Annotated in this window: 98 protein-coding genes (2 of these 98 running past the window's edge); 54 read left to right on the top strand and 44 right to left on the bottom strand. The window is 68.3% G+C overall.

Annotated features, from left to right (window positions below; translation table 11 throughout):
• Positions 1-886, bottom strand: the 5' portion of a protein-coding gene (locus ABE434_RS01035) for a TonB-dependent receptor (RefSeq protein WP_346477480.1). It extends 1,397 nt beyond the left edge of the window; 886 of the gene's 2,283 nt are visible here — the first part of the coding sequence; the start codon lies at positions 884-886; the stop codon falls past the left edge of the window.
• A gap of 126 nt (positions 887-1,012) precedes the next feature.
• On the opposite strand from ABE434_RS01035, the gene ABE434_RS01030 reads away from it, so the two are divergent.
• The 3 genes from ABE434_RS01030 (at position 1,013) to ABE434_RS01020 (ending at position 3,355) form a co-directional block, all read left to right on the top strand.
• On the top strand, positions 1,013-1,657 hold the full coding sequence (locus tag ABE434_RS01030; RefSeq protein ID WP_346477479.1) for a helix-turn-helix domain-containing protein: 645 nt from the start codon (positions 1,013-1,015) through the stop codon (positions 1,655-1,657).
• 128 nt (positions 1,658-1,785) lie between these two features.
• Positions 1,786-2,280, top strand: a complete 495-nt coding sequence (locus ABE434_RS01025) for a lysozyme inhibitor LprI family protein (RefSeq protein WP_346477478.1) — start codon at positions 1,786-1,788, stop codon at positions 2,278-2,280.
• An 88-nt stretch (positions 2,281-2,368) separates the two neighbouring features.
• Positions 2,369-3,355 carry an MDR family oxidoreductase gene (locus ABE434_RS01020; RefSeq protein ID WP_346477477.1) on the top strand — a complete coding sequence of 329 codons (987 nt, stop codon included), beginning with the start codon at positions 2,369-2,371 and terminating at the stop codon, positions 3,353-3,355.
• Between the two features lie 54 nt (positions 3,356-3,409).
• Here the strand turns inward: ABE434_RS01020 and ABE434_RS01015 are convergent, their stop codons facing one another.
• Together ABE434_RS01015 and ABE434_RS01010 are read right to left on the bottom strand one after the other, a co-directional pair.
• A complete protein-coding gene (locus tag ABE434_RS01015; protein ID WP_346477476.1) occupies positions 3,410-4,723 on the bottom strand; it encodes a chloride channel protein in 1,314 nt (437 codons plus the stop codon).
• 499 nt (positions 4,724-5,222) lie between these two features.
• Positions 5,223-5,414, bottom strand: a complete 192-nt coding sequence (locus ABE434_RS01010) for a hypothetical protein (protein WP_346477475.1) — start codon at positions 5,412-5,414, stop codon at positions 5,223-5,225.
• Positions 5,415-5,512: 98 nt separating this feature from the next.
• Between ABE434_RS01010 and ABE434_RS01005 the strand changes: the two genes are divergently transcribed.
• A complete protein-coding gene (locus ABE434_RS01005) occupies positions 5,513-6,409 on the top strand; it encodes a LysR substrate-binding domain-containing protein (protein WP_346477474.1) in 897 nt (298 codons plus the stop codon).
• A 55-nt stretch (positions 6,410-6,464) separates the two neighbouring features.
• Here ABE434_RS01005 and ABE434_RS01000 read toward each other — a convergent pair whose 3' ends face one another.
• The 7 genes from ABE434_RS01000 to ABE434_RS00970 all read right to left on the bottom strand — a co-directional run bounded on the left by ABE434_RS01000 (position 6,465) and on the right by ABE434_RS00970 (position 15,056).
• A complete protein-coding gene (locus ABE434_RS01000; RefSeq protein ID WP_346477473.1) occupies positions 6,465-7,232 on the bottom strand; it encodes a YggS family pyridoxal phosphate-dependent enzyme in 768 nt (255 codons plus the stop codon).
• 110 nt (positions 7,233-7,342) lie between these two features.
• Positions 7,343-7,849 carry a hypothetical protein gene (locus ABE434_RS00995; RefSeq protein WP_346477472.1) on the bottom strand — a complete coding sequence of 169 codons (507 nt, stop codon included), beginning with the start codon at positions 7,847-7,849 and terminating at the stop codon, positions 7,343-7,345.
• Positions 7,850-7,959: 110 nt separating this feature from the next.
• Positions 7,960-11,064, bottom strand: coding sequence for an error-prone DNA polymerase (locus ABE434_RS00990; RefSeq protein WP_346477471.1), 3,105 nt, complete (start codon positions 11,062-11,064; stop codon positions 7,960-7,962).
• Positions 11,061-12,476 carry a DNA polymerase Y family protein gene (locus ABE434_RS00985; protein WP_346477470.1) on the bottom strand — a complete coding sequence of 472 codons (1,416 nt, stop codon included), beginning with the start codon at positions 12,474-12,476 and terminating at the stop codon, positions 11,061-11,063. The genes ABE434_RS00990 and ABE434_RS00985 overlap by 4 nt, the downstream gene beginning before the upstream one ends.
• Positions 12,477-12,485: 9 nt before the next feature.
• Positions 12,486-13,103 carry a translesion DNA synthesis-associated protein ImuA gene (gene imuA, locus ABE434_RS00980; protein ID WP_179458734.1) on the bottom strand — a complete coding sequence of 206 codons (618 nt, stop codon included), beginning with the start codon at positions 13,101-13,103 and terminating at the stop codon, positions 12,486-12,488.
• Positions 13,104-13,359: 256 nt separating this feature from the next.
• Positions 13,360-13,794 carry a glyoxalase gene (locus ABE434_RS00975; protein WP_070425312.1) on the bottom strand — a complete coding sequence of 145 codons (435 nt, stop codon included), beginning with the start codon at positions 13,792-13,794 and terminating at the stop codon, positions 13,360-13,362.
• Positions 13,716-15,056, bottom strand: coding sequence for an MFS transporter (locus tag ABE434_RS00970; protein WP_346477469.1), 1,341 nt, complete (start codon positions 15,054-15,056; stop codon positions 13,716-13,718). Before ABE434_RS00970 ends, ABE434_RS00975 begins: the two co-directional genes overlap by 79 nt.
• Positions 15,057-15,131: 75 nt before the next feature.
• Between ABE434_RS00970 and ABE434_RS00965 the strand changes: the two genes are divergently transcribed.
• Positions 15,132-15,575 (top strand): helix-turn-helix domain-containing protein, encoded by a 444-nt coding sequence (locus tag ABE434_RS00965; protein ID WP_346477468.1) that lies wholly within the window; start codon positions 15,132-15,134, stop codon positions 15,573-15,575.
• 267 nt (positions 15,576-15,842) lie between these two features.
• Entirely contained in the window at positions 15,843-18,662 is a 2,820-nt protein-coding gene (locus ABE434_RS00960) for a glycoside hydrolase family 3 C-terminal domain-containing protein (RefSeq protein WP_346477467.1), read from the top strand.
• A 138-nt stretch (positions 18,663-18,800) separates the two neighbouring features.
• Here ABE434_RS00960 and ABE434_RS00955 read toward each other — a convergent pair whose 3' ends face one another.
• The gene (locus ABE434_RS00955; RefSeq protein WP_176988711.1) at positions 18,801-19,697 is read right to left on the bottom strand and encodes a LysR family transcriptional regulator; all 897 of its coding nucleotides are present in this window, start codon (positions 19,695-19,697) and stop codon (positions 18,801-18,803) included.
• Positions 19,698-19,801: 104 nt separating this feature from the next.
• On the opposite strand from ABE434_RS00955, the gene ABE434_RS00950 reads away from it, so the two are divergent.
• The 4 genes from ABE434_RS00950 (at position 19,802) to ABE434_RS00935 (ending at position 25,537) form a co-directional block, all read left to right on the top strand.
• Positions 19,802-21,157, top strand: coding sequence for an MFS transporter (locus ABE434_RS00950; protein ID WP_346477466.1), 1,356 nt, complete (start codon positions 19,802-19,804; stop codon positions 21,155-21,157).
• Entirely contained in the window at positions 21,154-21,549 is a 396-nt protein-coding gene (locus ABE434_RS00945) for a hypothetical protein (protein ID WP_346477465.1), read from the top strand. The genes ABE434_RS00950 and ABE434_RS00945 overlap by 4 nt, the downstream gene beginning before the upstream one ends.
• A 98-nt stretch (positions 21,550-21,647) precedes the next feature.
• Positions 21,648-23,543: a CocE/NonD family hydrolase gene (locus tag ABE434_RS00940; protein WP_346477464.1), complete on the top strand. Its 1,896-nt coding sequence runs from the start codon at positions 21,648-21,650 to the stop codon at positions 23,541-23,543.
• 122 nt (positions 23,544-23,665) lie between these two features.
• Positions 23,666-25,537: a hypothetical protein gene (locus tag ABE434_RS00935; protein ID WP_346477463.1), complete on the top strand. Its 1,872-nt coding sequence runs from the start codon at positions 23,666-23,668 to the stop codon at positions 25,535-25,537.
• Between the two features lie 11 nt (positions 25,538-25,548).
• Here ABE434_RS00935 and ABE434_RS00930 read toward each other — a convergent pair whose 3' ends face one another.
• Positions 25,549-26,643, bottom strand: coding sequence for an alkene reductase (locus ABE434_RS00930; protein ID WP_346477462.1), 1,095 nt, complete (start codon positions 26,641-26,643; stop codon positions 25,549-25,551).
• A 208-nt stretch (positions 26,644-26,851) separates the two neighbouring features.
• Here ABE434_RS00930 and ABE434_RS00925 point away from each other — a divergent pair, with 208 nt between their 5' ends.
• The 7 genes from ABE434_RS00925 to dld all read left to right on the top strand — a co-directional run bounded on the left by ABE434_RS00925 (position 26,852) and on the right by dld (position 34,157).
• Positions 26,852-27,610, top strand: a complete 759-nt coding sequence (locus ABE434_RS00925; RefSeq protein ID WP_346477461.1) for an SDR family NAD(P)-dependent oxidoreductase — start codon at positions 26,852-26,854, stop codon at positions 27,608-27,610.
• 99 nt (positions 27,611-27,709) lie between these two features.
• Positions 27,710-28,168, top strand: a complete 459-nt coding sequence (locus ABE434_RS00920) for an MgtC/SapB family protein (protein ID WP_121037036.1) — start codon at positions 27,710-27,712, stop codon at positions 28,166-28,168.
• A complete protein-coding gene (locus ABE434_RS00915; protein ID WP_346477460.1) occupies positions 28,165-28,599 on the top strand; it encodes a VOC family protein in 435 nt (144 codons plus the stop codon). The genes ABE434_RS00920 and ABE434_RS00915 overlap by 4 nt, the downstream gene beginning before the upstream one ends.
• 185 nt (positions 28,600-28,784) lie before the next feature.
• Positions 28,785-30,443, top strand: a complete 1,659-nt coding sequence (lldP, locus tag ABE434_RS00910) for an L-lactate permease (RefSeq protein ID WP_176988719.1) — start codon at positions 28,785-28,787, stop codon at positions 30,441-30,443.
• Positions 30,444-30,510: 67 nt separating this feature from the next.
• Entirely contained in the window at positions 30,511-31,275 is a 765-nt protein-coding gene (lldR, locus tag ABE434_RS00905) for a transcriptional regulator LldR (protein ID WP_346477687.1), read from the top strand.
• 3 nt (positions 31,276-31,278) lie between these two features.
• Positions 31,279-32,439 carry an FMN-dependent L-lactate dehydrogenase LldD gene (lldD, locus tag ABE434_RS00900; RefSeq protein ID WP_346477459.1) on the top strand — a complete coding sequence of 387 codons (1,161 nt, stop codon included), beginning with the start codon at positions 31,279-31,281 and terminating at the stop codon, positions 32,437-32,439.
• Positions 32,436-34,157 carry a D-lactate dehydrogenase gene (gene dld / locus ABE434_RS00895; RefSeq protein ID WP_346477458.1) on the top strand — a complete coding sequence of 574 codons (1,722 nt, stop codon included), beginning with the start codon at positions 32,436-32,438 and terminating at the stop codon, positions 34,155-34,157. Before lldD ends, dld begins: the two co-directional genes overlap by 4 nt.
• A 79-nt stretch (positions 34,158-34,236) precedes the next feature.
• Here the strand turns inward: dld and ABE434_RS00890 are convergent, their stop codons facing one another.
• Positions 34,237-34,542 carry a hypothetical protein gene (locus ABE434_RS00890; RefSeq protein ID WP_346477457.1) on the bottom strand — a complete coding sequence of 102 codons (306 nt, stop codon included), beginning with the start codon at positions 34,540-34,542 and terminating at the stop codon, positions 34,237-34,239.
• Positions 34,543-34,712: 170 nt separating this feature from the next.
• On the opposite strand from ABE434_RS00890, the gene ABE434_RS00885 reads away from it, so the two are divergent.
• The 5 genes from ABE434_RS00885 to ABE434_RS00865 all read left to right on the top strand — a co-directional run bounded on the left by ABE434_RS00885 (position 34,713) and on the right by ABE434_RS00865 (position 40,631).
• Complete coding sequence (locus ABE434_RS00885; protein WP_346477456.1) at positions 34,713-35,207, top strand: DUF1543 domain-containing protein; 495 nt, start codon at positions 34,713-34,715, stop codon at positions 35,205-35,207.
• 100 nt (positions 35,208-35,307) lie between these two features.
• The gene (locus ABE434_RS00880) at positions 35,308-35,934 is read left to right on the top strand and encodes a decarboxylase (RefSeq protein WP_346477455.1); all 627 of its coding nucleotides are present in this window, start codon (positions 35,308-35,310) and stop codon (positions 35,932-35,934) included.
• A 99-nt stretch (positions 35,935-36,033) separates the two neighbouring features.
• Complete coding sequence (locus tag ABE434_RS00875; protein WP_176988725.1) at positions 36,034-36,822, top strand: CDP-diacylglycerol diphosphatase; 789 nt, start codon at positions 36,034-36,036, stop codon at positions 36,820-36,822.
• A gap of 119 nt (positions 36,823-36,941) precedes the next feature.
• Positions 36,942-37,709, top strand: a complete 768-nt coding sequence (locus tag ABE434_RS00870; protein ID WP_176988726.1) for a SapC family protein — start codon at positions 36,942-36,944, stop codon at positions 37,707-37,709.
• Between the two features lie 198 nt (positions 37,710-37,907).
• On the top strand, positions 37,908-40,631 hold the full coding sequence (locus ABE434_RS00865) for a TonB-dependent receptor (protein WP_346477454.1): 2,724 nt from the start codon (positions 37,908-37,910) through the stop codon (positions 40,629-40,631).
• Between the two features lie 60 nt (positions 40,632-40,691).
• Here ABE434_RS00865 and ABE434_RS00860 read toward each other — a convergent pair whose 3' ends face one another.
• Together ABE434_RS00860 and ABE434_RS00855 are read right to left on the bottom strand one after the other, a co-directional pair.
• Positions 40,692-41,330 (bottom strand): LysE family translocator, encoded by a 639-nt coding sequence (locus ABE434_RS00860; protein WP_346477453.1) that lies wholly within the window; start codon positions 41,328-41,330, stop codon positions 40,692-40,694.
• A 73-nt stretch (positions 41,331-41,403) separates the two neighbouring features.
• On the bottom strand, positions 41,404-42,252 hold the full coding sequence (locus ABE434_RS00855) for an AraC family transcriptional regulator (protein WP_346477452.1): 849 nt from the start codon (positions 42,250-42,252) through the stop codon (positions 41,404-41,406).
• A gap of 28 nt (positions 42,253-42,280) precedes the next feature.
• Here ABE434_RS00855 and ABE434_RS00850 point away from each other — a divergent pair, with 28 nt between their 5' ends.
• On the top strand, positions 42,281-42,748 hold the full coding sequence (locus ABE434_RS00850; RefSeq protein ID WP_346477451.1) for a GNAT family N-acetyltransferase: 468 nt from the start codon (positions 42,281-42,283) through the stop codon (positions 42,746-42,748).
• A gap of 126 nt (positions 42,749-42,874) precedes the next feature.
• A complete protein-coding gene (locus ABE434_RS00845; protein ID WP_346477450.1) occupies positions 42,875-43,306 on the top strand; it encodes a hypothetical protein in 432 nt (143 codons plus the stop codon).
• A gap of 72 nt (positions 43,307-43,378) precedes the next feature.
• Here ABE434_RS00845 and ABE434_RS00840 read toward each other — a convergent pair whose 3' ends face one another.
• The 14 genes from ABE434_RS00840 to ABE434_RS00775 form a co-directional block, all read right to left on the bottom strand.
• Positions 43,379-44,758 carry a serine hydrolase gene (locus tag ABE434_RS00840; RefSeq protein ID WP_346477449.1) on the bottom strand — a complete coding sequence of 460 codons (1,380 nt, stop codon included), beginning with the start codon at positions 44,756-44,758 and terminating at the stop codon, positions 43,379-43,381.
• A gap of 120 nt (positions 44,759-44,878) precedes the next feature.
• Positions 44,879-45,598 (bottom strand): DUF2968 domain-containing protein, encoded by a 720-nt coding sequence (locus ABE434_RS00835; protein WP_346477448.1) that lies wholly within the window; start codon positions 45,596-45,598, stop codon positions 44,879-44,881.
• A 92-nt stretch (positions 45,599-45,690) separates the two neighbouring features.
• Positions 45,691-47,862, bottom strand: a complete 2,172-nt coding sequence (locus ABE434_RS00830; protein WP_346477447.1) for a TadG family pilus assembly protein — start codon at positions 47,860-47,862, stop codon at positions 45,691-45,693.
• Positions 47,863-47,875: 13 nt separating this feature from the next.
• Positions 47,876-48,328 (bottom strand): DUF3613 domain-containing protein, encoded by a 453-nt coding sequence (locus ABE434_RS00825; protein WP_346477446.1) that lies wholly within the window; start codon positions 48,326-48,328, stop codon positions 47,876-47,878.
• Positions 48,325-49,218 (bottom strand): Flp pilus assembly protein TadD, encoded by an 894-nt coding sequence (locus tag ABE434_RS00820; protein ID WP_346477445.1) that lies wholly within the window; start codon positions 49,216-49,218, stop codon positions 48,325-48,327. The genes ABE434_RS00825 and ABE434_RS00820 overlap by 4 nt, the downstream gene beginning before the upstream one ends.
• Positions 49,219-49,223: 5 nt before the next feature.
• A complete protein-coding gene (locus ABE434_RS00815) occupies positions 49,224-50,174 on the bottom strand; it encodes a type II secretion system F family protein (RefSeq protein ID WP_346477444.1) in 951 nt (316 codons plus the stop codon).
• Positions 50,175-50,210: 36 nt separating this feature from the next.
• Entirely contained in the window at positions 50,211-51,149 is a 939-nt protein-coding gene (locus tag ABE434_RS00810) for a type II secretion system F family protein (protein ID WP_346477443.1), read from the bottom strand.
• 2 nt (positions 51,150-51,151) lie between these two features.
• Positions 51,152-52,504, bottom strand: a complete 1,353-nt coding sequence (locus ABE434_RS00805; RefSeq protein ID WP_346477442.1) for a CpaF family protein — start codon at positions 52,502-52,504, stop codon at positions 51,152-51,154.
• A complete protein-coding gene (locus ABE434_RS00800; protein ID WP_346477441.1) occupies positions 52,489-53,724 on the bottom strand; it encodes a fimbrial protein in 1,236 nt (411 codons plus the stop codon). The genes ABE434_RS00805 and ABE434_RS00800 overlap by 16 nt, the downstream gene beginning before the upstream one ends.
• A 67-nt stretch (positions 53,725-53,791) precedes the next feature.
• On the bottom strand, positions 53,792-55,159 hold the full coding sequence (locus ABE434_RS00795) for a type II and III secretion system protein family protein (protein ID WP_346477440.1): 1,368 nt from the start codon (positions 55,157-55,159) through the stop codon (positions 53,792-53,794).
• A gap of 19 nt (positions 55,160-55,178) precedes the next feature.
• Positions 55,179-56,216, bottom strand: a complete 1,038-nt coding sequence (gene cpaB, locus ABE434_RS00790; RefSeq protein ID WP_346477439.1) for a Flp pilus assembly protein CpaB — start codon at positions 56,214-56,216, stop codon at positions 55,179-55,181.
• A gap of 19 nt (positions 56,217-56,235) precedes the next feature.
• Positions 56,236-56,724: a pilus assembly protein gene (locus ABE434_RS00785; protein WP_346477438.1), complete on the bottom strand. Its 489-nt coding sequence runs from the start codon at positions 56,722-56,724 to the stop codon at positions 56,236-56,238.
• On the bottom strand, positions 56,721-57,266 hold the full coding sequence (locus ABE434_RS00780; protein ID WP_346477437.1) for an A24 family peptidase: 546 nt from the start codon (positions 57,264-57,266) through the stop codon (positions 56,721-56,723). The genes ABE434_RS00785 and ABE434_RS00780 overlap by 4 nt, the downstream gene beginning before the upstream one ends.
• Positions 57,267-57,363: 97 nt before the next feature.
• On the bottom strand, positions 57,364-57,555 hold the full coding sequence (locus ABE434_RS00775) for a Flp family type IVb pilin (RefSeq protein ID WP_179458771.1): 192 nt from the start codon (positions 57,553-57,555) through the stop codon (positions 57,364-57,366).
• An 811-nt stretch (positions 57,556-58,366) separates the two neighbouring features.
• Here ABE434_RS00775 and ABE434_RS00770 point away from each other — a divergent pair.
• From ABE434_RS00770 to ABE434_RS00760, 3 genes are all read left to right on the top strand, one after another.
• Positions 58,367-59,356, top strand: a complete 990-nt coding sequence (locus tag ABE434_RS00770; protein WP_346477436.1) for a helix-turn-helix domain-containing protein — start codon at positions 58,367-58,369, stop codon at positions 59,354-59,356.
• A 215-nt stretch (positions 59,357-59,571) separates the two neighbouring features.
• On the top strand, positions 59,572-64,101 hold the full coding sequence (locus tag ABE434_RS00765; protein WP_346477435.1) for a YadA-like family protein: 4,530 nt from the start codon (positions 59,572-59,574) through the stop codon (positions 64,099-64,101).
• Between the two features lie 78 nt (positions 64,102-64,179).
• Positions 64,180-65,025: an OmpA family protein gene (locus tag ABE434_RS00760; protein WP_346477434.1), complete on the top strand. Its 846-nt coding sequence runs from the start codon at positions 64,180-64,182 to the stop codon at positions 65,023-65,025.
• A 197-nt stretch (positions 65,026-65,222) separates the two neighbouring features.
• On the opposite strand, the gene ABE434_RS00755 is transcribed toward ABE434_RS00760, so the two are convergent.
• From ABE434_RS00755 to ABE434_RS00740, 4 genes are all read right to left on the bottom strand, one after another.
• Positions 65,223-65,804, bottom strand: coding sequence for a fasciclin domain-containing protein (locus ABE434_RS00755; protein WP_346477433.1), 582 nt, complete (start codon positions 65,802-65,804; stop codon positions 65,223-65,225).
• A 155-nt stretch (positions 65,805-65,959) separates the two neighbouring features.
• Complete coding sequence (locus ABE434_RS00750; protein ID WP_346477432.1) at positions 65,960-66,352, bottom strand: OsmC family protein; 393 nt, start codon at positions 66,350-66,352, stop codon at positions 65,960-65,962.
• A gap of 68 nt (positions 66,353-66,420) precedes the next feature.
• Entirely contained in the window at positions 66,421-67,308 is an 888-nt protein-coding gene (locus ABE434_RS00745; protein WP_346477431.1) for a phosphatase PAP2 family protein, read from the bottom strand.
• An 88-nt stretch (positions 67,309-67,396) separates the two neighbouring features.
• Positions 67,397-68,944 carry an ATP-binding protein gene (locus ABE434_RS00740; RefSeq protein ID WP_346477430.1) on the bottom strand — a complete coding sequence of 516 codons (1,548 nt, stop codon included), beginning with the start codon at positions 68,942-68,944 and terminating at the stop codon, positions 67,397-67,399.
• A 361-nt stretch (positions 68,945-69,305) separates the two neighbouring features.
• Here ABE434_RS00740 and ABE434_RS00735 point away from each other — a divergent pair, with 361 nt between their 5' ends.
• From ABE434_RS00735 to ABE434_RS00725, 3 genes are all read left to right on the top strand, one after another.
• Positions 69,306-70,277, top strand: coding sequence for an AraC family transcriptional regulator (locus ABE434_RS00735; RefSeq protein ID WP_346477429.1), 972 nt, complete (start codon positions 69,306-69,308; stop codon positions 70,275-70,277).
• 205 nt (positions 70,278-70,482) lie between these two features.
• A complete protein-coding gene (locus tag ABE434_RS00730) occupies positions 70,483-71,133 on the top strand; it encodes a response regulator transcription factor (RefSeq protein WP_346477428.1) in 651 nt (216 codons plus the stop codon).
• Positions 71,134-71,264: 131 nt separating this feature from the next.
• Positions 71,265-71,672, top strand: coding sequence for a response regulator transcription factor (locus ABE434_RS00725; protein WP_346477427.1), 408 nt, complete (start codon positions 71,265-71,267; stop codon positions 71,670-71,672).
• A 12-nt stretch (positions 71,673-71,684) separates the two neighbouring features.
• Here the strand turns inward: ABE434_RS00725 and ABE434_RS00720 are convergent, their stop codons facing one another.
• On the bottom strand, positions 71,685-72,857 hold the full coding sequence (locus ABE434_RS00720) for a hypothetical protein (protein ID WP_346477426.1): 1,173 nt from the start codon (positions 72,855-72,857) through the stop codon (positions 71,685-71,687).
• A gap of 184 nt (positions 72,858-73,041) precedes the next feature.
• Here ABE434_RS00720 and ABE434_RS00715 point away from each other — a divergent pair, with 184 nt between their 5' ends.
• The 10 genes from ABE434_RS00715 (at position 73,042) to ABE434_RS00670 (ending at position 82,071) form a co-directional block, all read left to right on the top strand.
• Positions 73,042-73,446, top strand: coding sequence for a hypothetical protein (locus ABE434_RS00715; protein ID WP_346477425.1), 405 nt, complete (start codon positions 73,042-73,044; stop codon positions 73,444-73,446).
• A gap of 23 nt (positions 73,447-73,469) precedes the next feature.
• Positions 73,470-73,982 (top strand): DUF202 domain-containing protein, encoded by a 513-nt coding sequence (locus ABE434_RS00710; protein ID WP_346477424.1) that lies wholly within the window; start codon positions 73,470-73,472, stop codon positions 73,980-73,982.
• Positions 73,979-74,905 carry a formylglycine-generating enzyme family protein gene (locus ABE434_RS00705; RefSeq protein WP_346477423.1) on the top strand — a complete coding sequence of 309 codons (927 nt, stop codon included), beginning with the start codon at positions 73,979-73,981 and terminating at the stop codon, positions 74,903-74,905. Before ABE434_RS00710 ends, ABE434_RS00705 begins: the two co-directional genes overlap by 4 nt.
• Positions 74,906-74,947: 42 nt before the next feature.
• A complete protein-coding gene (locus ABE434_RS00700; protein WP_346477422.1) occupies positions 74,948-75,328 on the top strand; it encodes a DUF1622 domain-containing protein in 381 nt (126 codons plus the stop codon).
• A gap of 43 nt (positions 75,329-75,371) precedes the next feature.
• Positions 75,372-76,349: a transporter gene (locus tag ABE434_RS00695; protein ID WP_346477421.1), complete on the top strand. Its 978-nt coding sequence runs from the start codon at positions 75,372-75,374 to the stop codon at positions 76,347-76,349.
• 53 nt (positions 76,350-76,402) lie between these two features.
• Positions 76,403-77,221: a DUF2092 domain-containing protein gene (locus ABE434_RS00690; RefSeq protein WP_346477420.1), complete on the top strand. Its 819-nt coding sequence runs from the start codon at positions 76,403-76,405 to the stop codon at positions 77,219-77,221.
• Between the two features lies 1 nt (position 77,222).
• On the top strand, positions 77,223-77,756 hold the full coding sequence (locus tag ABE434_RS00685; RefSeq protein WP_346477419.1) for a hypothetical protein: 534 nt from the start codon (positions 77,223-77,225) through the stop codon (positions 77,754-77,756).
• A 156-nt stretch (positions 77,757-77,912) separates the two neighbouring features.
• Positions 77,913-78,461 carry a DUF4136 domain-containing protein gene (locus tag ABE434_RS00680; RefSeq protein ID WP_346477418.1) on the top strand — a complete coding sequence of 183 codons (549 nt, stop codon included), beginning with the start codon at positions 77,913-77,915 and terminating at the stop codon, positions 78,459-78,461.
• 134 nt (positions 78,462-78,595) lie between these two features.
• Positions 78,596-79,783, top strand: coding sequence for a BamA/TamA family outer membrane protein (locus tag ABE434_RS00675; protein ID WP_346477417.1), 1,188 nt, complete (start codon positions 78,596-78,598; stop codon positions 79,781-79,783).
• A complete protein-coding gene (locus ABE434_RS00670) occupies positions 79,774-82,071 on the top strand; it encodes a patatin-like phospholipase family protein (RefSeq protein ID WP_346477416.1) in 2,298 nt (765 codons plus the stop codon). The genes ABE434_RS00675 and ABE434_RS00670 overlap by 10 nt, the downstream gene beginning before the upstream one ends.
• A gap of 129 nt (positions 82,072-82,200) precedes the next feature.
• Here the strand turns inward: ABE434_RS00670 and ABE434_RS00665 are convergent, their stop codons facing one another.
• The 5 genes from ABE434_RS00665 to ABE434_RS00645 all read right to left on the bottom strand — a co-directional run bounded on the left by ABE434_RS00665 (position 82,201) and on the right by ABE434_RS00645 (position 87,256).
• Entirely contained in the window at positions 82,201-82,377 is a 177-nt protein-coding gene (locus tag ABE434_RS00665; protein ID WP_167390385.1) for a hypothetical protein, read from the bottom strand.
• 20 nt (positions 82,378-82,397) lie between these two features.
• A complete protein-coding gene (locus ABE434_RS00660; protein WP_346477415.1) occupies positions 82,398-82,994 on the bottom strand; it encodes a YSC84-related protein in 597 nt (198 codons plus the stop codon).
• A gap of 11 nt (positions 82,995-83,005) precedes the next feature.
• Complete coding sequence (locus ABE434_RS00655) at positions 83,006-83,830, bottom strand: hypothetical protein (protein ID WP_346477414.1); 825 nt, start codon at positions 83,828-83,830, stop codon at positions 83,006-83,008.
• A 595-nt stretch (positions 83,831-84,425) separates the two neighbouring features.
• Positions 84,426-85,208, bottom strand: a complete 783-nt coding sequence (locus ABE434_RS00650) for a DUF2092 domain-containing protein (RefSeq protein ID WP_346477413.1) — start codon at positions 85,206-85,208, stop codon at positions 84,426-84,428.
• Positions 85,209-85,363: 155 nt separating this feature from the next.
• A complete protein-coding gene (locus tag ABE434_RS00645; RefSeq protein ID WP_346477412.1) occupies positions 85,364-87,256 on the bottom strand; it encodes a DUF885 domain-containing protein in 1,893 nt (630 codons plus the stop codon).
• Positions 87,257-87,680: 424 nt separating this feature from the next.
• Between ABE434_RS00645 and ABE434_RS00640 the strand changes: the two genes are divergently transcribed.
• Together ABE434_RS00640 and ABE434_RS00635 are read left to right on the top strand one after the other, a co-directional pair.
• Positions 87,681-90,356, top strand: a complete 2,676-nt coding sequence (locus ABE434_RS00640; RefSeq protein ID WP_346477411.1) for a TonB-dependent receptor — start codon at positions 87,681-87,683, stop codon at positions 90,354-90,356.
• Positions 90,353-91,510, top strand: a complete 1,158-nt coding sequence (locus tag ABE434_RS00635; RefSeq protein WP_346477410.1) for a histidinol-phosphate transaminase — start codon at positions 90,353-90,355, stop codon at positions 91,508-91,510. Before ABE434_RS00640 ends, ABE434_RS00635 begins: the two co-directional genes overlap by 4 nt.
• On the opposite strand, the gene ABE434_RS00630 is transcribed toward ABE434_RS00635, so the two are convergent.
• Entirely contained in the window at positions 91,507-93,294 is a 1,788-nt protein-coding gene (locus ABE434_RS00630) for an FAD-binding protein (protein ID WP_346477409.1), read from the bottom strand. The genes ABE434_RS00635 and ABE434_RS00630 overlap by 4 nt on opposite strands.
• Positions 93,295-93,542: 248 nt before the next feature.
• On the opposite strand from ABE434_RS00630, the gene ABE434_RS00625 reads away from it, so the two are divergent.
• A complete protein-coding gene (locus tag ABE434_RS00625; RefSeq protein WP_346477408.1) occupies positions 93,543-98,381 on the top strand; it encodes an ATP-dependent helicase in 4,839 nt (1,612 codons plus the stop codon).
• Between the two features lie 103 nt (positions 98,382-98,484).
• Positions 98,485-100,032 (top strand): arylsulfatase, encoded by a 1,548-nt coding sequence (locus tag ABE434_RS00620; protein ID WP_346477407.1) that lies wholly within the window; start codon positions 98,485-98,487, stop codon positions 100,030-100,032.
• A gap of 73 nt (positions 100,033-100,105) precedes the next feature.
• Here ABE434_RS00620 and ABE434_RS00615 read toward each other — a convergent pair whose 3' ends face one another.
• Positions 100,106-101,263 carry an alkene reductase gene (locus ABE434_RS00615; protein WP_346477406.1) on the bottom strand — a complete coding sequence of 386 codons (1,158 nt, stop codon included), beginning with the start codon at positions 101,261-101,263 and terminating at the stop codon, positions 100,106-100,108.
• A gap of 147 nt (positions 101,264-101,410) precedes the next feature.
• Here ABE434_RS00615 and ABE434_RS00610 point away from each other — a divergent pair, with 147 nt between their 5' ends.
• From ABE434_RS00610 to cueR, 5 genes are all read left to right on the top strand, one after another.
• Positions 101,411-102,340, top strand: a complete 930-nt coding sequence (locus ABE434_RS00610; RefSeq protein WP_346477405.1) for a LysR family transcriptional regulator — start codon at positions 101,411-101,413, stop codon at positions 102,338-102,340.
• Between the two features lie 78 nt (positions 102,341-102,418).
• Entirely contained in the window at positions 102,419-102,835 is a 417-nt protein-coding gene (locus ABE434_RS00605; RefSeq protein WP_346477404.1) for a DUF2231 domain-containing protein, read from the top strand.
• The gene (locus ABE434_RS00600) at positions 102,832-104,142 is read left to right on the top strand and encodes a sorbosone dehydrogenase family protein (protein WP_176988763.1); all 1,311 of its coding nucleotides are present in this window, start codon (positions 102,832-102,834) and stop codon (positions 104,140-104,142) included. The genes ABE434_RS00605 and ABE434_RS00600 overlap by 4 nt, the downstream gene beginning before the upstream one ends.
• Positions 104,143-104,275: 133 nt before the next feature.
• The gene (locus ABE434_RS00595; RefSeq protein WP_346477403.1) at positions 104,276-106,816 is read left to right on the top strand and encodes a heavy metal translocating P-type ATPase; all 2,541 of its coding nucleotides are present in this window, start codon (positions 104,276-104,278) and stop codon (positions 106,814-106,816) included.
• Positions 106,813-107,313: a Cu(I)-responsive transcriptional regulator gene (gene cueR, locus ABE434_RS00590; RefSeq protein WP_346477402.1), complete on the top strand. Its 501-nt coding sequence runs from the start codon at positions 106,813-106,815 to the stop codon at positions 107,311-107,313. The genes ABE434_RS00595 and cueR overlap by 4 nt, the downstream gene beginning before the upstream one ends.
• A gap of 17 nt (positions 107,314-107,330) precedes the next feature.
• Here the strand turns inward: cueR and ABE434_RS00585 are convergent, their stop codons facing one another.
• Positions 107,331-108,023 carry a type 1 glutamine amidotransferase domain-containing protein gene (locus ABE434_RS00585; protein ID WP_346477401.1) on the bottom strand — a complete coding sequence of 231 codons (693 nt, stop codon included), beginning with the start codon at positions 108,021-108,023 and terminating at the stop codon, positions 107,331-107,333.
• Positions 108,024-108,118: 95 nt separating this feature from the next.
• A complete protein-coding gene (locus tag ABE434_RS00580) occupies positions 108,119-108,742 on the bottom strand; it encodes a TetR/AcrR family transcriptional regulator (RefSeq protein ID WP_346477400.1) in 624 nt (207 codons plus the stop codon).
• Positions 108,743-108,793: 51 nt separating this feature from the next.
• On the opposite strand from ABE434_RS00580, the gene ABE434_RS00575 reads away from it, so the two are divergent.
• The 5 genes from ABE434_RS00575 to ABE434_RS00555 all read left to right on the top strand — a co-directional run bounded on the left by ABE434_RS00575 (position 108,794) and on the right by ABE434_RS00555 (position 113,562).
• A complete protein-coding gene (locus ABE434_RS00575; protein ID WP_346477399.1) occupies positions 108,794-110,449 on the top strand; it encodes an efflux transporter outer membrane subunit in 1,656 nt (551 codons plus the stop codon).
• 28 nt (positions 110,450-110,477) lie between these two features.
• Positions 110,478-111,608 carry an HlyD family secretion protein gene (locus ABE434_RS00570; RefSeq protein WP_346477398.1) on the top strand — a complete coding sequence of 377 codons (1,131 nt, stop codon included), beginning with the start codon at positions 110,478-110,480 and terminating at the stop codon, positions 111,606-111,608.
• On the top strand, positions 111,605-112,651 hold the full coding sequence (locus ABE434_RS00565; RefSeq protein WP_346477397.1) for a DUF2955 domain-containing protein: 1,047 nt from the start codon (positions 111,605-111,607) through the stop codon (positions 112,649-112,651). The genes ABE434_RS00570 and ABE434_RS00565 overlap by 4 nt, the downstream gene beginning before the upstream one ends.
• 17 nt (positions 112,652-112,668) lie before the next feature.
• The gene (locus tag ABE434_RS00560; protein ID WP_346477396.1) at positions 112,669-113,211 is read left to right on the top strand and encodes a hypothetical protein; all 543 of its coding nucleotides are present in this window, start codon (positions 112,669-112,671) and stop codon (positions 113,209-113,211) included.
• A gap of 81 nt (positions 113,212-113,292) precedes the next feature.
• Complete coding sequence (locus tag ABE434_RS00555; protein WP_313212984.1) at positions 113,293-113,562, top strand: hypothetical protein; 270 nt, start codon at positions 113,293-113,295, stop codon at positions 113,560-113,562.
• Between the two features lie 19 nt (positions 113,563-113,581).
• Here the strand turns inward: ABE434_RS00555 and ABE434_RS00550 are convergent, their stop codons facing one another.
• A protein-coding gene (locus tag ABE434_RS00550; protein WP_346477395.1) for a PLP-dependent aminotransferase family protein crosses the window boundary here: on the bottom strand, positions 113,582-114,250 show its final stretch. The gene runs 699 nt beyond the window's last position; the window shows 669 of its 1,368 coding nt (coding positions 700-1,368); its start codon lies off the right edge, out of view; its stop codon occupies positions 113,582-113,584.

Raw genomic sequence — 114,250 nt, 5'->3', positions numbered from 1 at the left:
CACGTCGATCTTCGCTGGCGCCGGCTTTCTGCAGCGGGCTCACGTAGGGGCCCGGGACCAGCAACTGGGTGTGGTACGGCGTGGTGGCATCGTAGGAGCGGTCGAAGGCATACAGCGCGGAGAAGTCGTCGCTGGGCTGCCACAACGCGGTGATGCGGGCGCCGCGCTTGTCGTAGCTGTTGAAGTCGCGCTCGCCGCGCATCGGGTTGTCGGTGGTCCCGCCGCGCGTGGCCTGCACGGCGTCGATCTTGAAGCTGACATCACCCACTTTCGGCAGGTCCAGGTGCAGGCCGGTGGTGTAGCCGCTGTAGTTGGAGACGCCTGCGCTCACGCGGCCACCGAACTCGCCGGTGGGCTGTCGGGTGACGATGCTGAGTGCGCCGCCTTCGGTGTTGCGGCCGAACAGCGTGCCCTGCGGCCCCTTCAACACCTCGATGCGCTCGACGTCGTACAGCATGCTGCCCAGGCCCTGCGCGCGGCCCATGAACACACCATCGACATACACGCCAACGCCCGCATCGCGTGCGGGCTGGTTGGCATCACCAGAGGCGCCGATGCCGCGGATGCCGATGTTCAGTGCCGAGCTGCGGGTCGCGAACGGGGTGACCCGCAGCGAGGGGATCGAGCCATCGGACAGGCTGCCGATCGAGATCGCGCTGCGGTCCTTCAGTGCTTCGGCATCCACCACGGAGACCGAGATCGGGGTGTCCTGCAGATTGGTGGCGCGCTTCTGGGCGGTGACGACCACCTGATCCAGCGCGACGACGTCGCGGGCGGCGCTATCGGTGGTCGTGGCGGTGTCCGCGTCGTTGGCCAGGGCGAGGCCGGGCAGTGCGGTGGCGATGGCGAGGGCTAACAGGTGGCGGTGCAGCTGGGCGTGGCGCATCGGAGTGTTCATGGAAGGAGGGGGCCGGCGCAGTCTGGGCGCGCAAAATGACAGATGAATGACCGTTCATTCAGCCGCCGGCTGTCGTACCATCCGTCCTCTACTGGACGCCTGCTATGACGAGCAATGACGCTTAATTCCCTTTCCGGCGCTGCCGCCGACGACACCGCCGCCGCCCGTGCCGAGGCGCAGCGACAACGTATCCTCGATGCCGCGCAGCGCTGCTTCATCGCCCGTGGTTTCCACGCCGGCTCGATCAGCGACATCGCCGCGGAGGCGGAGATCAGCCAGGGCCTGATGTACCGCTACTTCCAGAACAAGCGCGCACTGATCCTGGCCTTGATCGAACGGCAGCTCGCCCACGACGAGGAGGCGATCGGGCACATGCCGGCCGCCGCCGATCTGGTCGATGGGCTGCTGCGCTGCTACCAGCTGTGGGCGCGCGGCGAGACGCTGGAGACCCGCGGCAATGCCATCGCCAATGTCGCGCTGTATGCGGAGATCACCGCCGAAGCGCATCGCGATCCCGTGGTGGCCGAGGTGCTGCGCCGGCACGACAGGCTGACCAGTGCGGCGATCACCGCGTGGTTGCGGCAGCACGACATCGCGCGCGGCCGTACCCCCGAAGACGCCGATCTGGAACGCCGCACGTTGTTGATGCGGTTGCTGGTCGAGGGCCTGGCGATGCGTGCGGTACGCGATCCGGACCTCGCGGCGGAGACCGTGCGGGGTCTGCTGGCGGTGGCGATTGCGAGCGTGCTGGGCGAGTGAGCCCCGGTCACATGGAATTCACGGCGGCGCGCGGTTAATCCGGCCGTGGCGGACCTCGCCACCTGCCTGGTGATCGGAGCCGTCATGTCTATCAACGTCATCCACGCATCCGCTCCGGCGGTATACCAATGAACGCGCGCGCTGCGATGCGTGTTCTTTCCGCACTCCTCCTGGTTTGTGGGGTGCTTCCGGTGGCGTCGTCGCATGCACAGGCGCCGAAAGGCCCGCCCAAGGCAGCGGCGGCGCCGCATACGTCCGATGGCATGGCCTGCGACAGCCCGAACCAGTCGCAGGCCGGGCTCAACCAATGTGCCAGCAACAGCGCGCAGAGCGCCGATGCCGAGCTCAATCGGATCTATGCCAAAGTGCTGGCGCTCAATGCCCAGGACACGGTGTTCCTGGAGCGATTCAAGGCAGCGCAGCGTGCCTGGCTGGTGTTCCGCGATGCCCAGATCGCGGCGCGGTATCCGTCTCCGGAGGATTACGGGAGCGTTCTGCCGATGTGCCAGAGCGGCGAATACGAGCAGCTGACGCTGGATCGGATCAAGCAGCTCAAGGCCTGGGTTGACGGGGTCGAGGAGGGTGACGTCTGTGCCGGGTCCTACCCCATGGGTGGACGCTAGAACAGCGGCCATTTAACGGGACGGTACAGCGCCGTGCGCACACTGGTTTCCTCTGCAACGCCCCTCATGCACCGGAACCGGAGATCCCATGTCCTTCAAAGCCCTCCTTGCCACGCGAAGCGGTGACAGCATCACGGCCGGCGTCGTCGACCTGACCGAACAGGATCTGATGCCCGGCGACGTGACCGTTGCCGTGGAGTATTCCACGGTGAACTACAAGGACGCGCTGGCGCTGAGCGGCCGTTCGCCCGTGATCCGTACCTTCCCGCTGATCCCCGGCATCGATCTGGCCGGCGTGGTCGAGACCTCCAGCCATCCGGGCTACGCCGCCGGTGATCGTGTACTGGTCAACGGCTGGGGCTTGAGCCAGACCCATCACGGCGGCTATGCACAGAAGGCGCGCGTGCCGGGCGAGTGGCTGGTGAAGATTCCCGAGGCCTTCTCCAGCCGCGACGCGATGGCGATCGGCACCGCCGGCTATACCGCGATGCTGTCGGTCCTGGCGTTGGAACATGGCGGTGTATCACCGGACCAGGGTGACATCCTGGTCACCGGCGCCAACGGTGGTGCCGGCTCCATCGCGATCGCGCTGTTGTCCGCGCTCGGCTACCGGGTGGTCGCCTCGACCGGCCGGCTGGAGGAGTCCGACTATCTCAAGGCGCTGGGCGCGGCCGAGATCATCGACCGCGCCACGCTGTCCGAACCGGGTGCGCCGATCGCCAAGGAACGCTGGGCGGGTGCGATCGACGCGGTGGGCAGCCATACCTTGGCCAACGTGCTCGCACAGACCCGCTATCGCGGTGTGGTGGCGGCCTTCGGTCTGGCCCAGGGGGCCGATCTGCCGGGCTCCGTGCTGCCTTTCATCCTGCGCAACGTGACGCTGGCCGGCATCGATTCGGTGAACGCGCCCTACGCAGCGCGCGAGCAGGCGTGGACGCGCCTGGCCAGTGATCTCGACCTGGGCAAGCTGGCCCGCACCACGCAGGTGATCGGACTCGCCGAGGTGCCCGCACTTGCGGGGCAGCTACTGCAGGGCCGCGTACAGGGGCGCACCGTGGTGGACGTCAACGCGTGATCCGGCCCGCACACGCGGCCGACGGGCAGCAGGCGCCTGCGGTGGATCAGCCCGCTACGCCGGCGGCGGATTGGCGCCCTGCAGCGGCTTGACCAGCTGTTCGGCCATGGCCTTGTAGATCGGCACCCGGCACACCAGGCCGGAGACGCCGCGCGCGATCAGCACCGTTGCCAGAATGGGCAGCAGCATGTCGCTGCTGTCCGTCAGTTCCAACGAGATGACCGCGGAGGTCAGCGGTGCCTGGGTCACCCCGGTGAGGTAAGCGCACATCCCCAGCAGGACGAAGATGCGCTCATCGACCGAGGGCATGATGGCGGCGAGGTTGTGGCCCAGGCCGGCGCCGACGGCCAGGGCGGGCGAGAACAGCCCGCCGGGAATGCCGGCGACATAGGAGACCAGGTTGGCGAGGAGCTTCATGAGGCCGAACTCGTGGCCGACCGAGGGCGCGCCCTGGACCAGCCCCCTGGCCTGCTCGTAGCCGGTGCCGAAGGCGCCCGCACCAAAGGCCGCCGCCAGCAGGACCAGGGCGAGCCCGCACAGGGCAGCCAACAGGACGGGATGGCGCTGCCGCAGCTGACCCAGCCAGCGTGGCCGGCCTGCCATGGTCAGCAGCACGGCGTTGGCGAACACACCGCCCAGCAGGCCCGCGACGACGCCGCACAGGACGATCGCCAGCCAGGCCTGGCCGAGCGGCAGGGTCGCGGTGACTTTGCCGAAGTAGGTGTAGTTGCCGAGCAGGCCCAGGGACACCACGCCACCCACGATGACCGCGGTCAGCAGCGTGCCGGAGAAGCGATGCTCGAAACGGCCGCTGAGCTCTTCGATGGCAAACACGATGCCCGCCAGCGGCGTGTTGAACGCCGCCGCGATACCGGCGGCGCCACCGGCCAGCAGAAAATGCGACAGCTCCTTGGGATCGCGGAATCCGAACCATCGCCCGAACATGTACATCACGCTGGCGCCGACATGCACGGTAGGGCCCTCGCGGCCCACCGAGGCGCCCCCGAGCAGGGACAGGGTGGTCAGGGCGAGTTTGCCTGCCGATACGCCCAGCGAGAGGTTGTCCCGCCGAAACGTCGGTGTCGGCACATCTAGCGCCGCGATCACCTGCGGAATTCCGCTGCCACGCGTGGGTTTGAGTGCGCCACTGGTCAGCCATGCCAGCAGCGCGAAGACCGCCGGGGTCACCAGCAGTGCCCACCAGATCGAGTGGGCGATGATCGACTGGAACACCCTGAAGGCGGCGTCGCTGGCCTTGGCGAACACGATCGCGACCAGGGCCACGGCCACCGCACCGCCCCACAAGGCCGCACGGCGCTTCCACGCATCCCTGGAAAGAAGAAGGCGTTGAGGGTCGGGTGAGGTCATGCACCGCATTGTCTCACGGCGATCCGCCGGTCTTTTTCACTGAATCTGTCGGTTTGCGCTCGCATTGCCGCGGCGATGAGCCCGCTGGAGTTCAGGGCGCAGTTGCGGAAGCGGGAGGCGCGTTCGCGGCTGTTCGAGATGCCGCCGGCGACGGATGCGCAGAGACTGAGGTTGGCCGACGCGTGAGCGTTGGCGTGCCGATTGCGGCGGTATGTAGCGGGAGGAGCTGCGGGACACCGTGGTGTGGCCGCACTCCCATGTTGCCCGCGCAATGAGCGGGTAGACCCGTTGGTCAGACCGGGGCGAAACCGCGGGTGGTCTTCTTTTCGTTCTTCTCCGCCTTCTTTTCCTTGGCGGTCTTGGCAGGTTTCTTCTTCTGCTCTTTCTGTTTGTTCAGGCCTTTGGCCATGGCGACGCTCTCCAGTTGGTTGCAACGGGGCGAGCATGGCACATCCGGTGGCGGACAGGGCGCCAGGACGCGTCGGCCGCCTTGGTGATATCAACGGTTGCTCGGGCATGTCTTCGTCACGACGCCCGGCGCGACCTCCCCACACTGCGCTCCGCCTGCTGCGGCGTCCCCCGGCCCATCCTCCGTCTCGCCGTCCACGGCATCCACGCCGGCCAGTTGCCGGGCCAGTGCAACATTGGTGATGTGCCCCTGCAGAAAAAGCAGTCCGCCGAACAGGTTCATGCGCCTATCTCCACTTGAATGGAGTTGACGATAAGTTCAGGATGCGGGCGTAAAAAGCGATATTCCTGCAAGCCACCCTTGAGCTGAGATCAAGTCAGATGTCCCGACCACCGCTGCAGGCGCTGCAGAACTTCGTCACCGCGGCGCGGCTGGGCAACCTGACCCGCGCGGCCGAGACGGTGAACCTCACGGTCAGTGCCCTCAGCCACCAGATGCGGCAACTGGAGCAGCGCCTCGGCTATCCGTTGTTGCTGCGCCAGCCACGCGGTGTGCGGGTCACGCCGGAAGGGCAGCGGTTGCTGGATCAGGTCGCACCCCATCTGGACGCGATCGGGCAGGCGTTCCAGCCGTTCGCGGCGCGCCATGACCGGGTCCTGACGGTGAGTGCGCTGCCTTCGATGGCCTCCAACTGGCTGGTGCCGCGACTGGGCAGGTTCGTCGCCGCCTATCCGCAGATCGAGATCAATCTGGAGTCCAGCGAACGCCTCACTGATTTCGCACGCCAGTTGCAGATCGACGCGGCGCTGCGCGTAGGCGCAGGCCAGTGGCCGGGGTTGACCGCCGAGCCGATGTTCGACGAGTGGCTGGTGCCGATGGCCAGTCCTGCACTCGTACAGCAGATGGGTGGTGTGGATGGCCAGCCCATCTCGCACTGGCCGCTGCTGGGCGACCCGGATGGCGAGTGGGACCGGTGGTTTGCGCTGGTCGAGGACACGCCACCGGCGCGCTATGTGGCGATGCTCAATGATTCCGAAGCACACCATCGCGCCGCGCTGGACGGCATCGGCGTGGCGTTGGGGCGGGTGACGCGGGCGCGCCTGCTGCTCGATTCCGGGCAATTGATCGCGCTGTCACCGCACCGGCTGAAGACGCGCTGGTCGCACTGGCTGGTGTACCCGCCGCGATCGGCGACGCATCAGGGCTTCCTGGCCTTTCGCGAATGGCTGCATGCCGAAGCGGCCGAGCACGCGTTGCACATGAATACCGCGGGCTAACCCGTGGAACGGGCTGAGGGTTGGTCGTGGGAATCGATGACCCGGCGATGGCGGCTCATGCCGGGGTCGGCCAGTAGAAACTATCCGGGGTCGAGCGCGCGCCGAAGATGGCCTGGCCGACCCTTACGACCGTCGCGCCTTCCTCGATGGCGATTTCGAAATCGCCCGACATGCCCATCGACAGTTCGTCCAGGCGGATGCCCGGTGGCAGCGTGGGGCGCAGCCGCTCGCGCAGGTCGCGCAGCCGCGTAAAGCACGGGCGTACCTGTTCCGGGTCCGACGAGAACAGCGCCAGGGTCATCAGCCCGCGCACGCGCAGGTTCAGGAACGCCGGGAGTTGCTGCACGAAGTCGGCGACCTCGATCGGGTCCAGGCCGTACTTGCTGTCCTCACCGGAGGTGTTGACCTGCACGAAGACGTCCAGCGTGCGCTGCTCCAGTGCCAGCCGCTGATCCAGCGCCTGTGCCACCCGCAGGCTGTCCAGCGCCTGGAACTCACTGGCGAAGCGCGCCACGTCACGTGCCTTGTTGGTCTGCAGGTGGCCGATCACCGACCAGCGCAGGCCGGGCAGGTCGGCCATGGCCGCGGCTTTGCGCTGGGCTTCCTGCACCTTGTTCTCGCCGAGCTCATGGCAGCCGGCTTCCCACGCCATGCGCAGGCGGGCTTCATCGACGGTCTTGCTGACCGGCAGCAGGCGCACGCCGGCCGGGTCGCGCCCGGCCAGTGCACAGGCGTGGACGATGCGTTCGCGCACCGCCTCCAGGTTGTGGCGGATCTCGTCGACGGTGGTGGCCTGGGGCCAGGTGGGGGCAGCGATGGGCATGGGGGCTCCGGAAGCGGGGACGGCTGCGGCGCGTCGGCGCGCCGGCAGGGCGGTCCCGTGACAACGGACAGGTTGTCATAGCGCTACCCGAAAATCACCGCCCGCCGATATCAGGGCGCCGCAGCGGAGTGCGGGCTGACGTAGTGCGATTGTTCGTCGTTGTTGAGGAAGATCAGCTCCGGCTTGCCCTGCCAGGAGGTCAGCATCGCGCCGGTGCTGTTCTGGTGCTTGACCACCAGGGTGGCGCCGCGGTCCGGGTTGGCGGTGACCTTGAACACTTCGGTGGTGCCGGTGGCATCGTCCAGGGTGAGGATCGCCTCGTCGCCGACATCGGCGGTGCCGTACCCGCCACGCTCGGAGCCATCGGCACCGAGCAGGATCAGGCCCGACAGCGGTGACGCGCGCGGCCCCTGGGTAACGCCCTTGGTGAGCGGGTCGGGGACCGGTGCGCCGAGGATCACCCGCGCCTGGCCGTTGGCATCGCGGATGACCAGGCCCCGCGCGGTGATGACACGCTCATCGGACTGGCTCTGGTGCAGGCGCAGCGCGGTCCATCCGGAAACCACCAGAGCAAGGCTGGACACAACCAGCGTGGTGAGGGTCAGCGCGCGCGACATACCGTCTCCGGATCCTTGGAAGGGTGCGACCATACCGGATAGGCTATTCACGGCACCAGTCGGAAAACTCTGGAATTGAATTCAGAGTGTGAAGTGGGTCACGAGATGGCTCAGCGGAAATCACGGCTGTGGGTGCGCACGCCGTCGATCAGGCTGTCGATGTTGTGCATCTGGCGGACGATCAGGTGCTGCACGCCGTCCACGCGTTCGAGGCGGCCATCGATCTGCATCAACTGCGCTTCGACCAGCACCCGATGCTGGCGGTCGGCGATCTTGCGCCAGACCACCGCGTTGACCATGCCGCATTCGTCTTCCAGGGTGAGGAAGGTGACGCCGCTGGCGGTCTGGGGGCGCTGGCGCATGCGCACCAGGCCGGCAAACCGCACGCTGCGCCCGTGTGGCAGTGCGGTCAGTTCGTCGGAACGGTGGCAACGGCGCTCGCGCAGTTGGCTGCGGATGAACGACACCATGTGCCGGCCCAGCGTGGTGCCGGTGCTGTTGTAGTCGGCCTGCATGTCCTCGAAGGCACTCGGCAGCGGCAGCGGCACGGCGGTTTCAGTGGTGGCGCGCGCGGTCTCGAACAGCGGCAGTGGCTTCTCCACCCCGGAAACCTCCCAGCGCGCGCGATGGCGATGGCCGCTCAAGCCCTTGAGTGCACCCGCATCGGCCAGCAGTCCCTGGTGGCGACGGTCCAGTTGCGCGCGCTGGCTCAGGTCGGCGACGCTGTCGAACGGCGCGCGGTGGCGCGCCTGTACCAGTCCGGTGGCGACCGCCTCGCTGAAGCCATCGACCAGGCGCAGGCCTAGGCGGATGCCGAACGGGCGACCCGGCGAGGTGGGCGGGACCAGGGTGCAGTCCCATGCGCTGTAACGCACGTCCACCGGCAGCACCGGCACGCCATGGCGGCGCGCGTCCTGCAGGATCTGGTCCGGGGTGTAGAAACCCAGTGGCTGGCTGTTGATCAGGCTGGCGGCAAACGCGGAGGGGTGGTGGCACTTGAGCCAGCAGCTGACATAGGTGATCAGCGCGAAGCTGGCCGCGTGGCTTTCCGGGAAGCCATAACTGCCGAAGCCCTTGATCTGCTCGAACAGGCGCTCACCGTATTCGCGGCTGTAGCCGTTGGCGGCCATGCCGGCGAGCAGTTTGTCGCGGTGCGGCTCCAGCCCGCCGTGGCGCTTCCAGGCGGCCATCGAACGGCGCAGCGCATCGGCCTCGCCGGGGCTGAAATCGGCGGCGGCGACTGCCAGCTGCATCACCTGTTCCTGGAACAGCGGCACCCCGAGAGTGCGCTTGAACACCTTCTCCAGCGCGGGCGGGTAGTCGATCTCTTCGATGCCTTCTTCTTTCAGCTTCTTCCGTCGATTCAGATAGGGATGGACCATGTCGCCCTGGATCGGGCCCGGGCGCACGATCGCCACTTCGATCACCAGATCGTAGAAACAGCGCGGCTGCATGCGCGGCAGCATCGCCATCTGCGCGCGCGACTCGATCTGGAACACGCCCAGGGTGTCGGCGCGGCAGATCATGTCGTAGGTGGGGCCATCGCCAGCGGGAATCTTCGCCATGCTCATCGGCGGTTCGCCATGTGCCTCCAGCATCGCCAGGCATTTGCGCACGGCGGTGAGCATGCCCAGCGCCAGGCAGTCGACCTTCATCAGGCCGGTGGCATCCAGGTCGTCCTTGTCCCACTGGATCACGGTGCGGTCGGCCATGGCCGCATTCTCCACCGGCACCATCGTGGACAGCGGATGTTCGGAGATCACGAAACCGCCCGGGTGCTGGGACAGGTGGCGCGGGAAGTCGACCAGCTCGGCGGTCAGCGCGACCACCCGCCGCATCAGCGGGGTCTCCGGATCGAAGCCGCGCTCGCGCAGCGCCTCGGGCAGCGGCTCGTGGCTGCTCCAGCGGTCCAGGCAGGCGGCCAGCTCATTGACCTGGTCCGGCGGCAGGCCCAGCACCCGCGCCACGTCGCGCACCGCACTGCGGCCTCGGTAGCTGATCGCCACCGCGGTCAACGCGGCGCGTTCGCGGCCGTAGCGGTTGAACACGTACTGCAGGACTTCCTCGCGGCGCTCGTGTTCGAAGTCGATGTCGATGTCCGGCGGCTCGTCGCGTTCGGCGGAGATGAAGCGCTCGAACAGCAGGTCCATGTCGCTGGGGTCGATCTCGGTCACGCCCAGCACGTAGCACACCGAGGAATTGGCGGCCGAGCCGCGGCCCTGGCAGAGAATCTGCTGGCTGCGCGCGAAGCGCACGATGTCGTGCACGGTCAGGAAGTACGACTCGTACTGCTTGGTGTGGATCAGCGCCAGCTCGTGTTCGATCTGGTGGCGCTGCCGGGGCGTCGCGCCCGTTGGCCAACGCCACTGCATGCCTTCCTCCACCAGCACCCGCAGCCAGCTGGCCGGGTCGTGGCCGGCCGGCACCAGTTCGCGCGGATAGGTGTACTGCAGCTGCTTGAGATCGAAGTGGCAACGCTCGGCGATGCGCAGCGTCTCGGCCAGCAGCTCGGGCGGGTACAGCGTGGCCAGGGCCTGGCGGGTGCGCAGATGACGCTCGCCATTGGCGAACAGACGCCAGCCGGCGTCGCCGAGCGTGCAGTGGTGGCGGATCGCGGTGAGGGTATCCTGCAGCGCGCGGCGGCGGCGCACATGCATGTGCACATCGCCGCTGGCCACCAATGGAATGCCCTGGTCGCGGCCGAAACGACGCAGGCGCTGCAGGCGCGCGCGGTCGTCGGCCTCGCGGTGCAGTTCAACCGCCAGCCACAGCCGCTGCGGGAAGCAGGCCTGCAGCCACTGTGCATCCTCGATGCCCGGGGTGGCGTCGGCCCACAGGCACAGCAGGCCGGCATGCAACGATCCGATGTCGCTGCGCAGGCAGCGGTACTCGCCCTTGGGCGCGCGCCGGCGGCAGGTGGTGATCAGCTGGCACAGCGCGGCGTAGCTGCCCTGGTCGGTGCACAGCAGCACCAGCTTGGGGCCGTCCTCCAGCTGGAATTCGGCGCCGGTGATCAGTGCCAGCTGGTGCTTCTGCGCGGCCTGCCAGGCGCGCACGATGCCGGCCAGCGAGCACTCATCGGTGATCGCCAGCGCACGGTAACCCTGGCCCTTGGCGCGCGCGAACAACTCCTCGGCGATGGACGCGCCGCGCTGGAAACTGAAGGCCGACAGGCAGTGCAGCTCGGCATACCCGGGCAACGGCGGCGCGCTCATGCGAACCAGCCGTGCAGCATGAAAGGTCCGCTGCGTGCATCGGTGGAGGTATAGGCCCAGCCGCGCTGGCCCTGGCCGGTTTCGATGACGTAATAGTCGCGGCGGATGTCGCCGGCATCCCACCAGCCCGATTCGATCCGCTCCGGCCCGGACAGGATGCGCAGGTGCGGATCCTGCAGCGCCTGTGGCTGCGCCAGCAGCCAGCCCGGACGCATCGGCAGCACCGGTGGCCGGGCCTTGGGCGCACCCTGGGCATCGCCGCTCGCGCGTTCGGGCCGGTGCTCGGCGCGCAGCCCCAGTCCCTGCACGGCGTCATCGCCGAGCCGCGCACGCAGGCGTTCGCGCAGCTGCTCCCACGGCATCGCCTGCTGCGGGCGCGGGTCGAACAGATCGCGCGCGGCCGGCACGAACGGCGGCAGCTGCTCGGCCTGCAGCCGCAGGCCGCGGCTGCCCGCCGGCAACTGCAGATGATCGACACGGTTGCGGGCCAGCTCGAACAGCATCGCCGGTTCGCGCTCGGGTGCGAGCAGGCCGATCGAGAGCCGCGTATCCGGGTGGTTTTCGTGTTCGAACCACAGATCGAACTGCAGCACGCCGCCATCGCGCGAGCACAGGAAGGCGGCCAGGTCGGTGGTCAGCCGCCGCAGCGGGAACAGCATCGCCTGGGTGGACTCGACCTCGTACTCGAACTCGATGCGCGCATCGAAGCGGTCCGGTGGCTGGAAATAGCGCAGCGGCGGCGTGCTGATCCCACGCAGCGCATCCAGGTGCGCCAGTACCTGCGGCGGGAAACGCCGCGCCAGGCTCTCCCGTGGCAGGCCGAACGCGGCGCCCAGCGTGCGCAGGCCCGACCGCGCCAGCACCGTGACCGCCTCGACCGGCAACCCGCTGCGTTCGATCGGCACCTGGGCCAGGGCCGCGTCCAGCTGGTGCGCATCCACGCCGAGCCGGCCATGCACGCGCGCCAGCACACTGGCGGCATGCGGATTCGGTGCGGCCACCAGCCGATGCCGGAAGCCCAGCTCGGTCAAGCCGCGGGTGAGGCGCTGCTCGACCTTCGGCCAATCACCGAACAGGGCGCGGCTGGCTCGGATTTCCAGTGCCAGCGCGTGCGGGAAATCCAGGCTGACCTGCGAGCTGATGCCATACAGCCAGCTCGCCAGCAGCTGGCGGGTGGCCTGCTCGGCGCGCGGGTCGTACTCCGCGCTGAGCATGTCGCGGGTGAGCACCTGCGCGGCCGAGAGCAGCATGCCGCGGCGCAGCCCGAGCTGCCGTGCCGAGGGACTGACCGCATGCAGCACGCGCCGCTGCGCCGGCCCGGTGACCAGCACCAGCGGCGCGGCCGGATCCGGTTGCTGGCGCAGGGCAGCGTCCAGCGCCAGGTGCGGCAGCAGCAGGCAGGCCCAGTCCACGGCGGCGGCTCAATGGGCCACGGCCAGCGGCAACGGCTGCGCCGGTGCCAGCCCGCCACGGCACTTGAGCACCCGCACCTGGCCATCGTCGAGCTGCAGGCGCAGCGCGGCCGGAGAGGGGTTGCGCGCATGCCGGGCATCGCGGAAGGAAAACCCCAGGCACTGGCCGGTTTCAGCTGCCACCTGCAGCCGGCGCAGCGCGCGGTCATCGGCCTGCTGCGGCCAGCACAGCACCGCCGCGCAGGCGGCCGAGCGCAGGCATTGTTCGGCCGCCCACAGCGCATCGCGTGGGCTGGCCTGGACCACCTGCACCTGGCCCAGCGCCAGCCCGGCGCGGGCCCAGGCCGGGGCATGCGGCAGGTGCGGCGGGGCGATCAGCACCACGGTCTGCTGCTGCTGGCTCAGCCGTGCCAGGGTCGGCCAGACCAGGGCCAGCTCACCGACCCCGGGCGAAGCCAGCAGCACCTCCGACAACGCCGAGGGCGGCCAGCCACCCCCGGGCAGGCGGGCATCCAGCGCCGGGTGGCCGGTGGGGTGCGGGGCCACCTCCGGGAAGGCCGCACGTGGCTGCCCCCGCCAGACCCGGCGGGTTTCCAGCAGCCGGTCCAGGGCCAGCACGGCGCCCATCAGCGGGCCTCCCGGCAGGGCTGGAGCAGGCGGAAACGGGCGGGAAACAAGGGCATGGCGGCGAGTATCGGCAGCACGCGTGTCAAAGGCTGAGACCGACAATCCTACCCGCAATTAGTAAAAATGCTAACGAATTCGGCAGCCGGATTCCGAACCGGTTGAGGGTGCTGAATGCTTCAGGAGAGCAGCATGGCAGCGCGCCAGATGGGATGGCCAAGTGCGTGATGGAGGGCATCCACGCATGGCGTGGATCTACTCAGCGCCCCTGTGGATCGGGCCGGTGGTGCACGTACTCGACCACGGTGCCGTCCGGATGCACCGCATTGAAGGCCGCGCCGGTAGGCACGACCTGCAGCGGGAAGATGATCTGCGCCCCGGCCGCCACCAGCCGGTCGTAATACGGCTGCACGTCATCGACCAGCAGCGTCCCGGTGGTGGAGGTGAACGGGGCCAGCTTGTCCGGCGCTCCTTCGATCAGCAGGAACGCCCCGACCATCGCCAGGCGCAGGCCGGCCTCGGGGAACGGGAAACCCGCATCGGCGACCACGCCCTGCAACTGCTCGTAGAACGCCACCCGCGCTTCCAGTTCGCCCGGGCCGACGAACACCCGGATCAGCACCCGCGGGCTGCGTTGCCGGGAGGTGTCATTGCGGTCGCGCCAGAGTTGATCGAAGTGGCGGTGTGGGGGCATGCGGTTGCTCCGGGACGTGAGCAGTCATTATCGATCCGCGCTCCGCCGGGAACCGGGCAGGGCTCATGACCACCGGTGATGGCGTGATAACCCGTCATCGCCCACCACGCCAGCAGTGCCAGCAGCGATATGCCGGCGCCGGCCGCGCATACCGCGTTCCAACCATGGGCGGCATACAGCGCACTGCCGGCCAGCGCACCCAATCCACTCCCTGCTGCGTAGAACAGCATGTACGCGGCGATCACCTGCGCCTGTGCGTGCGGGGCCGCGGCCAGGATCCGGCTCTGGTTGGTCACGTGCAGCGCCTGCACGGCGAGGTCCAGCAGCAGCACACCAAGCACCAGCCAGCCGAGGTGGTGGGACATCGCCGCGATTGGCGCCCAGCTCAGCAGCATCAGCAGCAGGGCGCCGGTGGTGACCCGACCGGCATGGCCACGGTCGCTCCAGTGCCCGCTGCGTGCCGCCGCCAACGCACCGAGCAGGCCGACCAGCGCGAAAGCGCCGATGCCGGTGTGGCTGAGCGCATACGGCGGTGCGCCCAGTGGCAGGCTCATGCTGCTCCAGAACAGCCCGAACACGGTGAACAGCAGCAGGCCCAGCACGCCGCGCTGGCGCAGCACCGGCTGCTGCCGCAGCAGGGCGATCATGCCGGTCCGCGCGCTGGACGTGATGGGCACCGGCAGCTGCGGCAGGCGCGCCCACAGCAGGGTACCCGTCACCACCATCAGCGCCGCCGAGAGCAGGTACACCGCGCGCCAACCGCCCAGATCGGCCACCGCGCCAGCCACCACGCGTGCCAGCAGCAACCCGACCACCACGCCGGCCTGTGCGGCACCGACCACGCGGCCGCGCTCGTGCTCGCCTGCGGCGGCGGCCGCATAGGCGATCAGCCCCTGGGTCATCGCGGTGCCGAGCAGGCCCACCGCCAGCATGCCCAGCAACAGGCTCCAGGCCTGCGCGGCCATCGCGACGGCCAGCAGGGCGAGCACCAGGCCCACTGTCTGGATCGCCATCAGGCGGCGACGCTCCATGCGGTCGCCCAGCGGCACCACCCACAGCAGGGCAGCGACCGAGCCGAGCTGGGTGGCGGCAATCACCGCGCCGATGCGGCCGGTGCTGATCTGCAGATCGGCCGCCAGCGCATCTAGCAAGGGCTGCGCGTAATAGACATTGGCCACGCTGAGCCCGGCGGCGCAGGCGAACAGCATCAGCAGGGCGGAGGGAAGCGGGGAAGCGGAAATGCCGGGGGCGGTGGTCGCCATCATTCAGTCTCAAAATAGAACCAGTTGATTCTGCGGCATGTGGTTCTAAAATGAAACCTTGAGCGGAGCATCCTGATGGCCACCGAGTCGATGACAACCTGCCCGGTAGGGCGCGCGCTGGATCTGGTCGGTGACCGCTGGTCGCTGCTGATCGTGCGCGAGGCCTTCGACGGGGTGCGCCGTTTCAGCGATTTCCAGCGCCGCCTGGGGATGTCGCGGAGCATGCTCAGCCAGCGCCTGCAGGCCTTGCTGGAGGCGGAGGTGCTGGCGCAGCAGCCCTTGGCCGAAGGCCGCAGCTATCAGGAATACGTGCTCACCGAACGTGGCCGCGCGCTGTTCCCGCTGGTGGTGGCGCTGCGCCAATGGGGCGAAGCCTTCCTGTTCGCGCCGGGCGAACCACGCTCGGTCCTGCAGGCCGACAGCGATGATCGCCCCTTGGCGCTGATGCAGCCGCGCGACCAGCGCGGGCAGGTGGTGGAGGCCGCCGAGACCCGGGTCATCAAGCCAGTTTCGTCGTGAATCCCGAGGCCCACGGTGTCCCAAATGTAAGCATCCTGTTGACAGGCATGAACAGGCTCGCCCACTCTTCCGGGGTGGAGTGCCGGTAACGGGCTCCCGGGTGGTGCGGCTGTCACGACGGGCGGAGGGGCCTGGACGTAGCCGTCATCGCCTTGCGTTGTAAACGGTTCCGCGCGCCCGCGCGTGGTTCCCGCCGACATGGCGCTGCACCCTTCTGCGGCAAGACTCCCTGGATTTATTGCGCAAGCAAAGGTGTTTCGTCCGCTCATGAAAACGATTTCAAAGCCCCTGGCCCTGACGGCCGCCATCGCGCTCTCGCTGAGCGCTTCCGCCTGGGCTGCCGCCCCGGTTGCCACCACCGACGCGTTCACCGTGCTGACCCTGGAACAGACCCCGGGTGAGCTGGATGCGGCCGTGGTCGCCGCGCAGCTGGAGCAGCTGCAGGTCGATGCCCTGACCGTGCGCAACGTGGAACGCCGCGCCGACCGCGTGGACCCGCTGCAGGCTCTGGCCGACGCGCTGGGCTACCACTATCGTTTCGTGACCGCCGATCCTGCCGCCGCGCAGCAGACCGGCAGCGTCGTGCTGACCCGCCTGCCGATCGAAGCCGAGTCGGGCACCGAACAGCCGTCGCTGAATTACCTTCGCCTCAACGATGGTCGCCACGTCGTCGCGCTGTACACCAGCGCTGCCGATGCCGCTGCACTGCCGCCGCTGGTCACCCGTTCGCGCCTGGGCGCACCGGCCGTGCTGCTGGGCGCGGTCAGCGCCGATGCGGCCACCACCGCCGGCTTCGATCCGTCGCGCGTCGCGCTGGAAGCCAACGAGAGCTACTTCAGTGACGGCTTCCAGTCGGCCAGCTCGGCCCCGATCAAGCTGCGCATCCATGACGGCAGGAAGGGCACCACCGCGGCCACGCTGCTGACCCTGGGCTATGCCGCGCCGGTCGGTGGCGAGACGCCGTGGATGGACACCGCCCTGAACGCCGATGCCCGCGCCAAGGCCCTGCTCGCGCAGATGACGGTGGACGAGAAGTTCCAGATGCTGCACAGCTACTTCGGGCTGGGCAAGGACGGCGGTCCGCTGCCGGAAGGCGCGGTCGGTTCGGCCGGTTTCGTACCGGGCGTGCCGCGCCTGGGCATTCCGGCGCAGCAGTCGGCCGATGCCGGCCTGGGCGTGACCAATCCGGGTGGCTTGCGCAAGGGCGACCACGCCACTGCATTGCCGTCCGGCCCGTCCACGGCCTCCAGCTGGAACCCGGATATCGCCTTCGCCGGTGGTGCCACCATGGGCCGTGAAGCCTGGCAGCAGCGCTTCAACATCCTGCTGGCCGGCAGCGTCAACCTGCAGCGCGATCCGCGCAATGGCCGCAACTTCGAATACGCCGGTGAAGATCCCCTGCTGGCCGGCGTGCTGGTCGGCGAATCGATCCGCGGCGTGCAGAGCCAGCACGTGATCTCCACGATGAAGCACTTCGCGCTCAACGACATGGAGACCTCGCGCAATTTCCACAGCGCCGAGATCGGCGAACAGGCGATGCGCGAGTCGGACCTGCTGGCCTTCGAAATCGCCATCGACATCGGCAAGCCCGGTTCGGCGATGTGCTCGTACAACCGCATCAACGGCACCTACGGCTGCGAACACGATTACCTCATGAACGAGGTGCTCAAGCAGGAATGGAAGTTCCCCGGTTTCGTGATGTCCGACTGGGGCGGCGTGCACAGCGGCTCCAAGGCGGCGCTGGCCGGCCTGGACCAGCAGTCGGCCGGTGAAGTGTTCGACAAGGCGGTCTATTTCGACGAACCGCTGCGCCTGGCCGTGGCCGGTGGCGTGGTGCCGCAGGCGCGCCTGGACGACATGGTGAGCCGGATCCTGCGCACCATGTTCGCGCACGGCAATTTCGATCTGCCGCCGGTGCATGAGCCGATCGACGACGACGCCGGCTTCCACGCCGCGCAGCGCACCGTCGAAGAAGGCAGCGTGCTGCTGCGCAATGCCGGTGACCTGCTGCCGCTGGGCAAGGACGTGCAGCGCATCGTCATCATCGGTGGCCATGCCGACAAGGGCGTGATCGGTGGCGGCGGCTCCTCGATGGTGGGCTGGACCGCGCGCGGCACCAATGCGGTGCCGGGCGTGATGCCGACCACCTGGCCGGGCCCGGTGATCTTCCACCCGTCCTCGCCGCTGGAAGCGCTGCGTGCCGAGCGTCCGGATGCCCGCATCGATTACGTGGATGGCCGTGACGTGGCTGCCGCCGCGCGCGCTGCTGCTGCCGCCGATGTGGCCATCGTGTTCGCCACGCAGTGGTCGGCCGAGTCGGTCGATCTGCCGCACATGCAGCTGCCGGACAACCAGGACAAGCTGATCGCCGGGGTCGCCAAGGCCAACCCGAAGACCGTGGTGGTGCTGGAAACCAATGGCCCGGTCGAGCTGCCGTGGCTGCAGCAGGTACCGGCCATCCTGCAGGCCTGGTACCCGGGCATCCGCGGTGGCGAAGGCATCGCCGCGCTGCTGACCGGCAAGGTCAATCCGTCCGGCCGCCTGCCGGTGACCTGGCCGGTGGATGTCAGCCAGCTGCCGCGCCCGCACGTCAACGGCCTGGGCTTCAACCCGAAGAACAAGCCGGATGACACCATCGATTACGACATCGAAGGCGCCAACGTCGGCTACAAGTGGTTCGCCGCCAAGGGCCTGACTCCGCAGTACGCGTTCGGCCATGGCTTGTCCTACACCAGCTTCGGCTACGACAACCTGCAGGTGGTGGTGGAAGGCCAGCGTGTGGTCGCCAGCGTGGACGTGCGCAACACCGGCAAGGTCGCCGGTGCGGACGTGCCGCAGCTGTACCTGCAGCTGCCGCAGGGCAGCACCACGCCGATCCGCCTGATCGGCTTCCAGAAGGTCATGCTGCAGCCGGGCGAGAGCCGCCGGATCCGCATCGAAGCCGAACCGAAGACGCTGGCCAGCTTCGACACCGCCGACAAGCAGTGGAAGATCGCCGGTGGGCAGTACGAAGTGCAGCTGTCGCGCGCGGCCAACGCACCGGTGCAGCGCGTGCCGCTGGAGCTGGCCGAGCAGGTCGTCCGCTGAGCTGACGGACGCGCCGGTACCGACCAACGGTCGGTACCTACCGCGGATCGGACCCAACGCGCGGTACGGGGTAGGGCACGACCGTTGGTCGTGCCAACGTTCTGACGGGCAGGCCACGACCGTTGGTCGTGCCACCGGTCACCCCGGCAGGTGCTCGCGCAGGTGCGCCAGCAGCAGCCGGACCCGGCGCGAGGGCTGGGCGGTGTTCGGAAACACCGCATACACGCCCTGGCGCGGGAAACGATGGTGGCGCAGGATCGGCAGCAGCCGGCCCTGCGCCAGATCGTCATCGATCAACCACTGCGGCAACACGGTCGCGCCGGCCCCGGCCAGCGCGAAGGCGCGCAGCGTGGAGGCGTTGTCGACCGTGACCACCGCATGGGCGGGGTTGCAGGCAAACAGCGCGGTGCTCCCATCGGGGGCCACCAGCGGCAGGTCCGCCAGGCGCGGATACCCCAACCGTGGCAGCGTGCGGATCCAGTCCGGATCGTCGCGTGCCGCATCGTCGGGCAACGTGGACAACAATGACGGTGAGGCGACCGCGCACAGCGCGTGCTCGTCCAGCAGGGTCGCGCGCAGCTGCGAGTCCTGCAGGCGCCCCAGCCGGATCGCCAGATCGAACCGCTCGGGGATCAGGTCCGCCGGCGCCGGTGAGGTCGACAGGTGCAGGCGCAGCTCGGGATGCAGGGCGCGGAACGATTCCAGCACCGGCACGACCCGGGCGATCGCATACTCCGGCGTGGTGGTCAGCCGCAGCGTGCCACGCAGCTGCAGCTGTTCGCTGCGGGCCTCCTCGATCGCCAGCTCGGCAGTCGCCAGCAGGGCGGTGCAGTGCTGGTAGAAGCGTTCGCCGGCCTCGGTCAACGCCAGGCTGCGGGTATTGCGCACCAGCAGGGTCACGCCCAGTTCCTGCTCCAGCCGCTTGAGATTGAAGCTCACCACTGCCCGGCTCTGGCCGAGGCGCTCCGCGGCCGCGGTCAGGCTGCCGGCATCGACAATCGCCTTGAAGGTTTCGAAGCGGTCCAGGCTGACCATGGCTGCCGTGTCTGTCAAAAATGGTTTGACAGTCTTGCACTCGATTGCCCGTATATCCAGCCGCTGGCAACGCGCATGCTGCCGCCTTGCAATCGGAGCGCGCCATGACCTACCGGGCGAAAGTGGAAACGTTGTACCTGCTGGGATTCTCGCTGGACCTGGTGAACATGTTCATCGGCACGGTCGCGTATCCGGCCATCGCGACCGACCTGCAGGCCTCCGTGCCGCAGCTGGCGTGGATCGGCAACGCCTACATGCTCGGCCTGACCCTGGTCATTCCGCTCGGCAGCTGGCTCGCGGCACGCCTGGGTGAGCGCCGGCTGCTGTGCGTGTCGCTGGCGCTGTTCACCCTGGGCGCGGTGCTGGCGGGCACCGCCCCCAGCATCGAGTGGCTGATCGGCTGGCGCCTGCTGCAGGGGCTGGGTGGGGGCCTGTTGATTCCGGTCGGGCAGGCGATGGCCTACCGCGAATGCCCACCGGCCGACCGCGCGCGCCTGACCGCCCGGATCATGGCCGTCGCGCTGCTGGTGCCGGCGCTGTCGCCGACCCTGGGGGGCCTGCTGGTGGAGTGGGGCTCGTGGCGGGGCGTGTTGCTGGTCAGTGTGCCGCTGGCCGTGGTGGCCCTGGTGCTGGCGGCCTGCTGGGTGCGTCCGGGTGCGCCGCTGTCCGCGCCAGCGCTGGACCGGCGCGGCCTGCTGCTGGGCTCGATGGGGCTGAGCGTGCTGCTGGTCGCGCTGAGCCTGATCGCCGAACCGGGCCAGCGGCCGGTGGGCGCCGGGCTGCTGGTTGCCGCCGCCGTGGTGCTGTTCCTCTACGCCCGCAGTGCGCGTCGGACCGATCAGCCGGTGCTGCAGTGGTCGCTGCTGCGGCATGCCTCACTGCGGTTGGCGATGCTGGTCTATCTGCTGGTGCCCGGCACCTTCATCGGCACCCAGCTGGTGGCGACGCTGCTGCTGCATCGGCAAGGCTACGGGGCCGCCGCCATCGGTGGCTTCATGTTGCCGTGGGCGATCGCCTCGGCCTGCGCGATTGCCACCACCCGGCACTGGCTGCCACGCATCGGCGCGCGCCCACTCCTGAGCTTCGGCATGGGATGTCAGGCGCTCGGCATCGCGCTGCTGATCGGCGTGCAGGCCGGCCACCCGTGGTTGCCGGTGCTGGCGTTCGCGCTGATGGGGCTGGGTGGCAGCCTGTGCAGCAGCAGTGCGCAGACGCTCGCCTTCCAGGGCCTGGCGGATGCGGAGCTGCTGCCGGGCAGCGCGCTGTGGAACCTCAACCGCCAGCTCAGCTTCTGCCTGGCTGCCGCACTGCTGGCCTGCGTCCTGGCGCTGCTCTCCGCCGTCCTGCCGGCACAGGCATTCACGCTCACCCTGATGCTGGCAGCCGGCATGAGCCTGCTGCCGATCCTGCTGTTGTGGCGCCTGCCGGCGTCCTCCCTTTCCCTGAGAACCTCCCCATGAATGACACGCTTGCCTTCACCGAAATCCATGACCTGCATGTGCTGATCGAAGACTGGTTCACCGGCCGCGCGCCGGTGGCTGCACTGGACGCGCTGCTCGCCCGTTTCAACGACGACTTCAGCATGGTCGGCATCCGTGGCGTGCGCCTGGACAAGCCGGCGCTGGCAGGCTTCTTCGGATCGGCCCATGGCAGCCGGCCAGGCCTGCAGATCACCGTCGATGCCTTGCAGTATCTGCCGTTGGTTGCCAACGCCTGCGCGGTGCGCTACCGCGAAGACCAGAGCGAGGCCGGTGGCGTAGGCCATCGCCGCGAAGCGCTGGCCATCCTGGTGGACAGCGCTGACGGCACGCTGGCCTGGCAGGCTTTGCATGAAACGGCGGTTGGCAGCTGAATGCGCGGAACGGCCAAGGAACAGGCCGATCGGCATCTACCGGGGCAGCGCCCGCAGCGCTAGGCTGCGGGAGTTGCCATCACTGCCGGGAGAGCCCCATGCGTGTGTGTGTATTGCCAGTTGCGCTGTTGAGTCTGATGGTTGCGGCCAGTGTGTCGGCGCAGACCTCGCCGATGACCCCGGACATTCCCGCCAAGGGCTTCGTGACGCCCACGGCGCAGGACAACAATGACAAGCGCGTGGTGATGGTGCCGATGCGTGACGGAACGAAACTCTACACCGTGATCGTGGTGCCCAAGGGCGCCAGGAACGCGCCGATCCTGCTGACCCGCACGCCGTACGATGCCGCCAACCGCGCCAAGCGCATGGATTCGCCGAACATGCGCGACATCCTGCCGCAGGGCGACGAGGTGTTCGTCGATGGCGGGTACATCCGGGTGTTCCAGGACATCCGCGGCAAGTATGGCTCCGAGGGCGATTACGTGATGACCCGGCCGCTGCGCGGGCCGCTCAACAACACCAAGGTCGACCACGCCACCGACGCGTGGGACACCATCGACTGGCTGGTCAAGCACGTGCCCGAGAGCAACGGCAAGGTCGGCATGCTGGGCTCGTCGTATGAAGGCTTCACCGTGGTGATGGCGCTGACCAACCCGCACCCGGCGTTGAAGGTGGCCGCGCCGCAGAGCCCGATGATCGATGGCTGGATGGGCGACGACTGGCTCAACTACGGGGCGTTCCGGCAGGTCAACTTCGGCTACTTCACCGGGCAGCTGGCCAAGCGCGGCAAGGGGCCGTCGATCCCCAGCGTAGGCTACGACGATTACACGACCTTCCTGCGCGCCGGCTCGGCGGGCGACTACGCCAAGGCCAACGGGCTGGACCAGCTGCCGTGGTGGCACAAGTTGATCGAGCATCCGGGCTACGACGCGTTCTGGCAGGAGCAGGCGCTGGACGCGCGCATGGCCAAGACCGAACTGAAGGTGCCCACGATGTGGCTGCAGGGCCTGTGGGACCAGGAAGACATGTGGGGCGCGGTGCACAGCTATGCGGCGATGGAGCCGCGCGACACCGGCAACACGCTGAACTATCTGGTGATGGGCCCGTGGCGGCACAGCCAGGTCAACTATGACGGCAGCAGCCTGGGGCCGTTGAAGTTCGACGGCGATACCGCACTGCAGTTCCGCCGCGATGTGCTCAAACCGTTCTTCGATCAGTACCTGGTCGATGGCGCGCCCAAGGCGCAGACGCCGCCGGTGCTGATCTACAACACCGGCGAGAACCACTGGGACAAGCTGCAGCAGTGGCCGCGCAGCGTGGCGCAGTCCCGGCCGCTGTACCTGCGCGCGGGCGGCAAGCTGTCCTTCGAGGCACCGCAGGCGGGGGAGGCCACGTTCGAAGCCTATGTGTCCGATCCGGCCAAGCCGGTGCCGTTCGTGCCGCGCCCGGTGCGGTTCGCCGACCGCGATATGTGGACCAGCTGGCTGGTGAAGGATCAGCGCTTCGTGGACGGCCGGCCGGACGTGCTGACGTTCGTCAGTGAGCCCTTGACCGAACCGCTGCGGATCGGTGGTGCGCCGCAGGTCAATCTGCAGGCGGCGACGAGCGGCAGCGACAGCGATTGGGTGGTGAAGCTGATCGATGTGTATCCGGACCAGACGCCGTCGACGCCCGAGATGGGCGGGTACGAGCTGTCGGTCTCGATGGCGATCTTCCGTGGCCGGTACCGCGAGAGCTTCAGCGACCCGAAGGCGATCGCGAGCAATCAGGTGCTCGACTACAAGTTCGGCCTGCCGACCGCGAACCATGTGTTCCAGCCGGGTCATCGGGTCATGGTGCAGGTGCAGTCCAGCCTGTTCCCGTTGTATGACCGCAATCCGCAGACGTTCGTGCCGAACATCTACCTGGCCAAGCCGGGCGATTACCAGAAGGCGACGCAGCAGATCTGGCACGCGCCGCAGCAGGCCAGCTTCATTTCGTTGCCGGTGTACTGAGCGGACCCGGCCTGCTTCGCCACGCGGCTGCGCTGGCACGCCGCGTGCGGGGTCGCGCCGGTTGCATTGCATCGTCCCTGGACAGGCGGTAGCGTGCAGCTCCGCTTTGTACGATGTGACCGATGAAAAGGATGTTCGTGGTAGCCGCGCTGGCGTCGTTGGCAGGCGGCGCGCAGGCGCAGTCGTTCACCGTGCTGGGCAACAGCTTCGGCGCCGAGGCGCTGGTGTCCGTCGATGGCCGCCTGCTGGTTCCGCCCAATGGCGCGCGCATGCAGCGCCTGTCCGCCGACCGTTGGATGCGCGCGCAGCACACGACCACGCCGCAACAGTGGTATGACGATGCAGGCCGGCTGCTGCGCGAGGACCGCGGCTACACCGAGTACCAGGAACGGTTCGTGCTGCGCCAGGCCGCCCCCGGGGATCCGTTGTGGAAGGCGTTCATCAAGCCGGACGGAGACCCCACCGGCGGTTGGGGCGTGGTCGATGCGCTGGGCCAGGTGCGCCTGCCTGCACTGGACGATGGCGAGTGGGTGCCGTTGGCGGTGCCCGATCGCGTGCTGTGGAATCCCCGACGTGGTCCGCTTCGCTTCCATGACCTGCACGGGCGCCCGGTCATGGAACTGGACGAGCGCCAGTTCCAGTGGGTCGCCGGACCGTTCGCCGGCCGCCCTGTGTATGTGGCCTGCAGTGTCCAGGTGCCTGAGCACTGCAACGTGCTGGATGAAGACGGCACGACGCTGTTCTCCGATGACATCGACGCACTGCTGCCGGTCAGCGACGGTGGCTGGTGGCTGCGTCAGGGCGAGCTTTGGCGGCGCGTGGATGCACAGGGCAGGGCGACCGACATCGCGCGCTACCAGCAGGATGGTCTGTATCCCCGTTACCGACAATACGGCGGCACCGCAGGGCGGCGCGACTGGCCCGAGCAGGTCCATCGGCATGCCACCGGCAGCCCCGACGACACGCCCGAGCCCGGCTGGCTGATGGCCGACGGACACTTTGCCGCACAGCGTGGCAACGTCCGCCTGGACTACTGTGGTGGCCGCTGGCAGGTATTGGACGAGGAGGGCGCCCACCCGCCCGCCGCCGCCCCGGCCGCGCTGGCAGTGGTGCTCGACGAACCCGATGCCGAACAGCGGCAGGCACCGCCGTGGCGCGTGCGCCACCCCACCGATACCGAGACCGCAGCGGTACTGGACTGCGATGGCAAGGTGATATTCGCGCCCTCAGGCGTGACCCGGCTCGATGCCGTTGGCAGCGGATTGCTGGGAAGGTTCGGCGACGAGTCCTCACCCCGGCTGTGGTGGGATGGCCGCACGGCCTACACGGTGCCTGCCGAGATGGCCATCGACGAAAACCACGTCACCCCGCCGTTGCTGTTGCTCCGGGAGCAGGGCGCCGGCGTCAACCACCTGTACAACCTCGCGCGTGGCCGCATCGTGGGTCGTCCCTTCGAAGCTGTGGTGCGCATGGATGCTGACCGCGTGGTATTCCGCCGGGACGGGAAGCTGGGCATGATGCTGGCCGATGGCGGCGAACCGGTGCCGCCAGAGAGCTTCGATATCCTGCCCTGGGGCACGGACCGCACCTGGACGCGCCGCTATCTGGACGGGGGCGATGAGGAACTGGTCCTGCTGGATGCCCACCACCAGGTGCTGCTGCGGCGACGCCTGCTGTTCAGTGGTGTGGAACTGAAGTCCACCTGGCAGGGCGATGTGGAAAGCCAGCCGCTGACGCAGTTGAATCTCGGGACGATGCGCTTTGCCGATGGCGAGTACTTCGTCCAGCAATGGCTGGACCGCAACGGACAGGTGCTGCTCAGTGACATCAGCTGTCCGGCACCCGGCAATGGCCCGCCCTCGAAGGGGAAGGGTGTGCTGCTCGGGCGCGGGTGGCGCGTGGACAGTGTGCCCACGCGCCCCTGCAAGCTGCCCCGGGCGCTGCTGCCGGTGCTTGCCGGCGGCGATGTGACCGATGCGATGCGCGCCCGCTAACGGCGCGCGGATCAGCCGGAAACGCTGGGGTAATCGGTGTAGCCGTGCGCACCGCCGCCGTACAGCGTGTCCTGATCCAGATCGGACAACGCCACGCCCAGACGGAAGCGCTCGACCAGGTCCGGGTTGGCGATATAGGGCCGACCGAAGGCGATCATGTCGGCATAGCCGGACGCCACCGCTGCTTCCGCGCGTGCCTGGTCATAGCCGTTGTTGGCGATCCAGGCACCGGTGAATTTGGCGCGCAGGGCGGCATAGTCGAAGGCGATGTTGTCGCGCGGGCCGCCGGTCGCCCCTTCGATCACATGGATGAAAGCAAGCGGGCCGATGGCCTCCAGGCGTTCGACGGCACGTTCGAACAGCGGCTGCGGATTGGAGTCGGCGGCATCGTTGGCCGGCGTCACCGGCGACAGGCGCACACCGGTGCGTTCGGCGCCGATTTCCGAGGCGATCGCACGGACCACTTCATCGAGCAGGCGGGTGCGGTTCTCGATGCTGCCACCGTATTCGTCGGTGCGCTGGTTGCTGCCATCGCGGAGGAACTGGTCGATCAGGTAGCCGTTGGCGGCATGCACTTCCACGCCGTCGAAGCCGGCGGTGATCGCGTTGCGCGCGGCCTGCCGGAAGTCCTGGATCAGGCCGGGAATTTCGTCCAGGCGCAGGGCACGCGGCTCGGAGACATCTTCAAACCCGTTGGCGGTGAACGTCTTGGTGTTGGCACGCAGTGCACTCGGTGCGACCGGGACTTCGCCCTCGGGCAGCAGGCTGGTGTGCGAGATGCGGCCGACGTGCCACAGCTGCAGCACGATCTTGCCGCCGCGTGCATGCACCGCATCGGTGACCTTTTTCCAGGCGTCGATCTGCGCCTGGCTGTAGATGCCGGGGGTGTCGAGGTAGCCCTGGCCCATCGGGCTGATCTGGGTGGCCTCGGCGATGATCAGGCCGGCGCTGGCGCGCTGCTCGTAATACTGGATCGCAAGCGGATTGGGGATGCGGTCGTGGATCGCGCGGTTGCGCGTCAGCGGTGCCATCGCGACGCGGTTGGCGACGTCGATGGCCCCCAGACGGGTGGGGGAGAACAACTGGCCGTCACTGGACTCTGTCATGGGTTTACCTTGGGGGAGGGCTGCCGCCATTGGCGGATGAAAGATGGGAGGTGGACATACGACCCCGAGCATAGGCCCGGGTGCGTTGCAGCGATGGGAAGGATTGTTGCGGAGCACGCTGTGCACGTTCTGTAACGTTTTCGCGGCGTATGGTTGAGGCATGGGCAGGCATGGCCCGCAGCCTTTTTCCAACACGATGAACAACGCGATGATTGATTATCAGCTCAAGGGAAAGGTCGCCATCGTCACCGGCGGCGTCTCGGGCATCGGCCTGGCCGTGGCCGAACTGCTGGCCGATTCCGGCGCGGCGGTGGCGGTCTGGGATCTCAAGGCCGACGCTGTCGAAAAGACGGCCGCGGCGCTGCGCGGGAAAGGCGTGAAGTCGATCGGCATCGCGTTGAACGTCACCGACGAGCAGGCGGTGGAGGCGGCGGTGAAGCGGACGGTGCAGGAGCTTGGCGGCCTGGACATCGCGGTGAACAACGCCGGCATCGGCGGGCCGTCGGCCACCAGTGGCGACTATCCCGTGGAGGGCTGGAAGAACGTCATCGACGTCAATCTCACCAGCGTGTTCCTGTGCCAACGCGCGCAGATCCAGGCGATGCGCAGCGCGGGCAAGGGCGGCAGCATCATCAACATGGCCTCCATCCTCGGCCAGGTCGGGTTCAACAATTCAGCGGCCTATGTCGCGGCCAAGCACGGCGTGGTCGGATTGACCCAGACGGCCGCGTGGGAGCACGCCGCTGACAGCATCCGCATCAACGCGGTTGGCCCCGGCTTCATTGCCACGCCGCTGCTGGACAAGATGGACCCGAAGGTGAAGCAGGCGCTGGAAAGCAAGCATGCGCTGGGACGCCTGGGCAAGCCGGAAGAAGTCGCCGCGCTGGTGGCCTGGCTGGCCAGCGCCGATGCGGGCTTTGCGACCGGCACGTACTACGCCATCGATGGCGGTTACCTGGCGCAGTAAGCCCTGCGACGGTAGGCTCACCGTGGCCTGCCGTTGGCTTCACGGTGCCCAGACGCCCCTGTCTGCGACGCTCCCTCCATCGCCGGATGAGAGACGCTGATGGGACTGGAACAAGATCTATCGATCCTGCTGCGGATCGCCGTGGCCATGCTGCTGGGCGCCACGCTCGGCATCGAGCGCGAGATGGGCAAGCACGCCGCCGGTCTGCGCACGCACATGCTCATCGCGGGGGCCGCGGCCCTCATCGTCGGCCTGGGTGACAGCATCGCCGAGCACTTCCAGGAGGAGCGCTACCGCGACCTCCTGCAGGTCGACCCGGTGCGTCTGATCGAAGCAGTGGTGGCCTGCGTCGGCTTCGTTGCTGCCGGCACGATCCTGCGGGGCTCGCGCGACGACCAGGTCAGCGGCCTGACCACCGCCAGCTCGCTGATCATGGCCGCCGCGATCGGTATCGCGGTCGGCATCGGCGAGTACGTGATCGCCGTTGGCGTGAGTGTGCTGTGCCTGATCGTGCTGGTGGTGTTCAGCCGTATCGCCAAGAAGCTGGAGTCGTCATGAGCAGCGAACGTCCCTTCGAGATCCAACGCATCGATCACGTTGTGCTGCGCGTGCAGGATCTTCCGCGTGCCGTGCGTTTCTACTGCGACATCCTCGGCTGCACGGTCGCGCGCGAGCGGCCCTCACTGGGCATGGTGCATCTGCATGCCGGCGAGTCGCTGATCGATCTGATCAGTGTCGATGGTCCTCTGGGGCTGAAAGGTGGCGCGGCACCGGGGCGGGAAGGACGCAATGTCGAGCATGTCTGCCTGCGCGTGGAGCCGTTCGATGCCGAACAGGTGCGGCTGCATCTGCAGGGGCACCAGGTGGAGGTGACCGGTCCGGCCGAGCGCAACTACGGCGCGGAGGGCGATGGGCTGTCGCTGCGCCTGCGCGACCCCGACGGCAACTCGGTCGAGCTCAAGGGGCGCTCCAGCGACTGCGGCTGCTAAATGGTAATACCAATAAGCGAGCCTAGACCTATGGTCTAATAGGCTCGCCCTGCGTTTGGCGTTTCAATGCGGGCAGTTGCAACGGGCGTTCCAATTATTGGTCATACCAATAAAGCCGGTTGAGCGTTCCCGGCTCGCGCGGTACTGACCGCGCGGACCCCTGTCCGTCTTGATGAGATCCGCCGATGCAGGCCTGGCAACAACTGTATGACCCCGCTGGCAACCTCTGGCTGTCCAGCCTGATCGCGCTGCTGCCGATCGCCTTCTTCTTCGTCGCGCTGGCTGTGCTGCGCATGAAAGGCTGGCTCGCCGGCACGATCACCGTCGCCATCGCGCTGGCGGTGGCGCTGCTGTTCTACCGGATGCCGCTGTCGCAGGCGTTCGCGGCGGCGGGCTATGGCTTCGTGTACGGCTTGTGGCCGATTGCCTGGATCATTCTGGGCGCCGTGTTCCTGTACAAGGTCTCGGTCAAGACCGGTCAGTTCGATATCATCCGCGCCTCGATCCTCTCGGTCACCGAAGACCAGCGCCTGCAGATGCTGATGGTCGGGTTCGCGTTCGGCGCGTTCCTGGAAGGGGCGGCCGGCTTCGGTGCCCCGGTGGCGATCACCGCCGCGCTGCTGGTCGGGCTGGGTTTCAAGCCGCTGTATGCGGCCGGGCTGTGCCTGATCGTCAACACGGCGCCGGTGGCCTTCGGCGCGATGGGCATTCCGATCATCGTGGCCGGGCAGGTGACCGGGCTGGATGCCTTCGAGATCGGCCAGATGGCCGGACGCCAGCTGCCGTTCCTGACCATCATCGTGCTGTTCTGGATCATGGCGATCATGGATGGCTGGCGCGGTGTCAAGGAAACCTGGCCGGCGGTGCTGGTGGCCGGCGGTTCGTTTGCCATCGCGCAATACCTGACCTCCAACTTCATCGGTCCGGAGCTGCCGGACATCACCGCCTCGCTGACCTCGCTGGTGTGTCTGACCCTGTTCCTGCGCAGGTGGACACCGGTGCGGATCTTCCGCTTCGATACCGAAACCAGCGCCGAGGCGGCTGCCCAGGCACGGGAGGCCCCGCGTTACTCCGCCGGCCAGATCGTCAAGGCGTGGTCGCCGTTCCTGATCCTGACCGCGATGGTCACGATCTGGAGCGTCAAGCCGTTCAAGGCGCTGTTCGCGGCCGGCGGCGCGCTGGAACACTGGGTGCTGAAGATTCCGGTGCCGTCGCTGGATCAACTGGTGCAGAAAATGCCGCCGATCGTGCCGGTGCCAACCGGTTACGAGGCGGTGTACAAGTTCGATGCCGTCTCGGCCACCGGCACCGCGATCATGCTCGGCGCGGTGATCGCGATCGTGCTGCTGAAGATGCGCCCGGCCGCGGCGCTGCGCACGTTCGGCGAAACCGCCAACGAGCTCAAGGTCCCGATCTACTCGATCGGCATGGTGCTGGCCTTTGCCTTCATCGCCAACTACTCCGGGCTGTCGGCGACGCTGGCACTGGCCCTGGCGCATACCGGCAAGGCGTTCACGTTCTTCTCGCCGTTCCTGGGCTGGCTGGGCGTGTTCCTGACCGGCTCGGATACCTCGTCCAATGCGCTGTTCTCGGCGCTGCAGGCGACCACGGCCCAGCAGATCGGCGTGTCCGAGGTGCTGCTGGTCGCGGCCAATACCACCGGTGGCGTGACCGGCAAGATGATCTCGCCGCAGTCGATCGCGATTGCCTGCGCGGCGGTCGGCCTGGCCGGCAAGGAGTCGGACCTGTTCCGCTTCACGGTCAAGCACAGCCTGATCTTCACCGTGATGGTCGGCATCATCACCACGGTGCAGGCCTACTGGCTCACCTGGATGATTCCCTGAGCCCATGCGCGGCGTCCCGGCCACCGGCATCGACCCCATCGCCCGCCACGCGGGCGACAATGGCGCCATGAAGAACGAACGCCTGTCCGACAAGGTGGCCGCGCAGCTGCGTGGTCTGATCCGTGAGCAGAACCTGCAGCCCGGCGACCGCCTGCCGGCCGAGCGGCCCCTGGCGGTGCAGCTGGGGGTCTCGCGCACGGCGCTGCGCGAGGCGATCGCGCAGCTGGCCAGCCAGGGCCTGCTGAGCGCGCGCGTCGGCGGCGGCACCTACGTGAGCGAGCCGGCGGCCCGCGCCCGGCAGACCATCGATGAGCCCTTGATGCCGTACCTGCCGCTGTTCCAGGGCGACCCGGAATACCGCTTTGACGTACTGGAAATCCGGCACGCGCTGGAAGGGGCGACCGCCTGGCATGCGGCGCTGCGGGCCACCGACGTGGACCGCGCCAGGATCCGCGAGGCCTTCGAGACCATGATGGCCGCGCACGGCAAGGACGATCCGGCCGGCGAGGCGCAGGCCGATGCGGCCTTCCACCTGGCCATCGCCGAGGCCTCGCACAACCTGGTGCTGCTGCAGGTCATGCGCGGCCTGTTCGAGCTGCTGCAGACCAACATCTCGCAGAGCCGCGAGAAGCTCTATACCTCCGCCCGCACCTTCGAGCCGCTGTCGGCCCAGCACCGCGAGATGATGGACGGTGTGCTTTCCGGCGACCCCGAACGCGCGCGTGCCGCCGCGCACGCGCACCTGGAATTCGTGCACACCTCCCTGCGCACGCTCGACGACAACGAAGCCCGCCGCGCCCGCGCGTCACGGCTTCCTTCTTCCCACGGTTGACCCATGATCATTTCCGCCTCCACCGATTACCGCGCAGCGGCGCAACGTCGCCTGCCGCCGTTCCTGTTCCACTACATCGATGGCGGCGCGTATGCCGAGCACACCCTGAAGCGCAATGTCGCGGACCTGTCCGACATCGCGCTGCGCCAGCGCATCCTGCGCAACATGTCCGACCTGAGCCTGGAAACGGAACTGTTCGGCGAACGCCTGGCGATGCCGGTCGCGTTGGCGCCGGTCGGCTTGACCGGGATGTACGCGCGCCGCGGTGAAGTGCAGGCGGCGAGGGCGGCGGCGAGCCGGGGGATTCCGTTCACGCTGTCCACCGTCTCGGTCTGCCCGATCGAGGAAGTGGCGCCGGCCATCGACCGGCCGATGTGGTTCCAGCTGTATGTGCTCAAGGACCGCGGCTTCATGCGCAATGCGCTGGAGCGGGCCAAGGCTGCCGGCGTGACCACCCTGGTGTTCACCGTGGACATGCCCACGCCGGGCGCGCGCTACCGTGATGCGCACTCGGGCATGAGCGGCCCGAACGCGGCGGCGCGGCGCATGCTGCAGGCGGTCACGCATCCGCGCTGGGCGTGGGACGTAGGCCTGTTCGGCCGCCCGCACGACCTCGGCAACATCTCCACCTACCGGGGCAGCCCGACCGGTCTGGCCGACTACATCGGCTGGCTGGGCAACAACTTCGATCCCTCCATTTCGTGGAAAGACCTGGAGTGGATCCGCGAGTTCTGGACCGGCCCGATGGTGATCAAGGGCATCCTCGATCCGGAGGATGCGCGTGACGCCGTTCGCTTCGGGGCCGACGGCATCGTGGTCTCCAACCACGGGGGGCGCCAGCTGGACGGCGTGCTTTCCACCGCACGGGCGTTGCCGGCGATCGCCGATGCGGTCAAGGGCGAGCTGAAGATCCTGGCCGATTCGGGCATCCGCACGGGTCTGGACGTGGTCCGCATGATCGCGCTGGGCGCGGACAGCGTGCTGCTCGGCCGTGCATTCGTGTATGCCCTCGCGGCGCAGGGCGAGGCCGGCGTGGCCAACCTGCTGGACCTGATGGCCAAGGAAATGCGCGTGGCGATGACGCTCACCGGCGCGAAGACCATCGCCGACATCAGCCGCGATTCGCTGGTGGACGCGACCCGTCGCCTCGCGGTCGCGCCGTGAGCGGCGCATCCCAGGGCACGGCGGCGCTGCTGGCGCAGCTGCGCGGCATCGTCGGCGATGCGCACGTGCTGTCCGGCGACAAACCGACCCGGCGCTTCCGCAAGGGCTATCGCTTCGGCGACGGCCCGGTGCTGGCGGTCGTCCGCCCGGGCACGCTGCTGGAGCAGTGGTACGCCCTGCAGGCGATCGTGGCGGCCAACGCCATCGTGATCATGCAGGCGGCCAACACCGGCCTCACCGGTGGCTCCACGCCCGACGGCGCGGATTACGACCGCCCGGTGGTGATCGTCAGCACGCTGCGCCTGGCCGGCGTGCAGCTGATCAACGAGGGTCGACAGGTGGTCTGTCTACCCGGCGCCACGCTGGATCGATTGGAGAAAGTTCTGGCACCGCTGGATCGCGAACCGCACTCGGTGATCGGCTCGTCGTGCATCGGGGCTTCGGTGTTGGGCGGGGTCTGCAACAATTCCGGGGGTTCGCTGGTGCGGCGCGGGCCCGCCTATACCGAGATGGCGCTGTTCGCCCAGGTCGATGCCGAGGGGCAGCTGCAGCTGGTCAACCATCTCGGCATCGCGTTGGGGGACACCCCCGAGCAGATCCTGGAGCGGCTGCAGCGCGGCGACTACGCGGCTGCCGACGTGGACAACGACAACGACCGCGCGGCCTCCGATCCGCGTTACGCCGAGCAGGTACGCCAGGTCGATGCGGCCACCCCGGCCCGCTACAACGCCGATCCCGCGCGGCATTACGAAGCCTCCGGCTCGGCCGGCAAGCTGGCGGTGTTCGCGGTGCGCCTGGACACCTTCGCGCGCGAGCCAGGCGAGGTGTTCTACATCGGCAGCAATGCGATGGAGGACCTCACCGCGATCCGTCGCCACCTGTTGACTGCCTTCGAGCGCCTGCCGATCTCCGGCGAGTACCTGCACCGCCAGGCGTATGACATCGGCGAACGCTACGGCAAGGACACCTTCCTGCTGATCGACTGCTTCGGTACCGCCAGGGTGCCGGCGGCGTTCGCGCTGAAGAGCCGGGTCGACGGCTGGTTCGAAAGCCTGGGCCTGCGCGGGGTCACCGACTGGGTGATCCAGCTGGCGATGCAGTGCCTGCCCGGCCATCTGCCGGCACGCATGCGGCAGTTCCGGGATCGCTACGAGCACCACCTGCTGCTCAAGGTGTCAGCGGTGGATGCAGCGGCGACCGAGACTTTCCTGCGCAATCACTTCGCCGATGGAGAAGGGGACTTCTTCCAATGCACGGCCGAGGAGGGGCGCAAGGCATTCCTGCATCGGTTCGCCGTCGCCGGCGCGGCGGTGCGGTACCGCGAAGTCCATCGGCGCGAAGTCGAGGACATCGTGGCGCTGGATGTGGCCCTGCGGCGCGACGACCGCGCGTGGGTCGAACAGCTACCGGCGGCCATCGACGCCAAGCTGGCCGGCAAGCTGTATTACGGGCACTTCTTCTGCCACGTGTTCCACCAGGACTACATCGTGCGCAAGGGCGAAGATCCGCTGGCGATCGAGCATGCCATGTGGACCTTGCTGGACGCGCGGGGCGCCGAGTACCCGGCCGAGCACAACGTGGGCCATCTGTACCCGGCCAAGCCGGCCCTGGCGGCGTTCTATCAGCAGCTGGATCCGAGCAATACGTTCAATCCCGGCATCGGCCAGACCGCGAAGACGCGCGGATGGGGCAGCTGCGACTGCACCACCCACGGGTAGAGCCACCCCCTTGGTGGCTGCTTTGAAACCTGCCCCACGCCGGAGCAGCCACCCATGGGGTGGCTCTACCCGTGGGGAATCACTCGCAACGGACGGCGGTGATCACGTTGTCCTTGTCGATGAACACACGCAGGCGATCCTGGCGCAGGTCGCGCGACGTGATCGTGGCCGGGCCGATCGGGTTGATCAGGCCGGCGCCGCTCTGCAGCAGCAGCTTGCGCATGTTCGTCTGGTCGGCCGGCTGCCCGATGGCCCACCCCAGTTCGTCGGCCTTGCACAGGCCCGGGCCCTTGATTTCCGGCCCCGGCGAGCTGACGCAGGCGGTCAGCGACAGGGTGCCTGCGAGCATGATCGCGGCGAGGGGGTAACGGGAAAGGGATGCCATCGGGTCGCTCCTGCGGGGTCAGGCGCCGACCATACCACCGCCACGCGCATCGTCGCGTGGTGGCCGCCCCGCGACCGTTCGACGCAGCCGGGTCGGCGCACGGGGGCAGGGCGCTGCGCCCTGGGCGTTACACTGGCCCCTCTCAGAATCGGCCAGGCCGGGAGTCGCGGGTGCTGCACGTGTTCATGCTTGGCGGGCGGCATGCCCGGGCCCGGATCGAGGTGCACGACGTGGCCTTCGCCAATGTCGATGCCATCGAGGAGGCTTACCCGCAGCTGCGCCAGGACTGGTTCGGCGAACGCAGGGGGCTGCACGTCGATGGCTGGCTCGCGGTGGATGGGGTGGAGGAGTACCAGGTGCGGTTTGCCGATGTCGCACCGGCGGTGGGCGCGCCGCGGCTGTATTTCCTCAATCTCGGCGGGTACGCCGCGGGCGCGCTGGGCGAGGCGCATGACTACCGGTTGCTGGTCGCCACCGATGTCGACGAGGCCAAGCGCAAGGCCAAGGGCCTGCGTGATGCCAGCTGGTTCAAGCCGCATACCGATGCGCTGCTGGAGGTGGATGACTGCATCGCCATCGACCAGGTCGGCGGCCGCCATGTGCAGCTCGAGCGCGGCGGGCACCGCGGGATCACCCTGGTCAGTGACTACATCGTGATCGGCTGAGCGGACCCGATTGCCCGCGGCCATGCCGCTGGCGCATAGTGTCGCGGTCCTATGAGGTCCGGCGATGTCGCCGCGACAGATCAACCAACGGAAGTAGAACATGCAGAGCAGGAAGATCACGGCCGCGCTGATCGTGACACTGGGAATGACGATGGCGGGCAGCGCCGCTGCGGCCGAGCCGGACGCGCCGGTCTTCGGTGGCTGGCGCAACCTGCATTCGGCCAGTGGCGCCGAGCCGGTCCTGCGCAACCAGCCGTTTGCGATCCTGCCGCGCGAGGTCGCCAAGGGCGAGCGTTTCGCGATCCTCGACCGCGAGAACAAGCAGGTGGTGTGCTGCCTGGTGGTCGACAGTGAGCGCCTGGATGCGATCGCGCTGGAAACCCGCTACCGGCTGCCCGGGGTCTGGATCGCCGACCTGCTTGGCAACGAGGACTACAACCGCCGGCACGGCGACCCGCATGTGTTCGCGATGACGCGCGAGGGCGAGCTGGTCGACCACGTCTTCTCGCAGGACGGCGGCGGGTACAGCGACCTCGGCGGTCTGCTGCTGCCGGCGGGCGCTGCGCTGGAAGAGAGCGGCAGCATCAAGCTCGGCGCCACCCGCTACCGGCTGCAGGCGCAGTCGCAGCGGTTCGCCGATGACAATGGCGCGCTGGATCGCTACACGCTGCAGCCGCCGGCACCCGCCGCGCCGGTGGTGGTCGAGGTGCCTTACAGCACGTACTGACACGGAAGCGACAGAACCGGCACGGTACAATCGCGCCCGCCCGCCGGCATCGCTGCTGCGGGCCTGTTTCCTTGTCCGAGCCTGTCCGTGATCGCCCGATTGTCCCTGTCCTGTGCGCTGCTGCTGTTGGCCGCCTGCGCCACGCCGGCCCGGCCGCCGGCCGCACCGCCTGCCAAACTGCCTGCCAATCCGGACGCGCTGTGGGGCATCATCCAGCGCGACTGCGCGGGCGATGCAGCGCCGCGCGGGAGCTGCCTGGCGGTAGCCGCCGAGGCGCATCGCCGCGATGTACTGCTGAAGGACTCGCATGGCCACTATCAATTTCTGCTGCTGCCCCTGGACCGGGTCTCGGGCATCGAAAGCCCGGCGCTGCTGAGGGCCGGTGCGCCGAACTATTTCGCCGCCGCCTGGGCCGCCCGCAGCCACACCGAGCAGGCACTGGGCCGGGCGCTGCCGCGCGATGTGGCCAGCCTGGCCTTGAACTCCCCGCATGGCCGCTCCCAGCACCAGTTGCACATCCACGTGGATTGCCTGCGCGCGGATGTCCTGGGCCAGCTGCGCCGGCTGCAGCCTGCCATCGGCAGCGACTGGCAGCCGTTGCCGGAGCCGCTGCGCGGACATGCCTATCTGGCCCGCCAGCTGCCGGGTGCCGAGCTCACCGCCAATCCGGTGCGCCTGCTGGCCGCTCACCTGGCCGACCCCGCCGATATCGGCAACTGGTCGCTGGTGGTGGCGGGGCGGACCGATGCAGCCGGCGCGCCCGGCTTCGTGTTGCTGGCCACCCGGCTGGACCTGGCAGCCGGCAACAAGGCCAGCGGCGAGGAACTTCAGGACCATGCGTGCGCCGTGCTGACCGGCGCGGCCGGCCCGCTGGATGGCGTGCTGTGAGGCGTGGCAGAACGCACGATTGAAACAAAAACCGCGGACGTGGCACGTTATAGTGGCCGTTCAATGCGGTTCCCGCTTTCGCGCCCGGGCTGACTGGCGCGTCGTATCCGACTGATTCCATGACTGCTGAAACCACGACTCCGCCCGCCGCTGCGCCGTCCCAGGCCACCGGTCCGCTGTTCTACCAAGCGCCCGTGCCGCTGCGCTCGGATCTGCATGCCGCCTGGCGCCTGGTGCCCGACACCGCGCATTTTGCTGCGGATACCAATGCGATCCCCGCCGTGATCGGCGAGTTCGGCTCGCTGGCCCAGCATTACCCGATCATCTTCACCGGCAAGGATGCGATGCCGCTGGTGGCCGTGGGTCTGGCCCAGCGCAATCTGTTCGTTGCCAATGACCTGTGGGACGAGCAGAGCTACGTGCCCGCCTACGTGCGTCGCTACCCGTTCGTGTTCATGCAGGCCGGCGAGCAGGACGAGTACGTGCTCGCGCTGGACTCGGCCGCCCGGCAGGTCAACCAGGGCCAGAGCGAGGACGGCCTGCCGCTGTTCCAGGATGGCAAGGCGACCGAGGTGGTCGACAACGCCATGCGCTTCTGCGGCGATTACACCCGCGAGCATGATGCGACCCGTCGCTTCACTGCAGCCCTGATCGAGAACAGCCTGCTGATCGACCGCAATATCGACGTCACCCTGGCCGATGGCCGGCAGATGTCGATCAACGGTTTCCAGGTCGTGGACGTGGAGAAATTCGCCGCGTTGCCGGATGCCACCGTGGTGGCCTGGCACCGCAACGGCTGGCTGGCGCTGGTGCATCACCACCTGAGCTCGCTCGCACGTTTCAGCGCGCTGGTGAACCGCCAGAGCGCACTGCCTGCCGACGCCTGAGCCCAGGCGCACGCGAAGTCACGCAGACGGCGGCCGCAGGGCCGCCGTTTTTCGTTGCTTAGGCGAAATATCGATAAGCATATCCCGGGCGGTCATTTCCCCCTTTTCCGCCTGTTCAGCAGAATCACGGCCCCTTCCTCACTACGCTCCGGCACGGGCCTGCCCGCGACGGGACGTAGCTCTTTACCGGAATTCTGCATGTCTGTGCTGTATCGCCCGCTGCGTCGGCGGGCCCTGGTTCTGTCGTTGTTGCCCCTGCTTGGCGCAGGCTCCCTGGTCCACGCCGCCGATGCGCCGACCCAGCTCGATGCGGTCACGGTCACCGGCTCGCGCATCCCCCGCGCCAGCGTGGAAGGCCCCTCCCCGGTAACGGTGATCACCCAGGAGCAGATCGAGGCGCAGGGCTATCGCAGCGCCTTCGAAGCACTCAGCGCGCTGACCGAGAACACCGGCAACGTGCAGGGCGAGGACTTCGGCAACACCTTCACCCCGGCAGCCAATACGATCAATCTGCGTGGCCTGGGCCCGAACCGCACGCTGGTGCTGGTCAACGGCCGCCGCCAGTCCGATTACCCGCTGGCTTACGAAGGCTCGGTCAACGTGGTCAACCTGGCCAACATCCCGAGTGCGCTGATCGACCGGATCGAAGTGCTGGCCGGCGGTGCGTCGGCGGTGTACGGCTCGGATGCGATCGCCGGCGTGGTCAACATCATCCTCAAGAAAACCTATGACGGCGTCGGCATCAATGTCCGTGCCGGTACCACCGAGCAGGGCGGCGGTGACAACCAGCGCCTGCAGGCCGTGGGCGGCGGTTCGGGCGAGCAGTGGGACGCGATCTTCGGCCTGGAGATCGCCAACCGCAAGGCCATCTACGGCTCGCAGCGCGATTTCATGGACTCGCTGACCGACGACCCGCGTGGCGTGGACCCGCTGGCGACGGCGGTGGCCTATCGCCGCAACGCGTCCACCAACAACTACATCGATCCCGGCGCCGACGGTTGCGACGCCTCCAGCACGCTCTACGGCGGCAGTGTGTTCCGCGCGCAGAACCCGCGCCAGGGCTGGTACTGCGGCAGCAATGAAGCCTCGCCGACGTTCTGGACCGTGCAGACCGAGAAGCGCAACATCGATGCCTACAGCGCCGTGACCTGGCGTTTGAACGATCGCCAGGAACTGTTCGCCGATGCGGCCATCGGCACTGCGCGCATCTACAACAACACGCGTGCGCCGAGCTGGACCTCTTCGCGCAACTACTTCTACAACCAGAGCAGCGGTCAGCTGGAAAGCTGGTACCGGCGGTTCGCGCCGGAAGAGATCGGCGGCGTCCAGCGCAACGCCAACCGCTTCCTGGAGCAGTCGTGGTCGTTCAACGTTGGTGCGCGAGGCAGCATCGGCGGCTCGGACTGGGACTACGAAGCGGCCTACAGCCGCTCGCGCTATGAGAACAGGACGCAGCGTCCGGGCCTGCTGGTCGGCATCAATGAATACCTGCTCGGTCCGCAGCTGGGCACCCGCAACGGCGTGGAGGTGTATGCACCCGATCCGTCACGTCTGTACCAGCCGCTGACCCCGGGTGAGTACGACGGTCTGTCGGACCGTTACGAGAGCCGCAACGCGGCGTGGCTGCAGACCGCCAGCGTCAGCGTCAACGGCCAGCTGTTCGATCTGCCCGGCGGCCGTGCCGCGCTGGCAGCGGTGGTCGAGGCCGGCAGCCAGGGCTACAGCAACCGCCCCGACCCGGCATTGGGCCAGGGCGTGTTCTGGAACCTCAATGCCGGCATTCCCGCCGGTGGCGAACGTGATCGCTATGCGGCCGGCGTGGAGCTGCAGCTGCCGTTGCTGGAGCGCCTGACCGCGACTGTCGCCGGCCGCTACGACCAGTACCGCGCGGCCGGGGATCACCTGGGCAAGGCGACCTGGAGCACCGGCCTGGAGTTCCGCCCGTTCGATACGTTGCTGCTGCGCGCCAGTGCGGCGACCAGCTTCCGTGCGCCGGACATGAACTATGTGTTCGCGACCGAAACGCGCGGCTACAACCCCGGCATGACCGACTACTGGCGCTGCCGCAGTGCCGGCCAGGCCTATGACGACTGCGACTTCAGCGGACTGGCGATCGACTACACCAGCGGCGCCAACCCGCAGCTGCAGCCGGAGACGGCCAAGTCCTATGGCCTGGGCTTCGTCTGGTCGCCGTCGGCGAATCTGGATTTCACTGCCGACTACTACGACATCCGCATCGACGACGAGGTCACCAACCTCGACGCCACGCGCATCCTCAAGGATGAGGCAGATTGCCGTCTCGGCCAGACCGTGGGCGGCGACGCGCGCGATATCGGCTCGGCGCAGTGCCAGGACGCGCTGCGCCGGGTAATCCGCAACCCAGCCGATGCCGCGGTGCAGCCGAACCAGGTGGTGCGCGTGCTGATCAACCCGATCAACGCCGCTTCCGAAACCGTGCGCGGCATCGACCTGAAGTCGAACCTGCGCTGGGATGCCGGTCGCTACGGTCGCTTCTCCGCGCGAGCGGCGTACTCGCTGGTGATCGATCACAGCTACCGCCAGTTCGCCGGTGACGAGGTCCAGGACCAGCGCAACTCGCTGGATTCCTACCAGTGGCGCAGCAAGGTCAACGGCAGCGTGACCTGGGCGATCAACGACTGGACCGCCACGCTGTACGGCATGCGCTACGGCTCGTTGCCGAAGACCGACGGCAGCGGCCGCATCGCCCCGTACATGACCTACAACGCCAGCCTGTATCGCAAGCTCAACGACAACGCCACGCTCGGCCTGATCGTCAACAACCTGCGCGACAGCCGCCCGCCGGCGGACAAGAACGGGGGTGGCTGGCCGTTCTATCCGGTCGGCAACTACGATCCGTACGGCCGCCAGTTGTGGCTGGAGTTCGACTACCGCTTCCTGTAATCGCCTCGCGGGCCCGGAAATGCCGGGCCCGCTGCGTTTGGATGCAGGTATCGCTGGCGCTCAGAGCATCATCCCGCCCAGCACCGCCAGGGCCAGTGCGATGAGCAGGACACCGGACAGGCGCTCGATCCACGGCAATGCGCTGCTGAATCGTCGCATCACGGAGGCACGGCCGACCAGGCCCGCGACCAGTAGATCCCAGCCCAGCACCACCGAGAACATCCACAGCCCATAGAACACCCGCGTACCCGCAGTAGTGCCGGGTCCGCTCAACATCGCCGCGAGGCTGGCGTAGAACAGGGCATTCTTGGGATTCAACAGCGCTGACATTCCGCCCAGCGCGAAGGCACGGGCCCACCTGGATGAGGCGCGATGGGGGGACGCTGATGTCGGCTGTTCTGCCATCGATGGTAGCGCTGCCGCACCCGCATGGCGCACGAACAGCGCGCCTACGTACAGCAGGAAGACGCAGCCCGCCACCTGGATCACCTGAAACAGCACGCTGCCGGACTGCAGCTCTGCCACCCCGGAGAAAGCCAGCGCAATGTAAACGCCGTTGGCGAGGGCAACGCCGATGCACGCGCCGCTGGCAATGCGCCAGCCCTGATGGATCGCCGTGCGCGCGATCAGGAAGAAGTCCGGCCCGGGTGACAACAGCGCCAGGAAGTGCACAGCAGCAACGAGCAGAAACTGTTCCATGGGGCAGGCGTCAACGGGGCGTGTGACTGTGCCGGTCCTGCGTGATGCTGTATTGCACGATATTGCGCAGCGCTCAGCGGCGATAACGACCTGGGGTAATGCCGGCGTGTGCCTTGAACAGGCGTTGGAAATGGCTCTGGTCTGCAAAGCCGAGTGCGTGGGCGACGTCGGCCAGCGCTTGCCCCCGGCCTAGTCGCTCCCGCGCGGCATTGACCCGTCGATTGAGCTGCCAGGCATGCGGGGTGAGTCCGGTGGCGCTGCGAAACGCACGGATCACCGCGTAGCGGTTCATCCCGGTGCATGTAGCCAGGTCGGCCAGCGATGCGCCTGATACAGGCGCGGCGTCCAGCAGGGCGAAGGCCGGCTGCAGTCGCCTGCGCAGCTCTGGGCTTGTGTGCGGGGCGGGGATCGGAATCCCGGCAGCGACCTCGAGATCGTCGATGAAAGCGACCACGGCGGCTTCTTTCTCTGCGGGATCGGCGCCGGAAAACAGCAGGTCATTCATGTCGCAGAACGTCCGGTAGCGCGCCACGCTGCGGTCAATGCGGATCGGCGGCGCCGTTGCAGCCCCTGCCTCGATGGGTTGCCTGTCAGCCATGACCGCCGCCATCCATGCCGCATCCAGATGCAGCATCTGATAGCTCCAGGCGGTGTCGGGCGCTGGATTGCAGGCATGGACACGGTGCGCTGGCACGATGACCAACGTGCCTGGCTGAAGGCGGTGCTGTCCACCCGGTGCGCCGCTGAAAATGCTCTCACCGGCATCCACGGCGCCGATCGACCAGGTGGGATGACTGTGCGGGCGGTAACAGGCCCGGCTGTTGCACGCGCGGCGTGACTCGACCCACGGCAGCTGGGGATCGCGCCAGAAGTCGTTATCCGAGGCCATGCGGCCGGAAGGGTCGCGCTCGCGTATGCTCACCGCCTGAACTCACTGCAATCCATGAGCCATGGTAGATCACATCCATTACCGCCGCGCCGTACCCGACGATGCCGCGGCCTGCATCGATCTGCGCGGTCGCACCCGCGAGAACGCGTTTTCCGCCGCCCAGCTCGCCGAGCTCGGCATCACTGAAGCCAGCTGGGCGGCCGGTATCCGTGACGATGCGCTGCCGGGGCATATCGCACTCGAAGGTGAGCGGATGGTCGGCTACTGCTTCGGCGATCGCGAAGGCGGCGAGATCGTGGTCCTGGCGTTGCTGCCGGCCTATGAAGGACGGGGCATCGGTCGGCACTTGCTGGATCTGGCCATTGCCGATCTGGTCGAGGCGGGGCATGCGCGGCTGATCCTGGGGTGTGCAGCGGATCCGGCGGTTCGCTCGTACGGGTTCTATCGTTACCTCGGCTGGCGGCCGACCGGCGAGATCGATGCGCTGGGCGATGAGGTGCTCGAGCTGCACGTGGGCGCCACACCGTAGGATCGGGGTAGGGCGTGCCAGTGATTCCGTGTCGGGTTCATGCGCATGGGTGGGTCATCGTGCGGCCGGTCACGACAGCGGTAGCGGCCCCGGGACATGCTGGATGCCTCTGCACGGAGCGATGCGATGACTGCGTGGTTGCTGACCCTGATGATGAGTGCCACCACGGTCGAGCCGCCCACTCGACAGGTTCACACCTGTCTGGTGGATGGGGCGCGGCACTACCAGTCCACCCCGTGCCAGGGTCGCACCGAACGCATCCGCGAGATGCCGCCGCCTGCCGACACCTGGGCCAATGACATGCATATCGAGTCGCTGCGGCAGGAGCTCCAGGCCAGACGGCGCGCGGACGCTGCACCCACGCGTCAGAAGCGCGCGCAGCGCCCCCGCGGGGCACCGGCCGGCGTCCGCGGTGCGCTGATCACGGTCCACACCGATCCTGTGAAGTGCGCCGCGGCGCGGCGCCAGCGGGAGACGGCATACCAAAAGGCGGGCCAGCGGCCGAGCCTCGCGCTGAGCCGGCAGATGGATGACCGTGTCCATGACGCGTGCCGGTGACCGCCCGGCATCGGCTGGGACGGCGCACGAAAGGCGAACCGTGCCCGCCATGATGGCCGCCGCCAAGCACGCTCAGGGCTGCGTCATCAGGTAGCGCGCGACGGCATCGAAAGCAGGCAGGGTGGTCGGGTCGTTCGCGCTGTTGCCGGCGACCGGGTGCGAGCCGAACCGCGCGATCACCACCCGTGCGGTGGGATCGATGTAGAGGGCCTGGCCATGCACGCCGCGCGCCATGTAGGCGCCGTGGTCGTTGTGCGAGATCCACCACATGCCGCGGTAGCTCCAGCCCGGCAGCTGCGCATACCCGGCCTTGGCGAAGGCCTGCTTGCTGCCGCCCGCGCGGATGCGGGCGATCGCGGCGGCCGGTACGACCGACTGGCCACCCACCTTGCCGTCGTCGAGCAGCAGCTGGCCGACCCGGGCGAGATCGCGCAGGCCGGCATTGAAGCCACCGCCTGCGAACGGCGTGCCGGTGGAGTCCACGGTGTAATACGCATCCTGCTCGGCGCCGAGACGTTGCCAGATCCGCGACTGCAGCAGCTGCGCGACCGACTGGCCGGTACGGCGGGCGATGATCCAGCCCAGGGCATCGGTGTTGATCGTCTTGTAGCCGAACGCTTCGCCGTGGCGGCCCTGCTTCTGCACGGTCTGCAGGTAATCGTAGTAGCTGCGCGGCCCGGTGTAGCCGGCGGGCGGGGGCAGGGTGCTGCCGGCGACGGAGTACTGCCAGACCTCGGCATCGGGGTCGGCGTAGTCTTCGCTGTAGCGCAGCGCCGTGGTCATCTCCAGCACCTGCTTGACCGTGGCGTCGCCGAAGGCGCTGTCCTTGAGCTCGGGAATGATCGCGCCGACGCGCTCGGTTTCATCGATCACGCCCTCGGCCACCAGCATTTCGCCGAGCAGCCCGGTGATCGATTTGGTGACGGACATCGCGCCATGCTGGCCATGTTCGTCCAGGCAGCCGCTGTAGCGTTCGTAGACCACCACGCCGTCATGCAGCACGACGATGCCGTCGGTGTAATTGGCCGGCAGTGATTGGGCCCAGGTCATGCGGGTGCTGCTGCCGAGCGGCGTGAACGACAGCGCGTCGATCGCGTCATCCAGCCGACGCGGCAGCGCACGGGCAGCGCCGGCACCGCGGCTGACACCGACGGTGGGCATCAACTGGCGGAAATGGCAGGCCGTCCAGCGCAGCTTGGGGAAGCTGAAATAATCGTCGTCGGTGTAGCGGATGCGCTTGTCTTCCGGCGGCGGCGCGCCCTGCATCCAGCCCAGCAGCTTCGGATCGGACGCCTCCGCCGACAGCGGCGGCGCGGTCGGCGACGCCGGGGTAGCGACGGCGGCGACCGGCAGAGCGAGGACGGCGACCAGTGCCGCGGCGAGGCCGGCGCGCGATGACGCCAGCGCACCGCGCAGGCCGGACACGGTGATGCGGGGACGTGGAACGGGCATGGTGCACTCCTTGCTGATGCGCAGTACGTCTGCGCCACCAAGGGTACTGCACCGCAAACGAAGACGGCGCCATCGGCGCCGTCCCTGACGTGCCCTGCCGGGGCAGGGCGCGCGATGCCGTTACGGGCTGCCGGGGTTGCCCTGCGGCACCGGGTCCGGCGTAGCCGACTCGGCCGAGGGCAGGGACAGCGCCGGATTCAGCTGCTGCGCCTGCAGCGTCTGGATGCGCTGGTTGAGCGCGTCCAGTTCGCTGTGGGAGCTGCGCAGGTCGGTGCTCAGGCTGACGGCCTGCTGCTTGGCCTGTTCCAGCGAGGCGCTGACCTGCAACGACTGCTGGCGCTGCAGCTCGGCTTCCTGCTGCAGGCTGCGCAGCCGCTCTGCGTTGTAGGCGACCAGGTTTTCGGTGTAACGCTTGCCGGCCTGCAGGCGGGTGGTGTCGATGTACACCTGGGCCAGTTGTTCGGTCTGTTCGACGAACGTGCGGTAGACCTTCTCGGCGTTGTCGACCGAATCGGTCTTGATCACGCGCCAGAAGTCTTTCTCGTGGAACAGCGCCACGTAATAGTTCAGCGTGCTGGTATTGAACAGCAGGCTGGCGCCGTAGGCACCGTTGTAGGTCGTGCGCAGCTCGGTCAGCTGTTTGGAGTCGACCAGCTGGCGCAGTTCGTCCACGGTATTGCGGACCACCGGCGCCGGGCGCGGCGTGGCCTCCGCGGCCGGCTCGGCACGCGATGCGCGCGCGGCCAGGGCCTGCGGTACGACGGACAACGTCAGCAGCAACACGATCCCACCGGTCAACGCGTGCGTGACGATGGAACCTACCCCTTTTCTCTCTCGCATATTCTGGCCATCCACGAATGGATTATCGGTGAAGTTAAGTCCCCGCCGGAGTCTAGCACGCACAATCGCGTGGTCCGCACTTCACCACGGCGTCAATAAACCAACTGTGCCGGGGTGCACTGGATGGACTGCATATGTACGTCGGTCCGGCCCAGCTCCAGCCCGAGAATCTGCGCCAGGGTCTGCGAGAGCAGGGTGCCGACGCCATTGAGCAGCGGCTTCAGGGTTTCCAGGACGGGGGTCAGGGCCAGGCACAGCAGGCCGCTGCAGCGGACCTGGTCGCTGCCCGGATCGGTGACGCCGGTGCCGCCGCCCAGGTCCTGCAGGCCGCCGGGCCGGGTCTGCAGATAGGAGGCGAGATTGGATTTGACGCAGTTGTTGTAGTTGAGCAGGGTACTGATCAGGCTGTTGCAGCGGTTGACGACCAGTCCGCCGAGCAGTCCGCCGAGCAGGCCGCTGAGCGCTCCCATCCCTTCGCCGGTCACCGTGGCGTTGTAGCTGTCCCATACCGAGCCGGTACGGGTGCAGGTAGTGAGATAGAGCGGGGGGCATGCATATGGCACGCCATTGATGACATCCCAATCACCGAGCGCACCGATGCCAAGGGCCGGGTTGCCATGGCGCAGCAGCTCGATGGTTTTCTTGGCGTCGTAGAATCCGTTACCCGGATTGGCGGCCTTGAGATACTGATCCGCCAACCGGTTGGCGGTGGCGGCATCGGTGCTGCCCTGCTTGCCGGGAGTAACCACGTTGCTCAGCACCCGCAGCAGTTCACTTACCAGGCCGGAAACCGCCGAGCCGACCTGGGCCTGGTTGAAGCGGGTGGAGGCGGTTTCCCCGGCGGCCAGCGTGACGCGTTCATCGTGTGCGAGAGCATCGAGCGAGATCTTGTCGGTGACCAGCGGCGCGCCCAGCAGGGTCAGCAGCTGCTCGTTCTGCAGCCCGGTATCGCAGACGTTGCGCTGCGAGAACTGATTGGCCGCATCGACGCGGCCGACACAGGCGCGCAGCAGCGAGGACTGCACCCGCACCGTGGCGGTGGGCGGTGTTGCGTCGCAATTGAGCGCTTCCAGCGTCCCCATCGCGTTGGTCACATCGGCGTAGATCGGCAGGTTGAGGCGGATGCCCAGTCCGCTCAGCACCGGGCCGAGCACGGCCAGGCCGGCGGTATCGATATCGATCTTCAGCCGGACCTGCGCGTTGTAGGCGCGCGTGCCGACGCCGCCGATGGCGATGGACGGCGGCTCGATGATCGCCGCGCGGGTCTGCACGAGGCCCAGGATGTTGAGGTTGTTCACCGCGACGCCATTGCCGCCGCTGGCGATGCTGATGCTGGTGGTGATCAGGTCCAGCGCGCTGATGTCGGCCTGCAGCGCTGGCGATGCAGGGCCTTCGGGTGCCACGACCCGTGCGAACAGGCCGCTCGTGGCATCGGTGCTGCCGAGCTGCACGTTGAGCTGGTTGAGATCGATCCTTGCCGCGAGCGCATTGCGCAGTGCGGTCAGGTCCACGTTGGCGACACCGCTGCGGGTCAGCACCGTGGCCGTAGCGTCCAGCAGTTGCCCGAGCGATACGCGGTTCGCGGCGAGAAGCGCGTTGAATTCGGCGATGCCGATGTTGGCATCGACCGGAATGCCGAGCGCCTGCAGCAGGCCGCCCGGCGTGACCTTGGCCTGCGCCAACCCGTCATAGCCGAGCAGGGTGGTCCGGTCCAGATTGACGCCGACCAGAGCGAGTACGTTGCCCAGCGGCGTCGTGCCATTGACCCGCAGCAGCTGTGAGCCCACCGAGAACACGGCGATCGGTGGCGCGCGGGTCGCCACCGCCTGCGCGCGGACCGTCGGCAGGCGCGTGTTCTGGCCGAAGAACGGCAGGACCGGGCGGGTCGCCACGACCTTGACGGCGTTGAGCGGGTTCGCCGCATCCAGCGTCATGCTGAAGTGGTCGTCCGTTCCGCGTGTCGGGTTCCAGTTGCCGCACTGGATCGCCAGGGTGCCGGAGAATCCATTGCCCTGTGCCGCATTGCCGCGCGCGGCGCTGTTGTCGCCGCGGTCGGCGCTGCACAGATCCAGCCGCTGCGCGCCGGCCATCGAGGCCAGGTCGACCACCTTCTGCGCATCGCGCTTGGCCCAGTACAGATAGCCCACTTCGACCAGGCCGAGCATGCCGACCAGGCCGAGCAGGACCAGCATCATGGTGACCGACATCCCGCCGCGCAGCCGCCGGCGGGACGGCGGGGGTACGCGGGCGCTGGACTGGTGCATGGCCTTGCCCTCCTTAGTTGGTATCGCTGACGTCCTTCTTGACGCTGGTCTTGAGGAACTCGGGAATCTCGTGCTCGAAGCTCTTGAGGTAACGCGCGTAGCTGGCGGTCGCCTGGTCACCGAGGATCGGCAGGCGCGGCCCGGCGTGGGTGCCCGCGGCCTGCATGCGCAGCAGGTCGCGGGTGGTCTGGCCGATCTCGGTGCGCGGCGGCGGTGCAGGGGGAACGTAACGCTCGGCCGGTACGCCCGAGGCATGGCCCGGTGCGCGCGCCACGTCACCGGGATCGGACTGGACGGGCGCTGCGGCGGGCAGCGCAGTGACGGCGACCGGCGGGGCATCCGGCCCGCCCAGCATCTGTCCGGTCAGTGGTGCCTGCTGCGCCAGCACGGGCGAGATCCAGGCCGGCAGCATCAGCAGGAAGCCGACGGGCAGGAGGCAAACAGGCAGGCGACGCAGCTGGCTCATGGCGTGTTCTCGCTGGCGGGAGTGGCGGTGCTGAAGCGCTCAAGCATCGATGGCGCCAGACGCGCATCGCTGCTGGTACGGCGATCGGTATCGACGGCCACCCGGCGGGCTGCTGATGGGGTCGCGGGGTGGGCGGTGGGTGCGGGTACCGGGGCCGCCGCGGCGACGCTGGCCGGGGCGCGCTGCACCGACGGTGCAGGCGTGGCCTGCTGGCGCAGTTGTTCCGCCAGCCGGCGCACTTCGGCCTGGGCACTGTCGGTCAAGCGCGCGTTGCGCATGATCGTCTCGGCCATCTCGTTCTGGCCACGCAGCAGGGCCCATACCGCCAGATTGGCGTTGGCCTTGGCGCTGCCGGGCGACAGCTCGGCAGCCTTGGCCAGCGGTTCCTGCGCCCGCGCCCAGTCGCCGGCGCGTAGCCGGGCGAAGCCAAGATCGCCCAGGTAGCCGGTATTCAACGGTTGCAGCTGCACGGCCTTCGCCAGTGCCTGTTCCGCGCGCGCCGCGTCGCCGTCGCGGGCCACGACCAGACCCAGTCCGTGCCATGCGGCTGCGGCCTGCGGTCCGCTGGTGAGGCTGGCGTAGATCGCCAGCGCGGCCTCGCGCTGCCCGGTTTCGCGCAAAGCATCGGCATTCAGCAGCCGCAACTGCGGGCTGTCGCCGTAACGCTGCCGGTAGGCATCCACGTGCGCCAGCGACGCGTAGTACGCGCCCTGCTGCTGCATCTTGGCGATCAGCTCGGCGTAGAGCTGCTTGTCGTCCTGCGGCGCCACCTCGGGCGAGGCCAACGCCATCGGGTCCTGGCGGTAGCCGTTGCGCACGTTCGAACAGGCTGCGCAGAGTGCTGTCGCGGCGAGCAGCAGGCAGAGGCGGGAAAGCACGGCGTGGCGCATGGCGTTCAATCCAGTTTGGTCAGGGCGGAGGCGAGGGCGATGATGGCCGGACCGGCCAGCACCAGCATCAACGCCGGTAACAAGGTCAACATCATCACGACGGTCATCTTCACCGAGAGCTTGCCGACCTTCTCCTTGAGGGTGGAACGGCGCTGTTCGCGCAGCCGGATGCTGAACTGGCGCAACGGCTCCTGCACGGCGCCGCCATGGGCATGCACCTGCAGGATCAGCTGCACCAGGCTGCGCAGGTCCTCGTCATCGAACGATTCGCTCAGCCGGCGCAGCGACTGCTCGCGGCTGCGCCCATGCATGTAGGCGATGTTGGCCTGGTGGATTTCGCGGCCCAGCACCGGGATGGCGTTGCGCAGCTTGTCGCCCAGCGTCTGCAGGCTCTGGTCCATGCTGAAACCCACGCCCTGCAGCAGCCGCAGCAGATCGATCAGCAGGGGCAGCTCCGCGGAGACCTGCTTGCGCAGGCGCATCGCCCAGGCACGCAAGGCGAACTTGGGCAGCAGGATGCCGAACGCCAGTGCGCCGAAGATCGCCATCGCGCGGCTGAATCCGGTGCTGTGGTTGAAGGCAAGCACGAGGACCAGTGTGGCGACCGCGATCAACAGGCGCAGGCCGAGGAAGATCGCGGTGCCGGCTTGGGTGTTCCAGCCCGCCTGGTCGAGCAGCAGCCGATCTTCCGGCGCGAGCAGGGCGGCTTCGATGCGCCCGCCGTTGAAGCGCTGGCCGAACCCCGCGATCCCCTTGAGCCAGCGCTGGCGCAGGCTCACCGGGGGCTGCGCGGGCGGGGACGGTGAGCCCGGCACGTCGCGCGGACGCAGGGCGGCCTGCAGTGCCTCCTGGTGGCGTTGTTCGCGGCCACTCAGGACCCAGCCGCGCACCCCGAGCAGGGCCACGCCCGCGGCGAGCACCAACAGCGTGGCGATCCACCAGCCGCTACTGGTCATGGTGACCTCCGGTGGCCAGGACGGGCAGGCGGGCGCTCATAGGGATTTGGCCAGGCGGTACAGCAGGAAGCCGCCGATCAGTTCCAGCCCCAGCGCCCACAGCAGCAGCGTGTGGCCGAGTGGCTCGTGGATGATCGGCTGGAAGAATTCCGGGCTGGTGATCCCCATCAGGACGGCGCTGATCGGCGGCAGCAGGCCGAGCACCCAGGCCGACATGCGGGTCTCGGAGGTGGTGGCCATCAGCTCCTGCTGGGCCTGGTCCAGATCGCGCATGAAATCGGCCATGCGCTGCAGGATCTGGTCGGCACGGCCGCCGATGCGCACGCTGACCCCGAGCACGACCGACAGCACGTTCAGGGCCTCGAGCCGATAGGGCTGGGCCGCCTGCGCCAGGGCGCGGTCGAGGTCCAGCCCACTGCGGGTGTAGGACAGGGTGGCATCGAGCAGGCCACGCAGTGGCATCGGCATCTGCGCGGCCGAGGTCTGGAACGCCATCTGCAGGCTGTTGCCGAGCCCGGCCAGGCGCACCAGGTTGTCGAGGAAGTCCGGCAGCTGGCGCAGCAGTTTGGCCTGCAGCCGGTTGATCCGGCGCGATACCCAGAACCACGCCGCCAAGGCACTGAGCACCAGCACGATCGGCGCGGCCCACGCGGTGCCGAGCCGCGCACTGGCGATCCACGCCAGCAACGCAGCGGCGGCGGCAATCAGCAACGGCACCCGCCAGCCGGTCGGCAGGGCGGCGCGTTGCATCAGCGCATCCCAGGGCAGGCCGGTGGGCGCAGTGGTCACCGGCATCGGGGCAGGGCTGTCGCCGATCCCGGCCAGGCGCGGTGAGGTGTCCGGCCGCGACAGTCGCTGCTCGGCGTGTTGCAGCGACAGCCTCCGCTGCTCGCGTGCGGCCGCGCCGCCCCACAGCTCCACGGCCAGGGCCACCAGCACCAGCGCCGCACTGCACAGGAGCAGGACGAAGGCCATGCTCAGAAGCCTCCGCCCAGCGCTTCGCGCAGCTGCCGGCGGAACGGCTCGAGCTTGTGCGAATGCGGTTGGAAGCCCAGCCCGACCCAGCGGTCGTATTCCTTGCCGTCGGCATCGATCTGCACTTCGTGACGGAACATCTCCTGGGTGGCGATCATGTTGTCGGTGACGCCGGTGATTTCCGTGATCGAGATCAGTACCCGGCGGCCGCTGCCCAGGCGGGAGATCTGCACGATGAAATCGATGGCGCTGGCGATCTGCCGGCGCAGGCTGTCCTCGCTGCCCTGGAAGCCGGCGAATCCGGCCAGCATCTCGATGCGGTAGAGGCAGTCGCGCGGCGAGTTGGCGTGGATGGTGGCCATCGAGCCGTCATGACCGGTGTTCATGGCCTGCAGCATTTCCAGCACTTCGGCGCCACGCACTTCACCGACCACGATCCGGTCCGGGCGCATGCGCAGGCTGTTGCGGACCAGGTCGCGGATGCTGATCGCGCCGTTGCCGTCCGCGCCACCGATCCGGCTTTCCAGGCGCACCACGTGCGGGTGGTTGAGCGACAGCTCGGCGGTGTCTTCGACGGTGATGACGCGTTCGTTGGCCGGAATGTAATTGGCCAGCGCATTGAGCAGCGAGGTCTTGCCCGAACTGGTGCCGCCGGAGACGAGAATGTTGCAGCGGCCCAGCACCATCGCGTGCAACAGTGCCTGCATCGGGCGGTCGAAGGTGCCCATGCGCAGCAGTTCGTCCGGGGTGAACGGGTCCTTGCGGAACTTGCGGATCGAGACCATCGGCCCATCCACGGCCAACGGCGAGATGATGGCGTTGAGCCGGCCGCCGTTGGGCAGGCGCGCATCCACCATCGGGTTGGATTCGTCCAGCCGGCGACCGAGCGGGGCCAGGATCCGGCGCAGGATGCGCAGCAGGTGGCTGTCATCGCTGAAGCGCTGCGGCGCGCGCTTGAGCATGCCGCCCTGGGAGACGTGGATGTCCTTGTAACCGTTGATCAGGATGTCTTCGATCTCCGGATCATGCAGCAGGTCATCGAGCGGCCCGAAGCCGGTCAGCTCCTTGACCAGTGCATTGGCGACGATGTCCTTCTCGGCCTCGTTGATCGGGATCCGCCATTCGTGGACGAAGCCGGCGGTCTGCGCATGCACGTAGCGCGACACGGTATCCGGCGCCCACGCGTCGATGTCGATGCGCTCGTCCTCGATGCTGTTGAGCAGGTGCTCATGCGCGGCGATCAGCACTTTCTGGTACTGCTCGGACTGCTCGAACGGCTGCACGCCAGGCTCGGCTTCGGGGCCTGCATCGGCGCGGGCCGTGGTGGTCGGGAACGGGGTCACTTTGTCTTCCATGGGGAACCACTCAGGCGAAGGGCGAGGTGTTCCCGCCAGCCCCTGGCCGGCGCGGGGGCCGTCGGATCCAGGTGCGACAACAGCGGGGCAAGGGCACGCACATACGGATCACGGGGCGCATCCTGCAGTAGCAGGCGGCCATGGCTGGCACTGGAACGCAGTGTGGGCCGATCGGGCAACACCGCCAACAGCGGCAGCTCGAAGCGGGCGGCGATCTGCGCCGGGCTCAGTCCGCTGGCATCGTCATGGCGGTTGATGATCAGCTGCGCCCGGGTATCGCGCGCACCGACCTGGGTGAGATGGCGGAGCATCTGGTCCAGCGAGACGAGGGTGCCGATCGACTGGTCGGCGATCAGCCAGATTTCATCGGCACTGTTGAGCAGCGACACCGGCAACTGGCGCAGGGGGACGCCGCCGAGGTCGCACAGCACGGTGTGGAAGACACTGCGCAGGCGCTGCATCAGCATGCCGGGGTCGGGCAGTGCGGCCCCTTCCATGCCCGGCGGCTGGCCGAGCAGCGTGACGCCGGTGGCATGGTGGGCCATCGCGGTGCGCGCCAGCGTGGCATCGATGCGTCCGGCGTTGCGCAGCGCATCGTCGAAATGGAAGGTGGGGTCCACATTGAGGTACAGCGACAGATCGCCGGTGGGTTGCCCCAGGTCGAGCAGCAACGTGCCCGTGCCGGCAGGTGCCGCTTCGGCTGGAATCTCCGGGTGGACCGTCGTGGCCTGCTGCGCAAGCACGCCCAGATGCGCGGCCAGCGTGCTGCTGCCCACGCCGGGGCGTACCCCGAGCAGCAGCACCATGCGCGCGCGTGCCGGTGGCGCGACCGGGACGGCGCCGCGGCCCTGCACGCCCAGCGACGCGGCGCGGCGCAGCACGGCCTCCATGTCCTGTGGTGCGCTGTCCAGATCGAGCAGGTCGCGCAACCCGGCGCGCAGCGCGGCCACCACGCCGTCCATGTGCTCGGCCTGGGTCGAGCCCACCGCGACCAGCGGCAGCTCGGGCGCCTGCGCCTGCAGCTGGCGGGTCAGGGCCGCGGAAAACGCCGCGTGCTCATGCCGGTAGTCCAGCAGCACCACGCAGCCGGTATCGCGCAGCGGTTCCAGCGCCGACGCCGGCGCGGCGCTGTCCAGCCACTGCACCGCACCCAGCGACGGCAGCAGCGCCGAGAGCAGGGTGGCCAGTTCGCGGTCCGGCGCAAACAGCACGAGCTTCATCGAAGCATCCCGTGGTTGGACCAGTTGCAGGGTGGCGGACATGGAGGGCAGGTTCCGGGCATCGGGCTCAGCGCGAGAATCCGGGCAGCTGGTCCGAGGACGCCGGGCTCAGCAGCCAGGCCCCCCAGACCGGCAGGTTCGGCGATGCCTCGCGCTGGCCCGGCAGCGGCACTTCGGTGCCCTGGGCCAGGGGCTGCACCAGCCGTGGCGTCACGATGATGACCAGTTCCTTCTCTTCCTTCTTGTAATTCAGGGTGCGGAAGAACGAGCCGATGATCGGCAGATCGCCGAGCAGCGGCACCTTGTCCACGTTGGAGGTGACGTTGTTGCTGACCAGCCCGCCGATCACGAAGGTTTCGCCGTCGCCCAGCTCGACCGTGGTGTCCGCGCGGCGCGTGGTGATTGATGGCACCTGCACATCGTTGTAGGTGATGCCGGCGGCATAGTTGAGATCGCTTGCTTCCGGGGCGACCTTCAGCGCGATGCGGTTCGGGCCGAGCACGGTCGGGGTCACGGTCAGGCCGATGCCGAACGGCTTGAACGTCACCGTGGTGGTGCCCAGGCCCTGCGGCTCGAGGATCGGCAGCTCGCCACCGGCCAGGAAGCTCGCGCTCTGCCCGGAAAGCGCGACCAGGGTCGGCTCGGCCAGCACCCGGGCCATGCCGTTGCTCTGCAGCAGGTCGATGTTCGCATCCCACCCATGGGTGAGGGATTTGAACACCAACCCGAATGCGGACGAGAGCGGGTTGGTGATGATGACGTCGTCGGGGCCGGCCGATTCGCCGGCGGGCAACAGGCCCGGCAGCATGGAACCCGGGCGGGTGATGCCGTAGTAGAAACCGTTGTTGCCGTTGAAGTTCTTGTTGCCGAAGCTCATGCCGATCTGGCGCAGCACCGACTTGTTGAACTCGACGATCTTCACCTCGACCTGGACCACGCCACCGCTGGCGATGGTGGAGATGTCGGCGAGCTGGCCGTCCTTGCCCACCGCCATCGCGGCGGCTTTCACGCTGCTCTGGTGGTCCAGCAGCGACGGGCTCAGGCCCTGCAGCAGGCCCTGGCCGTCCTGCACGATCAGGCCGGTGCCGCCGCCCTGTGCGCTGACGGCGCCCTGCACCGCGCTGCGCACCTCGATCTGCAGGCGTTCCGGCTCGCGGCTGCCGTTACGCCACAGCAACAGGGTGGTGCTGCCCGGTGCCTTGCCGACCAGCAGCGCCTCACGGCCGCGCAGCATCACCACGTCGGCCACGCTGGGGTCGGCGATGGCCACCCGCTCCAGATTGGCCGGCAGTGACCACGGACGCTGTTCGCGCGTCTGCAGCACCAGCTCTGCCTCGGCGCTGGCCAGCAGCGGGCTGCCGATCAGCACGCCGACCAGCAGGCAGCGTGGCAGAACGTGGGAGAGACGGCGCGCGAGGGTGGGGCGTTCGGTCATGGGCTGTCTCGGCATGGGCTTAGCGCGACCCGCTATGGGAGGAAGTGTCGCCACGGATGATTTCGATGCCGCGGTCCGCGCGCGGCGTGGCCCGGCGGGGGGCGCTGGTCGGTAGCGGCAGTGCGGCGGCCGTGCTGCGTCCGCGGCCGGCCAATGCATCGGTATCGATGCCAGCGTAGGCGTCGTTCTCCGGCCGCTGCAGGGCCAGGCGCTCGTCGGCGGAGAGCTCTCGGCGTGGGCTGAGCACGCGGTTGGGCGTCGGGAACAGCGCCTGGTCCGGCAGCCCGATGTCGGCCGGGTTGCGCAGCGCCAGGAACAGCTTGCCCTGCTGGGCGCCGAGCAGCAGCCGGTTCGCCTCGGCGACCGGCACGGCCAGCACCGCGCTGCGTGCCGGGGCCGTGCTGCCATCGCTGCGGGAACCGCCCGCCGAACTGCTCCCGCCGGTGATGTCCTGTGCGCGGCTGTCTGCGGGCGGGGGCTCGCTGCCATCGGCCGGCACCGTGGCCACGCTCTGTACGTCATGCGCGCCATAGCTGAGCACGCGCAGGCGCGACAGCAGCAGCCGGGTCTGTGCATCGCCGTCATCGCGCAACCCACCGGAGGCGCGCAGGTTGAGGAATACATCGACGAAATCGCCGGGCTGGATGCGGTTGCCGGCGGCGACCAGTTCGTCCACCGGCACGGCGAGCGCACGCTCGCCGGGGTTCAGGCGCAACGAAAAGCCCTGCGCGATCTGTGCCGTCTGGATCTGGGTGCCCGCCGGGATGTCCTGGGTCGGCACCGCACCGATCAGGGCGTTGACCGAGGTGTAGCCGCCCGTGGGGCGCTGGGGATGGCCGGTGACGCGCAGGTCCTCGGCCGTGATCGGACGTCCTGCCGGCAACGCGCCGACCGCCTCGACCACCGGCCAGGTTGCCGGTTGTGCCGGGGCGTTCGCGGTCGCCGGCGTCCCGGGCGGCGTCTGGCTGGCGCGACGGCTGACGCCGAAGGCGATGATCGCCAGGATCACCGCCAGGCCGATCAACAGGATCGCGGCGATGCGGGTCAACTTGAGCATGCTGTTCTCCGGAGTGTCATCAGTTGCCGCCGAGATCGAGCTGGGCGACGGCGGTGCTGCGCAGTGGCCTGGTCATCACCCAGCCATACACGCGGCCGGTGCCGGGCAGGAACGGGTAGGTGCTGTAGTCGTAGCTCACTTCCACGCGGATGCACTGCGCGGCCGGCAGGTCGGCGCACGGCGCGGGCGTGGAGACGGTGATGGGCGGCGCGCCACCCGCAGCGCAGTCGGGTGACTGTTTGGCGTAAGTGAGCAGCCACTGCATGGAGCGGCGTGCCGCCAGGCAGGCGGCAGTACGGCGTTCGGTCGGCGTGGCATGGCGGAAGGCGGCCCGTGCGCCCTCGGCCGAGGCCGCCGAGAGCGTCTGCTGCGCGGCCATGATCATCACGCCGGAGTACGTGACCAGCAGCAGCGGCAACAGGCCAAACAGCAGCATCAAGGCGAATTCCAGCGTGGCGATGCCGCGCTGGGGCCGGGCAGGACGGCAGTACCTACGTGTGACGCTCATGCGGCACCGCCGACGTGCTGCTGCAGCACCCACCACAGGCTGGCGAAGGCCAGGTAGGCCGCGTACGGGATTCCCACCCGGCCTTGGCGTGCATGACGCCACTGCGCGATCACCGGCTGCAACCGGCGCGTGACCGGACCGTTGGAGCCGGTGGTCAGTGCGTGGTGGGAGAAGACAGGCGGCATGCGCCGCGCGACGATCACGCACACCGCATGTGCACCGGCGAGCAGGCTGGCGATGATCCAGATCGGCAGCAGCGGCGCGGCGCCGAGCAGCAGGCCGAGCACCGCGAAATACTTCACGTCACCGGCGCCCATCCAGCCGACGGCATAGAAGGGCAGCAGCGACAGCAATCCCAGCGCGAAGCCGAGCAGGTGCGTACCCGGAAAGCTGCGGCCTGCGATCAGCCACTGCCAGGCCAGTGCCACCAGTGCCAGGCCGGTCGCCAGCATCAACCCACGATTGGACACCCGTCGGGCGTACAGGTCATGGATGGCGACCTGTACGCCCAGCAGCAATGCCACCAGGGGAAGGAGTTCCATGCGTTATGTCCCCCGAATCGGTCGTGCCTCTGCACGTCCGCGCCATGCCGTCGCCGCGGGAGAGCCGGGCGACAGCGCTGGCATTCACATCAGACGATCAGGCCGACGCTTTCCCGGTGGCGTCCTCGACGACTTCACCGAGCTTTTCGAAGAGGCTCGTGAAGAAGCCTTCGATCTGCGCTTTACCGACGACCACCAGGATGCCCGCGATCACGGCGGCCAGCAGGCCGTACTCGAGCGCGGTCACGCCATCTTCTTCCACGAGGAACTTGCGAACGGATGCATTCATGACGGTTTCTCCCTTTCCCAATCAGAGCCCGAACGGGCGGATACAACCCCTGGTACCGATGGTGTTGCCTGGCTCCGCCAGGGCGTCCATCTCGACCGCGCATCCTGCGCGGTGCGGCCCTTTACAGGCCTGCGCTATCGGCCGGGCAGTGCCCGGCCGACGTCATTGGCGGCAGATCGCGCTGGACAGTACGTCACTGCTGCCGGCACGCGGCACTGGCAATGAAGGCACTGAAGATGAAGGTTGCTGTCCATGGCGTTCCCTCTGTATTGCAGTATCACCGCGTCGGTATGTCCGGGCGTCCTGGTCGGTATGTCCGGGCGTCCTGATCGGGATGCTCGACGAATCGCGCGGTATCCAATACACAAAATCGGCAGACCCGGATTCAACTTTAGGGAAAACCGGTCAGCTGCTGCTGCGCTGTATGAAGCTGATGTAATGGCGCCAAAGTGAAGTGCGGGTGGAGATTATGTGAGTGCAGCGTGATGTCAACTATTTGACGGTGTGCGGACGCGCACAAACGCTGGGTTTCACGGGTGTCGGCCATATTTGTGATGGCGATTGTGATTCTGTTTACCTGGCGTCCAGTTCGGGCATACTTGCCAAAAATGCGCATCGAATCACGCGCGCAGAGCGGCAAGGCATCTGCTGAATCATTTAGCGGGAATCGCCGGATGATCTGGATGGGCGGGCAGGAGGAATCGCCGCGGCAGGTTGCCGTAACAGAATGCGCAGCAGGAATCGAAGGAGTGCGCACCCGGTGGCCTATGGCGAGGCACCGGGGGTCCAGGCCAAAGGGGGCATCACTGTCATGGTAGATGGTGTGGTGGATAACCGGATCGAGAGCGGGCTCAGGGCATTCGACCTGGCATCGCTCAGTGGTGTGCTGCGTGTCTGCGATCTGGAAATGGTGCTGCTGGATGGCAACGGCCCGCGGGCCGCCATCGAATCGCAGGTGCATGACGAGGCGTTGTTCTGCACGGCCGTGAGCGGGTTCCATTTCCGCGGCCGATTCATGCTGCCGCAGGACTGGTGCCTGCTCGGCCTGATCCACGCCACAGACGAGAATGTGAGCTGGTGCCACGGCATGCCGCTGGCGGCGGGGATGGCGTTGACCGTGCTGCCCGAAGGCATCAGCGAGTTCACGCTCAGCGCCGGCACTCATCTGACCCTGCTGCTCGCGCCGATGCAGCGCGTGCAGCGCAAACTGACCGAACTCAGCCTGCGCAACACACTGCCTTCGGGCCAGGCGCTGTCCCTGTTCCACGTCGGCGCGGCCGGCGGCGGGGCGCGCCTGATGCAGCGCTATGCCGATGTGCATGCCGCGCTCGCCGGGCAGGGCGGTGCCTTGGCCGCCGATGCCGTGGATACCCTGCTGCATGACCACATCCAGGCCCTGTTGGGGGCCGGCAGCGACGACCACCCGACCTGCAGCCGGGGCCGGCGCACGCATTATCTGATCGCCCAGCGCGCCGAGAACTTCATGCGGCTCAATCTGCGTCGCTATATCTACATGAATGAAATCTGCGACGCCGCCGGCGTCAGCGAGCGCGCGCTGCGATATGCCTTCGAAGACCTGTTCGGCACCTCGCCCAACCGCTATCTCTCGATGCTGCGGCTGTGCGCCGCGTGCCGCGGGTTGTCGATGGCCGATTCCAGCCGCAAATCGGTCAAGGCGATCGCGCTCAGCTGCGGACTGTGGGACCTGTCGCGCTTTGCCGATAATTATCGACGCGTGTTTGGCGAGCTGCCACGCGACACGCTGATGCGCGCGCCCGCGCAGATGGGCAGCCCGGCCTGAGCATTCAAACGAGTATCCGCGCGCCGGCCGTGCACATATTCGGCAACCTGCCGAAATTGCCCATCACCCTGCCGGTTTTACCCGTCGTCTTGCCGGAACGCACGTTTGTGCTGCCGGAATGAAGTGCTCGCGGTTTGACCCCTCGACTGTAATGACATCCACGTGCCGTCAGGCACCGGTGATGTTCAACGCATTCGTACACGGGGGAATACCTGATGAACCGTATTTTTCGATTGGTGTGGAGCCACCGGCTGAATGCCCTGGTGGTCGTCTCCGAAATCGCCACCGCGCGTGGCAGCCTGGCCGCCGGTCCGGTCGTGGTGCATCTGAAGGTGCCGATGTCGGTGCTGTCGCTGGGTCTCTCGCTGGCGCTGTGCACGGGCAGTGCATGGGCCGGTGAGAACCAGACGCTCACCGACCTGCAGGCACTGACCGCCAAGTACACCGCGCCACTGCCGGTGAAGCTCGATGCGGAAGTGGCGCTGGCAGCGGCGGCACGTGATCGTGGCACGGCGCCCCTGCTGAGCGTGGATGCCAAGGTCAACCTCAACCTCGGTACCCCCACGGCCAACCGGCCGGCGCTGCAGGTGCATGCCGCTGCGCAGGCGAACGCGGACCTGCCCAGGCGCGTTGCTGCGCCGGGCGCCCAGGTGGCGGCCCTGGCCGATCTGGGCATCGCGGCAGGTACGGGTAACGGTGCCGGGTTGAATGCCCACGCCGACATCGATGCGGTCGCCTCGGTTGCGCCGACGGCAGCGACGGTTCGGGTGCCGGTCAAGGCCGAGGCGAAGGCGAGCGTGACGGTCGCGGCGACGCCGACACCACGGAAGGCCGCACTGGAGGCCAACGTCGATGCGGCGGCACAGGCACGACTGGCGGCGGCGGCCGAGGTGGAGGCCAGGGCGGCGCTGATCGCCGACGCCACGGTGACGCCGGACGCCCCGGATGCCCTGCAGGCATCGCTGGCCAGCACTGTCGCTGGTGGGGTGCGCGTGGATGCGCTCGGCCACGTGGTCGATGCGGCCGACCGCAATCCCAAGCTCGTGGATGCCGGCGTCAGTGCCGTGCAGACCAGCTCGATGGCGCTGGCGCCGAATGGTCTGGGCAACGCGCTGGGCGGACTGTTGAACGGTGTCGGCGGGGCGGTCGGCGGCCTGCTCGACGGCGTCGGCACTACCGTGGGTACCATCACCACGCCGGTGCTGGGTGCGGTCGGTGCGATCACCACGCCGATCCTGGGCACCGTCTTCCCGGCGCCGACCGCGCTGCCGCCGGGCAGCCCGAAGGGGCCGGCCCCGGCCGATCCCAACGCCGGTCTGGTCATCGGCACCGGCGGCCTGGTCGGCTCGCTCTCGCAGCTGGTTGGCCCGACCGCGCAGGGGCTGCTGGGCGGCGACGGCTATGTCCGCAACGGCAACCTGAAAGTCAGCAGCGCCAACGTCATGCAGACCTATTCGGTCACCAACGTGCTCGGCCTGCCGGTGGTCAACTTGACCCCGGTCGGTACGCTGCTGGATGGGCTGGGCAGCGCAAGCACCGGCGGCAGCTCGCACCTGACCCTGATCGGTGGCGTCACCTCCGACAGCTACATCTACAACATCAACAACGGCAACCCCAATGGCCTGCTCGGCCTGCTGCTGCCGGACGGATCGCCGGCGTGGTCCAACCGCTGCGTCAACCTGCTGGTGGCCAGCGTGGACTGCTGGGCGGTCAACGCCGCGCAGGACTACCAGGTGCTGGTGGGCGATGGCGCCTATGCCAACGGCTCCAGGGAAGTGGTGATCGGTGCGAACGCACGCCACGAGCTGCCGCAGCAGGACGCCAACCTGGCGTTCCCCGGCGCAGGCGTCAACGACCCGACCGATCCGACGGGCGTGCCGACGGCGGACTATGCCGCACGCATGGGCCATTCCGTGATCGTCGGCGACAGTGCGAAGGGCACTGCCAACGGGCAGACCATTCTCGGCTCGGAGGCGACCTCCAACCAGGCCAACAGCGTGGCGCTGGGCTACCGCTCGGCGGCCAACCGCGGTGCGCAGGCCAGCTACAGCGCCTATGGATTGAGTGCGGCGCAGGTATCGGCCGGTGAAGTCTCGGTCGGCTTCGCGGGTGGCGAGCGCCAGATCAGCAACGTGGCTGCCGGCAGTGCCGCCACCGATGCGGTCAACGTGGCCCAGCTGCAGGGCGCGATCTCGCAGATCGATGCGGTCGGCACGCTGGCGGTAACCTACGACGACGATGGGGCTGGCGGTGCGGACTACCGCCGCGTCACCCTCGGCGGCGGCACCGGCACCACCACGATCGCCAACCTGGCCAACGGCGCGGTCGACGCGGGCAGCACCGAGGCGGTCAATGGCGCCCAGCTGTTCGATACCAACAGCGCGATCGTCGACTACTTCGGCGGTGTCACCGCCTACGATCCCGCCACCGGCGCGTGGACCGCACCCAGCTTCCAGATCTCCACGATCTCCAGCGGTGGCGCCGTCGCGCAGGGGGTGTACGACAACGCCAGCGATGCGTTCTCCGCGGTGGATGGTTCGCTGGTCAACCTCAATACGCAGATCACCGACATCCGCAATGGCGTCGGCAGCCGCTACCTGAAGATCAACTCGACCGGTGTCGAGGCCGCCGCCGCCGGGCAGGACAGCATCGCCGTCGGCACCGGGGCCTCGGCCACCGCCGCCAACAGCATTGCCGTGGGCGCCGGTGCCCTGGCCGATCGCGAGGATACGGTGTCGGTCGGTGCAGCCGGTGCGGAGCGCCAGGTGGTCAATGTCGCCGCCGGTACCCAGGCAACCGATGCGGTCAACCTGGCCCAGCTGGATGCCTCCGAGCAGGGCGCGCTGCGCTACGACCTCAACCCCGATGGCAGCGTGAACTACGCCAGCGCCACGCTCGGCAACGGAGCCGGTGCGACCACCCTCAGCAACGTCGCCGCCGGCAGTGTCACCGCCACCAGCAACGAAGCGGTCAACGGTGCCCAGCTGTTCAATGCCAATCAGGCCGTGGCCACCCATCTGGGCGGTGGTGCATCGCTGGACGCCAACGGCCTGGTCACCGCGCCGAGCTACACGATCAACAACGTGGCCAGCGATGGCCAGGTCACCGCCGGCAGCTATGACAACGTCGGCAGCGCCTTCGATGCCGTGAGCACCTCGTTGGCCAACGTCGCCGACCAGACCGACACCGTGGACCGCCTGGCCGTGAAGTACGACGCCGATGCCAGTGGCAACGCGACAAACACCATCACCCTGGCCGGCGATGCCAGCGGCGCGGCGGTGGCACTGACCAACCTGGCCGACGGACGCGTGCTGGCCGGCAGCCTGGATGCGGTCAACGGCAACCAGCTGTTCCAGACCAACGCTGCCCTGGTCGGGTATTTCGGCGGCACCACCAACTTCGATGGCAACACCGGCATCTGGACCGCGCCGACCTTCCGCATCTCCTCGATCGCCACCGATGGCAGCGTCATCGCCAACGACTACAGCGACGTCACCGTGGCCTTCTCGGCGGTGGATACCTCGCTGACCAACCTCAATACCCGCATCGACCAGATCCAGCCGGGCGGCAACAGCCAGTATGTGCAGGTCAACTCGACCAAGGGCGCGGCCACCGCGGGCGGCGCCGACAGCATCGCGATCGGGCCGCTGGCGAGTGCGGCGGGCAGCGGCAGCGCGGCGATCGGCGATGGCGCCAGCGCCAGCGCGGACAACAGCGTCGCCCTCGGCGCCGGCTCGGTGGCCAGTGTGGGCGCACAGGCCGGGTACACCGGTGCCTACGGCCAGGCCGGTGCCAGCAACTCGGTGGGCGAGGTGGCCGTCGGCAGCACCGGCGCCGAGCGCAAGGTCACCCACGTGGCCGATGGTTCGGAGCGCTATGACGCGGTCAATGTCGGCCAGCTGCAGAACGGTGTGAACTACGCGATCACCGAGTCCAAGGCCTACACCGACACCCAGATCAACAACATCAACAACGGCACCTCCGGGATGTTCCAGGTCAACAACACGCAGAACCTCGCCGCGCCGGCCGCGACCGGCGACAACGCGGTGGCCGGCGGTGCCGGGGCTGCCGCCGCAGGCAGCAACGCGACCGCACTGGGCAACGGAGCCAGCGCACAGGGCAGCAACAGCGTCGCGCTGGGCGCCGGTTCGGTGGCCAACCGGGCCAACACGGTCTCGGTGGGCAGCAGTGGCGCGGAACGGCAGATCGCCAACGTCGCCGACGGCAGCGAAGCCACCGACGCGGTCAACGTCCGCCAGCTGCAGGCGTCCCAGCAGGGCACGATCCGTTACGACACCAACGTCAACGGCACCACCAACCTCAACAGCGTGACACTCGGCAGTACCGCCAGCGGTCCGACCACGGTGCGCAACGTCGCCCCCGGCACCGCCGGTACCGATGCCGTCAACGTGGACCAGCTGCGCAGCGGCATGGCCCAGACCCTGGACTGGTCCAAGGCGTACACCGACGAGCGCATGGACTCGTTCGACCGCAACCTGCAGAAGACCGACAACCGCGCCTCGGCCGGTGTCGCCTCGGCCATGGCGGTGGCCGCCCTGCCGCAGCCCTATGAAGCCGGCCGCAGCATGGCCTCGCTCGCCGCAGGCAGCTTCAACGGCGAATCCGGCGTGGCGGTGGGCATTTCGGGGGTCTCCGAAGGCGGCCGCTGGATCTACAAGTTCAGCGGTTCGACCAACAGCCGCGGCGATGGTGGTGTCGCGGTAGGTGCCGGCATCCAGTGGTGACCGCGTCCGGTGCCGGCGCGCCGCCGGCACCGGGCCCCACGGTCCGCATTCAACGTTTACAGGGGGAACACCATGCACATGCAGCCCGCATCCATTTCCCAGGGGCCGCTGCTGCGGTCACTGGGCCTGAGCCTGGCAGCCCTGCTGCTCGGCGCCTGCGCCAGCCACGGCGAGCAACGCGCCACATCGCCTGATACCGCCGTCGACGCCGAGGCGGTGAGCTTCCCGGATCCAGCCAGGGCCAGCCTGAAGGAGGGACTGTTCGTGGACGTCGACAACCTGCGCCTGTTCGCCCGTGGCATGAGCAAACGCCAGCTGTACGCTCTGCTGGGCACTCCGCATTTCGGCGAGGGCATGTGGGGCGTGCGCGAGTGGAACTACCTGTTCAATTTCCGCAGCAGTCCGGGTGGGGATTACTTCACCTGCCAGTTCAAGGTCGATTTCGATGGCAAGGGCATTGCCCAGGCAGCGCACTGGAAGCCGCAGGCCTGTGCCGCCGTGCTCGACCCACCGCGTCCACCCACGCCGCCGGCGCCCGCGCCGATGCCGAGCGAACCGCTGCGGCTGGCGGCGGATGCGATGTTCGCGTTCGACAGCGCCATGCTGACGCCCGAAGGACGCCGTAACGTGGAGACGTTGCTGCAGCAGGTGCGCGATGCCAGCCGGGTGCAGACCATCCAGGTGATCGGCTACACCGACCGGATCGGCAGCGACCGTTACAACCTGGTGTTGTCGCAACGGCGTGCCGAGGCCGTGCGCGACGCGCTGGTGGCCGGCGGCGTACCGGCGGCGGCGATCGTCGCCGAAGGGCGGGGCAAGGCCGACCCGCTGGTGCAGTGCGAGCAGGCGCAGCGCAACGCGCTGATCGTCTGTCTGGCGCCGAACCGACGCGTCGAGCTGTCCGGCAAGGCATTGCCGCGCTGAGCGCCGGCGGACCGCGTCCTCTTTCCCCGTCTACATACCCTGCCGGCGCACGCATGCGCCGGCGAGGGACCGTCTTGACCTGGCGTGTCGTCCGCACAGCGTGATGTCTCCCCCGTCATCGTCCTGAAGACGGCGCGCCAGGTCATCTTCCTCCCGCTCCGGGGCGGCTGCAGGCGATCTGCAGCCGCCGTTTCCGGTTACGGCATCAGCACTTTGTCGATCACGTGGATCACGCCGTTGCTCTGCTTCACATCGGCGATGGTGACGTGGGCGACCTGGCCCTTGCTGTCGGTCAGGGTGATGCCCTTGCCAACGACGCGGGCGGTCAGCGCTTCACCCTCGACCGTGGTGAGGCTGGCCTTGCCGCCACCCTGCTTGATCTTCGCCATCAGGTCGGTGCCGGTGACTGCACCCGGAACGACGTGATAGGTCAGGATCCGGGTCAGGTCCGCCTTCTTTTCAGGCTTCAGCAGCCCTTCCACGGTGCCCTTCGGCAGGGCCGAGAACGCGGCGTTGGTCGGTGCGAACACCGTGAACGGGCCCGCGCCCTTGAGCGTGTCGACCAGGCCGGCAGCCTTGACCGCGGCGACCAGCGTGGTGTGGTCCTTGGAATTGACGGCGTTGTCGATGATGTCCTTGTTGGCATACATCGCCGCACCGCCGACCATCGGATTGCTGTGCGCCGCCATCGGCGCGGCCGGGGCCTGCGCGAAGACGAGCGGGGATGCGGTGGCGGCAAGACAACCGATCAGTACGAGGCCTGCGAACTGGATCTTCATGACCAAAACTCCCAAATGGATGCGCCGGTGTGACGCACCTTCAGCTACGGCGGGAGTGTCGTGACGGATGCAGCGGGAGGCTTTCTTTTTTCAACTGTCAGGACCAGGTGAAAACGGCGTCTGCAGCACGCGATGGACACGGGACGACCGCCCGGTCAGGGGCGCTGTTCACTGGTGATCGTGGCTCCCTCACGCATGACCAGGGTGACCGGCGTCTTCTCGACGACCTCGAGCAGGCGCGCCCAGTGCGCCTCGGTCAGCGCCCCGGAGGCATCCAGTACGCGATGAACCTGCAAGCGGCCGTCCGCGTCGCGGGAGGAAGACAGCTCGGCACGGAATTCACCCAGGTCCCAGCCCTTCTTCTCCGCATACATGCGCAGGGTGATGGCCGTGCAGGCCGCAAGCGAGGCGAGGTAGAGATCGAAGGGGGCCATGCCTGCCGCCTGGCCGCCAAGGCTCACTGGTTCGTCGGCCACCAGCGCATGCTCACCGCTGCGGATGTGGTGGCGGTAATTGACGCCATCGGAAACGATCTGGACCTGTGCCATCTGCTGCGCCCTCGGGGTGGAGATCAGCGCAGGATGGCATGGGCCGCGGGACAGCGCACGGGCGCGTGCTAGAGCACCCCGGGAATCGGGACCGCCAGTGCCGCTTTCTCCGCATCGCAGCCGGTGGGCTGCACGCTGTTGCCGCGCAGCGACTGGATTTCCGCCCGGGCCAGCGCCATGTCGCGGGTGAAATCGGCGTTGGCGTGCAGGGCGGCGAGCGCGCCAGCGGCCACGGCACGGCCTTCGAGCACATCACTCTGCCAGTGCGCGTTGCAGATCAGGCGGTTCTCGCCGAACGCGCGCCCGCGGGCGAGCAGTGCGTTGGCATGGTCCGGGCTCAGCTCGATCAGCAACAGCGCCCAGGTCCAGCTGATCGCGGTATGCCCGGACGGATAGGAACCGTCGGTGCGCAGCGAGGCCTCGTCGGCGGGTGCGCAGGTGCCTTCCTTGTGGAACACGAAGGGGCGCGTGCGCTTGTAGTGGTCCTTGGCGGCATAGGTGGCCAGGCCGGCATCGACCAGGGTGCGCTGCAGCAGCAGGTAGAGCGTCGGCGAAGTCTGCTGGCTGATCGGCACCCCGAGCGCGCAGGAGAAGGTATTCGCCACCTGCGGGAAGTGCAGGTTCGCGTCCGTGGTCGCCAGCGCGTAGCGGGGCGTGCCACGCAGCTTCTGCGCGGCGCGGTGGATGGCCTGGTCATTGGCGAAGGCCGGGGAGCCCTGGGCCGGTGGTGGCGGCAGCAGCGCCAGGCTGTCCGGCAGGGCGCGCCCGAGGTAGCCGGCCGGAATGCCGGGGCGCAGCTCCGGCACCGGGGCGGGGGCAGGCGCGGCGGCAGGCACGGCGGTCGGCGGTGCCGCAGTCGACAGGGACGGAGACGACGTGCATGCCGTCAACGCGCAGGCCAGCGCGAGCAGGGCCGCACCACGGCGGCAGCGGGAGGGTAGGGCATTCCTGTGCATGGGGCGCTCCACGGACCAGTGTCGGTCCACTGTGTCCGGCGGATGCGGCCCGTACAACCGCCTTTCTACGCGTCCGGCCTCAGTATCTTTACGGGTGCGCGACCACGCGCAGCGGCGGCAGCTCGGTCACCGCATCACCCAACGGAAAGCGCACTTCGACACGGGTACCGCCCAGCGGGCTGGAACCGATCCTCAGGCTGCCACCCAGCAGACGTGCGCGCTCTTCCATGCTGATCATGCCCAGCCCCGGTGCCGCCGGCGTGCTGCCCGCTACCGGCAGGCCGATGCCATCGTCGTCGACCCGCAGCAGCAGTTGCTCGCCGCGCACCGTCACCAGGACGTGGGCGGTACTGGCATGCGCGTGTTTGTCCACGTTGTTCACCGCTTCCTGCACGATCCGAAACAGGCTCAGTTCGCGGTCGTCACCGAGTCGGGGCGGGCTTTCGATCCGGCATCGCACGCGCAGCGCGCCACGTGCATTGCGCTTGATGCAGAACGCATCGAGCGCACTGGCCAGGCCGGTGAAACGCAGGATGCTCGGATGCAGTTCGTGGGAGATCGACCGGATGTCATTGGACACCGTCAACAGCTGGTCCTGGAGCTCGACCACGCTGTGGCGGTCGGCTTCGGGAATCTGGTTGCGCAGGGTACTCAGGCAGATCGAGATCGCCGCCAGCGACTGGTTGACGTCGTCATGCAGGTCGCGCGCGATGCGTGTGCGCTCTTCTTCCTGCACCACCAGCATCCGCCCGGTCACCTCACCCAGCCGACGATAGGCCTGCTGCAGTTTCAGGTGATTGGACAGCTTCTGCTCGGACAGCGCGCCGAGGAACAGCAGCGCACAGCCGGTGCCCAGGGTCCATACCTGGGCGGTGATCAGGTTGCGCTCGGGTGTCCAGAAGGCGAGCGGACCCACGCCGGCCAAGCTCAACTGCATCGCCAGCACCGCCACGATCAGCATGCACACCGCTGCCCCGCTGACCCCGAACACGATCAACACCCAGATCAGGAGCGGAATGGGGGCCAGGACCAGCAGCGGGGTCATGACCCCTTCGGGCCAGTCCATGCCCCAGATCACGCCCAGCACGCCGAACAGAAGCAAGGCGACAGCGATCGTGCGCCAACGCCAGCCGGCCCGACGTTCCGGTGTCTGCAGCACCCGCGCGATGTTGACCACCGTCGGCACGATCAGCAGGTAGCTCACGCTGCTGCAAAGCAGCCGTGTGAGCAGCATGCCGGGTGCCAGTCCGCGGGGCGCGCCGGGAAAGACGAGCATCTGCCACCACGCCACGCACACGGGAAGTGCGATGCAGCCGAGTGCGATGAACAGGGAGATGTCGCGGAATCCCTCCAATGCGGAACCGGTCGCGCGCCAGCGCAGTAAAAGCCAGGCTACGGCGGCCACCAGGGTCAGTTCACCGGCACTGGCCACCAGCCCACTCAGCCCGACGAACGGCACCAGGACGAACGCCAACACGGTGCCGACCGCGGCCGCGAGGATGCACGTGCGCCACTGCGGGCCCGGGGTGAACAGCAACCAGCCCATCAAGAGCGGTCCTGGAATCCATAGCACGTGCAGACGGAAGCCCGGCATCTGCGCCAGCGTCGGCAGCAACTGGCCAAGCAGGCAACCCATCAGCAGCGGCAGGACGTGCGTGAATGTGATGCGAAGCGCAGGTGATGCGCGCGTGGAGGCAGTGGGGCTGACCGAATCGTCCGATGCTGCTGCACGGGTGCTGTCGACAGGAGCGATGTGCGTAACAGACGCGTTGACGCGCACGTGGACCTCGGTGGGTGCGTGAGGAAGCTTCGGATCGAGGCCTGTCCCCGAGGCGCGCAACGCCTCCCCCGGACAGGTCTCAATGTGATGCGTTTCACGCTTGCGGGGCAGCGTGTCACCGCTTGTAGCGATGTCGTTTACGCCCCACAATCGCGCCGATGTAAACAGCTTCTCCTCCGTCGCGCTATCCGATTTCCGACCTGTTCGAGGAACTGGCATGGACGAACCGATGGCCCCGTACAGCCGCTTCGTCGTCGATGGCTTCGACGCCGATGCGTTGCTGGGGGTAGTGCGCGACACCCGCTTCGAACAGCGTCTGCTCGCGGCCGGACACTTCCGCGCGTGCCTGCAGCGGCTGGTCTTTCCGGAGTTCAGCCTGGACAGTGGCGCCTATACGCTGCCGATTTTCGCCAGCGGCAGCTTCGGCGAAGGATTGATCGCACTGGCGATGGCCGTGTCCTGCCAGCAGCCGATGTGGGCCAACGGACGCTGGGTTCCCGCAGGCCAAGTGATGGTGTTCGCCGAAGACAGCGAGCTCAATGTGCGTCCGCAGCCCGGGGGCTGGCAGTGGGCCGTGCTGCTGATTCCGCGCGAGGTCCTGCAGCGCGAGGCCGTGGCGCGGGTCGGCCGCGAACTGCGCCTCCCACGCCGTGGCTGGTGCAGCCGACCGGCCGCCCCCGCGCACGCGCAGGCACTGCGTTACGGCGTGTTCTCCGCACTGGACACCGCCGCCCGCTGGGAGGGCCTGATCACGCCGGAGCAGCTGGCGGCGCAGTCGGCGCTGCTGCTGGGCGCCTTCGTGGACGCCGTCAGTGCCGCCGATGCCGGACCGCAACGACGTGCCGATGGCAGCTGGATCGAACGTCACCGCGATGCCGTCGTGCGGCGGGCCGAAGACTATCTGAAAGCCCATCTCGACCGGCCCTTCGACAGTGCCGCCCTGTCGCTTGCGCTGGGCGTGGGCGAACGCCAGCTCGAACGTCTGTTTCGTGATGCCTACGGACATGGGCCCTGCCACTGGCACCAGCTGGCCCGCTTGAACCGCGCGCGCACGGCATTGCTGCAGGCGGACACGCACGACAGCGTGACCGACATCGCCCTGCGGCTGGGCTTCGGGCACCTCGGACGCTTCTCGGTGACCTACCGGAATGTCTTCGGGGAATGTCCACGAGACACGCTGAGACGCTGAATGCCGGCCTGAACACGCTGCGGGTCGAGAGCAGTGGTGACACGCATCGCATCACGATCTCATCACGGCGGGGCTCGCATGTTCGGCTGGCTGCAGATGCACCGGGACGACAGAAAGGGATGCCATCACGCCCGCTGCTGTGGGCGATGACGGCCGCACCTGCAGGTCAATCAGGGGATGATTGAAGCCAATGGAGATAATGCAAATGGGCGTTTCGTGCGCGCAGTCGATGTCCGTACCGTTCCGCAAAGTGGTCGTCGCCGATGACCACATGCTGGTGGCGCAGGGTATCGAAAGATTGCTGATGGACTGTTTCGAATCGATCGTGCTGGTGGCCTCCGGCGAGGAACTGCTGGACTCGCTGCATCGCGAGTCACCGGATGTGGTGGTCTCGGATATCAGCATGCCCGGGATCAGCGGCATCGACGTGATGCGCCAGGTCCGCAGCGAGGGCTGCATGACGCCGTTCGTGTTCCTTACGATGCACGACGAATCCAGCATGGCGGCCGAGGCCATCCGGGCCGGAGCGCGGGGCTACATCCTCAAAAGCGCGGCCGGCGATGAACTGGTCCGCGCGATCAATGGGGTGATGGACGGCCAGACGTATGTGACCCCGACCCTGGCAGCCAATGCGATCGTGTCCTCGGGTCGCTGCCAGTACGTACTGACCGAAAAGCAGCTGCGCATCCTGGAATACGTGGCGCGCGGCCTGCGCTCCAAGCAGATCGCCTACGAGCTCGGGGTATCGGTGCGTACGGTTGAATCGCACAAGTACGCGATCATGCAGGAGCTGGGCGTGCACGGCACGCTGGAGCTGGTGCGCAAGGCCGAACTGGAAGGTCTGATCCGTCACTAGGCGGCAGGCACCAGGCGGCATGCGTGCAGAGCGGGCAAGTAGATTTACTTGCCCGCCACCGGTTGTTTTTCCCTTGTTACCGAACCGTGTCCGGCCACACCATCGTGGCAGGCATCGAACGGGCGAGTGCGATGAATGCTGTCCGTGTGCTGCTGGCAGAAGATGGATGTGCGATGGGCCGCCAGCTGCGCGGCCTGTTGGCCCAGCAGTTCCAGGTGATCGGACTGGTCCAGGACGGTGCCTCGCTGGTGCAGGCGGCGCAGGCGATGCTGCCCGACGTGGTGGTGACCGACATCGGCATGCCGGAATTGAACGGGCTGGAGGCCGCGCGTCGGTTGCGCCTGCAACGCCCCGTGCTGGGCGTGGTGTTCATCACGGTGCATGCCGAGCCGCAGATGGTGTCGCAGGCGATGGCGCTGGGTGCGTGCAGTTATGTGCTCAAATCCGACGCGGGCGATGACCTCCTGCAGGCGGTGCTCGCCGCGGTGAAGGGGGAGTCGTTCGTCTCGCGGTCCCTGCACGGCACGTACCGGGGCTGAGCCGCGGGCGGGCTAGACCAGGATGCCCAGCAGCTTGCGGGCCAGCTCGTCCACCGACATCGCCAGCAGCACCAGCGGCAGCAGGGGCAGCACCGCGTGGAGCGCGATCCACAGCAGGTTCCAGCGGTTCAACGGCAGTACCGACATGCCGGCCAGGCCTTTGTACACCCCACTGAAGTCGGCCAGCGCGGAAGCATCACCGTGATCGAGCAGGGAGTCCGCCGCGGGCGTCTGCTGCTGGGCGGATTGCCAGCGCGCGTCGAACAGATCGGCGGCGCGGTTGCCCAGTGCATCGAAGCGGTACAGCGCATGGCGCTTGGCCCGCATCAGGATCGGCATCAGCAGGAGCAGGGGCGCGACCAGCAGCAGCGTCGCCGCGACCACATAGCCTACCAGCAGGTGGCGCAGGGTGTAGAGGCTGTCGCCGAGATACTGCACATGGTTGACGCACGCGCCGGCCAGCAGCAGGCCACCGGCCAGCGCCAGCACGGCGAAACGTTCCTGGGCGACCCCGAGAAAGGCCAGGCCGCCGGCGCCATCCGGATGCTCGGCATGCAGGACCAGTCCGCTGCGGGGCAGGCGCCACAGCACGCAGGTCCACAGCAGGAAACGCCACAGCCACAGCAATGCCACCAGGCGGAACAGCGGCACGGCGACCCATTCGTACCAGCGGCCCGCCGCTGTCAGCGCGCCGTGGTCCAGGCGCCAATCCGCCACGCCCGGCAACAGGCTTGCGTGGTCGCCGCCGAACAACAGCGGCGCCCAGGCGATGACGACGCAGAGGGTTTCGGGGAACCATCCGTCACGCCAGCGGCGGACCCTGCCCAGCAGCGCGTCCATGCGGCCTTGGCGTTGGGGCGGAACCAGGCTGGCATGGGTCAGCTGGCGGAAGGCATTGCGCAGCAGTGCATCCGAGCGCGGCGCCGCGATCACCAGCAACGGCAATGCCAGCAGTACGCGGGCCAGGGTGGCGTAGTCGCCCAGCAGGTGCATGCGCGGCGGCTGCGGCCACAGGCTGCCGTCGCGCGCCGCCAGTACCAGCAGGGGGCCGAAGGACACCACGAGCAGGATCCCGGCCAGCCACAGTGCCACGCTGACCCGGCTGTGCAGCACGCCGGTGGCCTGCAGCAGGCGATGGAGGAGCCCGCCGTGCATCAGGGAGTAGCGGTGCTGACTCGATCGCATCGGCGGCGCGCCTGCGGCAGCGAAGGGGAGGGCGGCCACGCATCGCAGGGCCGCAGGCAGCGAGCATAGCGCTGCTGTTCCACCTGTTGGACGCAGTAAAAATACTGGGGACGTTGCAGTAACAACTCGATTGTGCGGCTCTCGGGCAAACCCCAAGCTGGAGCCCTGTCGCAAGGACCCAGCCATGCTCTCGGTGATCGACATTCTCACGCGGTTCTGGACGGACATGATCGAACGCGCGGACGGTCCGATGACCTTCCGTTTCTTCCTGCAGCCGTCCATGGCGCTGATCACCGCCCTGATCGATGGGATCAAGGACGCCAAGGCAGGCAAGACGCCGTACGCCTGGCTGCTGACGCACAGTTCATCCGGCGAGCGCCGCGTCGCCTGGCGCGAGGGCGTCACGGACACGGCAAGAATCCTGCTGCTGGGGGTCGGCATGGATGTCATCTACCAGTTCCGGGTCTTCGGTGGATTCAAGTACCCGGTGGAGGCCTTCGTGATCGCGGTCGTACTGGGCTTCCTGCCGTACCTGATCCTGCGCGGCCCGATCACCCGCATCGCCAGCCATGTGCTGCGCCGCAAATGACACCCTCACGAGACGACGACCCGATGAGCGCCCAGGACCCCAGCCAGCATCTCGCCGCGCGCGCGCTCACCATCGAACAGGCCAAGGACCTGCTTGGCGGTGCCGACGCCACCTCGATGGAGCTCTCCTCACGGCGCACCGGCATGTCCTTCCAGCGGACCCGGATGAGTGCGGACCGCACCTTGATGTCGATCATCCGCACCGCACTGTCGCTGATCGGGTTCGGCTTCACCATCTATCAGTTCTTCGGCCACATGCTGGAGGTGCCCGGCGTCGGGCTGCGTCCGCATGCGCCGCGCAACTTCGGCATCGCCCTGGTCGGGCTGGGGATGGTCCTGCTGACGCTGGGCATCCTCTATCACGTCCGCTACATGCAGGGCCTGCGCGCCGAGCGGGCGGAGATGATCCGCGAAGGCCTGATCCACGGCGAGAGTCACTACCCGATCTCGCTGACGCTGATCACCGCCGGCCTGCTGTGGCTGCTGGGCCTGCTGGCGATCGTCAGCATGACCTTCAACGTGGCGCCCTTCGCATGAGCGTCGTTGCCGAGACCATGATCGCGCTGGACGGTGGGCTCTTCAGCATGGGCTCCAACGCGCACTATCCCGAAGAGCGCCCGGCGCACAAGGCGCGGGTCGGCCCGTTCCGGATCGATCGCCATCCGGTGACCAACCGGGAGTTCGCCAACTTCGTCCGCGATACCGGCCACGTCACCGCCGCCGAGCAGGCGGCCGACCCGCGCGACTATCCGGGCGCGGATCCGGCGCTGCTGCAACCCGCGTCGGTGGTGTTCGTGCAGCCCGCGCATCCGGTCGATCTGGGCAGCACACATAACTGGTGGCACTACCTGCCCGGTGCCGACTGGCGGCATCCGCGCGGTCCGGCCTCGAACCTGCAGGGCCTGGAAGATCATCCGGTGGTCCACGTGACCTTCGCCGACGCCCTGGCCTATGCGCGCTGGATGGACAAGGACCTGCCGACCGAAGCCGAATGGGAGTTCGCCGCGCGCGGCGGCCAGGACAGCGGCGAGTTCGCCTGGGGGGACGCCCTGGTCCCCGGCGGCCGTCACCAGGCCAATACCTGGCAGGGCGAGTTTCCCTGGCAGAGCCTGGACGAGGACGGCCACCGCTGGACCTCGCCGGTCGGCAGCTATCCGCCCAACGGGTATGGGCTGTACGACATGATCGGCAATGTCTGGGAGTGGACCAGCGACTGGTACCAGCAGCACGATCAGCTGCAGAGCAGGCCGTGCTGCGCGATCGACAACCCGCGCGGCGGTCTCCGCGAGCGCAGCCATGATCCGCGCGACCGCAGCGCGATCCCGCGCCGGGTGATGAAGGGTGGCTCGCACCTGTGTGCCCCCAACTACTGCAGGCGCTATCGGCCCGCGGCGCGGATGGCCCAGCCGATCGATACCTCGACCTGCCACCTCGGCTTCCGTTGCGTGGACCGCCGATGAACCCGACCGCCGCGCACCGCGATGCCCACTGGAGCCCCGACGATGCTTCCTCTCAAGGCGTGGCTGGTCGCCGTCACCGAGCCGGTGGTGGTGATCATCGATGCGATGGCCCTGGTGCTGATCGCACTGGCGACCGTGGTGGTGTTCGTGCAGGCCTTGCGGCTGACGCTGCGCGGCCATCTCACCAACGTCGAACGCCGCGATCTGTGGCTGGGCTACGGGCGCTGGCTGGTGGCCGGGCTGACCATGCAACTCTCGGCGGACATCATCGAATCCTCGATCTACACCAGCTGGGATGCCATCGGCCAGCTGGCCGCGATCGCGGTGATCCGCACGTTCCTGAACCACTTCCTGGAGCGCGACATCGCCGATGTCCGCGAACGCCAGCGTGCCACCCGGCCGGCGCCGGCGCCGCCGCTGTGAGGTCCACGTCCATGAACCTGCATCCGTGCTGGAGGGCCATCGCATGACCACGTCCTTGTTCCACCTGTCGCGCCGCGGGCCATTGCTCCTCGCCTTGGCATCGCTGTCCGCGCTGTGCGCGTCGCCGGCCCTGGCCACCGAAGGCGCGCTGGGGCGTTCGATCACCGGGATGCAGATCACCTCGTACGCCGGCGTGATTCCCCCCGAGCCGGGCATGCAGTGGTCGCTGAGCTACATCCGCTACAACGGCAAGATCAGCGGCGGCCGGCCCGCGCCGATCGCCGGGCAGATCTCGCTGGGGCTGGAGGCCGATGTCAACCTGACCGCTGCCACCGGCGTGTACGTGTGGCCGACCCAGGCCGGCCGCTGGAACTTCGCCTCGATGCTGACCGTGCCGTACATCGATGCCGAGGCGACCGCGAGCCTGTCCGGCCCGCTGGGCAACCGTTTCCAGGCCCGGGATCACGCCTCCAACCTGTTCGACGTGTACTTCGCGCCGGTGATTGCCGGGTTCCACATCAGCGAAGTGCAGCATCTGTCTTTCGGCGTGTATGTGTATGCGCCCACGGCCAAGTACGACCCGAACCGGCTGGCCAATCCGGGCATGAACATCTGGACGTTCTCGCCCAGCGTGGGCTACACGCACCTGTTCCAGAAAGGCACGCTGGAGTTCAGCGTACTGGGCGCCACCGACTGGTACACCCGCAACGACGATACCGATTACAAGAACGGCGTGGTCGCGCGGGCCGACCTGCTGCTGGTCAAGCGGACCGCCAGTGGCTGGGGCTTCGGCGCGGCCGGCGGCTGGATCCAGCAGCTGCAGGACGACAAGGGCGACACCGCGGACCGCCTGGATGGCTTCAAGGGCCGCTCGTTCGGCGTGGGCCCGGTGCTGACCTACGGCAGGAAATGGTCCGGCGGCGAGCACCTGGATGTGTCGTTCCGCTACGTCGGCGAATTCAGCGTCAAGAACCGTTTCGAAGGCGACCCGTGGAGCCTCTCGATCAGCGGCGGTTTCTGATCCCCGGCCGCCTCGCCGCGGCCGCCCGTATCCCGTTTCATGGAGCAACGATCATGACCTCTGTCATTCCTCCGGTTGCCTGGTCGGCGTGCCTGCTGCTGGCCGCGATGGTGCCTGCCGCACACGGCGCGACGCGCGTCGCCCCGCCGGCCCCGCCGCCCGCCGCATCGCCCGACGCCCCCGAACGCGATACGGAGGCGTTGGCCGCGCTGGACCGGATGGGTGCGGCCCTGCGCGCGCTCAAGCAGTTCTCGCTGACCTCCGATGCCAGCACCGAGATCGTGCTGGACGACGGCCAGAAGGTGGAGCTCGATGGCGTGGTGACCTACAAGGTACGCGCGCCGAACCAGCTGTTCCTGGAACTGCGCAGCGATCGCCAGCTGCGCCAGCTGTTCTACGATGGCAAGGCGCTGTCGCTGTATTCGCCGCGCCTGAAGTACTACGCGCAGGTCGATGGCCTGAGCAGCACGCTGGGCGAGCTGGTCGAAGATGCCGCCAGCCGCTATGGCATCGACATGCCGCTCGCCGACATGTTCCTGTGGGGGACCGACAAGGCGCCCAAGACCGCCATCCGCAGCGCATTGCACATCGGCGGTGGCACGGTCGACGGTGAGCAGATCGAGCAGTACGCGTTCAAGCAGGACGGCGTCGATTGGCAGTTGTGGGTGAGCAAAGCCACGTCGTTGCCGAAGAAGCTGGTGATCACCTCGCTGGATGACCCGGCGTTGCCGCAGTACCGCGCGCAGTTGCGCTGGGATACCCGCACTGCGGTACCGGCCACGGCCTTCCAGTTCACGCCGCCGGCCGATGCCACGCGGATCAAGCTGGTGCCGGTGGCGGTGGTCCTCAGCGATGACGGTCAGGAGAACTGAGATGCGTATCGTGATCAACCGCTTCTTCGTCGCGTCGTCCCTCGCCGCGAGCCTGCTCCTGGTGGTCCTGCTGGCGGTGTCCGCGCCGGCCAGCGCCCAGCGCGCCGGCTTCCACGGCGGCGGCGCGCGGGCCAGCGCCCATACCAGCGTCAACCGACCCGTGCAGCGCCCGCAGGGAGGCAACGTGAACCGCGGGGGGAACATCAACCGCAACATCGACGGCAACCGCAACGTCGATCGAAACGTCAACCGCAACGTGAACCGGAACGTCAACCGCAACGTCAACGTGGATGTGGACTACCACGACGATCACTGGAACCACTGGGACGATCATCCCTTCGCCACCGCCGCAGCTGTGACAGCCGGCGTGGCCGTGACCTCGGCGGTGATCGGCTCGATCGTGAATTCCGTGCCCCCCAGCTGCGTGACCACGGTGATCAACGGCATGGCTTACCAGCAGTGCGGCAACGTCTGGTACGAGCCGCGCTATGCGGGCACCACCGTGCAGTACGTGGTGATCAATCCGCCGCGATGACTCGGTAGTTTTTCCTGTCCTCCTACCGTAGTTATGCGCATTACGCGCGCCCGGCACTGCATTACCGTGGGGCTGTAACCACCGGCCGCCACGGCCCGCCCCAGGACGGCTGCGACCGCAGCGCGTCTTTCCATCCCGCCTTTGGAGACTCGCGTCATGAAAGCCTTTGCCATCGCCGTCCTGGCGACTTCTCTGGTCGCCTGTGCATCCACCCCGACCGTCAAGACCGACTTCGATCCGTCGGCCAGCTTCGCCTCGTACAAAACCTATACCTGGGCAATGAAACCCCAGGCGGGCTCACCGCTGGTGCAGCAACGCATCATCGATGGCATCAACGCACGGCTGCAGGCCAAGGGGCTGCGCGAAGCGCCCAACGGCGATATCGCCCTGGCCGCGCATATCGTCACTGGCCAGAAGCAGACCCTGGACACCTTCTACACCGGCACCGGCATGGGTGGTTGGGGCTGGCGCGGCGGTGGCTGGGGCGGCGGGATGGCGATGGGCAATGCGACTACCACCGTTCGCACGTATGACGTCGGCACGCTGGTCGTGGACATGTTCGACGCCAAGACCAAGCAGGCGGTCTGGCGCGGCACCGCCAGCGGCACCGTGCCGACCTCGCCGGACAAGGTCAACGCGGCGGTGGAAGCCGGGCTGGACAAGCTGTTTGCTGCGTTCCCGCCGGGCACGACCGCCGCACGCTGATCGCTGCGGACGGTCCGCGATGCGTTCAACCGCGTAGGCCCGTGCCGGGCTGTTCCCCTCCCACCGGCACGGGCCCACGCATTTCGCCGCGCACGCCGACTGCACGGCCGGTTACCCATCCCCCGAGGTGCCCTGTGTCGATCGGCCCTGCCGTATGCCTGCTGTCGCTGTTCAGCGTGCTCACGCCCTGCGCCGCGATCGCCCAGCAGTCTGCCGCGCCGTCGCCCGCACCCGCGACCGCCGCGGCGCCGCGGGTGTCGCTGTTCCGTGACGCCGAGGACGGCCGCTTCGACATGTCGCGCTGGCTGCTCGAGCACCGCGGATTCCTGCCGGTGCCGATCATCGTCACAGATCCGGCCGTAGGCAATGGCGGTGGCGTGGCGCTGGCGTTCTTCCACCGCCCGACGTCCTCGGGGGCGACGGGCGAGGACGGTGCCCCGAAGATGGTCACGCCGGACATCTACGGCGGTGGGGCCATGCGCACCTCCAATGGCAGTGAAGCCTACGGTGTCGGCGCCTCGCTGCACTTCGACGAGGACCGCTGGCGCTATCGCGGTGGCGTGGCCAAGGCCTCGTTCAACCTGGGCTTCTACACGCCCGGGACGCTGCTGCCCACGCAGAAGATCGAGTACAACATGGACGGACTGATGTCCTTCCAGCAGGGGTTCCGGCGTCTGGGCGAGCGCGATCTGTACCTCGGCCTGGCCTGGGTCTACATGGACCTGGACATCGGCTTCGACGTTGCCTCCGACCGCGATCGCTTCCAGCCCCATGAGCTGTCCAAGCGCAGCTCGGGCCTGGGGCTGTCGCTGGAGTACGATTCGCGCGACAACCCATTCACGCCCTCCAGCGGGTGGCTGGGCATGGTCGAAGGCAATTTCTATCTGCCCGGGATCGGCAGCGATGCCAGCTTCCAGAGCTATCGCGGGCACGCCTACGGCTACTGGCCGCTGGGCAGACACTTCGTCCTCGGCGGGCGCGCGGATGCGCGCTGGGCCAACGGCGATGTTCCGTTCTATCGGTTGCCCTACATCGACCTGCGCGGCATTGGTTCGGCGCGCTACCAGGACACGCGGGCCGCGGTGCTGGAGAGCGAGCTGCGCTGGAACATGACCCAGCGCTGGGCCCTGATCGGCTTCGTCGGCGCGGGTCGCACCTGGGGACGGCACAACAGTTTCGGGGACGGTGCCAGCCAGGTCTCCAAAGGCGCGGGCGTGCGCTATCTGATCGCCCGGCAGTTGGGCATGCATGTAGGCCTCGACTATGCCTGGGGGCCGGAGGACGACACGTTCTACATCCAGGTGGGCAGCGCGTGGCGCTGACGCGCCCCGGGCAGCGCCTGCCATGGATCGCAGCGCTCGCCTGCGCGTGGCTGTGCGGCGGTGGCGCGCTGTCGCCGCTGCACGCGGCCGAACCCGTTGCGGCCGACGACGCGGACGGCCAGGGCGGTCATTGTGGCGTCCGCGGCCCGGGTGACACGCGGCCCCGGATCGGGCTGGCGCTGGGCGGTGGCGGCGCACGGGGCATCGCGCATGTCCGCATCCTCAAACAGCTCGAGGCGCTGCACATTCCGGTGGACTGCATCGCCGGTACCAGTGCCGGCGCGCTGGTCGGTGCCCTGTACGCGTCCGGCTCCACGCCCGAGCAGATCGAGCAGCTGGTGCTGAGCACCGAATGGCTGAGCCTGTTCACCGATACCTTGCCGCGCCGCGAGCGCTCGCTGCGACGCAAGGCCGACGACTATGCCCAGCTGGCCCCGATCGGCATCGGGCTGGGCGGCGAGGGCAAGGCGGTCGCGCTGGCCGGGGGTGTCTCCGAAGGCGAGAAGCTGATCGCCCTGTTCGAGCGCGCGACCGGGGGCGGCCGGGTCAATGGCCGTTTCGACGACCTGCCGATTCCGTTCCGGGCGGTCGCCACCGACATCAATACCGGCAAGCCGGTGGTGTTGTCCGAGGGCAGCCTGCCGATGGCGATGCGGGCCAGCATGTCATTGCCGGGCATCTTCCGTCCGGTGGTGATCCATGACCAGGTACTGCTCGACGGTGGCCTCTCCAACCAGGTGCCGATCGACGTGGTGCGGGCGATGGGCGCCGACCGGGTGATCGCGGTGGACGTGGGCACGCCGTTGAGCGCGCTGGACCGCAACGCCAGCCTGGTGGATGTGATCAGCCAGCTCAGCGGGTTCCTGACCACGCGCAGCGCGCAGGCGCAGCTGGACAGTCTGGGCACGCAGGATCTGCTGATCTCGCCGGACCTGACCGGCAAGGTCGCCACCGGTGATTTCGACAAGGCGCCCGAGGCGTTGCGGATCGGCCAGCTCGCCGCCGACCAGGCCGCGCCGGCGCTGCAGGCGTTCGCGCAGACGCCGCAGACCTACACCCGGCTGGCCGCGCAGCGGGCCGGGCGGGCCCCGTCCGCGGTGCCGACCATGATCGATTTCGTCGAGGTCGACAACCACACCGGGTATGCCGACGCGTTGCTGCTGTCCTATCTCCCGGTCCGCATCGGCCAACCGCTGGATGTGGAGGCGATGCAGGCCGGCGTACTGCGCGCCTATGGCATGGGAACGCTGGCCAGCATCAACTACGAGATCCAGGCGCGCGACGGCAGGACCGGTGTCGTGGTGTCGGCCTATCCCAAGCCCAACGGACCGGTGTACCTGGAGGCCGGGTTGAGCCTGAGCAACGACCTCGAAGGCAATCACGAAAGCAACCTGCGCGCCGGCCTGCTGTTCTCGCCCCTGTCGCCTTACGGCGCCGAAGCGCGCATCGCGCTGCAGATCGGCAGCGAACCCGGCCTCACCGGCCAGTACTACCACCCCTTCGACCTGCACAATCGATACGCCTTCCAGGCCGGTGGGGGTTTCCAGACCCGCAGCTTCAATCTCTACGACGATGCCGGCGACAAGATCGCGCGCTATCGCGTGCGCCGGACCGGGGCCACGGTGGCGCTGTTCCGCAATGTGTCCAACGTGCTCGCGTTGTCCGTGGGGGTAGAGCGCTACACAGGCAACGCCGAAGTGGAAGTCGGCGACCCGACCATCCCCCGCGTGAACTTCGAAGAGGGGGCATGGATCGTGCAGGCCACGCTGGACGACATCGACAGCGTCTACTTCCCCCGCAACGGCTATCTGGTCACCGTCGGCACCTACCAGTCCAGCCCCGGCCTGGGCGCGGACGCGCGGTTCGGCCAGATCGATCTGGATGCCGTGGCCGCCCGATCGTTCGGCAAGCACGCCCTGCAGCTGGGGCTGCGCTACCACGTCACCTCCTCCGGCACCGCACCGGTGCAGAACCTCTACCGGCTGGGCGGGCGCTGGCGGCTCGCCGGATTCCAGCAGAACCAGCTGACAGGGCAGGATTACGCACTCGGCTTTGCCGGGTATACCTATGAGCTGGGCACGCTGCTGGGGCGCTCGGCGCAGGTCGGTGGCACGGTCGAATATGGCAATGCCTGGCAGCGGCGCAGCGACATGTCGTTGAGCGACGGCATCTGGAACGGCAGCCTGTTCCTCGGCTTCGACTCGTGGGTCGGCCCGTTGATCTTCGGCATGGGATTCCGCGAAGGCGGCGAGAACGTGCTCTTCATCGAGCTGGGGCAATCGCTGTGATGCCGGCCAGCGGCCGGCACTACCAGGGCGAACAAGCAACGCACAGGTAGTGCCGGCCGCTGGCCGGCAGCGCGGGCAGGCCGAACAAGCAACGCACGGGTAGTGCCGGCCGCTGGCCGGCAGCGCGGGTCACCACACCTGCGACAGAATCACCCCGAGCGCGCCGCACCAGCACACGATCACGAACCAGGCCAGCACCGCATTCGCGCTGATGCCGCGGTGGCGGACGAACAGGCTCAGCACCAGCGCCGCCACCAGGGGCAGCACGAACAGGCTGACGATCCAGACCAGCGGGTGACCGTGCATGGGACCTCCTTGGCCGTGGCTCAGTTCAACGTCTTGTCGGGGTAGTAGCGGGTGCCTTTGACGGTCAGTTCCGCCGCCAGGCCGCTTTCGGTCATCTGGTACACCCAGACGTTGTCGGAGATCTGCACTGCGCCGGTAAGCCCACCGCCGGCCTTGTCCACCTTCGCCGCCAGCGTGGCCTGGCCGCCGATCTCGATGCCGCGGGTGATGAAGTCCTGGTACGCCTCGGGCGTCTTGAACACCCAGACCAGGTCGAAGGTCTTGGCGCCAAAGCCCAGCCCCGCCTGGATCTCCACCATGCGCATGAAGGTCTCCCGGCCACTGCGGTTGTCGATGGCCACGCCGTGCCCACCGCCGCCGCCGGCAATCAATACCTTGACCCCGAAGCTGCGGAAGACCGCGTAACCCGCGGCGTGCTCCACGGCCTGGCGTGCATCCGGCTGCGCGGCATACAACCGCGACAGCACCGCGGCCGTGGCGGTCCGCGCCTGGTTCTGCGCCTCGATCTTTTCGGTGGAGGGCGGCGCGTCGCTGCGCGCGGGGCTGGAGGTGCTGCAGCCGAGGGGAGCCACAGCCAGCAGGATCAGTGCCGTGCCAACAAGGAGCGGACGGTTCATGGGAAGCTGCCTCATTCGGGAAAGACCAGGGTCACGATCAACCGGCCGGTCCAGCGGCTGGCGTAGTGCGGCCGGTCCACGTTGTAGAAGCCGCCGACACCGATGCTGATCGGGGTATGCCCGAGCCTGAGCACTTTGGAGACGGTGGCGCCCAGGGGCACCGTCCAGGCATCGCCGCTGGCCGCCTTCCAGTTGTAATTGGTTTCCGAGGTGACGCTGAGTGACCAGCCATCGGGCAGGTTGCGGGTCACGAACGGCTGCACGCTGGTGCTGCTGACATCCTCACGGTCGCCATCGCCGCCGACCGACCAGACGTGGTTGGCCAGTGCGCCCACCGTCCACTTCTGCGTCTTGTGGACCAGGATGAAGGCTGGGCCAAGCGAGTACTTGCCCGTGCCGAGACTGTCGTGCGAAGCGGTGTCCAGCAGCGCGGCGAAGCCGTAGCCGAATTCGGTGCCATGCGCTTCAGCCGCGGTCCTGGGGATGTAATACCCCTGTACGAACAGATCCCCGGTGCCGTGTTTGTCCTGCGGAAACTGGTTCCAGCTCAGCGGCAGGATCGGGCGCAGGATGAACTTGCCGTTCTCGCCGACGAACGGAATCACCGGCTGGATCTTCAGCTGCTGGTTGTGGAACGCATCCCCGGGGCCGACCGCGCCCTGGTAGTTGTATTGGAACGGCACCGAGATCAGCGCCGCACCGGGATCGGCGAGCTTGCGCGCGATATCGTCGGAGGACGCCGATCCCGCCGGCGCCTCCTGCGCGGCCAGCGGCACAGTGCACGCGCTGGCGAGCAGCAGCAGCAGCCAGCGGCCCCGTGCGCGCGCGTCATTCATCGCGGCGCATCCACGACGATGTACTGCACGGTGGTGCCCGCATAGCGCGGCTGGTACCAGGCGTTGTCGCACTGCTGGTAACCGATGCCGTTGACCACGACCGTGCTGCAGTCCACCGGCAGCGAGTACACCACCGAGCCGATCACCGCCGAGGTGACCGCGACGCCCGCGGTGAAGGCGGCGGCGTCCCAGAACGGGTGATCCCAGTAGGGCGGCGGAGGCGGAGGCGGCGGTGGCCCCGGCGGATGCGGCCCGGGTCCAGGACCAGGGCCAGGCGGATGGGGTCCCGGACCGGGTCCCGGCCCCGGAGCAGGGTGGGGACCGGGACCTGGGCCAGGATGCGGGCCGGGCTCCGGGCGCGGGCCCGGACCGGGATGGGGTGCGGGGCCAGGGCCCGGCGGGTGCGGCGCGAACCCGCCGCCCCCATGAGGCAGACCGCCACCGCCGAAGCCGCCGGCATGGGCGATGGAAGGATGGGCGAAGCCGCGCAGCCCGGGACGTGCACCGGCATCGGCGGGCAGCAGCGAAGCGCCCAGCAGCACGGTGAACAGGGCCGGGGACAATGCAGCACGCAGGCAAGCGGAACGGTCCATGCTCAGTTCTCCCCGTCAGTGGTCTGTGCGGCCAGCGCGACCGGCACGAACACGATCTTGGTCGCGCCCTTGGGATCGAACGCCAACTCCCTGGCGGTCACCGCGCGCCGCGTATCCCAGTTCAACGTGGCCTGGTAGGCGGGCAACGCCGGGTCGCTGTGGCTGGTGATCGCCAGCTGCCGGGGCAGGTGGGTGGCATCGGAGATCCAGACCTGCCAATCCACGCCCGGTTGCCGGAACGCGTAGTGTTGTGTCGCTTCGCCGCCGATCCGCGCGCTGCCGACGCGCAATGCGGACTGCAGCTGATCGGTCGGGAATGCGGGCGTGCCCCATAGGAACAGATCCGCCAGCGGCAGCTCGATGCCATAGGTGGTGGCCGATTCGGTCAGCAGCGCCTGGCTGCTCTTGTTCAATCCCTCCAGCGTGGCGTAGTACTTCAGCCGCGGCGAATAGATCGTCAGCGCCTTGCCGTCGTAGAACAGCTGGCGATGCTGGTCCTCGCTCTGGATTTCCACGAAGAAGCGGTCCGGCCCCAGCACGCGGTACGTCACCGTGCCGGGCAGGGCGATCTTCTGGCCATCATCGAGCACGTACTCGGTGCTGGTGGTGGCGTTGAGGGTGAAGTGCGGCAGCGCGCGCAGGGCCGCGCCCATGCGCGTGAGTGCCTGTACGGCCTCGGTATCAACGCTGGCCGCCGCGGGCTGGGCCGCCAGCGGAGGAGGAAGCAGGAGCAGGGGTCCGATCAGGACCAGCGCCAACAGCAGGCCCGATGAGGTGCGCGGCATGACAGTCTCCAGAGTGTCGTCAGTGGGGCGCGCGACGGGCCGACCCTGCTGACACTCTGCGCACCGCCCACGCGACGGACAACCGGAGTTACACGGTAAGTCGCTAGGTATTTATACGCAGGCACCGGCATCGCGCCGGTGCCTGCGTAGTGGGCTCAGGGGGTGCGGGCGGAGGGCGGCCCACCCGCGGCGATCCACGCGTCCACGGCCTGGCTGACCACGGTCATCGGCATTGCCCCATTGCCCAGGATCAGATCGTGGAAGGCGCGGATGTCGAACCGGTCGCCCAGTTCCCTGCGGGCGTGCTCACGCAGTTCCAGCAGCCGCAGCTGGCCCATCTTGTAGGACGAGGCCTGGCCGGGCTGCACCAGGTAGCGGTTGACCTCGATGCGGACGTCGGCCGGGCTCATGCCGGTCTTCTCCTCCATGTAGGCGACGGCCTGCTCGGGCGTCCAGCGTTTGCGGTGCAGACCGGTATCGACCACCAGCCGCACCGAGCGGAACATCTCGGCCTGCAGGCGGCCCAGGTCACCGGCGGGGTCATCGCGGTACACGCCGGCCTCGGCCATCAACTGTTCGGCATACAGTGCCCAGCCTTCGCTGAAGGCGCTGGGATTGAGGCTGCGGCGCAGCATCGGCAGGTCGGTCAGGGTCTGGCCGATCGAGATCTGGAAGTGATGGCCCGGCGATCCCTCGTGATAGGTGAGGGTGGGAATGCTCCAGCGCGTGTTGGAGCGGATGTCGCCCAGGTTGATGAAGAAGGTGCCCGGGCGCGAGCCATCCATCGCCGGCGGGTAGTAATAGCCGCCCGGCGAGGTGGCCTGCATGTGCGCGGGCACCGGCTGCACCAGCAGTTTCTGTGTCGGCAGGTGGCCGAAGTAGGTCGGCAGGATCGGATCGAGGTCGCGCAGGCGCTGCTCGATGTCGCCGATCAGCTGCGTGCGGCCGGCATCGCTGTCCTCGTAAAGGTAGCGCGGGTCCTTGCGCAGCTGCGCGATGCGCGCGGCGACGCTTCCGTCGCGCAGGCCGAGCTGTTTCAGACGGGCATCCATGCGCGTGTCCAGCCGCGCCACTTCGCGCAGCCCGATCTGGTGGATCGCATCGGCATCCAGGTCGGTGCTGGTATACCAGCGAAGCGCGGCATCGTAGTACGCCTTGCCGTCCGGCAGTGCCCACACCCCCTTGTTGCCGGGATGGGTCGCCAGTGTTGCCTGCACGTTGTCGAGCAGGCGCTGATAGCCCGGGTTCACCGCATCGCGCACCGCCGTGGTGGCCTGTGCGATCAGTTCAGCGCGCCGGGACGCGGGGATCGAGGGCACCTTGTCCAGTTTGCGCTGCAATGACTGCACCCACAGGCTGTCCTGCGGCGCCGGTTTCAGCAGGGCACGGTACTGGTTGGCCGCGCCCTCCAGCGCCACCTCGGGCGGCACCACGCCCAGGCGGGCCTGCATGTCCACGTTGGCGCGGACCTGGTCCAGCTTGGAGCCCATCGCCTGCAGCCGTGCGATGTAATGACGGGCGCTGGTCTCGTCGGTGACCGCATGCTGGTTGTCCATGAACTGCGGCAGGTTGACCGGCAGGCTGAACAACTGGTCCACGGCGTAGGTGCTGCCGCCGACCGGCAACCAGGCCGCGGCCCACGGCACGGCCATCAGATCGATCTGGGTCTGGTAGAACCAGCGCGCCAGTCCGTCGCTGAGCCGTTGCTGCGAATCCAGCGGCGGGCCTTTCCAGGCACGGATCTGCGCCAGGTTGTCGACCAGGAAGCGGCGGTTGATCTCGCGCCGGGCCAGCGAGACGTCGGTCAGCTGGCCGGACAGATCACCGGCGGCATCGCCACTGATGCCGAGCATCGTGCGCAGTTCCGGATCGGCGTTGATCGCGGCCATCGTCTGCACATCGAGCAGGGCATTGAACGAGGTGGCGGCCGGGGCGCTGGCGGGGGGCGGTGCCTGCGCCTGCGCCCGGTTCGAGGGAAGCGTCAAGGCGGCTGCGATCGCGAGGGCGAGCACGGCGGGGAAACGGCGGGCGGGCGTGGTCGGAATCACAGGGCGATCTCCGTTGGCGGGCGGGCTGCGCGCAGGCTACGCCAGCGCAGGGGTGGCCGCACCTGCGGATCGTCACGGCTGCGCAGGCGGCAGTCTCCGGGGCGTTGTCATGGCAGACGGCCGAACACGGTTGGCTATGTGGATATGCCCGAAGGTAAGGGCATTCACGCGTGTCCGGCGGCATGCGTTGAATGAAATCAGTCACTTGAGCCGCGCTCTCGACAGGAGCATGCAACGCGTGCTCAGCGCACGCGTCCAGGTCGATTGACGCTCTGCAACAAGTTTGCAAGATGTGCCGCAGGGTCATCCGGGGAACCTGTCTTGCCAGCTTCGTATCTGCCACGGCGATGTCGCCGCTGACGTGCCGCCTGCGCCGCTCCATCGTCTCTTTCGGGCGTGATGCCCGACCTTTGCGGAAAACACCATGAATCCTCGCGCCACCGTGCCGCGACGTCGTCGCCTGTCCGTCGCCGTGCTTGCCAGCCTGCTCACTGCGGCCCCGGTCCATGCCCAGACCGCGGGAAGCGCGCCGGCAGTGACCCAGCTCGACCAGCTCACCGTTCTCGGCAACCGCACCCAGGCGCGCACCGTGCTGGAGTCGCCGGTGCCGATCGATGTGCTGGGCGCCGAGGACATCCACAGCAGCGGTTACACCGACATCAGCCAGATCCTGCAGTCGCTGCTGCCTTCGTTCAATTTCCCGCACCCGACCACGCCGGATGGCAACACGCACATCCGCTCGGCGACGCTGCGCGGGCTGTCGCCGGATCAGACCCTGGTGCTGGTCAACGGCAAGCGCCGGCATGCCAGTGCCTGGGTCAACACCGGCGGCACGGTGGGCAAGGGCGCGGTCTCCACCGACCTCAATGCCATCCCGGTGAGTGCCATCGAGCGGATCGAGGTGCTGCGCGATGGCGCCTCCGCCCAGTACGGTTCCGATGCGATCGCCGGGGTGATCAACATCGTGCTGCGCGAGGACGACGGCTTCGAGGGTCGGGTCAGCCGCGGCACGACCCGCGATGGCGGCGGTGGCACCACGGCGGTGGCGCTGGACACCGGCGTGGCGTTTGCCGACGGCGGCGGCCTCCACCTCACCTGGGACTACCGTGACCGCAAGGCGGCCAACCGCGCTTTGCCCGATACCCGCCAGCAGTACTTCGGGATCGGCCGCAACGGTGCGCCGGTGGCGCCGTCGGGTACCTTCGGCTCCGGCACGGGCCTGGCACCGATCGGGGGCGCAGGGGCAGGCGCTGTGGCCGACCCGCGCGAAGCCACCATCGACCGCGATGCACTGTGGCGCTTCGCCGACTCGGCCGACACCGTGGAGAAGACGGTGTTCGGCAACCTGCGCAGACCGCTGGCCTGGGCCGAAGGACTGGAGGCATACGCGTTCGGTGGCTACGGGGTGAGCGAGGGCAGTTCGAACGCCTCGCTGCGCCGCGCCGGCCAGGTCGAGAACGTGCGCGCGATCTATCCGGACGGATTCCTGCCCTGGGTGGATACCCAGAGCACCAACGCCTCTCTCGGCGCGGGCATCAAAGGTCTGGCCGGCGATTGGCACTGGGACCTGAGCAGCGTCTACGGCCGCAACAAGCTGGTCTACCGCACCCGCAATACGCTCAATGCAACGCTCGGCGCAGACAGTCCGACCGCCTTCTACAACGGCGCCCTCGAGGCCTCGCAGTGGACCACCAACCTGGATGCGAACAACAGCATCGACCTTGGCTGGCATGCGCCGCTGCGGCTGGCGGTGGGGGCGGAGTTCCGCCGCGACACCTACGGCATCTCGCCGGGTGAACTGGATTCGTACGTGTGGGGGCCGGCGCGCGTGCTCGATGGTCCCTCCGCCGGCGCCGTGCCCACGATCGGGTCCCAGGGGTTTGCCGGCATCCAGCCGGCCGACGCCGGCAACCACCACCGCCACAACGTCTCAGCCTATGCGGAAGCCGAGACCGATGTCACCGATCGCTTCCTGGTCTCCCTCGCCGGGCGCTGGGAGGATTACAGCGATTTCGGCAGCACCACCAACGGCAAGCTGGCCCTGCGCTATCAGCTCGACGGCGGGGTGGCATTGCGCGCCTCGGTCAGCACCGGCTTCCACGCGCCCGCATTGGCCCAGCAGTACTTCAGTTCCACCAGCAGCCGCACCCTCAACAACGCGGTGACCGGCGTGCCGGAGTACGTGCTGGTACGCACCGCACCCGTGGATACGGTCGAAGCACGTGCCTTGGGCGCGCGCTCGCTGGAGCCGGAGCAGGCCACCAATTTCACCGCCGGGCTCACCTGGGGCATCGGCGGACTGAGCGCGTCGCTGGATGTGTACCGGATCGACATCGACGACCGGATCTTCCTCTCCAGCAACTTCGTCGATGCGGCCGGGTCCACCGCGATCCGCGACTATCTGGCGGCGCTGGGTTCGCCAGGCGTGACCAGCGTGCGCTACTTCAGCAATGCCGCGGATACCCGCACCACCGGCGTGGACGCCTCGGCCCGCTACCGCTGGGAACTGGCGGATTACGGCCGGCTCACCGCCACCGTCGCCTACAACCGCAACAAGACCGAGTTGACCCACGTCGCCTCGACGCCGGCCCAGCTGACCGCGCTCGGCGTGCGCACGCCCCTGTTCGATGTCACCGAGCGCACCCGCGTCGAGAAAGGCCAGCCGCGTGACAACCTGACCGTCGCGCTGGGCTGGGATGTCGGCCGTTGGGGCATCCACCTGGGCACGCACCGCTACGGTGAGATCGAAGGCGTGGCGGCGACCAACCAGAGCGCGGCCAACGTCGCGGCCTTCGCACAGGGCTCGACCCGCTTCCGCACGCTGCCGACCGAGGCGGGGAGCGCGGGCAACGTCGACGTGATCCAGACGTTGGAAGCGCGCTGGGTCACCGATCTGGACATCGCCTTCCGCGCGACCGATGCCGTCACCCTCGTGCTGGGCGCCAACAATCTGTTCAACACCTATCCCACCCGTAACATCGCGACCACCCCGCAGGTCTCCGGTGCGGATACCTTTGGCGTGTTCCCGTACAGCGAGCTGTCGCCGTTCGGCTGGAGTGGCACCTACTACTACGCGCGCCTGGAGACCCGTTTCCGATGAACCGTCCCGTCCCGCACTCCCCGCTACCCACCGATCCGCAGCGCCGCCACTGGCTGCGCGCCGGGCTGACCAGCGCGGCGGCGGTCGCACTGGCACCGGCGGCGGCGCAGGCACGAACTGCTCCACCGGTCCCGGCACCTGCTGGTGCTACCCATACCGTGCTGCGGCTGGATCTCAACGAAAGCAGCTACGGACCGTCACCGCAGGTCGGCCCGGCGGTACAGCGCGCATTGGCGGACGCACCGCGCTATGTGGGCGCGGCACAGTTGCAGGCGCTGCAACAGCAGATCGCCACGCTGGAGGGGGTCACGCCGGAGCAGGTCGTGGTCGGTGAAGTGCTCGAAGCGCTCGGCCAGCACCTCGCGCTCAGCCAGGGTGCCGGTGACTTCATCTACTCGGTGCCGGGCTACGGCGCGTTGGTGGATGCGGCGAAGCCGTTCGGCGGACGGGCGGTGGAAGTCCCGTTGAACGCCCGGCTGGAAAACGACCTGCCTGCATTGCTCGCAGCCGTCGGGCCGGACACGCGCGCGCTGTTCGTGGTCAACCCGCACAACCCCTCCGGTACGCGCAGCCCGGGCGCGGACTTCGATCGTTTCGTGACCGCTGCGCAGGCGCGCAGCCTGGTGATCGTCGACGAGGCGTATCTCGACTACCGCGAGGATGCGGCCACGCTGAGCGCGGTACGCCTGCTGCGACAGGGGCAGAACGTGGTCGTGTTCCGCACCCTCGGCAAAATCCACGCCCTGGCCGGGCTGCAGATCGGCTATGCGCTGGTGCCTCTGGCGCTTGCCGGGGCGCTGCGCCAGCGTGGCGTTGGCGGGGCCCATGCGCAGAACCAGCTGTCACTGGCCGCCGCGTCGGCGGCGCTTGCCGATACCGCGCACGTAGACCAGGTACGCCGCACCGTGACCGCCGAGCGGCAACGATGGCAGCAGGTGCTCGGCGACCTGCGCCTGCGATCCACCGAAGCGGCCGGCAATTTCGTGTTCGTCGATAGCGGGCGCCCGCACGCGACGGTCGCGGCCGGCCTCCTGCAGCAGGGCGTGCGCATCGCCCGGGTGTTCGCCCCGTATGACACCTGGGTGCGCATCACGATCGGCACGCCTGCTGAAAACCTGCGTGCACAGCAGGCGTTGCGCACGGTATTGGCTTAGCCGCGGACACGCTCGAAGCCGTCCGCGCTCCACTCTTCACTGCCCACGCCGTGATGGATCACGAACAGACCCTGCGGATCGTAACGGCGCTTGGCCGCCTGCAACCGCGGGTAGTTCGGTCCCCAGAAGGCCTGCTGCCAGTCTTTCTGGAAGTAGTCGCTCTCCGAGACATAGGCCGGCGCCGACGGCGCCACCACGCTCAGTGCCTGGTAGGCGCGCGCGACGTTCAACGCACCGCGGCGTGCACGGGGCTCATCGACGTTCAGGCCGAGGCCCGGATACACCGGCCCGCTGGCGTTGCCGATGATCGCCAGCGCGAAGGCATCCAGCACCGCCGGATGGGTGGCGGTCTCGCGGCTGGCCGCCAGCGCCGCCGCGGGCGCCCCGAACAGGCCCTTGTTGCAGTGCATGCCGACATCCATGTGTTCAGCGGCCGCGCAGAGGGCTGCGGCCGCCTGCGTGCGCCGGGCATCGTCCAGCAGGGAGGAGGGCAGCCAGGCCGAGGCGTAGCCATGCAGGAACCAGCCGACCTGACCCTGGTCCCCCTTCCACAGCATGTGCCGGGAGGCGGCGCCCTCGCGGGTGTCCTCGGCGATCAGCGCGGGGGCATGCTCGCGGAAGAAATCCGCGTCCCACATGTGGCGGGCGGGCATCGCCAATGCCTGCAGGGGGTCGGTGATGGTGTACGCCGGCCGGGCGCGGACCCAGTCCAGGAACGGCGTCCAGGTCGCTTCGGCCGCGTCGCGCGACAGGCCCTGGAATACCATCGAGATCGACAGCCGCCGCGTGTCCTTGAACGTGAACTGCTCGCCCCAGTGTGCGTTGCACAGCGTGTCGCGGTAGAAGCGCAGCATCTCCGCCGCCAGGGCCTGCCAGCTGGCGTCGTCGCTGGCCTGGATCTGGCAGGAGACGCCGCCGAAGGTGTCGGGCAGGGCATGGGTGCGCAGCGTCATCCGGGTGACGATCCCGAAACTCGCCGCGCAGCCGCCTTTCAGTGCCCAGAACAGTTCGGGGTCATTGTCGGCGTTGACGATGCGGACCTGACCGTCGGCGGTGACGATCTCGGCTTCGAGCAGGCTGGCCGCGGCCGTGCCATGGGCCTTGGAGAAACTGCCGAAGCCGCCGCCGGTGACCAGTCCGGTCACGCCTACCGAGGTGCAGCCGCCGCCCTGGACATAGCGCCCACCGCGGGTGGTGACCGCATCGTAGGCATCGATCCACATCGCCCCGGCACCCACGCTGACCGCCGGCTGCGGTGCGGTGCCCGGGCGGGCGTTGTGGGCGACGAAAGCATCGTGCAGCTCGACCTGGTTCATCGCGCGGGTCCAGACCAGCAGCGAATCCGGCGCGCAGGACGTCCCGTGGTAACTGTGCCCGCCGCCTTTGACCACCAGCCGCAGGTGATGGGTCCGGGCGAAATTCACCGCGGCGGCGACATCGGCACTGTTGGCGGCGGCGACCACCTTGGCGCTGGGGACCGAACGCCACGCGCCGAAGTAGCCGCTGGTCTGGGTCAGCGCGGGCTGGTCGCCGAGGTAGAACGGATTCTGCAGCTGCTCCAGCGCCGCCGCGCGGGTGGCGGGGTCCGCGAGGAACGGCGACTGCGGCACCGACAGGCGACCGCCGACGGCACGCGACAGCCGCTCCCACGCCGCAGCGGCAGGCCAGGCAGCGGTGCCGGGACGTACCCGGGCAGCATCGGCCGCGACGGCGGTCCCGGCCTTGAGCAGCATCGGCAGCAGCGGCAGGGTCAGTCCGGCCTTGAGGCAATCGCGTCGTTTCATCGGGGTGGTTCCTGTGGCAGTGCCGTGTTCGATGCCGGCCAGTGTGGTCCCGTAGAGGCCCGCCAGCAGTGGCCTGGGGCCGAATTCCGGGGGTGAAGGGACGAGTGGCGGGGGGCCAGGGGCGACCGGTGCCCGGCAGATGCGACGCGATCGGTGCCGGTTGACGCATGCCCTACGCGGCATACCCTAGTCTGGTTCCCTTGCGCTCGCGGCCGATGCCGGGCGACCGTCCCACGACACCCGGATCCATGCCGACCCCGAACGACCCCACGCCCGATTCACTGGCTGCCTTCACTCCCGCTACGCGCCACTGGTTCACGGCGGCGTTCGCGACCCCGACCCCGGCACAGGCGCAGGCCTGGGCGGCGATCAGCGCCGGCCAGCACACCCTGGTCATCGCGCCCACCGGTTCGGGCAAGACCCTCGCCGCGTTCCTGCAGGCGATCGACCAGCTGTTCCGCAGCGGTGAGCATCCCAACAATGAGCAGCCGGGCCGTGCGCAGCCGGAGGCGTTGGCGCCCAAGAAGCGCGGCACCCGTGTGCTGTATCTCTCGCCGATCAAGGCCCTCGGCGCCGATGTCCAGCGCAACCTGCAGATACCCCTGCAGGGCGTCAGCGCCGAACGTGAGCGGCGCGGCGACCCGGCGGTCACCCTGTCGGTCGCGATCCGCACCGGCGACACCACCACGGCGGAGCGCGCGCGGCTGCTACGGCGTCCGCCCGACATCCTGATCACCACGCCCGAATCGCTGTTCCTGATGCTCACCTCGCAGGCGCGCGAGACCTTGCGCGACGTCCATACCGTGATCATCGATGAGATCCATGCGGTGGCCGGCAGCAAGCGCGGCACCCATCTGGCGGTGAGCCTGGAGCGGCTGGATGCCCTGTTGCAGGCGCCGGCACAGCGCATCGGGCTGTCCGCCACGGTGCGACCGGTCGAAGAGGTCGCGCGGTTCCTCGGCGGCGACCGCCCGGTGACCGTGGTCCATCCGCCCTCGCAGCGGGCCCTGGATGTCCGCATCGTGGTGCCGGTGGAGGACATGGCCGACATTCCGCCACACCCTGCCGCGGCCGATGCGCCACCGGCGTCCGGGCGGATCGGCTCGATCTGGCCCCATGTGGAGGCCAGCATCCTGGACCAGGTGCTGGCGCGGCGTTCCACGATCGTGTTCGCCAACTCGCGGGGCGTGGCCGAAAAGCTGACCGCGCGCTTGAACGAGCTGTACGCCGACCGCGTCGCCCGCGGCCAGGTCCCGGCGCAGGCCCCGACAGCGGCGCCCGCGCCCGAGCACTACGGCTCGTTCAATGGCGGCACCGCCGGACGGGCCGCCGGTGCGGAGACGCTGATCGCGCGGTCGCACCACGGCTCGGTCTCCAAGGAACAGCGCCGCGAGATCGAACAGGCGCTCAAATCCGGCGAACTGCGCTGCGTGGTGGCGACCTCTAGCCTGGAGCTGGGCATCGACATGGGTCTGGTCGACCTGGTGATCCAGGTGGCCGCACCGCCCTCGGTGGCCAGCGCGCTGCAGCGGGTCGGGCGCGCCAGCCACCAGGTCGGGGGCATCTCGACGGGCCTGGTCTACCCGCGCACGCGGCGCGACCTGATCGACGCGTCCGTGGCGGTGGAGCGCATGCTGGCCGGCGAGATCGAAGCCATCGACCCGCCGCGCAACCCGCTGGACGTGCTGGCCCAGCAGACGGTGGCCGCCGCCGCGATGGAGACGCTGGACGTGGAGGCCTGGTATGCGCGCGTGCGCCGCGCCGCGCCGTACCGGTCGCTGCCCCGCAGCGCCTTCGATGCCACCCTGGACATGCTGGCCGGGCGCTATCCCTCCGATGATTTCGCCGGCTTCCGGCCGCGCCTGGTCTGGAACCGGGCCACCGGCGAACTGAGCGCGCGCCCGGGTGCGAAGCAGCTGGCGGTCACCAGCGGCGGGACCATTCCGGACCGCGGCATGTTCAGCGTGGTGCTGCCGGAAGGCGAGGAGCGCGCCGGGTCGCGCCGCGTCGGTGAGCTCGATGAGGAGATGGTCCACGAATCGCGGGTCAACGACGTGATCACCCTGGGCGCGACCTCGTGGCGGATCGAACAGATCACCCACGATCAGGTCGTCGTCACCCCGGCGCCGGGCCGTTCGGCGCGCCTGCCGTTCTGGCGCGGTGAGGGTGTCGGCCGGCCCGCCGAGCTGGGCGAGGCGGTGGGCGCCTTCATCGGCGCGCTCGACGCCGTCGTGGCGGACAAGGGGGACGAGGGGAACGAGGGGAACGAGGGGAACGAGGGGAACGAGGGGATTGCGCCTGCACTGCGCGAACGGCTGCAGGCCGCCGGGCTGGCCGACAACGCAATCGCCAACATCGCCGGGCTGCTGGCCGAACAGCGCGAGTCCACCGGTGTGCTGCCTACCGATCGCAGCCTGGTGCTGGAGCGCTGCCGCGATGAGGCCGGTGACTGGCGGCTGATGCTGCATTCGCCGTATGGGCGGCGCGTGCACGATCCGTGGGCGCTGGCGGTGGCCGCGCGCATCCGCGAACGCTGGGGCGTGGATCCGGCGGTGGTCGCCAGCGACGACGGCATCATCGCGCGGCTGCCCGACGCACACGGACGCCTGCCGGGCGCGGAGCTGTTCCTGTTCGAGCCGGAGCGGCTGCGCCGGGAGGTCACCCGCGCAGTGGGCGGATCGGCCCTGTTCGCCGCGCGCTTCCGCGAATGTGCCGCACGCGCGCTGTTGCTGCCGCGACGTACGCCCGGCCGCCGCTCGCCGCTGTGGCAGCAGCGCCTGCGCGCCGGCGAACTGCTCGCCATCGCGCAGGGCTACCCGGAGTTCCCGATCCTGATCGAGACCGCGCGCGAGTGCCTGCAGGATGTCTACGATCTGGACGCGCTGGATGCGCTGATGCAGCGGCTCGCCGAAGGCAGCGTGGCGATCGCCGATGTCACCACCGAGGTGCCGTCACCGTTCGCGGCGAACCTGCTGTTCGGGTATGTCGCCGAGTTCATGTACGGCACCGATGTGCCGCTGGCCGAACGCCGCGCCTCGGTGCTCTCGCTCGACAGCGGCCTGCTCGGTGATCTGCTCGGCCAGGTCGACCTCGGCGAACTGCTGGATGCGGCTGTGGTCGAGCAGGTGGGCGATGAGCTGCAACGGCGGGCGCCTGATCGGCGGGCCCGTGGCAGGGAAGGGATCGCCGACCTGCTGCGCGAACTGGGGCCCCTCACCGACGAAGCGCTCGCGCTGCGGCTGGTCGATGCCGATCCCGCGCCTGAGCTGGCCGCCCTCGTCGATGAGCGGCGCGCCTTCCCGGTCCGGGTCGCCGGTGGTGTGCACTGGGCGGCCATCGAGGATGCCGGGCGCCTGCGTGATGCCCTCGGCGTCGGCCTGCCGACGGACGTGCCGGCGGTGTTCCTGCAGCCGTCGGTGGACCCGCTGGGCGAACTGCTCGCGCGGTACACACGCACCCATGCGCCGTTCACCACGGCGGAGGCCGCCGCCGCGTTCGGACTGGGCGTGGCCGTCGTCGATGCGGCATTGGCGGCGTTGGAGGCGCAGGGCAAGCTGCTCAAGGGCAGCTTCGGTGTGGCCCGCCGGGATGCACGCTCCGCTGCCGCCATGGCCGCGCCGCCGCCGCTGGCCCGCCACGAATGGGTAGGCGAAACGGTGTTCCGTCGGCTGCGGATGCGCTCGCTGCAGCAGGCCCGCGAGGCGACCCGGCCGGTCGCGCGCGAGGCGTATGCCTTGCTGCTGCTGGAGCGCCATGGCGTGCTCGCCGACGCCGAACAGGCCGCGCGTGGCAGCACACACCGTGGCGCGGGCGCGCTGGAGGGTATCGACGGGGTGCTGCGCGTGGTCGAGCTGCTGGCCGGCGTGGCGCTGCCGGTGTCGGTCTGGGAGCAGCAGATTCTTCCGGCGCGCGTGGTCGACTACGCCCCGGCAACGCTCGATGAGCTGCTCGCCACCGGGGCCGTGGTGTGGGCCGGGCACGGGCGGCTGGGCGATGAGGACGGCCTGGTCTCGCTGCATCTGCAGGAGGTCGCCGCCGAGACGCTGCCGTCGCTGCCGGTCTCGGCCGCGCTGTCGCCCTTGCAGGAGGCGCTGCTGCAGGTGCTGGCCGACGGCGGCGCGTACTTCGCGCGCCAGCTGGTCACGGCGGTGGGCAGTCACTGGGCGCGGGCCGGCACGCCGACTACGGATATCAGCGCCGAGCAGCTGCACGCCGCGCTGTGGGACCTGGCCTGGTCGGGCTATCTGAGCACCGATCTGTGGGCGCCGCTGCGCGGCATGTCCGGCTCACGCGCGCCACGGCCGCGGGTTGCGCGCACGTCGCGGCGTGTTCGAGGCTTCCGTGGCATCCCGATGGGGGAGACGCCCTTGGCCGACGGCGCGTCGGTGGTGATCGCCAGTTTCGCCGCACCCACCCTGGCCGGGCGCTGGTCGCTGCTGCAGCGCGAGGCGATCAGCGACACGGTACGCGCGGTGGCGCTGGCCGACGGCCTGCTGGACCGGCACGGCATCGTGACCCGTGGCGCGGCGGTGGCCGAAGGCATCGCCGGCGGCTTCCCGGCCCTGCAACAGGTCTATCGGGGCATGGAGGATGCGGGCCGCGTGCTGCGCGGCCGCTTCGTGGAAGGATTGGGTGGGGCGCAGTTCGCCGACCGCCTGATCGTGGATAGGCTGCGCGACATCGCCGAGGCCCTGCGGCCCGGTGCCGCCGAGGTCGCCGTCGGGTTGTCCGCGGTCGATCCGGCCAATCCGTTCGGGACCGTGCTGCCCTGGCCGGTGCACGGCTCGCGCGTGCGGCCGGTGCGCCGCGCCGGTGCCCTGGTCGTGATCGGCGGTGGGCGGCTGCTGATGTACCTGGCCCAGGGGGGGCGCCAGCTGCTGACGTTCTTCGACGCGGACGATGTGTCCCTGGCAGACACCACGGCTGCCGCGGCCAAGGCGCTGGCCAGTGCACTGCGGCGGGGCCGCCGCACCTCGTTCACCGTGGAACTGATCGACGATGCGCCGGCCCGACGCGATGGCCTGATGGACGCGCTGCGGGCCGCCGGTTTCTCCAGTGCGCCAAAAGGCGTCAGCTGGGAGGGATGAGCAGGGGGAGGCGAAGACTTACTGACGCCGTCTAAGTAGAAACACGCTGGCCGCGACGATGACCGACACGGACTATTGAGCACCACCGTCGTCGGAGAAGTGCATGGCCAGCTCATCCGCAAAGAAGCCCAACATTCTCGTCATCTGGGGAGACGACATCGGCATCTCGAACCTGAGCTGCTACTCGCGCGGCCTGATGGGATACCAGACGCCGAACATCGACCGCCTGGCCAACGAGGGCATGCTGTTCACCGACTCCTACGGCGAGCAGTCCTGTACGGCAGGGCGCTCGTCCTTCATCACCGGCCAAAGCGTCCTGCGGACCGGCCTGTCGAAGGTCGGCATTCCGGGCGCGCCGGTCGGCATGAACGAGAAGATCGTCACCATCGCCGCGCTGCTGAAGAACGAGGGCTATACCACCGGGCAGTTCGGCAAGAACCACCTGGGCGACCTCAACCACATGCTGCCCACCAACCATGGGTTCGACGAGTTCTACGGCAATCTGTACCACCTCAATGCCGAAGAAGAGCCGGAGATGTACGACTACTTCCCCAAGGACGAGTTCGGGGATTTCATCGAGACCATCAAGCCGCGCGGCGTGATCCACAGTTTCGCCACCGACAAGGATGACAGCACCGACCAGAAGCGCTGGGGCAAGGTAGGCAAGCAGAAGATCGAGGATACCGGCCCGCTGGACCGCAAGCGCATGCTGACCTGCGATGACGACTTCGCCGACCGCGCCAAGGCCTTCATCAAGCAGGCGAACGACGACGACACGCCGTTCTTCGTCTGGGTGAACTTCACCCACATGCACCTGATCACGCATACCAAGAAGGAAAGCCTGGGGCAGGCCGGGCGCTGGCAGTCGCCGTATCACGACACGATGATCGACCACGACAAGAACGTGGGCTCGTTGCTCGATTACCTCGACGAGCTGGGCATCGCCGAAGACACTCTGGTGGTGTACTCGACCGACAACGGGCCGCATCGCAATTCGTGGCCGGATGGCGGCATGACGCCGTTCCGCAGCGAGAAGGACACCAACTGGGAAGGCGCGTTCCGGATTCCGCTGGTGGTGCGCTACCCGGGCAAGATCAAGGCCGGCTCGGTCTCCAACGAGATCGTGCAGCACCATGACTGGCTGCCCACCTTCCTGGAACTGGCCGGTAACAAGGGCGTGGTCGACGACCTCAAGAAGGGCGTCAAGGCGATCGGGCGCACCTACAAGAATCACATCGACGGTGTCAGCCTGCTGCCGTACCTCACCGGCAAGGAGGAAAAATCGCCGCGCAAGCTGTTCGTCTACATCTCCGACGACGGCGACATGCTCGGGATCCGCTATGACAACTGGAAGGTGACCTTCATCGAGCAGCGCTGCAAAGGCACGATGCAGATCTGGGGCGAACCGTTCACGGTGATGCGCATCCCCAAGATATATAACCTGCGCACGGATCGGTACGAGTTCGCGGACGTGACCTCCAACACCTACTGGGACTGGTACCTCAACCACGTCTACATCGTGTACGGCGCGATCGCGTTGCTGACGAAGTTCAACGAGACCTTCGTGGACTTCCCCAAGATCCAGAAGCCGAACACGTTCACGGCCGACCAGGCGGTGGAGAAGCTGCAGGAAGCAGTGACCGGAAAATAGCGGCAGGGTGTGCGTCCGCGCCAGCATCAACGAAGGGGGGACGGGATGTCCCCCTTTCGTCGTGCCTGCCGTATCAGGCTGCTTCGGCGGCCGCCGGCTCGCGTGCAGGAACGTAGGCTGGGTAGTCGATATAGCCGGTGGCGCCGCCGCCATAGAACGTCTCGCGATCGGCAGGCGCCAGCGGCCAGCCGTTCTGCAGGCGTGCCACCAGGTCCGGGTTGCTGATGAAGCCCGTGCCGAACGCGGCCAGATCGATCACGCCGGCATCGATCAGCTGCTCGGCGCGGGTGCGGGTCATGCCGCCGGCGAGGATGAGCGCGGTGCCGGGCAGATGCGGCTTCAGCGTACGCAGCAGACCGCCGAAGCCCGAATCGCCCGCGCCATCGACCGACTTCTGGCCGACCTTGAAGCCGGACTGGTCCATCAGATGCACATAGGACAGGCCACGTTGACCGATCGCCTGGATGAGCGCGGTGTAGGTCGCGTCGATCTCCGGATACAGCGGCATGTCGAACAGCTGGCCATACGGCGAGAGGCGGATGGCGGTGCGCGAGGCACCGATGCGCGCGACCACGGCATCAATCACCTCGAGGGTGAAGCGCAGCCGGTTCTCCAGCGTCTGCGGGCCGTACTGGTCGCTGCGGTCATTCACCCGCGGATTGATGAACTGCTCATGCAGGTAGCCGTTCGCCCCGTGGATTTCCACGCCATCGAAGCCGGCGTCGATGGCATTGGCGGCCGCCTGCGCGAAGTCGGCGACGATGCGCGCGATCTCCTCCGTCTGCAGCTGGCGCGGGGCCGGCGAGGCCACCAGCGCGGGCTGGCCGTGCGCGTCGTAGCCGAACGCCTGCGCGCCGACCGGCAGGCGCGAACTGGCGCTGACCGGGAGCGCATCATCGGCCTGGATGGTCGGGTGCGAGACCCGGCCGACGTGCCAGATCTGCGCGAACATCCGGCTGCCCAATGCGTGGACCGAATCGGTGGTCAGGCGCCAGCCGGCGATCTGCTCGGCGGTGAAGATGCCGGGGTTGAACAGGTAGCCCTGGCCCTCGCGGGAAATGGGCGTGCCTTCGCTGACGATCAGGCCGGCGGTGGCCCGCTGGGCGTAATAGAGCGCAGTGCGCTCATCGGCGGCGTCGTGCGGGGCACGGGCACGGGTCAGCGGGGCCATGACCACGCGGTTGCGCAGGGGCAGGCCGGCGAGGTCGAAGGTGTCGAAAAGGGCGCTCATGGAGATTCCAGATGGGGGAAGGGGGGAGGGCATGGCGATCCGCCATGCGCGTGACCTCATCGTATGGGCGTGCGATAACGGCCACAATCCGGCCTTAAGGCAAATTACTATTGCTGGAATCGCAATTCAGCCGCCCAAGCCCCCGCCATGCAGCTCAAAGCCCTCCGCTATTTCCTCACCGTCGCCGCCACCGGCAGCTTCCTGGCCACGGCGCGCCACTACCGGGTGCCGGCGTCGTCGGTATCGCGCTTCATCGCGGCACTCGAGCAGGATGTCGGGCAGCAGTTGTTCTACCGCAGCACGCGCGCCGTGCGGCTGACCGAGGCCGGCGAGCGCTTCCACCTGCAGGTGCGCGATGCCGTCGACCTGCTGGACGAAGCGGTCGAACAGCTGGAAGGCCGCGATGCCGGACTGCGGGGGCTGATCCGCATCAACGCCCCCGAATCGCTGGGGCGGCTGCATATCGCCCAGATCGTCAACACACTGCAGGCCAGGTATCCGGAGCTGCTCGTGGAGCTCACCCTCACCGACATGCTGATCGATCCGGTGCAGGAGGGGGTGGACATCACCATCCGGGTGGGGCCGCTGGTCGACTCGGGCCTGATCGGCAAGGTCATCGCGCCGCACCGGAACCTGCTTGCCGCCAGCCCGTCCTACCTGGCCGCGCACGGCACGCCGGAGCGCCCCGAGGATCTGCTGCAGCATCAGTGCCTGGTCTACAAAGGCCAGCTGGGCATCCAGAAGTGGTACTTCCGCGCCACGCCCGACGTGCCGTTCAAGGCCTTGAACGTCACCGGGCCCCTGCGCAGCAACAACGCCGAAGCGTTGCTGGCGGCCGCGCTCGCGGGGCGCGGCGTGGTGATGTTCCCGACCTGGCTGTTCAACCCGGAAACCCTGCAGGGCGGGCACATGGTCACGCTGCTCGATGACTGGGAGTTTTCGCCGCAGTCCGAGCGCGTCCATCTGCAGCTGCTGTCACCGGAAAACAAGCTGCGCTCGCGCAAGGTCCGCGAAGTCTCGGCATTCCTCACCGATGCGATCGGCTCGCCACCGTACTGGGATCGTGCCGTTCCCTGAGTCCATATCCCATCGGCACCCCCATCACGCATGCAGTGGCAGGATCGGAAGAGATTCGCCCCTCACCAGGAGACCACCATGGCTTCGACCGTTGTCCTGACCCGATCATGGGTCATCCATCCGTTCCACGCCGCTGTACTGGGTGGCGTGCTGCCGCTGTTCCTCGGCGCGCTGCTGGCGGACTACGCTTACTGGAGCTCGTACGAGATCCAATGGGCCAACTTTGCCTCCTGGCTGCTGATCGGCGCCATGGTGATGACCACGCTGGCCCTGCTGTGCGGGATCGTCGGTCTGGTCCGTCGCAGCCGCAACCTGGCGTATGTCGTGCTGCTGGCCGTGACCTGGGGCGTGGGCTTCATCAACTGCCTGCACCACGCCCGCGATGCGTGGGCGGTGATGCCGGCCGGGCTGGTGCTCTCGGTGATCCTGACGGTGCTGGCGTTGATCGCGACCTGGGTGGGACTGTCCAGCCTGCGCGTGGGAGGTGTCCGATGAGCCGCCAGACGATCCGGATCCTCTCGGTGTCCGCGCTTGCGGTCGCGCTGGCTGCCTGCAGCGGCAAGGCTCCCGAGCTCGAGCAGTACGGCGGCAACCCGGAGATGCCCAAGCCGCATCGCGGGCTGATGCCGGACATGACCATCGCCAAGCCGGCCCAGTGGGGCGACACCCTGCCGACGGTGCCCAAGGGCTACCGGATCTCGGCGATCGCCACGGACCTGAGCATTCCGCGGCAGACGCTGGTCCTCCCCAACGGCGACATCCTGGTGGCGGAAGGCCGGGGCGGCAGCGCACCGAATCTGAAGCCGAAGGACGTCATCGCCGGCAAGATCAAGGCCAAGGGCAATACCGCGGTCAAGAGCGGCAACCGCCTGACCCTGCTGCGCGATGCCGATGGTGATGGCACCTATGAACTGAAGACGGTGTTTGCCGACAAGCTCAACGCACCGTATGGCTTGGCGATGATCGGCAATGCGATCTACGTGGCCAACCAGGATGCCGTGGTGCGCTTCGACTACCAGGACGGCCAGACCAAGGCGGCCGCGGCCCCGGTCAAGCTGACCGACCTGCCCGCGGCGATCAACCATCACTGGACCAAGGCGATGACCGCCAGTGCCGATGGCCGCTATCTCTATGTGGGCATCGGCTCCAACAGCAACATCACCGAGCGTGGCATGGCGGTGGAAATCGACCGTGCGCGGATCTGGCAGATCGACGTGGCTACCGGCGCGCACAAGGATTACGCCACCGGCATCCGCAATCCCACCGCGTTGGCGATCCAGCCGGGCACCGGCACGCTGTGGGCGGTGGTCAACGAACGCGATGAGATCGGCCCGAACCTGGTTCCGGATTACCTCACCTCGGTGAAGGAGGGCGGGTTCTATGGCTGGCCCTACAGCTACTGGGGCAAGAACGTGGATCGCCGGGTGATGCCGCAGAATCCGGCGAAGGTCGCCTCGGCGATCGCACCGGACTACGCGCTGGGCTCGCATGTGGCCGCACTCGGCGTGGCGTTCTCGTCGCCGGTGATGGGCACGCAGTTCGCCGATGGCGTCTTCGTGGGCGAGCACGGCAGCTGGAACCGCAATCCGCCGGTCGGCTACAAGGTGGTGTTCGTGCCCTTCAGCAATGGTCGCCCGGCCGGTGAGCCGATCGATTTCGTGAGCGGCTTCTTCGGCGAAGACGGCAAGACCCGCGGCCGCCCGGTCGGCGTCTCGGTCGACCCGCGCGGCGCCTTGATCGTCGCCGACGACCTCTCCAACACGATCTGGCGGGTCACCCCCGACGGGACGCCCGCGCCGTAACGCTCCAGTAATGGGGACAGAGTAATGGGGACGGAGGGGATTAATAATCCCCTCCGTCCCCGTTATGACGCTTGACCTTCCCATGATGGGAACCTTTAGGGTGGCAGGTAACCTCACCCCAAGGACTGTCCCCATGTCTTCCATTGCTTCCCGGTCCGGTGCGCCGATCAGCCGCCTGAGCCTGCCCATCGAGGGCATGACCTGTGCCTCGTGCGTGGGCCGGGTCGAGCGTGCGCTGACCGCCGTGCCCGGCGTGATGAGCGCCTCCGTCAACCTCGCCACCGAGCGCGCCGACCTCGGTTTCATCGGCGCGGCCGATCCCCTGGCCGCCGTACGCGCCATCGAGAGTGCGGGCTACACCGTGCGGGAAGACAGCACCGAACTGAGCATCGAGGGCATGACCTGCGCCTCCTGTGTCGGCCGCGTCGAACGCAGCCTCGCGCAGGTGCCCGGCGTGATCGCCGCCAGCGTCAACCTCGCCACCGAGCGCGCCCAGGTACGCCATCTGGCGGGCACCGTGTCCGTTGCCGATCTCGAGGCCGCCGTGGAAAAGGCCGGCTATACCGCGCGCGCCGTCACCGTCAGCACCGCCGCGGCCGGCGACCAGGAGGAGGAACGCCGCGAAGGGGAAGCGCGCGCGCTGCGCCGTTCCCTGATGCTCGCCGCCGCGCTGACCCTGCCGGTGTTCATCCTGGAAATGGGCTCGCACCTGGTGCCAGCCATGCACCACTGGGTGATGCACACCCTGGGAATGCAGACCAGCTGGTATCTGCAGTTCGCATTGGCCACGCTGGTGCTGTTCGGGCCTGGCCTGCGTTTCTTCCGCAAGGGCGTGCCGGCACTGCTGCGCGGCGCGCCGGACATGAACTCGCTGGTGTCGCTGGGCACTGCGGCCGCCTATGGCTACTCGGTCGTCGCCACCTTCGCGCCGGGCGCACTTCCGCCGGGAACCGCCAACGTTTACTTCGAAGCGGCCGTGGTGATCGTGACCCTGATCCTGCTCGGCCGCACGCTGGAGGCGCGGGCCAAGGGCCGCACCTCACAGGCGATCAAGCGCCTGGTCGGGCTCCAGGCGCGGACCGCGCGCGTGCAGCGCGGCGCTGACACCGTCGAAGTGCCGCTCGAGCAGGTCACGCGCGGCGACATCGTGCTGGTCCGCCCGGGCGAGAAGGTGCCGGTGGACGGTGCGGTGGTCGAGGGATCCTCGTACGTGGACGAAAGCATGATCACCGGCGAGCCGGTGCCGGTCGCCAAGGCGGTGGGTGCCGAGGTCGTCGGTGGCACCCTCAACACGACCGGTGCCTTCAGCTTCCGTGTCACCAAGGTGGGCGGTGACACCGTGCTCGCGCAGATCATCCGTCTGGTCGAGCAGGCGCAGGGCTCCAAGCTGCCGATCCAGGCGCTGGTCGACAAGGTGACGATGTGGTTCGTGCCGGCGGTGATGGCCGCGGCCGCGCTCACCTTCCTGGTCTGGCTGGTGTTCGGCCCCGCGCCGGCGCTGACCTTCGCGCTGGTCAATGCCGTCGCGGTGCTCATCATCGCGTGCCCCTGTGCGATGGGGCTGGCGACGCCGACCTCGATCATGGTCGGCACCGGTCGCGCCGCCGAACTGGGTGTGTTGTTCCGCAAGGGCGAAGCCCTGCAGGCCCTGCGCGATGTGAGCGTGATTGCGCTGGACAAGACCGGCACGCTGACCAAGGGCCGTCCTGAACTGACCGACCTGGAGCCGGCCGCCGGTTTCACGGCGGATGAGGTGTTGGCGCTGGTCGCTGCAGTGGAGACCCGTTCCGAGCACCCGATCGCCGAAGCCATCGTGGCGGCCGCCAAGGCGCGCGGTCTTGCACTGGCCCCGATCGAGAGTTTCGAGGCCGTGCCCGGCTTCGGCGTGTCGGCGCAGGTCGGCGGCCGCAGCGTCGCAGTCGGCGCGGACCGCTACATGACCCAGCTCGGCCTGGATGTCGCCGCCTTCCGCGCCACCGCCCAGCAGCTGGGCGAGCAGGGCAGGAGCCCGTTGTATGCCGCCATCGATGGTCGTCTGGCGGCCGTGATCGCAGTGGCCGATCCGATCAAGGAGAGCACGCCGGCCGCGATCCAGGCGCTGCACGCGCTCGGCCTGAAGGTGGCGATGATCACCGGCGACAATGCCGCCACCGCCGCGGCGATCGCCCGCCAGCTCGGCATCGATGAAGTAGCGGCCGAAGTGCTGCCGGACGGCAAGGTCGCGGCCTTGAAGCGTTTCCGCGCGGGCGGCGCCAAGGTGGCCTTCGTCGGCGACGGCATCAACGACGCACCGGCCCTGGCCGAGGCGGATGTCGGCCTGGCGATCGGTACCGGCACGGATGTGGCGATCGAGGCTGCCGACGTGGTGCTGATGTCCGGCGACCTGCGTGGCGTGCCCAATGCCATCGCACTGAGCAAGGCGACCATCCGCAACATCAAGCAGAACCTGTTCTGGGCCTTCGCCTACAACGCGGTGCTGATCCCGGTGGCTGCGGGCCTGCTGTACCCGTTCAACGGCACGCTGCTCTCGCCGATCTTCGCCGCGGCGGCGATGGCCCTGTCCAGCGTGTTCGTGCTCGGCAACGCGCTGCGGCTCAAGCGCTTCCATGCACCGATGCAGGCCGATACGCTGGATACCGGCGTGGAGGCCGGCGCGATGAGGACCGTACGATGAATATCGGGGAGGCAGCGACGTTCTCGGGCGTGTCGGCCAAGATGATCCGCTACTACGAGCAGATCGGGCTGATCCCTCCGGCGGCCCGCTCGGAGGCGGGTTACCGGCATTACAGCCCGCAGGACGCGCACAGCCTGCGCTTCATCCGGCGCGCACGCGATCTGGGTTTCTCGGTCGAGCAGATCGGCGAACTGCTGGTGCTGTGGCAGGACCGCGAGCGCGCCAGTGCCGACGTCAAGGCGGTGGCGCTGTCCCACGTGGGCGGGTTGAAGGCCAAGATCGCCGAGCTGCAGGCGATGGTGCAGACCCTGGAGCATCTGGCAGAGCACTGCCATGGCAATGACCGTCCGGATTGCCCGATCATCGCCGATCTGGCCGAGCCCGTTGCCGGCGCATCGGACGCGCCGGCGTCGAGGAAGGCACGCCGGACGCCGTTGTTCGGGGCCGATACCCCCGTGTCCTCACGCGGGATATCGGCACGGAAGCCACGCGGCTAAGTGACGTTGGCCGGTGATCAGGCCTGGTTCGCGGAGGCGAGCTTCTGCAACAGCACGGCCGCGGCTTCGGCGGACGAGGCCGGATTCTGGCCGGTGATCAGCAGCCCATCGCTGACCACGTACGAGCCCCAGTCCGGGCCCTGCGAGTAGTCGCCACCCGCGGCCTTGAGCATGTCTTCGACCAGGAAGGGCACCACGTCAGTCAGGCCGACGCCGGCTTCCTCGGTGTTGGTGAAGCCGGTGACCTTCTTGCCCTGGACCAGCGGGGCGCCCTCGGTGCTCTTGACGTGACGCAGCACGCCGGGGGCATGGCAGACCAGCGCAACCGGCTTGCCGGCGGCGATGAAGGCTTCGATCAGCGCGATGGAGTGGCTGTCTTCGGCCAGGTCCCACAGCGGGCCATGACCGCCGGGATAGAACACGGTATCGAAGTCGGCCTGCGAGACGCTGTCCAGGCGCACGGTGTCGGCCAGCTGTGCGTTGGCGTCCGCATCGGCTTCGAAACGGCGCGTGGCGTCGGTCTTGAAGTCGGGTTCGTTGCTCTTGGGATCCAGCGGCGGCTGCCCGCCCTTGGGCGAGGCCAGCACGATCTCGGCGCCGGCATCCTTGAAGGTGTAGTAGGGCGCGGCCAGCTCTTCCAGCCAGAAGCCGGTCTTCTTGCCGGTATTGCCGAGTTCGTCGTGGGACGTCAATACGATGAGGACTTTCATGGGTGATACTCCTGTGGGTGCTTGATTAGACTGGTCGTCTAGTGATGGGGCCGAGAAAGACACGCCGATGCCGGCGTGTGTGAGACATCCCTTTGTCAGGGGGCGGTATGCAGAAGGCGGCTGGTCAACGCCACGGCATCGTCGAAGGGGCGGGTCGTGCGGGCGATCTTGACCATGATGCTGGTGCCCAGCCACAGCTGGTACAGGCGCCGCGCCACCGCATCGGGCGGGTCCTGGAGCGTCACCGATCCGTCGGCGACGCCCGCTTCAAGCGCCCGCGCCAGACGATCGGTGATCCCGGTGGTGCCGCGCTGCAGGGCGGCCCGCATGGGCTCGGACAGGTCGGCGACTTCCGCACCGAGCTTCACCGCCAGGCACTTGCCCTGGCAATCCTCGAACGACTGGCTGTCCTGCCACGCAGCGAAATACGCCTCCAGTTGCTCGGCCTTGGTCTGGCCCGGCTGCCGGAAGATGCGGTCCATGTTGGCGAGGTACGCGCTGAAGTAGTCCTCCAGCAGCGCCTCGCCGAACGCCTCCTTGGAGGCGAAGTAGTGGTAGAACGAGCCCTTGGGGACGCCTGCCGCCGCGAGCACTTCATTGAGGCCGACGGCGGAGAAGCCCTTGGCGCCCATGATCCGCTGGCCGGTGGCCAGGATCGTGTCACGGACGGGGGAGGTGGCGGAGGCGGAGGCGGAGGCGGAGGCGGAGGCGGAGGTCATGGGAGGGACTGTACGCCTGATTAGACCGGTCGTCTAGTGCCGGGTAAGGCGATGCCCGTCTTGCGCGGAACGGTAGAAATACTGAGATCCAACCCTCCCGTCCGGGCGCATGATGCGCGGAAGGCAGGGGCACCCGGGGGATGCAAGGTGCACGCGCCTGAGGATCGTTTGATCCGCCATCCCCTCCAGACACAGGGTGCCGCCATGACGTGCCCGCAGTCAGTGATCTCTCCGCGCGCGGCATCGGCTGCACGGACGGTCTGCGTGCTGTCGCGTGCACGGTCTGCCACCGGCGTCTGCGGCGCGGCGCTGCTCGGTGTGCTGGCAACGAGCGGATGCATGTCCACGCCCGCCTACGTGCGGCCCACCGTCGAGGTGCCTGCCGCCTACCGGCTGCACGGGATCGCATCGGCATCGGCGGACGGACCTTCGCTCGACGCGCTGGCCCCTTGGTGGCAGGGCTTCGGCGATGCGCAGCTGGATGCGCTCGTCGATGAAGCGTTGCGCGCCAATCACGATCTGGGCATCGCGGTGGCGCGGGTGGACGAGTTCGCCGCGCGGGTCACGGCCGCCCGGTCGGCCGCGTTGCCGCAGCTGGGCTACGGCGTCAGCTCGGGCCGTCAGCGTGCGCCGGGGATCGGCGCATCCGGCACGCACGCGGTGGGCCTGTTCGCCAGTTGGGAGCTCGATCTCTGGGGGCGCCTGCGCAGCGAGCAGGACGCCGCACGTGCCGAGTTGATGGCCAGCGAACAGGCGCGCCGGGGCGTGGCGTTGAGCGTGGTCGCCTCGGTGGTGGCCGGCTACATCACCCTGCTCGATCTGGATCGACGCCTGGAGATCGCCAACGCCACCGTGGCCGGCCGCCGCGCGAGCGTGGCGCTCTTCCAGCTGCGCCTGGACGGCGGCGCACTGTCCGAGTTCGAGATGCTGCAGGTCAGCGCCGAGTACGAAAGCGCCGTGGCGGCCGTGCCGGAACTGCAGCAGGCGCTGGCCGGGCAGGAGAACGCGTTGTCGGTCCTGGTCGGACGCAATCCCGGCCCGATCGCGCGTGGCGGCACCCTGCAGACCCTGCAGCCGCCGGTGCCACCGGCAGGACTGCCCTCCGATCTGCTCGCGCGGCGACCGGACATCCTGCAGAGCGAGCAGCAACTGGTGGCTGCGCATGCGCGTATCCAGGTGGCCCGGGCATTGTATTTTCCGTCCCTGTCACTGACCGGGCAGGGCGGTCGTGCCAGTGCGGCACTGGATGATCTGTTCAGTGGTCCGTCGCGTACGTGGTCCTTCGTTGGCCAGCTGCTGGGGCCGATCTTCGCCGGCGGTGCCATCGATGCGGCAAACAGACAGGCGCAGGCCCGCAACGTGCAGGCGGTGCTGGACTACCAGCGCACGATCCAGAACGCGTTCCGTGACGTCGACGACGCCCTGGCCGCCATCCAGTCGAAGACCGACCTGGTGGCGTCGCTGGAACGGCGGGTGCACGCATTGCGACGTGCGGTTGCCCTGGCCGGCGAGCGCTATGACAACGGCTACGCGGATTACCTGGAGGTGCTCGATACCGAACGCGGGCTGTTCTCCGCCGAGCTGGCGCTGAGCAGCGCACGCGGTGACCGCTACCGGGCAAGCGTCGCGTTGTATCAGGCCCTGGGCGGGGAGGGGGGAAACCGGGAGATGGCCAGTCGGTCATCGGTTTCCGTCCCGCCGCGCTGACACCTTCGACACACCAGGAGAGGGCACGATGCAGAACCAGACGACAGCAGCAGACCCGACGGAGGCCGGAACCGGCGCAACGCCGACAGCGCGGCCGCCGCTTCGGCGGATCGTGCAGGGCGTACTGGCGCTGCTGTTGCTCGTGTTCGTCTATCACCTCGTCGCCGACCGCTTCACCCCTTATACCTCGCAGGCCACCGTGGACGGCTTCCTGGTCCAGATCGCGCCGGAAGTGAGCGGGCCGGTGGTGACTGTGGAGGTGCGCGACAACCATCCGGTGCGTGCCGGCCAGGTGCTGTTCCGTCTGGATCCGCTGCCGTTTGAAATCGCGCTGCGCGCGGCCCAGGCCAATCTGGCGGTCGTCCAGCAGGGAATGGAGGCGACGGCCGCGGACATGCGCGTCGCCACTGCGCAGCTGCAGCGCCAGCGGGTGGAGCTGGCCAGCAGCCAGCAGTTGGGCCGGATCGTGCTGGACCTCGCCGCCAAGCGCGCCTTGTCCGAAACCTCGGCGATCCGCGCCCGCAGTGACATCGCGCGCACACGCGCGGAGATCCAGCGCGCCGAGGCCGAGGCCGAGCGTGCGCGGATCCGCCTGGGCAGTGGTGAGGGCGGCTCTCCACAGGTGCTCCAGGCGATGGCTGTCGTCGACCAGGCCGCGCTGGACCTGCGCCATGCCACGGTGGTTGCGCCGGCGGCCGGCGCCATCAGCAATCTGCGGCTGGCGCCGGGCCAGTTCGTCGGCCGCGGCCAACCCGTGCTGGGGTTCATCGGCGACGGGCCGCGCTGGGTCACCGCGCCCATGCGCGAGAACCAGTTGGGTCGCATCGCACCCGGGAACCGGGCCTATGTGGCCTTCGATGACCGACCGGGGCAGGTATTCGGCGGGCGCGTGGAGAGCATCGGCGAGGGCATTGCGCGCGGCGGCGAAGTGCCGACCGGTGAGCTGCCGACGGTCACCGCGCCTACCGGGTGGCTGCGCGAACCCCAGCGATTCCCCGTGCGCATCGTGCTTGACCCGCCCACGGAACCGACCGCGCGACTGCCGGGGCGGAGTGGTGCGCAGGCCAGCGTCGTGGTGCTGACGGCCGAGCGTTCGCTGCTCAATCCGCTGGCCCGGGCATGGATATGGCTGGCCGCGCAGTTGAGCTACCTGCAATGAACGCCTCCTCCAGCGCGACCACGATCCGGCTGCACGGCGTGCTGCGCTTCGCCGTCGCGGTCACCGCCGCGTTCGTCATCGGTGAGGTGATGCAGTGGTGGCCGAGCTTCCTCGCGGCGGTCCTGGTCGCGGTGCTGCTGGCGAGTCTGCCGGTGCGGCCGACGCCACGCATGGCGCTGGGCCTGGTGGTGGTGATGACGGTCGTGGCCTGGGTTCCGTACCTGCTGGCGTCGCTGTTGCGTGGGACGCCCATCGTGTTGTTCGGGCTGACCCTGCTCGGCATGTTCCTCGCCTTCCTCGGCCTGCTGCTCGGCCGCGCGCGGCTGCCGGCGATGCTGCTGCTGATCTGCCTTGCGGTGATCCCGGTGGTGGTGTTGACCGCACCGGCGCAGGCCGCGGTGTTGCCCTGGGCGCTGATACGGGGCATGGCGCTGGCGGTGGTGCTGATGCTGGGGGTTCATGCGCTGTGGCCTGCGCTGCCTGCGCCATCGGCGCCTCCACCGGCCGGATCATTGCCGGGCTCGCCACTCGCGCTGGCGATCGTCTCGACTCTGGTGCTGCTGCCTGTCCTGCTGGTCTATCTGCTGCTGGGGCTGGTCGATGCGCTGCCGGTGATCGTCACCACGGTGATGCTGGTGATCAATTTCGAGACGCAACGCAGCGCACGGCATGCGCTCGCGCTGGTGCTCGGGAACCTGGCGGGTGGGCTGCTGGGGTGGTGCCTGCACCTCGCGTTGCTGAGCACCCCGAACCTGCTGTTCCTGAGCCTGTTGCTGCTGCTGGTCATGATCGGCTTCGGACACTGGATCAGCGCTGGCGGGGCGGTCGGCGCCGTCGCGCTGGTGGCCTGCAACGCGGCACTGATCATTTTCGGTACGGCGCTGGCCACTGGCCCGACCTCGGTCATGGTCTGGCTCACCCGCCTGACCCAGTTCGCGCTGGCCGGCGCGGTCACGCTGACCCTGATGCACCTGCTCTGGCGCTGGCTGCCCCGCGCGGCCGCGCCGTCCCCATCCCCTTCCGCGTCCCCCCATCCGCGCTGAGCGCGAGGAGCATCGCCATGACCACCCTCGATTCGCCCCAGGTTCCCGGTGTGCAGCCCTCCGATCCACGCCAGCGGCGGCGATTGATCCTGGGTGTCGCGGTCTGGATCGTGGGATGGATACTCGGCCTGGGCCTGATGCCTCTGGTGGAGGCCTCTACGTTGTCCGATGGGCTGAAGGCCACGCTCAACGGGGTGCTGCTCCTTGGGTTCCCCAAGCTGTTCCTGGTGCTTGCAGTGGCGATCATGGGCAAGCCCGGGTTCGCCTATCTCAAGTCGCTGATCGGCGGGCACCTCCGCCGCTTCGCGCCGGCCGCCCAGGTCAGCCCAGTGCGGTATAGGATCGGGCTGATCCTGTTCATCGCGGTCATCGTGCTGAGCTCGATCGGGCCGTACGTCGCGCCGCAGACCGGTTCGCTGCGCATGCAGCACCCGCACCTGGTCGCCATGAGCGGTGATCTGCTGCTGGTGGTCAGCCTGTTCCTGCTGGGCGGCGACTTCTGGGACAAGCTGCGGTCCCTGTTCGTCCGCGACGCCAAAGCGGTGTTTCCGCCGTCGTGAGCGGCCACGGCAGGCCCCCGGTGGCCGGGGGATCACGGTATATTCCCCGGCCCCATTTCATCGCCAGATCCAGACCCCGCCATGAGCACGCCCCGGAAATACTACAAACACCCCGCGGAATCCGAGATCGGCAACGGCACGATCTACCTCGAGGCGCAGGGCGATGTGATCGTCCGCCAGGTCGAAAGCTATCGCAGCGTGCTGGTCTGGGCCGACAAATCCGGGCAGGCCGACGAACGCTTCCCGCTGTCCGATCAGCCCTTGTCCTGGCTGGACCTGGATTCGGATGACAGCATCACCGCCAGCCAGTTTGAAGCGGTCTGGAAGCAAGCCAAGGCCGTGTCCGGCTGAGGGTGCCAAGGGGCTGGACTCAGACCGTCCAGCCCGGGCGTTCCGCCGCCGCCACATGCATCAGCTGATCCAGCTGGCGCAGTGCCCGGTGCAGTTCCTGCCGATGGGCGGCCGCGCCCAATGAAATCCGCACCGCATCGTTGATCGCCACGCCTTCAGGCGTGAACGCCGACGACGGTGCGATGCCCAGGCCCTGCAGCCGCGCGGCGTGGGTCAGGCTGGCATCGGTCCAGTGCGCGGGCAGCCGGCACCACGCATGCACGCCCGCGCAGTGCTGCAGGAAGCGCGGCGACAACGCCGACTGCGCCAGGTAGCGGCGCTCGGCCGCTTCTTCCTGCACCAGCGTCAGCATCGCCTGCGCGGAGCCGTCCAGGATCAGCTGCGTCACCAGGGCATTCATCAGCGGCGGCGCCATCAGGTTGACCGCGCGCAGGGCATCGAGCACCGGCTGCCGGTCCAGGCCGTCGGGCAGGCGCACGAAACCGGTGTGCAGTCCCGGGCTCAGGCACTTGGAGAGGGTGGAGATGTAGCAGGTGTGCCGTGGCGCCAGCAGCGCGAGCGGGGCAGGGGCGTCGTCGACCAGCAGCCAGTACGGATCGTCTTCGATCAGTCGCAGGTCCTGCGCGCGGATCACCTGGGCCAGCGCCTCGCGGCGTGCCTGCGGCATCGTGTGGGCGGTCGGGTTCTG

It is taken from the genome of Stenotrophomonas sp. TWI1183, from assembly GCF_039673115.1.
Taxonomy (GTDB): Bacteria; Pseudomonadota; Gammaproteobacteria; order Xanthomonadales; family Xanthomonadaceae; genus Stenotrophomonas; species Stenotrophomonas maltophilia_AA.
The sequence above is the reverse complement of the archived record's forward strand: the minus strand, read 5'-3'. Positions and strand labels throughout refer to the sequence as shown.

What these genes read in the sequence shown, in the direction of transcription:
- ABE434_RS01030 (WP_346477479.1), top strand. Translation starts at nt 1,013, where the DNA reads ATGACGCTTAATTCCCTTTCCGGCGCTGCCGCCGACGACACCGCCGCC.
- ABE434_RS01025 (WP_346477478.1), top strand. Translation starts at nt 1,786, where the DNA reads ATGAACGCGCGCGCTGCGATGCGTGTTCTTTCCGCACTCCTCCTGGTT.
- ABE434_RS01020 (WP_346477477.1), top strand. Translation starts at nt 2,369, where the DNA reads ATGTCCTTCAAAGCCCTCCTTGCCACGCGAAGCGGTGACAGCATCACG.
- ABE434_RS01015 (WP_346477476.1), bottom strand. Translation starts at nt 4,723, where the DNA reads ATGACCTCACCCGACCCTCAACGCCTTCTTCTTTCCAGGGATGCGTGG.
- ABE434_RS01010 (WP_346477475.1), bottom strand. Translation starts at nt 5,414, where the DNA reads ATGAACCTGTTCGGCGGACTGCTTTTTCTGCAGGGGCACATCACCAAT.
- ABE434_RS01005 (WP_346477474.1), top strand. Translation starts at nt 5,513, where the DNA reads ATGTCCCGACCACCGCTGCAGGCGCTGCAGAACTTCGTCACCGCGGCG.
- ABE434_RS01000 (WP_346477473.1), bottom strand. Translation starts at nt 7,232, where the DNA reads ATGCCCATCGCTGCCCCCACCTGGCCCCAGGCCACCACCGTCGACGAG.
- ABE434_RS00995 (WP_346477472.1), bottom strand. Translation starts at nt 7,849, where the DNA reads ATGTCGCGCGCGCTGACCCTCACCACGCTGGTTGTGTCCAGCCTTGCT.
- ABE434_RS00990 (WP_346477471.1), bottom strand. Translation starts at nt 11,064, where the DNA reads ATGAGCGCGCCGCCGTTGCCCGGGTATGCCGAGCTGCACTGCCTGTCG.
- imuA (WP_179458734.1), bottom strand. Translation starts at nt 13,103, where the DNA reads ATGGGCGCCGTGCTGGCCCTGGACCGGCTGCTGGAAACCCGCCGGGTC.
- ABE434_RS00975 (WP_070425312.1), bottom strand. Translation starts at nt 13,794, where the DNA reads ATGCCCCCACACCGCCACTTCGATCAACTCTGGCGCGACCGCAATGAC.
- ABE434_RS00970 (WP_346477469.1), bottom strand. Translation starts at nt 15,056, where the DNA reads ATGGCGACCACCGCCCCCGGCATTTCCGCTTCCCCGCTTCCCTCCGCC.
- ABE434_RS00965 (WP_346477468.1), top strand. Translation starts at nt 15,132, where the DNA reads ATGGCCACCGAGTCGATGACAACCTGCCCGGTAGGGCGCGCGCTGGAT.
- ABE434_RS00960 (WP_346477467.1), top strand. Translation starts at nt 15,843, where the DNA reads ATGAAAACGATTTCAAAGCCCCTGGCCCTGACGGCCGCCATCGCGCTC.
- ABE434_RS00955 (WP_176988711.1), bottom strand. Translation starts at nt 19,697, where the DNA reads ATGGTCAGCCTGGACCGCTTCGAAACCTTCAAGGCGATTGTCGATGCC.
- ABE434_RS00950 (WP_346477466.1), top strand. Translation starts at nt 19,802, where the DNA reads ATGACCTACCGGGCGAAAGTGGAAACGTTGTACCTGCTGGGATTCTCG.
- ABE434_RS00945 (WP_346477465.1), top strand. Translation starts at nt 21,154, where the DNA reads ATGAATGACACGCTTGCCTTCACCGAAATCCATGACCTGCATGTGCTG.
- ABE434_RS00940 (WP_346477464.1), top strand. Translation starts at nt 21,648, where the DNA reads ATGCGTGTGTGTGTATTGCCAGTTGCGCTGTTGAGTCTGATGGTTGCG.
- ABE434_RS00935 (WP_346477463.1), top strand. Translation starts at nt 23,666, where the DNA reads ATGAAAAGGATGTTCGTGGTAGCCGCGCTGGCGTCGTTGGCAGGCGGC.
- ABE434_RS00930 (WP_346477462.1), bottom strand. Translation starts at nt 26,643, where the DNA reads ATGACAGAGTCCAGTGACGGCCAGTTGTTCTCCCCCACCCGTCTGGGG.
- ABE434_RS00925 (WP_346477461.1), top strand. Translation starts at nt 26,852, where the DNA reads ATGATTGATTATCAGCTCAAGGGAAAGGTCGCCATCGTCACCGGCGGC.
- ABE434_RS00920 (WP_121037036.1), top strand. Translation starts at nt 27,710, where the DNA reads ATGGGACTGGAACAAGATCTATCGATCCTGCTGCGGATCGCCGTGGCC.
- ABE434_RS00915 (WP_346477460.1), top strand. Translation starts at nt 28,165, where the DNA reads ATGAGCAGCGAACGTCCCTTCGAGATCCAACGCATCGATCACGTTGTG.
- lldP (WP_176988719.1), top strand. Translation starts at nt 28,785, where the DNA reads ATGCAGGCCTGGCAACAACTGTATGACCCCGCTGGCAACCTCTGGCTG.
- lldR (WP_346477687.1), top strand. Translation starts at nt 30,511, where the DNA reads ATGAAGAACGAACGCCTGTCCGACAAGGTGGCCGCGCAGCTGCGTGGT.
- lldD (WP_346477459.1), top strand. Translation starts at nt 31,279, where the DNA reads ATGATCATTTCCGCCTCCACCGATTACCGCGCAGCGGCGCAACGTCGC.
- ABE434_RS00890 (WP_346477457.1), bottom strand. Translation starts at nt 34,542, where the DNA reads ATGGCATCCCTTTCCCGTTACCCCCTCGCCGCGATCATGCTCGCAGGC.
- ABE434_RS00880 (WP_346477455.1), top strand. Translation starts at nt 35,308, where the DNA reads ATGCAGAGCAGGAAGATCACGGCCGCGCTGATCGTGACACTGGGAATG.
- ABE434_RS00870 (WP_176988726.1), top strand. Translation starts at nt 36,942, where the DNA reads ATGACTGCTGAAACCACGACTCCGCCCGCCGCTGCGCCGTCCCAGGCC.
- ABE434_RS00865 (WP_346477454.1), top strand. Translation starts at nt 37,908, where the DNA reads ATGTCTGTGCTGTATCGCCCGCTGCGTCGGCGGGCCCTGGTTCTGTCG.
- ABE434_RS00860 (WP_346477453.1), bottom strand. Translation starts at nt 41,330, where the DNA reads ATGGAACAGTTTCTGCTCGTTGCTGCTGTGCACTTCCTGGCGCTGTTG.
- ABE434_RS00850 (WP_346477451.1), top strand. Translation starts at nt 42,281, where the DNA reads ATGGTAGATCACATCCATTACCGCCGCGCCGTACCCGACGATGCCGCG.
- ABE434_RS00845 (WP_346477450.1), top strand. Translation starts at nt 42,875, where the DNA reads ATGACTGCGTGGTTGCTGACCCTGATGATGAGTGCCACCACGGTCGAG.
- ABE434_RS00840 (WP_346477449.1), bottom strand. Translation starts at nt 44,758, where the DNA reads ATGCCCGTTCCACGTCCCCGCATCACCGTGTCCGGCCTGCGCGGTGCG.
- ABE434_RS00835 (WP_346477448.1), bottom strand. Translation starts at nt 45,598, where the DNA reads ATGCGAGAGAGAAAAGGGGTAGGTTCCATCGTCACGCACGCGTTGACC.
- ABE434_RS00830 (WP_346477447.1), bottom strand. Translation starts at nt 47,862, where the DNA reads ATGCACCAGTCCAGCGCCCGCGTACCCCCGCCGTCCCGCCGGCGGCTG.
- ABE434_RS00825 (WP_346477446.1), bottom strand. Translation starts at nt 48,328, where the DNA reads ATGAGCCAGCTGCGTCGCCTGCCTGTTTGCCTCCTGCCCGTCGGCTTC.
- ABE434_RS00820 (WP_346477445.1), bottom strand. Translation starts at nt 49,218, where the DNA reads ATGCGCCACGCCGTGCTTTCCCGCCTCTGCCTGCTGCTCGCCGCGACA.
- ABE434_RS00815 (WP_346477444.1), bottom strand. Translation starts at nt 50,174, where the DNA reads ATGACCAGTAGCGGCTGGTGGATCGCCACGCTGTTGGTGCTCGCCGCG.
- ABE434_RS00810 (WP_346477443.1), bottom strand. Translation starts at nt 51,149, where the DNA reads ATGGCCTTCGTCCTGCTCCTGTGCAGTGCGGCGCTGGTGCTGGTGGCC.
- ABE434_RS00805 (WP_346477442.1), bottom strand. Translation starts at nt 52,504, where the DNA reads ATGGAAGACAAAGTGACCCCGTTCCCGACCACCACGGCCCGCGCCGAT.
- ABE434_RS00800 (WP_346477441.1), bottom strand. Translation starts at nt 53,724, where the DNA reads ATGAAGCTCGTGCTGTTTGCGCCGGACCGCGAACTGGCCACCCTGCTC.
- ABE434_RS00795 (WP_346477440.1), bottom strand. Translation starts at nt 55,159, where the DNA reads ATGACCGAACGCCCCACCCTCGCGCGCCGTCTCTCCCACGTTCTGCCA.
- cpaB (WP_346477439.1), bottom strand. Translation starts at nt 56,216, where the DNA reads ATGCTCAAGTTGACCCGCATCGCCGCGATCCTGTTGATCGGCCTGGCG.
- ABE434_RS00785 (WP_346477438.1), bottom strand. Translation starts at nt 56,724, where the DNA reads ATGAGCGTCACACGTAGGTACTGCCGTCCTGCCCGGCCCCAGCGCGGC.
- ABE434_RS00780 (WP_346477437.1), bottom strand. Translation starts at nt 57,266, where the DNA reads ATGGAACTCCTTCCCCTGGTGGCATTGCTGCTGGGCGTACAGGTCGCC.
- ABE434_RS00775 (WP_179458771.1), bottom strand. Translation starts at nt 57,555, where the DNA reads ATGAATGCATCCGTTCGCAAGTTCCTCGTGGAAGAAGATGGCGTGACC.
- ABE434_RS00770 (WP_346477436.1), top strand. Translation starts at nt 58,367, where the DNA reads ATGGTAGATGGTGTGGTGGATAACCGGATCGAGAGCGGGCTCAGGGCA.
- ABE434_RS00765 (WP_346477435.1), top strand. Translation starts at nt 59,572, where the DNA reads ATGAACCGTATTTTTCGATTGGTGTGGAGCCACCGGCTGAATGCCCTG.
- ABE434_RS00760 (WP_346477434.1), top strand. Translation starts at nt 64,180, where the DNA reads ATGCAGCCCGCATCCATTTCCCAGGGGCCGCTGCTGCGGTCACTGGGC.
- ABE434_RS00755 (WP_346477433.1), bottom strand. Translation starts at nt 65,804, where the DNA reads ATGAAGATCCAGTTCGCAGGCCTCGTACTGATCGGTTGTCTTGCCGCC.
- ABE434_RS00750 (WP_346477432.1), bottom strand. Translation starts at nt 66,352, where the DNA reads ATGGCACAGGTCCAGATCGTTTCCGATGGCGTCAATTACCGCCACCAC.
- ABE434_RS00745 (WP_346477431.1), bottom strand. Translation starts at nt 67,308, where the DNA reads ATGCACAGGAATGCCCTACCCTCCCGCTGCCGCCGTGGTGCGGCCCTG.
- ABE434_RS00740 (WP_346477430.1), bottom strand. Translation starts at nt 68,944, where the DNA reads ATGGGTTGCCTGCTTGGCCAGTTGCTGCCGACGCTGGCGCAGATGCCG.
- ABE434_RS00735 (WP_346477429.1), top strand. Translation starts at nt 69,306, where the DNA reads ATGGACGAACCGATGGCCCCGTACAGCCGCTTCGTCGTCGATGGCTTC.
- ABE434_RS00730 (WP_346477428.1), top strand. Translation starts at nt 70,483, where the DNA reads ATGGGCGTTTCGTGCGCGCAGTCGATGTCCGTACCGTTCCGCAAAGTG.
- ABE434_RS00725 (WP_346477427.1), top strand. Translation starts at nt 71,265, where the DNA reads ATGAATGCTGTCCGTGTGCTGCTGGCAGAAGATGGATGTGCGATGGGC.
- ABE434_RS00720 (WP_346477426.1), bottom strand. Translation starts at nt 72,857, where the DNA reads ATGCGATCGAGTCAGCACCGCTACTCCCTGATGCACGGCGGGCTCCTC.
- ABE434_RS00715 (WP_346477425.1), top strand. Translation starts at nt 73,042, where the DNA reads ATGCTCTCGGTGATCGACATTCTCACGCGGTTCTGGACGGACATGATC.
- ABE434_RS00710 (WP_346477424.1), top strand. Translation starts at nt 73,470, where the DNA reads ATGAGCGCCCAGGACCCCAGCCAGCATCTCGCCGCGCGCGCGCTCACC.
- ABE434_RS00705 (WP_346477423.1), top strand. Translation starts at nt 73,979, where the DNA reads ATGAGCGTCGTTGCCGAGACCATGATCGCGCTGGACGGTGGGCTCTTC.
- ABE434_RS00700 (WP_346477422.1), top strand. Translation starts at nt 74,948, where the DNA reads ATGCTTCCTCTCAAGGCGTGGCTGGTCGCCGTCACCGAGCCGGTGGTG.
- ABE434_RS00695 (WP_346477421.1), top strand. Translation starts at nt 75,372, where the DNA reads ATGACCACGTCCTTGTTCCACCTGTCGCGCCGCGGGCCATTGCTCCTC.
- ABE434_RS00690 (WP_346477420.1), top strand. Translation starts at nt 76,403, where the DNA reads ATGACCTCTGTCATTCCTCCGGTTGCCTGGTCGGCGTGCCTGCTGCTG.
- ABE434_RS00685 (WP_346477419.1), top strand. Translation starts at nt 77,223, where the DNA reads ATGCGTATCGTGATCAACCGCTTCTTCGTCGCGTCGTCCCTCGCCGCG.
- ABE434_RS00680 (WP_346477418.1), top strand. Translation starts at nt 77,913, where the DNA reads ATGAAAGCCTTTGCCATCGCCGTCCTGGCGACTTCTCTGGTCGCCTGT.
- ABE434_RS00665 (WP_167390385.1), bottom strand. Translation starts at nt 82,377, where the DNA reads ATGCACGGTCACCCGCTGGTCTGGATCGTCAGCCTGTTCGTGCTGCCC.
- ABE434_RS00660 (WP_346477415.1), bottom strand. Translation starts at nt 82,994, where the DNA reads ATGAACCGTCCGCTCCTTGTTGGCACGGCACTGATCCTGCTGGCTGTG.
- ABE434_RS00655 (WP_346477414.1), bottom strand. Translation starts at nt 83,830, where the DNA reads ATGAATGACGCGCGCGCACGGGGCCGCTGGCTGCTGCTGCTGCTCGCC.
- ABE434_RS00650 (WP_346477413.1), bottom strand. Translation starts at nt 85,208, where the DNA reads ATGCCGCGCACCTCATCGGGCCTGCTGTTGGCGCTGGTCCTGATCGGA.
- ABE434_RS00640 (WP_346477411.1), top strand. Translation starts at nt 87,681, where the DNA reads ATGAATCCTCGCGCCACCGTGCCGCGACGTCGTCGCCTGTCCGTCGCC.
- ABE434_RS00635 (WP_346477410.1), top strand. Translation starts at nt 90,353, where the DNA reads ATGAACCGTCCCGTCCCGCACTCCCCGCTACCCACCGATCCGCAGCGC.
- ABE434_RS00630 (WP_346477409.1), bottom strand. Translation starts at nt 93,294, where the DNA reads ATGAAACGACGCGATTGCCTCAAGGCCGGACTGACCCTGCCGCTGCTG.
- ABE434_RS00625 (WP_346477408.1), top strand. Translation starts at nt 93,543, where the DNA reads ATGCCGACCCCGAACGACCCCACGCCCGATTCACTGGCTGCCTTCACT.
- ABE434_RS00620 (WP_346477407.1), top strand. Translation starts at nt 98,485, where the DNA reads ATGGCCAGCTCATCCGCAAAGAAGCCCAACATTCTCGTCATCTGGGGA.
- ABE434_RS00615 (WP_346477406.1), bottom strand. Translation starts at nt 101,263, where the DNA reads ATGAGCGCCCTTTTCGACACCTTCGACCTCGCCGGCCTGCCCCTGCGC.
- ABE434_RS00610 (WP_346477405.1), top strand. Translation starts at nt 101,411, where the DNA reads ATGCAGCTCAAAGCCCTCCGCTATTTCCTCACCGTCGCCGCCACCGGC.
- ABE434_RS00605 (WP_346477404.1), top strand. Translation starts at nt 102,419, where the DNA reads ATGGCTTCGACCGTTGTCCTGACCCGATCATGGGTCATCCATCCGTTC.
- ABE434_RS00600 (WP_176988763.1), top strand. Translation starts at nt 102,832, where the DNA reads ATGAGCCGCCAGACGATCCGGATCCTCTCGGTGTCCGCGCTTGCGGTC.
- ABE434_RS00595 (WP_346477403.1), top strand. Translation starts at nt 104,276, where the DNA reads ATGTCTTCCATTGCTTCCCGGTCCGGTGCGCCGATCAGCCGCCTGAGC.
- cueR (WP_346477402.1), top strand. Translation starts at nt 106,813, where the DNA reads ATGAATATCGGGGAGGCAGCGACGTTCTCGGGCGTGTCGGCCAAGATG.
- ABE434_RS00585 (WP_346477401.1), bottom strand. Translation starts at nt 108,023, where the DNA reads ATGAAAGTCCTCATCGTATTGACGTCCCACGACGAACTCGGCAATACC.
- ABE434_RS00580 (WP_346477400.1), bottom strand. Translation starts at nt 108,742, where the DNA reads ATGACCTCCGCCTCCGCCTCCGCCTCCGCCTCCGCCTCCGCCACCTCC.
- ABE434_RS00575 (WP_346477399.1), top strand. Translation starts at nt 108,794, where the DNA reads ATGCCCGTCTTGCGCGGAACGGTAGAAATACTGAGATCCAACCCTCCC.
- ABE434_RS00570 (WP_346477398.1), top strand. Translation starts at nt 110,478, where the DNA reads ATGCAGAACCAGACGACAGCAGCAGACCCGACGGAGGCCGGAACCGGC.
- ABE434_RS00565 (WP_346477397.1), top strand. Translation starts at nt 111,605, where the DNA reads ATGAACGCCTCCTCCAGCGCGACCACGATCCGGCTGCACGGCGTGCTG.
- ABE434_RS00560 (WP_346477396.1), top strand. Translation starts at nt 112,669, where the DNA reads ATGACCACCCTCGATTCGCCCCAGGTTCCCGGTGTGCAGCCCTCCGAT.
- ABE434_RS00555 (WP_313212984.1), top strand. Translation starts at nt 113,293, where the DNA reads ATGAGCACGCCCCGGAAATACTACAAACACCCCGCGGAATCCGAGATC.